At 74.3% G+C, this 109,921-nt stretch carries 112 protein-coding genes (2 of these 112 cut by a window edge); 54 read left to right on the top strand and 58 right to left on the bottom strand.

Going from position 1 to position 109,921, the window contains the following annotated elements; all coding sequences use genetic code 11:
* The 5 genes in view from BLU55_RS08155 to BLU55_RS08135 are tightly spaced (at most 26 nt apart) and all read left to right on the top strand, a layout consistent with a single transcriptional unit that may run on beyond the window.
* Positions 1-743, top strand: the end of a protein-coding gene (locus tag BLU55_RS08155) for an ABC transporter ATP-binding protein (RefSeq protein WP_091728255.1). 814 nt of this gene lie to the left of the window's left edge; the window shows 743 of its 1,557 coding nt (coding positions 815-1,557); its start codon lies beyond the left edge, outside the window; the stop codon is at positions 741-743.
* A 26-nt stretch (positions 744-769) separates the two neighbouring features.
* Positions 770-1,849, top strand: a complete 1,080-nt coding sequence (locus tag BLU55_RS08150; RefSeq protein ID WP_231917112.1) for an ABC transporter permease — start codon at positions 770-772, stop codon at positions 1,847-1,849.
* A complete protein-coding gene (locus tag BLU55_RS08145; RefSeq protein WP_197681129.1) occupies positions 1,846-3,114 on the top strand; it encodes an ABC transporter permease in 1,269 nt (422 codons plus the stop codon). The genes BLU55_RS08150 and BLU55_RS08145 overlap by 4 nt, the downstream gene beginning before the upstream one ends.
* On the top strand, positions 3,111-3,524 hold the full coding sequence (locus BLU55_RS08140; RefSeq protein ID WP_091728249.1) for a cytidine deaminase: 414 nt from the start codon (positions 3,111-3,113) through the stop codon (positions 3,522-3,524). The genes BLU55_RS08145 and BLU55_RS08140 overlap by 4 nt, the downstream gene beginning before the upstream one ends.
* Positions 3,496-4,662: a cytochrome P450 gene (locus tag BLU55_RS08135; RefSeq protein WP_091728247.1), complete on the top strand. Its 1,167-nt coding sequence runs from the start codon at positions 3,496-3,498 to the stop codon at positions 4,660-4,662. The genes BLU55_RS08140 and BLU55_RS08135 overlap by 29 nt, the downstream gene beginning before the upstream one ends.
* On the opposite strand, the gene BLU55_RS08130 is transcribed toward BLU55_RS08135, so the two are convergent.
* A complete protein-coding gene (locus BLU55_RS08130) occupies positions 4,659-6,002 on the bottom strand; it encodes an MFS transporter (protein WP_091728244.1) in 1,344 nt (447 codons plus the stop codon). The genes BLU55_RS08135 and BLU55_RS08130 overlap by 4 nt on opposite strands.
* 98 nt (positions 6,003-6,100) lie before the next feature.
* Here BLU55_RS08130 and BLU55_RS08125 point away from each other — a divergent pair, with 98 nt between their 5' ends.
* Positions 6,101-7,387: a thymidine phosphorylase gene (locus BLU55_RS08125; RefSeq protein ID WP_091728241.1), complete on the top strand. Its 1,287-nt coding sequence runs from the start codon at positions 6,101-6,103 to the stop codon at positions 7,385-7,387.
* A 145-nt stretch (positions 7,388-7,532) separates the two neighbouring features.
* Here the strand turns inward: BLU55_RS08125 and BLU55_RS08120 are convergent, their stop codons facing one another.
* A complete protein-coding gene (locus BLU55_RS08120; RefSeq protein ID WP_091728238.1) occupies positions 7,533-7,847 on the bottom strand; it encodes an EthD family reductase in 315 nt (104 codons plus the stop codon).
* Between the two features lie 69 nt (positions 7,848-7,916).
* The gene (locus BLU55_RS08115; RefSeq protein ID WP_172833887.1) at positions 7,917-8,369 is read right to left on the bottom strand and encodes a MaoC family dehydratase; all 453 of its coding nucleotides are present in this window, start codon (positions 8,367-8,369) and stop codon (positions 7,917-7,919) included.
* Between the two features lie 67 nt (positions 8,370-8,436).
* Between BLU55_RS08115 and BLU55_RS08110 the strand changes: the two genes are divergently transcribed.
* Both BLU55_RS08110 and BLU55_RS08105 read left to right on the top strand, forming a co-directional pair.
* Positions 8,437-9,552: an adenosine deaminase gene (locus BLU55_RS08110; RefSeq protein ID WP_197681128.1), complete on the top strand. Its 1,116-nt coding sequence runs from the start codon at positions 8,437-8,439 to the stop codon at positions 9,550-9,552.
* A gap of 179 nt (positions 9,553-9,731) precedes the next feature.
* Positions 9,732-10,508: a helix-turn-helix transcriptional regulator gene (locus BLU55_RS08105; protein ID WP_157682788.1), complete on the top strand. Its 777-nt coding sequence runs from the start codon at positions 9,732-9,734 to the stop codon at positions 10,506-10,508.
* A 9-nt stretch (positions 10,509-10,517) separates the two neighbouring features.
* Here the strand turns inward: BLU55_RS08105 and BLU55_RS08100 are convergent, their stop codons facing one another.
* The 5 genes from BLU55_RS08100 to BLU55_RS08080 form a co-directional block, all read right to left on the bottom strand.
* The gene (locus BLU55_RS08100; protein ID WP_091728231.1) at positions 10,518-11,150 is read right to left on the bottom strand and encodes an ATP-binding protein; all 633 of its coding nucleotides are present in this window, start codon (positions 11,148-11,150) and stop codon (positions 10,518-10,520) included.
* Positions 11,151-11,154: 4 nt separating this feature from the next.
* On the bottom strand, positions 11,155-12,012 hold the full coding sequence (locus BLU55_RS08095) for an aldehyde dehydrogenase family protein (protein ID WP_091728229.1): 858 nt from the start codon (positions 12,010-12,012) through the stop codon (positions 11,155-11,157).
* Positions 12,009-13,448, bottom strand: a complete 1,440-nt coding sequence (locus BLU55_RS08090; RefSeq protein WP_091728226.1) for an aldehyde dehydrogenase family protein — start codon at positions 13,446-13,448, stop codon at positions 12,009-12,011. The genes BLU55_RS08095 and BLU55_RS08090 overlap by 4 nt, the downstream gene beginning before the upstream one ends.
* Positions 13,448-14,455, bottom strand: coding sequence for a deoxyribose-phosphate aldolase (gene deoC, locus BLU55_RS08085; RefSeq protein ID WP_197681127.1), 1,008 nt, complete (start codon positions 14,453-14,455; stop codon positions 13,448-13,450). The genes BLU55_RS08090 and deoC overlap by 1 nt, the downstream gene beginning before the upstream one ends.
* A gap of 104 nt (positions 14,456-14,559) precedes the next feature.
* A complete protein-coding gene (locus tag BLU55_RS08080) occupies positions 14,560-15,003 on the bottom strand; it encodes an OsmC family protein (RefSeq protein ID WP_091728223.1) in 444 nt (147 codons plus the stop codon).
* A gap of 128 nt (positions 15,004-15,131) precedes the next feature.
* Here BLU55_RS08080 and BLU55_RS08075 point away from each other — a divergent pair, with 128 nt between their 5' ends.
* The 3 genes from BLU55_RS08075 to BLU55_RS08065 all read left to right on the top strand — a co-directional run bounded on the left by BLU55_RS08075 (position 15,132) and on the right by BLU55_RS08065 (position 17,234).
* Positions 15,132-15,614 (top strand): MarR family winged helix-turn-helix transcriptional regulator, encoded by a 483-nt coding sequence (locus tag BLU55_RS08075; RefSeq protein WP_091728221.1) that lies wholly within the window; start codon positions 15,132-15,134, stop codon positions 15,612-15,614.
* 24 nt (positions 15,615-15,638) lie between these two features.
* Complete coding sequence (locus BLU55_RS08070) at positions 15,639-16,811, top strand: acyl-CoA dehydrogenase family protein (RefSeq protein WP_091728218.1); 1,173 nt, start codon at positions 15,639-15,641, stop codon at positions 16,809-16,811.
* 156 nt (positions 16,812-16,967) lie between these two features.
* Positions 16,968-17,234, top strand: coding sequence for a hypothetical protein (locus BLU55_RS08065; protein ID WP_091728216.1), 267 nt, complete (start codon positions 16,968-16,970; stop codon positions 17,232-17,234).
* A 132-nt stretch (positions 17,235-17,366) separates the two neighbouring features.
* Here BLU55_RS08065 and BLU55_RS08060 read toward each other — a convergent pair whose 3' ends face one another.
* The 3 genes from BLU55_RS08060 to BLU55_RS08050 are packed head-to-tail and all read right to left on the bottom strand — an operon-like array spanning position 17,367 to position 19,838.
* A complete protein-coding gene (locus BLU55_RS08060; protein WP_091728213.1) occupies positions 17,367-17,981 on the bottom strand; it encodes a Maf family protein in 615 nt (204 codons plus the stop codon).
* Between the two features lies 1 nt (position 17,982).
* Positions 17,983-18,222: an acyl-CoA carboxylase subunit epsilon gene (locus BLU55_RS08055; RefSeq protein WP_091728210.1), complete on the bottom strand. Its 240-nt coding sequence runs from the start codon at positions 18,220-18,222 to the stop codon at positions 17,983-17,985.
* Positions 18,219-19,838, bottom strand: a complete 1,620-nt coding sequence (locus BLU55_RS08050; protein ID WP_231917111.1) for an acyl-CoA carboxylase subunit beta — start codon at positions 19,836-19,838, stop codon at positions 18,219-18,221. The genes BLU55_RS08055 and BLU55_RS08050 overlap by 4 nt, the downstream gene beginning before the upstream one ends.
* 71 nt (positions 19,839-19,909) lie before the next feature.
* On the opposite strand from BLU55_RS08050, the gene BLU55_RS08045 reads away from it, so the two are divergent.
* From BLU55_RS08045 to BLU55_RS08035, 3 genes are read left to right on the top strand one after another with little or no spacing between them, the layout of a single operon-like run.
* Positions 19,910-20,725 carry a biotin--[acetyl-CoA-carboxylase] ligase gene (locus BLU55_RS08045; RefSeq protein WP_091728204.1) on the top strand — a complete coding sequence of 272 codons (816 nt, stop codon included), beginning with the start codon at positions 19,910-19,912 and terminating at the stop codon, positions 20,723-20,725.
* 37 nt (positions 20,726-20,762) lie between these two features.
* Positions 20,763-21,263 (top strand): PH domain-containing protein, encoded by a 501-nt coding sequence (locus BLU55_RS08040; RefSeq protein ID WP_091728201.1) that lies wholly within the window; start codon positions 20,763-20,765, stop codon positions 21,261-21,263.
* Positions 21,250-22,212, top strand: a complete 963-nt coding sequence (locus BLU55_RS08035) for an adenylate/guanylate cyclase domain-containing protein (protein ID WP_091728198.1) — start codon at positions 21,250-21,252, stop codon at positions 22,210-22,212. Before BLU55_RS08040 ends, BLU55_RS08035 begins: the two co-directional genes overlap by 14 nt.
* A 117-nt stretch (positions 22,213-22,329) precedes the next feature.
* On the opposite strand, the gene BLU55_RS08030 is transcribed toward BLU55_RS08035, so the two are convergent.
* On the bottom strand, positions 22,330-22,893 hold the full coding sequence (locus BLU55_RS08030) for an NYN domain-containing protein (protein ID WP_091728195.1): 564 nt from the start codon (positions 22,891-22,893) through the stop codon (positions 22,330-22,332).
* A 69-nt stretch (positions 22,894-22,962) separates the two neighbouring features.
* On the opposite strand from BLU55_RS08030, the gene BLU55_RS08025 reads away from it, so the two are divergent.
* A complete protein-coding gene (locus tag BLU55_RS08025; RefSeq protein ID WP_091728192.1) occupies positions 22,963-24,120 on the top strand; it encodes a 5-(carboxyamino)imidazole ribonucleotide synthase in 1,158 nt (385 codons plus the stop codon).
* A complete protein-coding gene (gene purE, locus BLU55_RS08020) occupies positions 24,117-24,641 on the top strand; it encodes a 5-(carboxyamino)imidazole ribonucleotide mutase (protein WP_091728189.1) in 525 nt (174 codons plus the stop codon). Before BLU55_RS08025 ends, purE begins: the two co-directional genes overlap by 4 nt.
* Positions 24,642-24,672: 31 nt before the next feature.
* On the opposite strand, the gene BLU55_RS08015 is transcribed toward purE, so the two are convergent.
* The 6 genes from BLU55_RS08015 to BLU55_RS07990 form a co-directional block, all read right to left on the bottom strand.
* Positions 24,673-26,808, bottom strand: coding sequence for a xanthine dehydrogenase family protein molybdopterin-binding subunit (locus BLU55_RS08015; protein WP_231917110.1), 2,136 nt, complete (start codon positions 26,806-26,808; stop codon positions 24,673-24,675).
* Positions 26,805-27,827, bottom strand: a complete 1,023-nt coding sequence (locus tag BLU55_RS08010; protein ID WP_091728187.1) for an FAD binding domain-containing protein — start codon at positions 27,825-27,827, stop codon at positions 26,805-26,807. The genes BLU55_RS08015 and BLU55_RS08010 overlap by 4 nt, the downstream gene beginning before the upstream one ends.
* Positions 27,824-28,447, bottom strand: a complete 624-nt coding sequence (locus tag BLU55_RS08005; RefSeq protein WP_091728185.1) for a 2Fe-2S iron-sulfur cluster-binding protein — start codon at positions 28,445-28,447, stop codon at positions 27,824-27,826. The genes BLU55_RS08010 and BLU55_RS08005 overlap by 4 nt, the downstream gene beginning before the upstream one ends.
* A gap of 40 nt (positions 28,448-28,487) precedes the next feature.
* Complete coding sequence (arfB, locus tag BLU55_RS08000) at positions 28,488-28,937, bottom strand: alternative ribosome rescue aminoacyl-tRNA hydrolase ArfB (protein ID WP_091728184.1); 450 nt, start codon at positions 28,935-28,937, stop codon at positions 28,488-28,490.
* A gap of 61 nt (positions 28,938-28,998) precedes the next feature.
* Entirely contained in the window at positions 28,999-29,514 is a 516-nt protein-coding gene (locus BLU55_RS07995) for a DUF2231 domain-containing protein (protein WP_091728182.1), read from the bottom strand.
* Between the two features lie 96 nt (positions 29,515-29,610).
* Positions 29,611-30,024 carry a CoA-binding protein gene (locus BLU55_RS07990; protein WP_091728180.1) on the bottom strand — a complete coding sequence of 138 codons (414 nt, stop codon included), beginning with the start codon at positions 30,022-30,024 and terminating at the stop codon, positions 29,611-29,613.
* A gap of 33 nt (positions 30,025-30,057) precedes the next feature.
* Here BLU55_RS07990 and BLU55_RS07985 point away from each other — a divergent pair, with 33 nt between their 5' ends.
* The 3 genes from BLU55_RS07985 to BLU55_RS07975 all read left to right on the top strand — a co-directional run bounded on the left by BLU55_RS07985 (position 30,058) and on the right by BLU55_RS07975 (position 32,675).
* The gene (locus BLU55_RS07985; RefSeq protein WP_091728177.1) at positions 30,058-30,525 is read left to right on the top strand and encodes a hypothetical protein; all 468 of its coding nucleotides are present in this window, start codon (positions 30,058-30,060) and stop codon (positions 30,523-30,525) included.
* Positions 30,526-30,545: 20 nt separating this feature from the next.
* Complete coding sequence (locus tag BLU55_RS07980; RefSeq protein WP_091728174.1) at positions 30,546-31,727, top strand: acyl-CoA dehydrogenase family protein; 1,182 nt, start codon at positions 30,546-30,548, stop codon at positions 31,725-31,727.
* A 120-nt stretch (positions 31,728-31,847) separates the two neighbouring features.
* Entirely contained in the window at positions 31,848-32,675 is an 828-nt protein-coding gene (locus BLU55_RS07975) for a GIY-YIG nuclease family protein (protein WP_091728172.1), read from the top strand.
* Positions 32,676-32,763: 88 nt separating this feature from the next.
* Here BLU55_RS07975 and BLU55_RS07970 read toward each other — a convergent pair whose 3' ends face one another.
* The gene (locus BLU55_RS07970; RefSeq protein WP_091728169.1) at positions 32,764-34,632 is read right to left on the bottom strand and encodes a sensor histidine kinase; all 1,869 of its coding nucleotides are present in this window, start codon (positions 34,630-34,632) and stop codon (positions 32,764-32,766) included.
* 112 nt (positions 34,633-34,744) lie between these two features.
* On the opposite strand from BLU55_RS07970, the gene BLU55_RS07965 reads away from it, so the two are divergent.
* Positions 34,745-35,137, top strand: coding sequence for a RidA family protein (locus BLU55_RS07965; protein ID WP_091728167.1), 393 nt, complete (start codon positions 34,745-34,747; stop codon positions 35,135-35,137).
* Between the two features lie 103 nt (positions 35,138-35,240).
* Positions 35,241-35,909: a haloacid dehalogenase type II gene (locus BLU55_RS07960; protein ID WP_091728164.1), complete on the top strand. Its 669-nt coding sequence runs from the start codon at positions 35,241-35,243 to the stop codon at positions 35,907-35,909.
* A 65-nt stretch (positions 35,910-35,974) separates the two neighbouring features.
* On the opposite strand, the gene BLU55_RS07955 is transcribed toward BLU55_RS07960, so the two are convergent.
* Complete coding sequence (locus BLU55_RS07955; protein WP_091728161.1) at positions 35,975-36,148, bottom strand: CsbD family protein; 174 nt, start codon at positions 36,146-36,148, stop codon at positions 35,975-35,977.
* Between the two features lie 148 nt (positions 36,149-36,296).
* Here BLU55_RS07955 and BLU55_RS07950 point away from each other — a divergent pair, with 148 nt between their 5' ends.
* Entirely contained in the window at positions 36,297-36,719 is a 423-nt protein-coding gene (locus tag BLU55_RS07950; protein WP_091728159.1) for a DoxX family protein, read from the top strand.
* Positions 36,720-37,194: 475 nt separating this feature from the next.
* On the opposite strand, the gene BLU55_RS07945 is transcribed toward BLU55_RS07950, so the two are convergent.
* Positions 37,195-38,511, bottom strand: coding sequence for an ATP-binding protein (locus tag BLU55_RS07945; protein WP_172833885.1), 1,317 nt, complete (start codon positions 38,509-38,511; stop codon positions 37,195-37,197).
* A gap of 101 nt (positions 38,512-38,612) precedes the next feature.
* Here BLU55_RS07945 and BLU55_RS07940 point away from each other — a divergent pair, with 101 nt between their 5' ends.
* A complete protein-coding gene (locus BLU55_RS07940) occupies positions 38,613-39,476 on the top strand; it encodes a hypothetical protein (protein WP_091733613.1) in 864 nt (287 codons plus the stop codon).
* Here BLU55_RS07940 and BLU55_RS07935 read toward each other — a convergent pair.
* Together BLU55_RS07935 and BLU55_RS07930 are read right to left on the bottom strand one after the other, a co-directional pair.
* A complete protein-coding gene (locus tag BLU55_RS07935; RefSeq protein WP_091728153.1) occupies positions 39,463-39,714 on the bottom strand; it encodes a hypothetical protein in 252 nt (83 codons plus the stop codon). The two genes, BLU55_RS07940 and BLU55_RS07935, sit on opposite strands and share 14 nt — an antisense overlap.
* A gap of 41 nt (positions 39,715-39,755) precedes the next feature.
* Complete coding sequence (locus tag BLU55_RS07930; protein ID WP_091728150.1) at positions 39,756-40,676, bottom strand: TetR family transcriptional regulator; 921 nt, start codon at positions 40,674-40,676, stop codon at positions 39,756-39,758.
* 213 nt (positions 40,677-40,889) lie between these two features.
* Between BLU55_RS07930 and BLU55_RS07925 the strand changes: the two genes are divergently transcribed.
* The 4 genes from BLU55_RS07925 to BLU55_RS07910 all read left to right on the top strand — a co-directional run bounded on the left by BLU55_RS07925 (position 40,890) and on the right by BLU55_RS07910 (position 44,977).
* Entirely contained in the window at positions 40,890-41,858 is a 969-nt protein-coding gene (locus BLU55_RS07925) for a cyclase family protein (protein ID WP_091728147.1), read from the top strand.
* Positions 41,859-41,863: 5 nt separating this feature from the next.
* Entirely contained in the window at positions 41,864-43,510 is a 1,647-nt protein-coding gene (locus BLU55_RS07920; RefSeq protein ID WP_091728144.1) for a class I adenylate-forming enzyme family protein, read from the top strand.
* A 112-nt stretch (positions 43,511-43,622) separates the two neighbouring features.
* A complete protein-coding gene (locus BLU55_RS07915) occupies positions 43,623-43,943 on the top strand; it encodes an EthD family reductase (protein ID WP_091728141.1) in 321 nt (106 codons plus the stop codon).
* A complete protein-coding gene (locus tag BLU55_RS07910) occupies positions 43,940-44,977 on the top strand; it encodes a phosphotransferase family protein (protein ID WP_091728138.1) in 1,038 nt (345 codons plus the stop codon). Before BLU55_RS07915 ends, BLU55_RS07910 begins: the two co-directional genes overlap by 4 nt.
* A 19-nt stretch (positions 44,978-44,996) precedes the next feature.
* Here BLU55_RS07910 and BLU55_RS07905 read toward each other — a convergent pair whose 3' ends face one another.
* From BLU55_RS07905 to BLU55_RS07880, 6 genes are all read right to left on the bottom strand, one after another.
* A complete protein-coding gene (locus BLU55_RS07905; protein ID WP_091728135.1) occupies positions 44,997-45,779 on the bottom strand; it encodes an enoyl-CoA hydratase-related protein in 783 nt (260 codons plus the stop codon).
* Positions 45,776-46,630 (bottom strand): SDR family oxidoreductase, encoded by an 855-nt coding sequence (locus BLU55_RS07900; protein ID WP_091728132.1) that lies wholly within the window; start codon positions 46,628-46,630, stop codon positions 45,776-45,778. Before BLU55_RS07900 ends, BLU55_RS07905 begins: the two co-directional genes overlap by 4 nt.
* Positions 46,627-47,901: an acyl-CoA dehydrogenase family protein gene (locus BLU55_RS07895; protein ID WP_231917109.1), complete on the bottom strand. Its 1,275-nt coding sequence runs from the start codon at positions 47,899-47,901 to the stop codon at positions 46,627-46,629. The genes BLU55_RS07900 and BLU55_RS07895 overlap by 4 nt, the downstream gene beginning before the upstream one ends.
* Before the next feature lie 103 nt (positions 47,902-48,004).
* Positions 48,005-48,664: a phosphatase PAP2 family protein gene (locus BLU55_RS07890; protein WP_091728130.1), complete on the bottom strand. Its 660-nt coding sequence runs from the start codon at positions 48,662-48,664 to the stop codon at positions 48,005-48,007.
* Positions 48,665-48,774: 110 nt separating this feature from the next.
* Positions 48,775-49,140: a hypothetical protein gene (locus BLU55_RS07885; protein ID WP_091728128.1), complete on the bottom strand. Its 366-nt coding sequence runs from the start codon at positions 49,138-49,140 to the stop codon at positions 48,775-48,777.
* Between the two features lie 85 nt (positions 49,141-49,225).
* Positions 49,226-50,269: an Acg family FMN-binding oxidoreductase gene (locus tag BLU55_RS07880; RefSeq protein WP_091728127.1), complete on the bottom strand. Its 1,044-nt coding sequence runs from the start codon at positions 50,267-50,269 to the stop codon at positions 49,226-49,228.
* A 108-nt stretch (positions 50,270-50,377) separates the two neighbouring features.
* On the opposite strand from BLU55_RS07880, the gene BLU55_RS07875 reads away from it, so the two are divergent.
* The gene (locus tag BLU55_RS07875; protein ID WP_091728124.1) at positions 50,378-51,034 is read left to right on the top strand and encodes a response regulator; all 657 of its coding nucleotides are present in this window, start codon (positions 50,378-50,380) and stop codon (positions 51,032-51,034) included.
* A 62-nt stretch (positions 51,035-51,096) separates the two neighbouring features.
* A complete protein-coding gene (locus BLU55_RS07870) occupies positions 51,097-52,764 on the top strand; it encodes a GAF domain-containing sensor histidine kinase (protein ID WP_231917108.1) in 1,668 nt (555 codons plus the stop codon).
* 12 nt (positions 52,765-52,776) lie between these two features.
* Here BLU55_RS07870 and BLU55_RS07865 read toward each other — a convergent pair whose 3' ends face one another.
* On the bottom strand, positions 52,777-53,745 hold the full coding sequence (locus tag BLU55_RS07865; protein ID WP_091728123.1) for a universal stress protein: 969 nt from the start codon (positions 53,743-53,745) through the stop codon (positions 52,777-52,779).
* Between the two features lie 104 nt (positions 53,746-53,849).
* Complete coding sequence (locus BLU55_RS07860; RefSeq protein ID WP_091728121.1) at positions 53,850-54,347, bottom strand: pyridoxamine 5'-phosphate oxidase family protein; 498 nt, start codon at positions 54,345-54,347, stop codon at positions 53,850-53,852.
* A 34-nt stretch (positions 54,348-54,381) separates the two neighbouring features.
* On the opposite strand from BLU55_RS07860, the gene BLU55_RS07855 reads away from it, so the two are divergent.
* A complete protein-coding gene (locus tag BLU55_RS07855; protein WP_157682787.1) occupies positions 54,382-55,155 on the top strand; it encodes an EcsC family protein in 774 nt (257 codons plus the stop codon).
* Positions 55,156-55,186: 31 nt separating this feature from the next.
* On the opposite strand, the gene BLU55_RS07850 is transcribed toward BLU55_RS07855, so the two are convergent.
* From BLU55_RS07850 to BLU55_RS07840, 3 genes are all read right to left on the bottom strand, one after another.
* Entirely contained in the window at positions 55,187-56,440 is a 1,254-nt protein-coding gene (locus BLU55_RS07850) for an NAD(P)/FAD-dependent oxidoreductase (RefSeq protein ID WP_091728118.1), read from the bottom strand.
* 169 nt (positions 56,441-56,609) lie between these two features.
* On the bottom strand, positions 56,610-57,470 hold the full coding sequence (locus tag BLU55_RS07845) for an FHA domain-containing protein (RefSeq protein ID WP_091728116.1): 861 nt from the start codon (positions 57,468-57,470) through the stop codon (positions 56,610-56,612).
* Positions 57,467-57,718, bottom strand: a complete 252-nt coding sequence (locus BLU55_RS07840) for a hypothetical protein (protein WP_091728113.1) — start codon at positions 57,716-57,718, stop codon at positions 57,467-57,469. The genes BLU55_RS07845 and BLU55_RS07840 overlap by 4 nt, the downstream gene beginning before the upstream one ends.
* Positions 57,719-57,777: 59 nt before the next feature.
* Between BLU55_RS07840 and BLU55_RS07835 the strand changes: the two genes are divergently transcribed.
* Together BLU55_RS07835 and BLU55_RS07830 are read left to right on the top strand one after the other, a co-directional pair.
* A complete protein-coding gene (locus BLU55_RS07835; protein WP_091728110.1) occupies positions 57,778-58,662 on the top strand; it encodes a MerR family transcriptional regulator in 885 nt (294 codons plus the stop codon).
* Positions 58,663-58,702: 40 nt separating this feature from the next.
* Positions 58,703-59,491, top strand: a complete 789-nt coding sequence (locus tag BLU55_RS07830; RefSeq protein WP_091728107.1) for a hypothetical protein — start codon at positions 58,703-58,705, stop codon at positions 59,489-59,491.
* A gap of 260 nt (positions 59,492-59,751) precedes the next feature.
* On the opposite strand, the gene BLU55_RS07825 is transcribed toward BLU55_RS07830, so the two are convergent.
* Positions 59,752-61,068 carry an alpha-hydroxy-acid oxidizing protein gene (locus BLU55_RS07825; RefSeq protein WP_091728104.1) on the bottom strand — a complete coding sequence of 439 codons (1,317 nt, stop codon included), beginning with the start codon at positions 61,066-61,068 and terminating at the stop codon, positions 59,752-59,754.
* Between the two features lie 141 nt (positions 61,069-61,209).
* Between BLU55_RS07825 and BLU55_RS07820 the strand changes: the two genes are divergently transcribed.
* Positions 61,210-62,007, top strand: a complete 798-nt coding sequence (locus BLU55_RS07820) for an SDR family NAD(P)-dependent oxidoreductase (protein WP_091728102.1) — start codon at positions 61,210-61,212, stop codon at positions 62,005-62,007.
* A gap of 47 nt (positions 62,008-62,054) precedes the next feature.
* Positions 62,055-63,587, top strand: a complete 1,533-nt coding sequence (locus BLU55_RS07815) for an AMP-binding protein (RefSeq protein ID WP_091728099.1) — start codon at positions 62,055-62,057, stop codon at positions 63,585-63,587.
* A 33-nt stretch (positions 63,588-63,620) separates the two neighbouring features.
* Here the strand turns inward: BLU55_RS07815 and BLU55_RS07810 are convergent, their stop codons facing one another.
* A complete protein-coding gene (locus BLU55_RS07810; protein ID WP_091728096.1) occupies positions 63,621-64,430 on the bottom strand; it encodes a DUF2470 domain-containing protein in 810 nt (269 codons plus the stop codon).
* 71 nt (positions 64,431-64,501) lie between these two features.
* Positions 64,502-65,947, bottom strand: a complete 1,446-nt coding sequence (locus tag BLU55_RS07805) for a serine/threonine-protein kinase (RefSeq protein WP_091728092.1) — start codon at positions 65,945-65,947, stop codon at positions 64,502-64,504.
* Positions 65,948-66,033: 86 nt separating this feature from the next.
* Here BLU55_RS07805 and BLU55_RS07800 point away from each other — a divergent pair, with 86 nt between their 5' ends.
* Complete coding sequence (locus BLU55_RS07800; RefSeq protein WP_091728090.1) at positions 66,034-66,624, top strand: 1-acyl-sn-glycerol-3-phosphate acyltransferase; 591 nt, start codon at positions 66,034-66,036, stop codon at positions 66,622-66,624.
* Positions 66,625-66,658: 34 nt separating this feature from the next.
* On the opposite strand, the gene BLU55_RS07795 is transcribed toward BLU55_RS07800, so the two are convergent.
* Positions 66,659-68,083 (bottom strand): aldehyde dehydrogenase family protein, encoded by a 1,425-nt coding sequence (locus BLU55_RS07795; protein WP_091728087.1) that lies wholly within the window; start codon positions 68,081-68,083, stop codon positions 66,659-66,661.
* Between the two features lie 59 nt (positions 68,084-68,142).
* Between BLU55_RS07795 and BLU55_RS07790 the strand changes: the two genes are divergently transcribed.
* A complete protein-coding gene (locus BLU55_RS07790) occupies positions 68,143-68,514 on the top strand; it encodes a DUF427 domain-containing protein (RefSeq protein WP_091728084.1) in 372 nt (123 codons plus the stop codon).
* Here BLU55_RS07790 and BLU55_RS07785 read toward each other — a convergent pair.
* Positions 68,478-69,404 carry a LysR family transcriptional regulator gene (locus BLU55_RS07785; RefSeq protein WP_091728082.1) on the bottom strand — a complete coding sequence of 309 codons (927 nt, stop codon included), beginning with the start codon at positions 69,402-69,404 and terminating at the stop codon, positions 68,478-68,480. The genes BLU55_RS07790 and BLU55_RS07785 overlap by 37 nt on opposite strands.
* 190 nt (positions 69,405-69,594) lie before the next feature.
* Between BLU55_RS07785 and sfnG the strand changes: the two genes are divergently transcribed.
* From sfnG to BLU55_RS07765, 4 genes are read left to right on the top strand one after another with little or no spacing between them, the layout of a single operon-like run.
* Positions 69,595-70,734 (top strand): dimethylsulfone monooxygenase SfnG, encoded by a 1,140-nt coding sequence (sfnG, locus tag BLU55_RS07780; RefSeq protein ID WP_091728079.1) that lies wholly within the window; start codon positions 69,595-69,597, stop codon positions 70,732-70,734.
* A 5-nt stretch (positions 70,735-70,739) separates the two neighbouring features.
* On the top strand, positions 70,740-71,888 hold the full coding sequence (locus BLU55_RS07775) for an LLM class flavin-dependent oxidoreductase (protein WP_231917107.1): 1,149 nt from the start codon (positions 70,740-70,742) through the stop codon (positions 71,886-71,888).
* Positions 71,888-72,424, top strand: coding sequence for an NADPH-dependent FMN reductase (locus BLU55_RS07770; protein ID WP_091728077.1), 537 nt, complete (start codon positions 71,888-71,890; stop codon positions 72,422-72,424). Before BLU55_RS07775 ends, BLU55_RS07770 begins: the two co-directional genes overlap by 1 nt.
* Positions 72,421-72,942, top strand: a complete 522-nt coding sequence (locus BLU55_RS07765) for a flavin reductase family protein (RefSeq protein ID WP_091728074.1) — start codon at positions 72,421-72,423, stop codon at positions 72,940-72,942. Before BLU55_RS07770 ends, BLU55_RS07765 begins: the two co-directional genes overlap by 4 nt.
* 82 nt (positions 72,943-73,024) lie before the next feature.
* On the opposite strand, the gene BLU55_RS07760 is transcribed toward BLU55_RS07765, so the two are convergent.
* The 3 genes from BLU55_RS07760 to BLU55_RS07750 all read right to left on the bottom strand — a co-directional run bounded on the left by BLU55_RS07760 (position 73,025) and on the right by BLU55_RS07750 (position 75,996).
* A complete protein-coding gene (locus BLU55_RS07760) occupies positions 73,025-73,921 on the bottom strand; it encodes an alpha/beta fold hydrolase (RefSeq protein WP_091728071.1) in 897 nt (298 codons plus the stop codon).
* Between the two features lie 116 nt (positions 73,922-74,037).
* The gene (locus BLU55_RS07755) at positions 74,038-75,609 is read right to left on the bottom strand and encodes an acyl-CoA synthetase (RefSeq protein ID WP_091728068.1); all 1,572 of its coding nucleotides are present in this window, start codon (positions 75,607-75,609) and stop codon (positions 74,038-74,040) included.
* Between the two features lie 96 nt (positions 75,610-75,705).
* Positions 75,706-75,996, bottom strand: coding sequence for a MerR family transcriptional regulator (locus tag BLU55_RS07750; RefSeq protein WP_231917106.1), 291 nt, complete (start codon positions 75,994-75,996; stop codon positions 75,706-75,708).
* Between the two features lie 119 nt (positions 75,997-76,115).
* Here BLU55_RS07750 and BLU55_RS07745 point away from each other — a divergent pair, with 119 nt between their 5' ends.
* Entirely contained in the window at positions 76,116-76,544 is a 429-nt protein-coding gene (locus BLU55_RS07745; RefSeq protein WP_091728065.1) for an Hsp20/alpha crystallin family protein, read from the top strand.
* A gap of 168 nt (positions 76,545-76,712) precedes the next feature.
* Positions 76,713-78,284, top strand: a complete 1,572-nt coding sequence (locus BLU55_RS07740) for a hypothetical protein (protein WP_157682786.1) — start codon at positions 76,713-76,715, stop codon at positions 78,282-78,284.
* A 3-nt stretch (positions 78,285-78,287) separates the two neighbouring features.
* Here BLU55_RS07740 and BLU55_RS07735 read toward each other — a convergent pair whose 3' ends face one another.
* From BLU55_RS07735 to BLU55_RS07710, 6 genes are read right to left on the bottom strand one after another with little or no spacing between them, the layout of a single operon-like run.
* The gene (locus BLU55_RS07735) at positions 78,288-79,142 is read right to left on the bottom strand and encodes an SDR family oxidoreductase (protein WP_091728022.1); all 855 of its coding nucleotides are present in this window, start codon (positions 79,140-79,142) and stop codon (positions 78,288-78,290) included.
* 14 nt (positions 79,143-79,156) lie between these two features.
* Positions 79,157-79,441 (bottom strand): hypothetical protein, encoded by a 285-nt coding sequence (locus tag BLU55_RS07730; protein WP_091728019.1) that lies wholly within the window; start codon positions 79,439-79,441, stop codon positions 79,157-79,159.
* 20 nt (positions 79,442-79,461) lie between these two features.
* Positions 79,462-80,319 (bottom strand): glycosyltransferase family 2 protein, encoded by an 858-nt coding sequence (locus BLU55_RS07725; RefSeq protein ID WP_091728016.1) that lies wholly within the window; start codon positions 80,317-80,319, stop codon positions 79,462-79,464.
* Positions 80,316-81,395, bottom strand: a complete 1,080-nt coding sequence (locus BLU55_RS07720) for a glycosyltransferase family 28 protein (RefSeq protein WP_091728012.1) — start codon at positions 81,393-81,395, stop codon at positions 80,316-80,318. Before BLU55_RS07720 ends, BLU55_RS07725 begins: the two co-directional genes overlap by 4 nt.
* Complete coding sequence (locus tag BLU55_RS07715; RefSeq protein ID WP_091733603.1) at positions 81,392-82,465, bottom strand: glycosyltransferase; 1,074 nt, start codon at positions 82,463-82,465, stop codon at positions 81,392-81,394. The genes BLU55_RS07720 and BLU55_RS07715 overlap by 4 nt, the downstream gene beginning before the upstream one ends.
* Positions 82,462-83,637 carry a glycosyltransferase gene (locus BLU55_RS07710; protein ID WP_091733601.1) on the bottom strand — a complete coding sequence of 392 codons (1,176 nt, stop codon included), beginning with the start codon at positions 83,635-83,637 and terminating at the stop codon, positions 82,462-82,464. The genes BLU55_RS07715 and BLU55_RS07710 overlap by 4 nt, the downstream gene beginning before the upstream one ends.
* Before the next feature lie 94 nt (positions 83,638-83,731).
* Here BLU55_RS07710 and BLU55_RS07705 point away from each other — a divergent pair, with 94 nt between their 5' ends.
* On the top strand, positions 83,732-84,541 hold the full coding sequence (locus BLU55_RS07705) for a dienelactone hydrolase family protein (RefSeq protein ID WP_091728009.1): 810 nt from the start codon (positions 83,732-83,734) through the stop codon (positions 84,539-84,541).
* Between the two features lie 57 nt (positions 84,542-84,598).
* Here the strand turns inward: BLU55_RS07705 and BLU55_RS07700 are convergent, their stop codons facing one another.
* The 7 genes from BLU55_RS07700 to BLU55_RS07670 all read right to left on the bottom strand — a co-directional run bounded on the left by BLU55_RS07700 (position 84,599) and on the right by BLU55_RS07670 (position 92,755).
* The gene (locus BLU55_RS07700; RefSeq protein ID WP_157682785.1) at positions 84,599-85,279 is read right to left on the bottom strand and encodes a hypothetical protein; all 681 of its coding nucleotides are present in this window, start codon (positions 85,277-85,279) and stop codon (positions 84,599-84,601) included.
* Positions 85,276-87,759 (bottom strand): CHAT domain-containing protein, encoded by a 2,484-nt coding sequence (locus BLU55_RS07695; RefSeq protein WP_091728004.1) that lies wholly within the window; start codon positions 87,757-87,759, stop codon positions 85,276-85,278. Before BLU55_RS07695 ends, BLU55_RS07700 begins: the two co-directional genes overlap by 4 nt.
* Positions 87,760-87,763: 4 nt before the next feature.
* Positions 87,764-89,386: a S8 family peptidase gene (locus BLU55_RS07690; RefSeq protein WP_091728001.1), complete on the bottom strand. Its 1,623-nt coding sequence runs from the start codon at positions 89,384-89,386 to the stop codon at positions 87,764-87,766.
* A gap of 31 nt (positions 89,387-89,417) precedes the next feature.
* Complete coding sequence (locus tag BLU55_RS07685) at positions 89,418-89,903, bottom strand: hypothetical protein (protein WP_091727998.1); 486 nt, start codon at positions 89,901-89,903, stop codon at positions 89,418-89,420.
* On the bottom strand, positions 89,900-90,487 hold the full coding sequence (locus tag BLU55_RS07680; RefSeq protein ID WP_157682784.1) for an RNA polymerase sigma factor: 588 nt from the start codon (positions 90,485-90,487) through the stop codon (positions 89,900-89,902). Before BLU55_RS07680 ends, BLU55_RS07685 begins: the two co-directional genes overlap by 4 nt.
* A 102-nt stretch (positions 90,488-90,589) precedes the next feature.
* The gene (locus BLU55_RS07675) at positions 90,590-91,474 is read right to left on the bottom strand and encodes a crotonase/enoyl-CoA hydratase family protein (protein ID WP_091727996.1); all 885 of its coding nucleotides are present in this window, start codon (positions 91,472-91,474) and stop codon (positions 90,590-90,592) included.
* Positions 91,475-91,498: 24 nt separating this feature from the next.
* Complete coding sequence (locus BLU55_RS07670) at positions 91,499-92,755, bottom strand: LCP family protein (RefSeq protein ID WP_091727993.1); 1,257 nt, start codon at positions 92,753-92,755, stop codon at positions 91,499-91,501.
* Positions 92,756-92,878: 123 nt separating this feature from the next.
* On the opposite strand from BLU55_RS07670, the gene BLU55_RS07665 reads away from it, so the two are divergent.
* The 5 genes from BLU55_RS07665 (at position 92,879) to BLU55_RS07645 (ending at position 100,359) form a co-directional block, all read left to right on the top strand.
* Positions 92,879-94,348, top strand: a complete 1,470-nt coding sequence (locus BLU55_RS07665) for an LCP family protein (protein ID WP_091727990.1) — start codon at positions 92,879-92,881, stop codon at positions 94,346-94,348.
* Between the two features lie 17 nt (positions 94,349-94,365).
* Positions 94,366-96,189, top strand: a complete 1,824-nt coding sequence (locus BLU55_RS07660) for a glycosyltransferase (RefSeq protein ID WP_091733599.1) — start codon at positions 94,366-94,368, stop codon at positions 96,187-96,189.
* Between the two features lie 82 nt (positions 96,190-96,271).
* The gene (gene glf, locus BLU55_RS07655; RefSeq protein WP_091727987.1) at positions 96,272-97,492 is read left to right on the top strand and encodes a UDP-galactopyranose mutase; all 1,221 of its coding nucleotides are present in this window, start codon (positions 96,272-96,274) and stop codon (positions 97,490-97,492) included.
* Positions 97,493-97,631: 139 nt separating this feature from the next.
* Complete coding sequence (locus BLU55_RS07650) at positions 97,632-99,017, top strand: phospholipase D-like domain-containing protein (protein ID WP_091727984.1); 1,386 nt, start codon at positions 97,632-97,634, stop codon at positions 99,015-99,017.
* A 124-nt stretch (positions 99,018-99,141) separates the two neighbouring features.
* Positions 99,142-100,359, top strand: a complete 1,218-nt coding sequence (locus BLU55_RS07645; protein ID WP_157682783.1) for a hypothetical protein — start codon at positions 99,142-99,144, stop codon at positions 100,357-100,359.
* Here the strand turns inward: BLU55_RS07645 and BLU55_RS07640 are convergent.
* Genes BLU55_RS07640 through BLU55_RS07630 form a run of 3 tightly spaced genes read right to left on the bottom strand, consistent with a single transcriptional unit; the run spans position 100,350 to position 103,431 of the window.
* On the bottom strand, positions 100,350-101,903 hold the full coding sequence (locus BLU55_RS07640; protein WP_157682782.1) for a methyltransferase domain-containing protein: 1,554 nt from the start codon (positions 101,901-101,903) through the stop codon (positions 100,350-100,352). The genes BLU55_RS07645 and BLU55_RS07640 overlap by 10 nt on opposite strands.
* Complete coding sequence (locus BLU55_RS07635) at positions 101,900-103,141, bottom strand: hypothetical protein (protein WP_091727975.1); 1,242 nt, start codon at positions 103,139-103,141, stop codon at positions 101,900-101,902. Before BLU55_RS07635 ends, BLU55_RS07640 begins: the two co-directional genes overlap by 4 nt.
* 14 nt (positions 103,142-103,155) lie before the next feature.
* A complete protein-coding gene (locus BLU55_RS07630; protein WP_091727972.1) occupies positions 103,156-103,431 on the bottom strand; it encodes a DUF6752 domain-containing protein in 276 nt (91 codons plus the stop codon).
* A 112-nt stretch (positions 103,432-103,543) separates the two neighbouring features.
* On the opposite strand from BLU55_RS07630, the gene BLU55_RS07625 reads away from it, so the two are divergent.
* The 6 genes from BLU55_RS07625 to BLU55_RS07600 all read left to right on the top strand — a co-directional run.
* The gene (locus BLU55_RS07625; protein WP_231917105.1) at positions 103,544-104,299 is read left to right on the top strand and encodes a phosphocholine cytidylyltransferase family protein; all 756 of its coding nucleotides are present in this window, start codon (positions 103,544-103,546) and stop codon (positions 104,297-104,299) included.
* Between the two features lie 5 nt (positions 104,300-104,304).
* Positions 104,305-105,342: an iron-containing alcohol dehydrogenase family protein gene (locus BLU55_RS07620; protein WP_091727969.1), complete on the top strand. Its 1,038-nt coding sequence runs from the start codon at positions 104,305-104,307 to the stop codon at positions 105,340-105,342.
* Between the two features lie 156 nt (positions 105,343-105,498).
* A complete protein-coding gene (locus BLU55_RS07615) occupies positions 105,499-107,565 on the top strand; it encodes a glycosyltransferase (protein ID WP_231917104.1) in 2,067 nt (688 codons plus the stop codon).
* Positions 107,558-108,607, top strand: coding sequence for an ABC transporter permease (locus BLU55_RS07610; RefSeq protein ID WP_091727967.1), 1,050 nt, complete (start codon positions 107,558-107,560; stop codon positions 108,605-108,607). Before BLU55_RS07615 ends, BLU55_RS07610 begins: the two co-directional genes overlap by 8 nt.
* 1 nt (position 108,608) lies before the next feature.
* On the top strand, positions 108,609-109,379 hold the full coding sequence (locus BLU55_RS07605) for an ABC transporter ATP-binding protein (RefSeq protein WP_091727964.1): 771 nt from the start codon (positions 108,609-108,611) through the stop codon (positions 109,377-109,379).
* Positions 109,380-109,684: 305 nt separating this feature from the next.
* Positions 109,685-109,921 carry the 5' portion of an FG-GAP-like repeat-containing protein gene (locus tag BLU55_RS07600; RefSeq protein WP_157682781.1) on the top strand. 2,838 nt of this gene lie beyond the right edge of the window, so the window shows 237 of its 3,075 coding nt (coding positions 1-237); its start codon is at positions 109,685-109,687; its stop codon lies off the right edge, out of view.

Raw genomic sequence — 109,921 nt, 5'->3', positions numbered from 1 at the left:
CGGTCCGCGACCTCGAGGTCCGCGATGCGCTGGGCCGCGTCGAGCTGGCCGACGTCGGCTTCGAGATCCACGCCGGCGAGGTGCTCGGCATCGCCGGGGTCGAGGGCAACGGCCAGACCGAGCTGGTCGAGGCGCTGGTCGGCATGCGCCGCCTCGCCGCCGGCTCGGTGCACCTGGCCGAGGAGGACGTCACCGGCTGGTCGACGCGGCAGCGCCGCGAGGCCGGCATCGGCTACGTCCCCGAGGACCGCCACCGCCACGGTGTGCTGCTCGACGCGCCGCTGTGGGAGAACCGCATCCTGGGCCACCAGACCCGACCGCCGTCGGTGCGTCGCGGCTGGATCGACGTCAAGGGCGCCCGCCGCGACTCCACCCGCATCGTGGAGCAGTACGACGTGCGCACGCCCGGCATCGACACCACCGCCCGCGCGCTCTCCGGCGGCAACCAGCAGAAGTTCATCGTCGGCCGCGAGATGAGCGGCGACCCGGTGCTGCTCGTGGCCTCCCACCCGACCCGCGGCGTCGACGTCGGGGCCCAGGCCCAGATCTGGCAGCACATCAAGGACGCCCGCCGCGACGGGCTCGCGGTGCTCCTGGTCTCGGCCGACCTCGACGAGCTGATCGGCCTGTCCGACACCATCCGCGTGATCCTGCGCGGGCGGCTCGTCGGCTCCTTCGACCCCCAGACGGTCACCCCGCAGCAGCTGGGCTCGGCCATGACCGGAGCAGGTGAGGACCAGTGAACGTCCTTCGTCGTGTGCTGACCGCGGTGGCTGCCCCGGTGCTGGCCCTGGTGGTCGCCGGGCTGGTGGCCAGCCTGGTGCTGCTGGTGACCGGTGACGACGTCGCCGGCTTCTGGTCGGTGATGTTCTCGGTGCCCGAGAACCGCAACGTCGTCAGCATCCTCAACCAGACCGCGATCCTCTACCTCTCCGGCGTGGCCGCGGCCATCGGCTTCCGGATGAACCTGTTCAACATCGGCGTCGAGGGCCAGTACCGCCTCGCCGGCTTCGCGGCCGGCGCGTTCGCGGGCCAGGCCTGGCTGCCGGGCTACCTCAACACCGTGGTCGCGATCCTGCTCGCCATGGTCGTGGGCGCCCTGTGGGCCGGCATCGCGGGCCTGCTGCGCGCCACCCGCGGCGTCAGCGAGGTCATCTCGACGATCATGCTCAACGCCATCGCCGGCTCCCTGATCGGCTACCTGATCAAGCGCTGGGGCGAGAACACCGGCAACTCGACCAACACCCGCTCGATGCCGGAGGGCAGCCGGATCGGCACCCTGGCGGTGCTGCCCGACAGCCCCACCGAGCTCTACGGCCTCTCCCTGCTGGCCGTCGTGGTCGGGGTCGGCTTCTGGGTGCTGCTCAACCGCACCCGCTTCGGCTTCGACCTGCGCGCCTCGGGCTCCTCGGAGAGCGCCGCGGTCGCGAGCGGCGTGGACGTCAAGAGGATGGTCGTGGTCTCGATGCTGGTCTCCGGCGCCGTCGCCGGCCTGATCGGCCTGCCGGTGATGTTCAGCGACTCCTTCAACTACGGCTCGTCGTTCCAGACCGGGCTCGGCTTCACCGGCATCGCGGTCGCGCTGCTGGGTCGCAACCACCCGGTCGGCATCGCCTTCGGCGCGCTGGTCTTCGCGTTCCTGTCCCAGCAGGCCACCCTGCTCAACATCCTCGCCGGCGTCTCGCCCGACATCATCGCGGTCACCCAGGGCGTGATCGTGCTGGCCGTGGTCATCGCCTACGAGGTCGTGCGCCGCTACCGCGTCCGCGCCGAGCAGTCCCAGGTCGCGGCACAGATCCGACGTGACGCCCCGCCCGCCCCCGCCACGACCCAGGGAGCGGCCTCGTGAGCACCGCCGACCTCGCCACCCGCCCGCCCGCCGGCGCCTCGCCGGCGGCCCACGCGCCCCGCCGCAGCCGGCTGCGCGTCGCCGGCTTCGTGGCCGCGTTCTTCGTCGTGCTCTGCACCGTCCGCGTGCTGACCGGTGCCGACGAGCTGACCTCCTCGGGCACGCTCTCGATCGCGCTGGTCGCCACCATGCCGATCGCGCTGGCCGGTCTCGGCGGCCTGTGGGCCGAGCGCGCGGGCGTGGTCAACATCGGCCTCGAGGGCATGATGATCATGGGCACGCTGGGGGCCGGCTACTTCGGCTACCACTACGGCGTCACCATCGGCGTCCTCGGGGCGGTCGCGCTCGGCGCCGTCGGCGGGGCGCTGCACGCCCTGGCCACCGTGGTCTTCGGCGTCGACCACATCGTCTCCGGCGTCGCCATCAACATCATCGCCGCCGGCGTCTCGGGCTTCCTGGCCGAGGCGTGGTTCTCCGGCCTCAGCGGCGGCGGCCCCACGCAGTCGCCGCCGCTGCCCAAGCCGGCCACCATCGACATCGCCTTCATCTCCGACCCGGCCAACCGGCTCGAGGACAAGGGCTGGTTCCTGCTCAGCGACCTGGCCTCGGTGGTCGAGATGTTCACCAAGAACCTCTCGGTGCTCGTGGTGCTCGGCCTGCTGCTCATCGTCGGCAGCTGGTGGGTGCTGTGGCGCACCCGGTTCGGGCTGCGGCTGCGCTCCTGCGGCGAGGCGCCCGCGGCGGCCGAGTCGCTCGGCGTCGACGTCTACCGCTACAAGATCGTCGCCGTCGTCGTCTCGGGGGCGCTGGCCGGTCTCGGCGGTGCGCTGCTGGCCATGGTGTCCAGCTCGGGCTTCCAGGTCGGGCAGACCAACAACCGCGGCTACATCGGCCTGGCCGCCATGATCTTCGGCAACTGGCGACCCGGCGGCATGTTCATGGGCTCCACCCTGTTCGGCTACACCCAGGCGCTGCCGTTCCGCCAGGGCCCGACCTCGGTGCACGCCCTGCTGCTGCTCGTGGCGATCCTGCTGCTCGCCGTCGGCGTGCTCCAGCTGGTGCGCGGCCACCGCCGCCGCGCGATCGGCGCGCTGGTCTTCGCCGTGGTGTTCCTGGTGTGGTTCCTCGTCACCGACACGGTGCCGAGCGACTTCACCCAGATGGCGCCCTACGTCACCACGCTGCTCGTGCTCGCCCTGGCTTCCCAACGCCTGCGGATGCCGGCGGCCGACGGGCTGATCTACCGCAAGGGGTCGGCCGGATGACCCCCGCGGCGGAGGTCGACGCGCCCGCCGGCGGCTGGGACGCGCTGCGCGCCGAGGCAGTCGCGGCCTCGGGCCACGCCTACGCGCCGTACTCCCGCTTCCGGGTGGGGGCCGCCGCGCTGGTCGACGACGGCCGCGTCGTGGCGGGCTGCAACGTCGAGAACGCGGCGTACGGCGTGGCGCTGTGCGCGGAGTGCGGCCTGGTCTCCCAGCTGCACCTGTCCGGCGGGGGCCGCCTGACCCACTTCGTGTGCGTCAACGGCGACGAGGAGCTGATCATGCCGTGCGGCCGCTGCCGCCAGCTGCTGTGGGAGAACGGCGGCCCCGACCTGCTGCTCCTCACCGCGCGCGGCACCCGACGGATGGACGAGGTGCTGCCGGATGCCTTCGGTCCCGACGACCTCGCTTGACCTGGGCTCGCCCGACCTGGTCGCCGACCCCTACCCGGTGCTGGCCGCCGAGCGGGAGCGGCACGACGTCGCCTGGCACGAGCCCAGCGGCAGCTGGCTGACCTTCTCCCACGCCGCGGCCGGTGCCGTGCTGCGCGACCGGCGGCTGGGCCGGCTGTGGCGCGACCGCGAGCCCGCGGCGTACCTCGAGCCGTTCAACCTGCTCCACCGCCACCAGATGATGGAGAACGAGCCGCCGGAGCACACCCGGCTGCGCCGGGCCGTCGCGGGCGCGTTCAACCGGGGCCACGTCGAGCGGCTGCGGCCGCGGGTCCGCGAGCTGGCCGCCGGCCTGCTCGACGAGCTCGACCCGACCGGCTTCGACGTCCTGGCGGCGTACGCCGAGCCGCTGCCCGTCCTGGTCATCGCCGAGCTCGTGGGGCTCGACGTGGCCGACGTGCCGTCGCTGCGGTCGTGGTCGCAGGCGATCGTGCGGATGTACGAGCCCGCGCCCTCCGCGGAGACCGTGGACGCCGCCGTCGCCGCGGCCGCCGCCTTCGCCGACCTGGTGCGCGAGCACGTCGCGCGGCGCCGCACCGAGCCGGGCGACGACCTCACCACCGACCTGCTCGCCGCCGGGCTCTCCGAGGCCGAGATGGTCGCGGCCGTGGTGCTGCTGCTCAACGCCGGTCACGAGGCCTCGGTCAACGTCTTCGGCAACGGCCTGGTCGGGCTGCTGTGCCAGGGCCACGACCTCGGGGGGCTCGACCTGCCGCTGGTGGTCGAGGAGATGCTGCGCCACGACTCCGCGCTGCAGCTGTTCGAGCGCACCGCCACGGCCGACGTCGAGGTGGCCGGGGTCCGCGTGGAGCAGGGCCAGCGGATCGCGGCGCTGCTCGGGGCGGCCAACCGCGACCCGGCGGTCTTCGACGCCCCCGACGCCTTCGTCCCCGACCGCGCCACCAACCCGCACCTGGCGTTCGGGGCGGGCCTGCACTTCTGCCTGGGCGCCCCGCTGGCGCGCATGGAGCTGGTCGAGTCGCTCGGTGCGCTGCGCACCACGTTGTCTTGCCTGCGGCTGGCGGGGCAGCCGACCAGCCGGGGCACCTTCGTGCTGCGCGGCTGGTCCGAGGTGCCGCTGGCGGGCGAGCGCCGCTAGGCCTCCCGGGTGCGCGGGCTGATGCCCAGCCCCAGCACGGCCAGCCCGACCAGCCCGGTGACCAGGACCGGCAGCGCGACGGTGGGCACCAGCACGGCCAGCAGCGCACCGCCGAGGCCGACGAAGACCGCCTGGGACATCTGGTCGGCCAGCTGCACCGACGAGGAGTGGAAGCCCACCTCCTGCTGCTCGGAGTGCGACAGCACCAGGAAGGACAGCGAGGAGTAGGCCAGGCCCATCCCGGCACCGCTGAGCGCCAGCCCGAGGAACGCGAGCCACGGCACCAGGCCGAGCGTGACCGGGACGAGCAGCGCGAGCCCGGCGGCGACGAGGGCGAAGCCGGCCCGCAGCAGGAGGGCGCGGGGGAGGTCGGGGCGACGGCCCTGCCAGGCCGACGCGGCCGACCAGCCGAGCGAGCCGACGACGAGCGGCGAACCGGCCGCCGTGATCGACCAGCCGTGCGTGGTGGTGAGCACCAGGGGCAGGTAGGCGTTGGCGGTGAAGAACGCGCCCGAGACCAGCCACCGGCCGGCGACCACCGCCCCGATGCCGGGCGTGGCGCGCGGGGTGCCGGCGGGGAAGACGCGCACCAGGGCCAGCCCGAGCAGCAGCACCGCGCCCACCACGACGGCCAGCCGGCCGCCCCGCGGGTCCTCGGCGGCCCAGGTCAGGGCCGAGACGGCGGCGGCGGCCGTGAGCGCGGCCGGCACCAGGCCGGGCCGCGCCGCGGGCGGCTCGCCGTCGGGGGCGCGGAGGCCGGCCACGGCCGGCAGCACGAGCACCACGGCCACCACCACGAGCGGCACCAGGCCGAGGAAGACCCAGTGCCACGAGAAGCGGTCGGTGACGAACCCGGCGACGGGCGGCCCGACGAGCGAGGGCAGCACCCACGAGGCCGACAGCAGGGCGAACACCGCCGGCCGCGCCGCGCGGGTGTAGACGGCGGCGATCAGGACGTAGACCCCGACGCCCTGGACCCCGGAGGCGAACCCCTGGAGCACCCGCCCCGCGAGCAGGACCGACATGGTGGGGGACAGGCCCGCCAGCAGCAGGCCGGCGCCGAAGACGACCGGCCCCACGAGCAGCGGCAGCCGCGGGCCGCGGGCGTCGCACCAGCGGCCGGCCAGCACGGTGCCCACGACGGTGCTGGCGATGAAGGCCACGAACGGCCAGGCGTAGGTCTCCACCGACCCGAGGTCGGCGGCCAGCGCCGGCATCGCGGTGCCCACGCCCATCGCCTCGAAGGCGATCAGGCTGATGAGGAGCACGATCCCGACCGTCACCGCGCGGTGGGAGGCACCGAAGAGCTCCTCGCGCACGCTGGGCTCGGTGGTGGTCACCTCCCCAGCCTGCCGCGCGGGTCCAGCGCGTCGGCGGCCGAGGGGTCGGGTCGGGTACGTTCAGGCGTCCAGCAGCCAGGCACGGAAGGGGACACGTCATGGCCCGGCACGACGCCGTCGAGGTCATCGTCGCCAAGCGCGACGGCGGCCGGTTGAGCGAGAGCCAGATCGACTGGGTGATCGACGCCTACACGCGGGGCGAGGTCGCCGACGAGCAGATGTCGGCGCTCGCGATGGCGATCCTGCTCAACGGCATGGACCGCGACGAGATCTCCCGGTGGACCGCGGCGATGATCGCGAGCGGCGAGCGCATGGACTTCTCCGGGCTCTCGCGCCCCACCGCCGACAAGCACTCCACGGGCGGGGTCGGCGACAAGATCACGCTGCCGCTCGCCCCCCTGGTGGCGGCCTGCGGCGTCGCCGTCCCGCAGCTGTCGGGCCGCGGCCTGGGCCACACCGGCGGCACCCTCGACAAGCTCGAGGCGATCCCCGGCTGGCGCGCCTCCCTCGGCAACGACGAGATGCTGCGCCAGCTCGAGGAGGTCGGCGCGGTCATCTGCGCGGCGGGCTCCGGGCTGGCGCCGGCCGACAAGAAGCTCTACGCCCTGCGCGACGTCACCGGGACCGTCGAGGCGATCCCGCTGATCGCCTCCTCGATCATGAGCAAGAAGATCGCCGAGGGCACCGGGGCGCTCGTGCTCGACGCCAAGGTCGGCACCGGCGCGTTCATGAAGGACCTCGACCGGGCGCGGGAGCTGGCCGAGACCATGGTCGCGCTGGGGCGTGACGCGGGCGTGCACACCGTCGCGCTGCTCACCGAGATGTCGGTGCCGCTCGGCCTGACCGCCGGCAACGCCCTGGAGGTGCGCGAGTCGGTCGAGGTGCTGGAGGGCGGGGGACCGGCCGACGTGGTCGAGCTGACCCTGGCCCTGGCCCGCGAGATGCTCGCCGGCGCCGGTCGCGACGACGTCGACCCGGCCGACGCGCTGTCCTCGGGGGCAGCCATGGACAGCTGGCGGCAGATGGTCGCGGCCCAGGGCGGCGACCCCGACGCCGCGCTCCCGACGGCGCGCGAGACCCACGTGGTGACCGCTCCGTCGTCGGGCGTCCTGACCCGGCTCGACGCGATGGCCGTGGGCATGGCCGCCTGGCGCCTCGGCGCGGGCCGCGCCACCCAGGGCGCGGCCGTCCAGGCGGGTGCCGGCGTCGAGTGGCACGCCAGGCCCGGCGACGAGGTCGCCGAGGGCCAGCCGCTGCTCACCCTGCACACCGACGAGCCCGATCGCTTCGAGCGCGCCCTGGCCTCCCTCGAGGGCGGCTGGGAGGTCGGCCCCGCCGGCACGACCCACGAGCCCGGTCCGATCGTCATCGACCGGGTCGGCTGAGGCCCCCCGAGACGGGACTTCGTCCCTCCTCGGGGACCGATGCCTTGGCGGCCCCTCGAGACGGGACGTCGTCCCTCCTCGGGGACCGATGCGGCACCGGTCCCTGAGGAGGTCGCCCTGGCGACCGTCTCGAAGGGCCGCCCCCTCAGGCGTACGCCGTGACCTCGCCGGTCAGCAGGCTGGCGCCACCGGAGGCGAAGTTCGGCACGTCGGCCGCGGCGGCCTGGCCGGCCTCGCTGCCGAAGCCGGCCACGAAGGCCTCGCGGTCGGCGAAGGTCAGCACCGCGACGGCGTAGTGGTCCGCGGCTGCACCACGGGGCCCGGGGTCGGCCTTGTGCCAGGTGTAGGACTGCAGGCCGGGGATGGCCGCCGCGAGCGGCGCGTGGGTGCCGGCGTAGTGGGCGTCGAACGCCTCGGGGTCCTGCGGGCGGCCGTAGACGACGGTGAGCTGGTAGGTCATGGCGACACCCTGGCCCCGGCGGACGGGAGGCACAACCCCGCCCCACCGGAGCCGCCCGGACCGACGGGCTCAGGAGAGCAGCAGCACGACCGTCTCGGCGACGCAGGCCGGCTTGTCCTGGCCGTCGATCTCGATGACGTACTTCAGGGTCAGCTGGCGACCGGCCGGGATCTCGGTGATGGAGCCGATGGAGGCGACCAGCCGCACCTTCGAGCCGACCCGGACCGGGTTGGGGAAGCGGACCTTGTTGACGCCGTAGTTGAGCTTGGCCCCCGACGTCTGCAGGTCGATGACCTGGGCGCTGAGCCAGGGGACGAGGGAGAGCGTGAGGTAGCCGTGCACGATGGTGCCGCCGAACGGACCGTCCTTCGCCTTCTCCACGTCGACGTGGATCCACTGGTGGTCACCGGTGGCGTCGGCGAACTGGTCGACGCGCTCCTGGGTGATCTCCACCCAGTCCGTGGTGCCGACCTCCTCCCCGGCAGCGGCCTCGATCTCCTCGAACGTGCTGAATGTGCGCATGGACGGCGCTCCTGATCGGCGTAGACCCGCGACGGTGCGTGCTCCGCGGACGGTGTTGGATGACGACATGGCCGAACCTACCGCCCTCACGAGCGACCTCATCCGGTCCGTCCCGAAGGTCCTGCTGCACGACCACCTCGACGGCGGGCTGCGGCCCGCGACCGTCCTCGAGCTCGCCGACGAGGTCGGCCACCCGCTCCCGGCCGACGACGCCGGGTCGCTGGGACGGTGGTTCACCGAGTCCGCCGACAGCGGCTCGCTGCCCCGCTACCTCGAGACCTTCGACCACACCGTCGCGGTGATGCAGCGCGCCGACCACCTGGCGCGGGTGGCGCGCGAGTGCGTCGAGGACCTCGCCGACGACGGGGTGGTGTACGCCGAGGTGCGCTACGCCCCCGAGCAGCACCTGGGCGGCGGCCTCACCCTCGAGGAGGTCGTGCGGGCCGTGCAGGAGGGCCTCGACGAGGGCATGGCGGCGCGTGCCGGCGGGCCCGGTCGGCCGGTCGTGGTGCGCCAGCTGCTGACCGCGATGCGCCACGCCGCCCGCTCGCGCGAGATCGCCGAGCTGGCCGTGGCCCACCGCGACGACGGCGTCGTGGGCTTCGACATCGCCGGCGCCGAGGCGGGCTACCCGCCCACCCGCCACCTCGACGCCTTCGAGCACATGAAGCGCAGCAACGCCCACTTCACGATCCACGCCGGCGAGGCGTTCGGGCTGCCCTCGATCTGGGAGGCGCTGCAGTGGTGCGGCGCCGACCGGCTCGGGCACGGCGTCCGGTTGGTCGACGACATCGAGCTGGGGGAGGCGGGCGTGGCCTCGGCCGTCGACGACGTGCGCCTGGGGCGCCTGGCCAGCTACGTCCGCGACAGGCGGGTCCCGCTCGAGCTGTGCCCCCACTCCAACGTGCAGACGGGGGCCGCCGCCTCGATTGCCGAGCACCCGATCGGCCTGCTCGCGAGGCTGCGCTTCCGGGTCACCGTCAACACCGACAACCGGCTGATGAGCGGCACCTCCATGACGCGCGAGATGCAGGCGCTCGTCGACGCCTTCGGCTGGGACCTGGGCGACCTGCGCTGGGTCACCGTCAACGCGATGAAGTCGGCCTTCGCGCACTTCGACCAGCGGCTGCGGCTGATCGAGGAGGTCATCAAGCCGGGGTACGCCGAGGCCGGGCTGGTCTGAGCCGCTGGCGAATGGCCGACAACTCCCTCGCCGGGGGCGACACAAGCCCCACGATGGGCGATCTTGGTCCGGGGCAAACGTCGCCGGGACGGCACCCGGGGGGGAGTGCAGGTCCCGGCGACGGGCCGCGCCCTGGGACGCGTCCAGGAAATCGTGCGGCCGATCTGAGAACATGCCGCATGGACGTCATCGACCACGGTCGCGCTCTCGGCGAGACGGCGGAGATCCGAGGGCTGCGACAGCAGACCGAGTCCGTGCTCGCGCTCGTCGCCGAGGCGGCCGCCACGGCCCGCCCCGAGGGGGAGCCGACCGAGGTCCGGCCGCTGGTCGGGCTGGCCGCCCTCATCGGTGAGCTGCGACGGCTCGAGCCGCAGGTCAGGCGCAGCTCGTGGGTGATGCAGCCGCAGTACGCCTACGACCCCGAGGACCCGGGCATCGAGCTGACGCGCCAGGCGCGCTCCCGCGGTGTCGACGACCGCCTGATCACCCGCCCCGCGACGCTGCGCACCCACCCGCTGCTGCCCTCGATCTTCCCGCACGCGCTGGTCGGACCGGTCTTCCTGCGCGCGATGGTCATCGACGACCGGCTCGCGCTCATCGGCGGTCCCGACGACGCCTTCGGCAACCGCGTCTCGTGGCGCACGACCTCCCGCGAGATCGTCGATGCCGTGCTGGCCCTGTGGCACGACACGGCCGCGCACTGCCGTCCCGTCCTCGAGCCCCACCAGCAGCCGCCGCTGACCCTGCGCCAGCTCGACGTCGCCCGGCTGCTGTGCGTGGGCGAGAAGGACAAGGCCATCGCCCGGCTGCTCGACCTCTCGGCCCGCACCGTCGAGCGCGAGGTGAGCGCGATCCTGCGCAGCCTCGGGGCCAGCAGCCGCACCGAGGCCGTGCTGCTGATGCGCGGGCGTGGCGTCAACGGCGGCTGGTCGGACCACGACGGCGCCGAGGGCTGAGGGCCTCCCTCAGCCCACCAGCCGCGCGATCTCGGCGTGCGCCGCCCGCGGGGAGCGGACCGAGCACCCCTTGGCGCGGGCGTCCTCGACGACGGCGCGCTGCGCGCGGAGCAGGTGCAGGCCGCGTCGCACCAGGACTAGCGGCGGCTTGCGGTGCTCGCGCAGGTCGCGGGAGAGCCGGCGCCAGAAGGTGGTCAGCGGCGCCTGGGTCACGCAGTACGCCGCGCCGAGCAGGCCCCGCCGCTCGCACTCGGCCACGACCTCCTGGGCGAAGATGCCCTCGGCCACGAACCACGCCGACCCGCCCAGGTCGAGCACGTGGTGCCCCGTGGTCGAGCTGGTGGCGAGGTCGTAGACGGGGGCGTCGGTGCGCCCGGTCGCGCACAGCTCCTCGACCGCCGCGACCGCCGCGTCGTGGTGCCACGAGTCGGGGTGGTCCCAGTCGACGATCGGCTCGCCGCCGGCCAGGTCGAGGCGGGGCAGCGCCGGGTCGTCGCCCTCGCGGTAGAAGTCGTCCAGGCGCAGCACCGGCAGGCCCAGCCGCCCGGCGAGCCGCGACTTGCCGGAGCCCGACGGGCCGGCCAGCACGACCACGCGCGTGCGCGCCGCCGTCGGGGTCGCCTCGGGGTCGCCCTCGGGCACCGCCTCAGAGGCCCATCGGGTGCCAGACCGTCTTGGTCTCGAGGAAGTCGGTGAGGCGGTCCAGGCCGGGGGTCGCCAGCAGGTCCTCCTCGCGCGGGCGGCGCACGCGCTTGAGGTTGTCGGCGGCGGCCACCTCGAGCTCGCGGGCGAGGTCGGGGTCGGTGACGCCGGTGAGGTCGATCGCGTTGACGTCCATGTGGGAGGCCAGCCACGGGGCGATCTCGGCCTGCGGGCCGGTCAGCAGGTTGACCACGCCGCCGGGGACGTCGGAGGTGGCCATCACCTCGCCGAGGGTGATCGCCGTCAGCGGGTGGGGCTCGCTGGCGACGACGACGCAGGTGTTGCCGGTCGCGATGACCGGGGCGACCACGCTGACCAGGCCGAGCAGCGGGCCGGCCGGGGCCACGACGGCCACGACGCCGGTCGGCTCGGGCGCCGAGTGGTTGAGGTAGGGGCCGGCGACCGGGTTGGCGCTGCCGACGACCTGCGCGATCTTGTCCGACCACCCGGCGTACCAGACGAGGCGGTCGATCGACGCGTCGACGTAGGTCCGCGCCCGGGAGGCGTTGATGCCCTCCGCGGTGCGCAGCTCCGCCTCGAACTGGTCGCGGCGGCCCTCGAGCACCTCGGCGATCCGGTAGACCACCTGGCCCCGGTTGTACGCCGTGCGGCCGGACCACCCGGCGAAGGCCGCCCGGGCGGCCACGACGGCGTCGCGGGCGTCCTTGCGCGACGCGTGCGAGGCGTTGGCCCAGAAGCGTCCCTTGGCGTCGGTGACGGCGTACGAGCGGCCGGACTCGGAGCGGGGGAACGCTCCGCCGACGTAGAGCTTGTAGGTCTTGCGGACCTCGGCGCGGGTCATCGGACGCTCTCCTCCATGTACGCCGCGAGGCCGTGGCGGCCGCCCTCGCGGCCGTAGCCGGACTCCTGGTAGCCGCCGAACGGGCTGGTCGGGTCGAACTTGTTGAACGTGTTGGACCACACCACGCCCGCCCGCAGTCGCGCCGCGGTCCACAGCGTGCGCGAGCCCTTGTCGGACCAGACGCCGGCCGAGAGGCCGTACGGCGTGTTGTTGGCCTTCTCGACCGCCTCCTTGGGCGTGCGGAAGGTCAGCACCGAGAGCACCGGGCCGAAGATCTCCTCGCGGGCGATCCGGTGGGCCTGGGTGACGCCGGTGAAGATGGTCGGGGCGAACCAGTAGCCGCGCTCGGGCAGCTCGCACGCCGGCGACCAGCGCTCGGCGCCCTCGGCCTCCCCGATGCCGGCGAGCTCGCGGATGCGGGCCAGCTGCTCGGGGGAGTTGATGGCCCCGACGTCGGTGTTCTTGTCGAGCGGGTCGCCGACGCGCAGCGTCGACATCCGGCGCTTGAGCCGCTCGAGGACGTCCTCGGCGACCGACTCCTGGACCAGCAGCCGCGAGCCGGCGCAGCACACGTGGCCCTGGTTGAAGAAGATGCCGTCGACGATGCCCTCGACCGCCTGGTCGAGCGGGGCGTCGTCGTAGACGATGTTGGCCGCCTTGCCGCCGAGCTCCAGGGTCACCTTCTTGGTGGTGCCGGCGACCGTGCGGGCGATCGCCTTGCCGACCTCGGTGGAGCCGGTGAAGGCCACCTTGTCGACGTCGTCGTGGCCCACCAGGGCCTGGCCGGTGGCGCCCGCGCCGGTGAGGATGTTGACCACGCCCGGGGGCAGGTCGGCCTGCTGGCAGATCTCGGCGAAGAGCAGCGCGCTCAGCGGCGTGGTCTCGGCCGGCTTCAGGACGACGGTGTTGCCGCAGGCCAGGGCCGGGGCGAGCTTCCAGGCCAGCATCAGGAACGGGAAGTTCCACGGGATGACCTGGGCGGCGACGCCGAGCGAGCGGGGGCTGGTGCCGAGCCCCGCGTGCTCGAGCTTGTCGGCCCAGCCGGCGTGGTAGAAGAAGTGCGCCGCGGCGGTGGGGACGTCGACGTCGCGGGCCTCCTTGATCGGCTTGCCGTTGTCGAGCGTCTCCAGGACGGCGATCTCGCGGGCACGCTCCTGGATGATCCGGGCGATGCGGAACAGGTACTTGCCGCGCTCGGCGCCGCTCATCGGCCCCCAGACCCGGCTGTGGGCGCGGCGGGCGGCCTTGACGGCGTCGTCGACGTCGCGGGCGTCGGCCTCGGCGACCTCGGCGAGCACCTCCTCGGTGGCCGGGTTGACGGTCGCGAAGCCCTGGCCGCGGCCGTCGACGAACTCGCCGTTGACGAAGAGCCCGTAGGACTTCTCCAGGTGGACGACCGAGGTGGACTCGGGGGCGGGGGCGTACTCGAAGACCATCAGTCCACCGTCACGTAGTCGGGGCCGCTGTAGCGGCCGGTCGTCATCTTGGTGCGCTGCATCAGCAGGTCGTTGAGCAGCGTCGAGGCGCCGAAGCGGAACCAGTCGGGGTCGAGCCAGTCGGGTCCGGCGACCTCGTTGACCATCACGAGGTACTTGATCGCGTCCTTGGTGGTGCGGATCCCGCCGGCGGGCTTGACCCCGACCATCTGGCCGGTGGCGGCGCGGAAGTCGCGCACGGCCTCGAGCATCACCATGGTCACCGGGGGAGTGGCGGCGGGCTGCACCTTGCCGGTGGAGGTCTTGATGAAGTGGGCGCCGGCCATCATCGCCAGCCAGCTGGCGCGGCGGACGTTGTCGTAGGTCTGCAGCTCACCGGTCTCGAAGATGACCTTGAGGTGGGCGTCCTCGCCGTCGGGCCGGGCGCAGGCCTCGCGCACGGCGAGGATCTCCTCGTAGACGTCGAGGTAGCGCCCGCACAGGAAGGCGCCGCGGTCGATCACCATGTCGATCTCGTCGGCGCCCGCCTCCACGGCGTCTCGGGTGTCGGCCAGCTTGATGTCGCGGGCGGCGCGGCCGCTGGGGAAGGCGGTCGCGACGGCGGCGACCTTGACGCCCGAGGCGCCCCCGCCCAGCGCCAGCGCCTCGCGGGCGGTGGCGACCATGTCGGGGTAGACGCACACCGCGGCGGTGGCGGGGCAATCGCGGTCCGTGGGGTCGGGCCGCTGGGCCTTGGCGGCCAGCGCCCGCACCTTGCCGGGGGTGTCGTTGCCCTCGAGGGTGGTCAGGTCGACCATCCGGATGGCCAGGTCGACGGCGTACGCCTTGGCGGCCGCCTTGATCGAGCGGGTGCCGAGGCCGGCGGCGCGCTGCTCGGCGCCGACCTGGTCGACGCCCGGCAGCCCGTGCAGGAACTGGCGCAGCGCGGCCTCGGACGTGGTCGCGTCGGCCAGGTGGCCGACGAGGGGTCCGGACGGCGAACTCGCCCTTGAGTCCGTGAAAGTCACCGCGTGAGTGTACGGACAGCACGGACCCGGGCGCACGTGGCGTGCGCCCGGGTCCGGGAGGTGCGGGTGGCAGGGCCCTGGGGTCCGCCGTGGTGCAGCCCGGCTCAGCCCTCGAGCGAGGCGTCGAGGGTGATCTCCACGCCGGTCAGGGCCTTGCTGACGGGGCAGCTGGCCTTGGCGTCCTGGGCGGCCTTCTCGAAGCCGGCGGCGTCGAGGCCCTCGACCTCGCCGGTCACGTGGAGGGTGATGCCGGTCAGCTTGAAGCCGCCGTTGTCCTTGTCCGGGCCGAGCGAGACGTCGGCGGTGACCTCGAGCGACTGCGGGGTGCCGCCGGCCTCGGCAATCAGCGCGGAGAACTGCATCGCGTAGCAGGCCGAGTGGGCCGCGGCGATGAGCTCCTCGGGGCTGGTGGTGCCGCCGGCGTCGTCAGCGGCCCGCTTGGGGAAGGAGACGTCGTAGGTGCCGACGCCGGAGCTGGTGAGCTCGACCTGGCCGGAGCCGGTCTCGAGGGAGCCGTTCCAAGCGGTGCGTGCGGAGCGAGTAGGCATCTTCGGTGATCTCCTCTGATCGGGATTGCGGTCGTGCACGTTGTCTTGTGCACAAGATGATCGTAGGCACGCTAATCTGGTGAGGCAAGGGTCCGAGCGAACTTCTTCTCCCCGATCGGAGGCCGCCGGTGACGTCTGCACCCGAGGTGAGGGGTCTCGACGACCTGCTCTGCTTCGACCTGTACGCCGCGACGCGCGCCGTCACGGCGTACTACCGGCCGCTGCTGGAGGAGCTGGGGCTCACCTACCCGCAGTACCTCGTGCTGGTCAGCCTCCGGCCCGGCCGTCCGGTGACGGTCAAGCAGGTCGCGGCCGACCTGGCGCTCGACCACGGCACCCTCACGCCGCTGCTGCGCCGCATGGAGGCGGCCGGGCTGCTGACCCGCGAGCGCAACGCGGCCGACAAGCGCCAGGTGGTCGTCACGCTCACCGACGCGGGGGAGCGGCTGCGGCTGCGCTTCGACGACGTGCAGTGCGCGGTCAGCGAGGCCATCGGCCTCGCGCCGGCGGAGTTCCTGCAGCTGCAGGAGTCCCTGGCCCGGCTGACCGGTGCCGTGCGCGAGGCGACGGCAGCGCGCGGTCGCCAGCAGGCCGACGTTAGCGATCGCTAACTTCGCGGGGCTACGATGCCGGGCATGACCTTCGAGCTCTCCGAGGACCACGAGACGTTCCGCCGCGTCGTGCGCGACTTCGCCGAGAAGGAGATCGCACCCCACGCCGCCCAGTGGGACCGCGACCACCACTTCCCGGTCGACGTCGTGGCCGCGATGGGCGAGCTGGGACTCTTCGGCCTCACCGCCCCGGAGGAGTTCGGCGGCGCGGGCGAGGACGGCGACTTCACGTCGCTGTGCGTGGCCATCGAGGAGATCGGCCGGGTCGACCAGTCGCTCGGCATCACGCTCCAGGCCGGCGTGGGCCTGGGGATCAACCCGATCCTCACCTACGGCACCCAGGAGCAGAAGGAGCGCTGGCTGCCCGAGCTCGTCGCCGGCACGAAGCTGGCGGGCTTCGGCCTCACCGAGCCGGGCGCCGGCTCCGACGCCGGCGCCACCCGCACCCGCGCCGAGCTCGACGGCGACCACTGGGTCGTCAACGGCTCCAAGCAGTTCATCACCAACTCGGGCTCCTCGGTCACCTCGCTGGTCACCGTCACCGCCCGCACCGGCGAGCGGCCCGACGGCCGCCCCGAGATCTCCGCGATCATGCTGCCCTCCGGCACGCCCGGCTTCGTGGCCGAGAAGGCCTACGACAAGCTCGGCTGGCACGCCTCCGACACCCACCCGCTGTCGTTCGCCGACGCCCGGGTGCCCGCCGACCACCTGCTCGGCGAGCGCGGCCGCGGCTACGCGCAGTTCCTCGCCACCCTCGACGACGGCCGCGTCGCCATCAGCGCCCTCTCGGTCGGCTGCATCCAGGCCTGCCTCGACATGTCGCTGGCGTACGCCGCCGACCGCCAGACCTTCGGCGGCCCCATCGGTCGCAAGCAGGGCGTCGCCTTCCAGATCGCCGACCTCGAGGTGATGCTCCACGCCAGCCGGGGCCTCACCTACCGCGCCGCCGCCCTCAAGGACTCCGGCGCCCCGGTGAAGGAGTTCAAGCAGGCCGCCGCCGTCGCGAAGCTCTACTCCACCGAGTCGGCCGTCACCGCCACCCGGATCGCCACCCAGGTCTTCGGCGGCTACGGCTTCATGGAGGAGTACCCCGTCGCCCGCTTCTACCGCGACGCCAAGGTCCTCGAGATCGGCGAGGGCACCTCCGAGGTCCAGCGGATGCTGATCGCGCGGGGGTTGGGGCTCCCGGTCGAGTGACGGGGGAGGGCAGTTTCCCCGGTCGACCGGGGAAACTGCCCGCGCGTGGGCGAGATGTCCGGTTCGGAGGGCAGTATTGCCCGTCCAGCAGGCCCGTTTCGTCCCGACGTCGGTTGCTCGTGACGACTCCGAGCAGGGCGGTCCACCCCGGCGCGGGTGCTGATGGGGCTGGTCGCGCTGGCCGGGGCCGTCTGCGCCGCGATGGCGGTCGCGCTCGGGCGCCGTGGGGACGGGGTCGTCGCCCTCGTCGCGGCGATCGCCACGACGGCGTCCTCCGCGGCCGTGGTGGCCGACGACCACGCGCTGGGCCCGTTCCTCGAGGTGCCCGTCCTGCTCGGGTCGGTGCTCGTGCTCGTGCTCGCCGCCGGCGCCTGGGGCGTCTGGGCCATCGGGGTGGAGCGAGCAGCGGCGCTCGGCAACTGAGCGTCGCGGCTCCGCCGCCCGCCGGCGCCGTCGCGCGGCGTACGCCACGGGCGACCACTGGACGTCCTTTTCGGTCACTGGACGGCTGTTGCAACAGACGTCCAGTGACTGATGACCCGGACGTCCGGGTAATCAGCGGCCCGGCGGCCGCTTCCCCCAGAAGTCCGTCCAGGTGAACCCGAGCTCGTCGAACATCAGGCGGAGCAGGGGGAGGCTGATGCCGACGACGTTGTGGGGGTCGCCGGTGACGCCGGAGACGAACGCCCCGCCGAGGCCGTCGAGGGTGAAGGCGCCGGCGACGGCGGCGGGCTCGCCGGTGGCGACGTACGCCGCGATCTCCTCGTCGCTGACGTGGGCGAACCGGACCTGGGTCGCAGCCGAGCGGGCCAGCCAGACCTCGCGCTGGGTGTCGATGACGCAGTGGCCGGTGTGCAGGACGCCGGAGCGGCCGCGCATCCGCTTCCAGCGCTCGACGGCGTCGGCCTCGCTGCTGGGCTTGCCGAGGAGCTCGCCGTCGAGGGCCAGCATGGAGTCGCAGCCGACGACCAGGGCCTGCTTCTGGCCGGAGGCGACGGCGACGGCCTTGAGCTGGGCCAGCTTCATCGTGTAGTCGGCCGGGCCGGTGATCGGCACCTGGTCCTCGTCGACGCCGCTGACGACGACCTCGGGGGAGAGGCCGGCGTCCTGCAGGGTCTTGAGGCGCGCGGGCGAGGCCGAGGCCAGCACCAGGCGGGGGACGCGTGCCACGTCAGCGGGCGCTGGCGCGCCACGCGCCGGGTCCGTGGCGGTGCACGCCGCGCACCAGCCGGTGGCGGGCCGACCACTCGGGCCGCCGCGGCGGGCCCGCGGGCGGCCGGGCGGCACCGGCCAGCGCGGAGACGACCGCGACCAGCGCGGCCAGCTCCTCGTCGGTGGGGTCGCCCGTCACGACGCGCAGCAGCGGCGTCTCCGGAGGGGAGGCTGCCGGGTCGCTCTCGGTGGCCGTCACAGCGGGATGTTCCCGTGCTTCTTGGGGGGCAGCGTGGCCCGCTTGGAGGCCAGCAGCCGCAGCGCGCGGACGACCTCGCGGCGGGTCTCGTGGGGCGTGATGACCGCGTCGACGTAGCCGCGCTCGGCGGCGACGTACGGGTTGGCCAGCGTGTCCTCGTACTCCGCGATCAGCTCGGCGCGCCGCTGCTCGACGTCGCCGCCGTCGTCGGCGAGCGCCTTGAGCTCCTTGCGGTAGACGATGTTGGCCGCGCCCTGGGCGCCCATGACGGCGATCTGGGCGGTCGGCCAGGCGAGGTTGATGTCGGCGCCGAGGTGCTTGGAGCCCATCACGTCGTACGCCCCGCCGTAGGCCTTGCGGGTGATGATCGTGACGAGCGGGACGGTCGCCTCGGCGTACGCGTAGATCAGCTTCGCGCCGCGGCGGATGATGCCGTTCCACTCCTGGTCGGTGCCGGGCAGGAAGCCGGGCACGTCGACGAAGGTGAGCACCGGGATGTTGAAGGCGTCGCAGGTCCGCACGAAGCGGGCGGCCTTCTCGGAGGCGTCGATGTCGAGGGTGCCGGCGAACTGCATCGGCTGGTTGGCCACCACCCCGACGGACTTCCCCTCGACCCGGCCGTAGCCGACGACGATGTTGGGCGCGAAGAGCTCCATCACCTCGAGGAACTCGCCGTCGTCGAGGACGGCCTCGATGACGGTCTTCATGTCGTAGGGCTGGTTGGCGCCGTCGGGGATGACGGTGTCGAGGGCCTGGTCGGTCTCGGAGACCTCGAGGTCGGCGGGGTCGTCGTACGACGGGGCCTCGTCCATGTTGTTCTGCGGCAGGTAGGACAGCAGCGCCTTGGTGTACTCCAGCGCGTCGTCCTCGTCGGAGCCCATGTAGTGGGCGTTGCCCGACTTGGTGTTGTGGGCCCGGGCGCCGCCGAGCTCCTCCATGGTGACGTCCTCGCCGGTGACGGTCTTGATGACGTCGGGACCGGTGATGAACATGTTGGAGGTGCCGTCGACCATGATCGTGAAGTCGGTGACGGCGGGGGAGTAGACGTGGCCGCCGGCGCAGGAGCCCATGATGAGGCTGATCTGCGGGATCACGCCCGAGGCGTGCACGTTGCGGCGGAAGATCTCGCCGTACAGGCCCAGGGAGACGACGCCCTCCTGGATCCGCGCGCCGGCCCCCTCGTTGATGCCGATGATGGGGCAGCCGGTCTTCATGGCGAGGTCCATCACCTTGGTGATCTTCTCGCCGTAGACCTCGCCGAGCGAGCCGCCGAAGACGGTGAAGTCCTGGGAGAACACGCACACCTGGCGGCCGTCGACCGTGCCGTAGCCGGTGATGACGCCGTCGCCGTAGGGCCGGTTCTTCTCCAGGCCGAAGGCCACCGAGCGGTGCCGGGCCAGCTCGTCGAGCTCGACGAAGGAGCCCTCGTCGAAGAGCGCCTCGATGCGCTCGCGGGCGGTCTTCTTGCCCTTGGCGTGCTGCTTCTCCACCGCCTTGGCCGAGCCCGCGTGGACGGCCTCGTCGACGCGGCGGTCGAGGTCGGCCAGCTTGCCGGCCGTGGTGTGGATGTCGATGTCGTCGGGGACGTCCGTGCCCTCACCCGGTTGTGCGCTCAACGTCAGGCTCCTCTGGTGGTCGCCGGCCGGGGCTGTGGCCAGCCTCGCGTGCGTGCGCCAATGTAGTGGCCATGACCGGATCCGAGGACCACCGCCCATCCGCCGACCAGCAGCAGCCGCCCACCGGCGGCCCGCCGGCGCTGGAGTCGCGCGACCTCGGTCGGTGGCGGATCGAGGTGGTCGAGGAGTCGGGGTCGACCAACGCCGACGTCGCCGAGCGCTTCCGCTCCGGTGACCGCGAGGGCCTGGTGCTGGTGGCCGAGCACCAGACCGCCGGACGGGGGCGGCTGGGTCGCGAGTGGGTGAGCCCGCCGCGGGCCTCGCTCACCGTCTCGTTCCTGCTCGAGCCCGACGTGCCGGCGGAGCGCTGGACCTGGCTGCCCCTGCTGACGGGAGTGGCCGCCGCGCGCGCCGTGCGCCGCAGTGCGGACGTCGCCGCCGACCTGAAGTGGCCCAACGACGTGCTGGTCGCGGGCGCCAAGCTGGGCGGGATCCTGCTGGAGCGGGTCGAGCAGGACGGCCGCGCGGCCGCCGTCGTCGGGATCGGCCTCAACGTCCACCAGGCCCAGGACGACCTGCCCGTCCCCGGCGCCACCTCGCTCGACCTGGTCGCCGGCCCCGGGGCGGTCGACCGGGCCTCGCTGCTGACGGCCCTGGTCGAGGAGCTCTCGGCGGCGTACGACGAGTGGCGCGGCGGCGAGGACCCGCGGGCGGCGTACCTCGGGCTGTGCGTGACCCCCGGCCACCAGGTCACCGTGTCGGTGCCCGGCGGCGAGGTCGTGGGGGAGGCGACCGACGTCGACGCGCAGGGCCGGCTGGTCGTGCTGACCGAGCAGGGCGAGCAGGCCCTGGGCGCCGGGGACGTCGTGCACGTCCGCCCGCGCTGACCCCGGCGCCGGGCCGCCGCGGTGGCATGATCTGGCTGTGGTGATCTCCTCCAAGCTGCTCGACGACGGCGAGACCGTCGTGGTCGGCACCCGCACGCACGTCAAGGCGCTGGTCGTCCCCGTGGTCGTGCTCCTCGTCGTGGCCGGGCTCGCGGGCTACCTGCTGACGCTGCCCGACGGCGACCGCGCCGGCACCTGGCGGCTGGTGATCGGCGTCGTGGCGCTGCTGGTCGTGCTGTGGTTCGTGCTGCTGCCGTTCCTGCGCTGGTTCTCGACCAGCTACGTCTTCACCGACCGCCGCCTGATCACCCGCACCGGCCTGCTGACCCGCACCGGCCACGACATCCAGCTCAACCGGATCAGCGACATCTCCTACGAGAAGAGCCTGCTCGACCGCCTCTTCGGCTGCGGCACGCTGGTCATCTCCGACGCCAGCGAGATGGGGATCCGGCTCGCCGACATCCCCCGGGTCGAGGAGACCCAGCTCGCCGTCAGCCGCCAGCTCTACCGTTCCTCGCGTCCCGATGACGACGCCTGAGGACCTCGAGCGGGCGATCCTCGGCGCGCTGCCCGAGCTGACCGGCGAGGAGATCTCGGCCGCGGCCGGCCTGACCCGCGACCAGTCGCAGCGGCTGTGGCGCGCGCTCGGCTTCCCCGAGGCCGAGGGCGCGGCGGCGTTCAGCACCGCCGACGAGGAGGCGCTGCACCGGGTGGCGTCGATCCTGCGCGAGGGCACCGTCGACTTCGAGACCGTGCTGCGGATGACCCGGGCGCTGGGCCAGACGATGGACCGCCTCGCCGAGTGGGAGGTCGCCACGATGGTGACCATGCTCGAGCGCACCCGCTCGGACCAGCCGCGCACCCCCGAGACGCTCCGGGTGATCCAGACGATCGGGCCCGACTTCGAGGCGCTGCTGCGCCACGTCTGGCGCCGCCACCTGCTGGCGGCGGTCGCCCGCATCGAGCACGCCGACGGCCTGCCCGAGGAGCAGATGGCCGAGGCGACCGTCGGGTTCGCCGACCTGGTCTCCTTCAGCGCGCTGACCAACCGGCTGCGCGACGACGAGATCGGCGACCTGGTCGAGGTCTTCGAGGGTCGGAGCCACGACGTGGTGGCCCGGCACCGCGGCCGCGTGGTCAAGACGCTCGGCGACTCGGTGCTCTTCCTCGCCGCCTCGCCCGCCGAGGGCGTCGAGATCGCCTGGGACATCGTCAAGGTGATCGGCGGCGACCCGCGGCTGCCCGACGTGCGCGTGGGGATGGTGACGGGCTCGGTGGTGATGCGCATGGGCGACGTCTACGGCCCCGCGGTCAACCTCGCCGCCCGCCTGGTCGGCGTCGCGCGCCGCAACCGCGTCATCACCGACCGCCACACCGCCGACGCCCTGCCGGCCGAGCGCTACGAGACCCGCGTCCTGCCCGCCCGCCCGGTCCGCGGCTTCGGCGATCTGCACCCCGTCGCCGTGCGCCGGACCCGGCGCGACTGAGCGTCCCCGCCCGGGCGGTTTCCCCGGTCGACCGGGGAAACCGGCCGTTCACGGGCGACATGTCGGACTCCAGGGGCAGTTTCCCCGGTCGACCGGGGAAACTGCCCCAGCCGACCCCTACAGGAAGTCGAGCGGGTCGAACTCGTCGATGGGGATGATCCGCAGGCGGGGGAGCTTGGTGTTGAAGGCGCGGACGTCGTACTCGAGGTCGAAGAACTCCATGCCGCGGCTCTCGAGGACCCGGAAGCCGCTGTTGCGGAACTCCTGGAAGGCCATCAGGCCGAGCCGGCGGGTGCCGAGGAGCTGCTCCATCTGCGGGAGGAAGTCGCCGTCGTTGCTGACCAGGATGACGTCGTCGGCGCGCTGGGTGAGCGCGGCGAGGGTGCGCTGGATGGCGATGTCGACGACCTTCTCGGTCGGACCGCCCCTCAGCGGGACCGGCTGGTAGCCGATGCTCGTCAGCGCCTGGACGAAGCTCATCGGCAGCTCGTCCTTGACCGCGAGGAAGAACAGGCCCTTGACCGGCTGGTCCCACTCCGCCTCGGCGAAGCCCAGGAGCCGCTCCCAGCGGGGCCGCTCCTCGGGGTGGGGGCGGCGTCCGAAGACCGAGGCGCCGAGGGTGGCGTCGATGTTCTCGCCGTCCACCAGGACGTACGTCGAGAGGCCCTGCTCGTCGCTCATGGGCCGACCCTAGCCCCGCGTGCTCGCCCGGGGCGGCGCACGACCGCGCTCCTGGATAGGGTTTCGCGCGTGGCCGCACCGCTCGCACCGACCGTCGCCGTGATCGGCGGTGGACAGCTCGCCCGCATGATGGCCGAGCCGGCCGCCGCGCTCGGCATCCCGCTCCGCCTGCTCGCCGAGGCCGAGGGGGTCAGCGCGGCCCAGGTGGTGCCGGACCACGAGGTCGGTGACTACACCGACCTCGACACGCTGCGGCGGGTCACCGAGGGCTGCGCGGTGGTCACCTTCGACCACGAGCACGTGCCGACCGACCACCTGCACGCGCTGGAGGGGTCGCTGGCCGTGCGGCCCGGCCCCGAGGCGCTGGTGCACGCCCAGGACAAGGCCGTGATGCGCCGTCGCCTGGTCGAGCTCGGCGTCCCGTGCCCGCGCCACGCGGTCGTGGCCGACGTCGCCGACGTCGAGGCCTTCGGGCTGCCGTGCGTGCTCAAGACGACGCGGGGCGGCTACGACGGCAAGGGCGTGTGGTTCGTCGCGACCGCCGAGGAGGCCGCGGCCGTCTTCGTCGAGGCCGCCGAGCAGGGCCGCACCATCCTGGCCGAGGAGCGCGTCGACTTCCGCCGCGAGCTCTCGGCGCTGGTCGCCCGCTCGCCCTCGGGCCAGCTGGCGGTGTGGCCGGTCGTGGCCTCCACCCAGCGCGACGGCATCTGCCACGAGGTGGTCGCGCCCGCCCCCGACCTCGACCCCGAGCTGGCCGTCGAGGCCCAGCAGGCCGCGATCCGGATCGCCGGCGAGCTCGGCGTCACCGGCGTCCTCGCCGTGGAGCTGTTCGAGACCCGTGACGGCCGGATCCTGGTCAACGAGCTGGCGATGCGGCCCCACAACACCGGCCACTGGACCCAGGACGGCGCGGTCACCAGCCAGTTCGAGAACCACCTGCGCGCGGTCCTCGACCTGCCGCTCGGCGCCCCCGACGCCCGGGCTCCGTGGACGGTGATGGTCAACATCCTGGGCGGGGCCCACGACACCGGCCGGCTGTACGACGGCTACCCGCACGCGATGGCGCGCGACCCGCGGCTGCGGGTGCACCTGTACGGCAAGGAGCTGCGACCGGGCCGCAAGGTCGGCCACGTCAACGCCTACGGCGACGACCTCGAGGACTGCCTGGAGCGGGCCCGCCACGCGGCGGCCTGGTTCGCCGGCGACCTCGGGGAGGAGAGCGAATGACCACCACGCCCCTCGTCGGCATCGTGATGGGGTCCGACTCCGACTGGCCGACCATGGAGGCCGCCGCGGAGGCGTGCGCGGAGTTCGACGTCGCCTTCGAGGCCGACGTGGTCTCGGCGCACCGGATGCCCGACGAGATGCTGGCCTACGGCCGCGAGGCCGCGGGGCGCGGCGTACGCGTGATCATCGCGGGGGCCGGCGGCGCCGCCCACCTGCCCGGCATGCTCGCGGCCGTGACGCCGCTGCCGGTGATCGGGGTGCCGGTGGCGCTGAAGTACCTCGACGGCATGGACTCCCTGCTCTCGATCGTCCAGATGCCCGCAGGCGTGCCGGTGGCCACCGTCGCGATCGGCAACGCCCGCAACGCCGGGCTGCTGGCCGTGCGGATCCTCGCGGCCTCCGACCCCGCCCTGCAGCAGCGGATGACCGACTTCCAGGCCGAGCTGCGCGACGCGGCCCACGGCAAGGGCCAGGTCGTGCGCGACGCCAGCGCGGACGGGCCGCGGCGCACGGGCTCCTGACCCGTACGCCGCACCCGCTACGGCGCCGCGCTCAGCCCGGCGTCGCGCCCTCGAGGAACCGGTCGGCGGTGACCGGGAGCGAGCGCACCCGCACGCCGGTCGCGTGGTGGGCCGCGTTGGCGATCGCCGCCGACGTGCCGACGATGCCGATCTCGCCGATGCCGCGCGAGCCCATCGGGGTGGCGATCGTGTCCTCCTCGTCGACCCACTCGACCGACAGGTCGCGGACGTCGGCGTGCGAGGCGACGTGGTAGCTGGCCAGGTCCTGGGTGACGACGTGGCCGAAGCGCGGGTCGCGCACGGACGCCTCGAACAGCGCCGAGGACAGGCCCATCGTCAGGGCGCCGAGGAACTGCGAGCGCGCCAGCACCGGGTTGACGATGCGGCCCACCGAGTAGGCGCCGTGCAGCCGCGCCACCCGGAGCTCGCCGGTCCAGCGGTGCACCCTCACCTCGGCGAAGACGGCGCCGAAGGAGTGCATCGCGTGGTCCTGCTGGCGCGGGTCGGCCTGGCCGCCCGCCGTGCTCTCGGCCCCGGGGCTCGGGTGCTCGCCGTGGTCCTCGCGCAGCTGCTCGGCGGCCGCGGCGATCGCGCCGCCCCACGAGCTGGTGCCCGCGGAGCCGCCGGCGACCGTGGCCCTGGGCAGGTCGGTGCTGCCGATGGCGAGGTCGACGCAGGTCATCGGGACGTCCAGGGCGTCGGCGGCGATCTGCGCGAGCACGGTCGAGGCGCCGGTGCCGATGTCGACGGCCCCGACCTCGACCCGGAAGCGGCCGTCCTCGAGCGCGACCACGCGGGCCTGGTTGCCCGGCATGACGTACGTCGGGTACGTCGCCGACGCCACGCCCGTGCCGACCCACCAGTCGCCGTCGAGCGTGGCCCGGGGCTCGGCCGCGCGGCCGCCCCACCCGAAGCTCGCGGCCCCGCGGTGCAGGCAGTCGACCAGCCGCCGGTGGTTCCAGGGCGTCCCCTCCTCGGGGTGCTCGGGCTGGTCGTTGCGCACCCGCAGCTCGACGGGGTCGATCCCCGCGGCGACGGCCAGCTCGTCCATCGCGACCTCGAGCGCGTGGGCGCCCGGCATCTCGCCCGGCGCACGCATCCACGAGGGCACGGCGACGTCGAGCCGGGCCAGCCGGTGGCTGGTGCGGCGGTGCTCGCCGGCGTACATCATCCGGCTGATGGTGGCCGTCTGCTCCGCGAACTCCTTGATGGCCGAGGTCTGCTCCAGCACCTCGTGGCCGACCGCGGTGAGGCGGCCCTCGGCGTCGGCGCCGAGCCGCATCCGGGAGATGGTGGCCGTGCGGTAGCCCGCGAGCGCGAACAGCTGCTGGCGCGTGAGCACCAGCTTGACCGCCCGGCCGGGCACCGCCTGGGCGGCCAGGGTGGCGACCACCTCGTGGCAGTGGGGCAGCCCCTTGCTGCCGAACCCGCCGCCGACGTACGGCGCGAGCACCTGGACCTGCGCCGGCTCGAGGCCGAACAGCGGCGCGATCGTCTTCGCGACGGGGTGCACGCCCTGGGTGGAGTCGTGGAGCACCAGCGGCTGCTCGGCGCCCTCGTCCCACAGCGCGAGGGTGGCGTGGGGCTCCATCGGGTTGTTGTGCAGGTACGGCGTGGAGTAGGTCTGCTCGACGGTCACGGCCGCCTCGGCCATCGCCCGGTCGACGTCGCCCTGGTCGGTGTCGGTGGGGTAGCCGGCGTTGACCTTCTCCGGGGTGTCGGTCGCGTCCTGCTCCCGCAGCTCGGCGCGGTGCTGCTCGGCGGCGTAGCTGACCTTGACCAGCGCCGCGCCCTCGCGGGCGGCCTCGAGCGTCTCGGCCAGCACGACCGCGACCACCTGGCCGCGGAAGCCGACCCGGTCGTCCTGGAGCACGGCGAGCTCGCGGTCGCTGGTGTCCGCGAGGCGGCCGGCGTTGGTGTGGTCGAGCACCGCGACCACGCCCGGGTGGGCCAGCGCCTGCGCGCTGACCAGGGCGGTGATCCGGCCCCGAGCGATGGTCGACTGGACGACGACGGCGTGCAGGGCGTCCTGGCGGTGCTCGGCGGCGTACGTCGCGGTGCCGGTGACCTTGGCGCGCCCGTCGCGGCGCACGACCGGGCGACCCATCTCGCGGGCCTGGATCGGCCGCGCGGTGCGGGTGGGCGGCTGGTCCTGGGTGGTGCTCACTGGTCGGCCTCCGTCGCGCGGGTGGGGGTGGGGGCGCCGGCCCGGCGGGCGAGGCCGGTGAGCGCGTGCACGGTGGCGCCGCGCACCATGGCGGGCTTGAAGGCGTTGTCCTCGCCGGTGCGGGCCTGCGCAAGCTCGGCGTCGCAGGCCGCGGCGATGCTCGCCTCGGTCAGCGCCTGCCCGCGCAGCCGGTCCTCCAGGACGCTGGCGCGCCACGGCTTGTGGGCGACCCCGCCCCAGGCGACGCGGACGTCGCGCACGACGTCGCCGTCGAGCTCGAGGGCGGCCGCGACCGAGACCAGCGCGAAGGCGTACGACGCGCGGTCGCGCGCCTTGTGGTAGGTCGAGAGCCGCGAGTCGGGCGTCGAGGGCAGCTCGACCGCCACGACGAGGTCGCCGTGGGCGAGGACGGTGTCGTCCTGGGGCCGGTCGCCGGGCAGCCGGTGCAGCTCGGTCAGCGGGATCCGGCGCTCACCCTCGGGCCCCTGCACGACGACGACCGCGTCGACCGCGGCCAGCGCGACCGCGAGGTCGGAGGGGTGGGTGGCCACGCACGACTCGGACGCACCGAGGATCGCGTTGTAGCGGCCGTAGCCCTCCAGGGCCGAGCACCCGCTGCCGGGCTCGCGCTTGTGGCAGGGCGTGGTGACGTCCTGGAAGTAGACGCAGCGGGTGCGCTGGAGCAGGTTGCCGCCGGTGGTGGCCTGGTGGCGGATCTGGCCCGAGGCGCCGGCGAGCAGGGCGCGGGCCACGGCCGGCCACTGCTGCCGGACCACGGGGTGGGCGGCGAGGTCGCTGTTGCGCACGTTGGCGCCGACGCGCAGGCCACCGTCGTACGGCTCCACGGCGGCCAGCGGGAGCCGGGTGACGTCGACCAGGGTGCCGGGGCGGGCGACGCCGAGCTTGAGGTGGTCCACGAGGTTGCTGCCGCCCGCGATGAAGCGGGCCTCGGGGTCGCCGGCGACGGCCGCGACCGCGCCCTGCACGTCGTCGGGACGGACGAAGTCGAAGGTCCTCATCGGGACGCCTCCTCGGTGGTGGTGGCGGGGGCGTCGGGGTCGCCGACGCCGGCGGCGTCCCTGATCGCGGCCAGGATGTTGACGTAGGCGCCGCAGCGGCACAGGTTGCCGCTCATCCGCTCCCGCAGCTCGTCGTCGAGGTCGTCGGAGTCCAGCGCCGTGATCAGGTCGACCTCGGCCTCGAGGTCGTCGGTGACGTAGGAGGGGTGGCCCTGCCTGAGCTCGTCGAGCACGCCGACGGCGGAGCAGACCTGGCCGGGCGTGCAGTAGCCGCACTGGTAGGCGTCGCGGTCGAGGAAGGCCTGCTGCACGGCGTGCAGGTCGTCGGCGCCGCCCCCGTCGGCCGCGGCGAGGCCGTCGGCCGTGGTGATCTGGGCGCCGTCGTGCTGGACGGCGAGGCTGAGGCAGGTCAGGTGGCGGCGGCCGTCGAGGAGCACGGTGCACGAGCCGCACTGGCCGTGGTCGCACCCCTTCTTGACGGTGGTGACGCCGAGCCGCTCGCGCAGCGTGTCGAGGAGGGTGGAGCGGACGTCGACCTCGACCTCGCGCGGCTGGCCGTCGACGGTCAGCGCGAGGTGGTGGCCGGTGTCCGCGGAGGTGGTTCCGGTCGGGGTGCTCACCTGGTGGCTGTACCCACCCCCCGCCCGGGTGATTCGCGCCTCACTCGCCGGTGACGCGGCCCCGCAGCTGCTTGGTACGGCCGCGTCGCGACTTCGCCTCGAGGCGTCGCCGCTTCGACCCGCGGGTGGGCTTGGTGGGCACCCGGGTGACCGGCGGGGGAGCGAGCGCCTCGCGCAGCCGGTCGGCCAGCCGCTGCCGCGCGGCGGTGCGGTTGCGCAGCTGGGAGCGCTGCTCGGAGGCGGTGACGCTGAGCACCGCGCCGACGCGCTCGACGGCCCGCCGGCGCTGGTCGTCGCTCAGCGCGGAGGTGCGGGTCAGGTCGAGGACGACCTCGACGCGGCTGTCGGTGGTGTTGACCGACTGGCCGCCGGGGCCCGACGAGCGGCTGAAGCGCTCCACCAGGTCGCCCTCGGGCACCAGGAGCCCCTGGGGCAGCCCGGGACCCGGACGGACGCGGAGTCCGGAGCCGGGCTCGCCTGCGTGGTCCACGCGGACAACCTACGTGCGCCGGGCCGCGGGGACGGCCCCGAGCCAGGGGCCGGCGCCGGGGCTAGTCGGACTCGCCGCCGGACGAGGAGCCGGAGACCTGGTCGCCCCAGGCGGCGCGGGCGCCGGAGTCGCCGATCCGGTAGACCTGCACCGTGGTGGCGAGGCCGGCGATCACGGCCAGCACGGCGACGGCGGTGAGCGCCTTCGACGAGGAGGAGCGGGTGGCCACGGTGGCGTCGCCGGTGCGGGTCTCGGACGGGGTGCGGCGCCGGTCGAGGACCACCAGCGCGACCAGGAGCACCAGCAGCGGGATCGCGAACCAGATCAGCTGGTCGCCGAGCTCGGCGTGCTCGCCGGGGTTGCCGACGCGCTTCTCGAGCGCCTCGCCCGAGGAGGTCGCGACCGGGATCAGGGCCGTGGCGACCGCGGTCACGACGATCAGCAGCGGGCCGTAGGGGCGGCGCCAGCGCGGGCGCACGGCCAGGGCGATGGTGCCGAGCATGGCGACCGGCAGCAGCACGACCACGGCGTGGACGACGAGGGGGTGGATCGGCAGGCCGTTGACGAGGTCGAACACGTGTGGCTCCCGGGGCTCAAGAGGCGGAGGACGCACCCATTCTGCCCGGCTCGACCTGCCGGCGACCTGACTTCGGGTCGGGCGGCGAGGCTGGTGTCAGCCCCGACGGCGCCACTCGATGGCCGGGCAGGTGTCCATCACCATCGCGACGCCGGCCGCCCGGGTGCGGGCGAAGGCGTCCTCGTCGACGACCCCGAGCTGCAGCCAGACCCCGCGGGCGCCGATCGCGACGGCCTCGTCGGCGAACTGGCCGGCCGCCTCGGAGCGCCGGAACACGTCGACGACGTCGACCGGGAACGGGATGTCGGCCAGGCTGGCGTACCCCTGCTCCCCGAGGACCGTCGGCGCGTCCGGGTGCACCGGCACGATCCGCTTGCCGCGCTCCTGGAGCAGGCTCGCGATGGAGTACGCCGTGCGGCTCGGGTCGCCGGACAGGCCCACGACCGCCCAGGTCTCGCAGTCGTCCAGCATCAGGTCGACCGCGCTCTTCTCCTGCCAGCTCTCGCTCATGCCCCGACCCTAGGCTGCTCTACCGTCAGCCCGGTGAGCCCGACCCTCGTCGCCCGCACCGGGCTCGTCACGCCCGCTCCCGACGGTCCCCACGTCGAGCAGGTCGGCTGGGGCGTGGCCCGCCAGGTCGCCCGGGTGCTGGGCGAGGCGCTCGCGGCGCAGGACCGGGAGCCGCCGGCGGTGCTGGCCGAGCTCAGCGGGCTGGCCGAGCGGCCCGGCTTCGTGGCGTACGTCGTCTTCGCCGGCCGCACCGCCACCGCCGCCGCGCTCGTGCAGCTCGCGGCCGACGACGAGCTGGCCGTCCACCTCGGCGACGTCGTCGTCGAGCCGGACCCCGGTCGGGCCCGGTGGGCGCGCGAGGCGCTCGTCGTGCGAGCCCTGCACGACGCGGCCGCCGCCGGGGTGCCGTGGCTCGCGGTGGCCCAGGCAGGGACGGGCCCCGGCGAGGGCGACGTACCTCACGCCGACGACCTGGACCTGCGCCCGCTCGGCTTCGGCTAACGGTCGTTAACATCGGGGGCATGACCTCTGACGCCGGCTACCCGATGTACGCGCTCTCCGAGGAGCACCAGGCGATCCGCGAGGCGGTGCGCGCCGTCGCGGACGACAAGATCGCGCCGTACGCCGCGGCCGTCGACGAGGAGGCCCGCTACCCCCACGAGGCCGCCGCCGCGCTGCTGGCCTCGGACTTCCACGCGCCGCACGTGCCCGAGCAGTACGGCGGCGCCGGCGCCGACGCGCTCGCCACCGTCATCGTCATCGAGGAGGTGGCCCGCGCCTGCGCGAGCTCCTCGCTCATCCCCGCCGTCAACAAGCTGGGCTCGCTCCCGGTGCAGATCAGCGGCTCGGAGGAGCTGAAGCAGAAGTACCTCTCCAAGCTCGCCGCCGGTGAGGGCGGCTTCTCCTACTGCCTGTCGGAGCCCGACGCCGGCTCCGACGCGGGAGGCATGAAGTGCACCGCCAAGCCCGACGGCGACGGCTGGGTCCTCAACGGCGTGAAGCGCTGGATCACCAACGCGGGGGAGTCGGAGTTCTACACCGTCATGGCGGTCACCGACCCCGACAAGCGCACCCGCGGCGGCATCTCGGCCTTCGTCGTGGAGAAGTCCGACGAGGGCGTCTCCTTCGGCGCCCCGGAGAAGAAGCTCGGCATCAAGGGCTCCCCGACCCGCGAGGTCTACCTCGACAACGTCCACATCCCGGGGAGTCGCATCATCGGCGAGGTCGGCAGCGGCTTCGCCACCGCCATGAAGACCCTCGACCACACCCGCGTCACCATCGCGGCCCAGGCCGTCGGCATCGCCCAGGGTGCGCTGGACTACGCGCTCGGCTACGCCCAGGAGCGCCAGCAGTTCGGCAAGCCCATCGCCGACTTCCAGGGCCTGCAGTTCATGCTCGCCGACATGGGCATCCGCGTCGAGGCCGCCCGCCAGATCACGTACGCCGCCGCCGGCCGCTCCGAGCGCGGCGACAAGGACCTCACCTTCTTCGGCGCCGCTTCGAAGACCTTCGCCTCCGACACCGCCATGCAGGTCACCACCGACGCCGTCCAGGTGCTCGGCGGCTACGGCTTCACCCGCGACTACCCCGTCGAGCGGATGATGCGCGACGCCAAGATCACCCAGATCTACGAGGGCACCAACCAGGTGCAGCGGATCGTCGCGGCCCGGCAGCTGCTGGCGGGGATCCAGAGCAACCTCTGATCCGCCTGGGGCACACCCGGTTCTTCAGGGCCCGTTCAGTGGGGTGCTCGCTGGGCCACGGTGGCCCACACCGCCGCGAGACGGTCCCCCGAATGCTTAGCTCGGGCTACCGTGCGACGGATGCAGCCCATTCCCCTGACGAGTTTGCTGCCCACGGGCTTCCATCCCATGCAGCACAAGGTCCACTTTGCCGTCTGGAATCAGATCGAGCACCCGATCGACGTCCTTGCCACGGACGCTGAGGAGTGGCAGGGCTGGAACTCATGGCGAAGCGTTAACAACGATTTTAATCGCGAGTTCATCTTCTCGATGGCAGCGGACAAGCACGACCCGACGCTCTGGCTCTTCGGCGGCATCTGGGAGGTGCTCGAGCGCGGCGCTGAACAGCACGCACGCTCATACACGGTCGCGCTTCGCGAGGACATCATGGGTGCATTCAGACGTCGACTGTGGATCCGGCACAGGCGGTCGGGACGCAACATTCGTCAGCGGATGGAGTCAGTCCTGCCGACGATGGTGGTCTCGTCCATCCTCGAAGAACCGTTTTCGGGCGATCCATTCCCTGGGCATGACCGGATCAACCACAGTCTTGCGGACTTACAAGCCGTCGTTGCCCAGTCGCGCGCGGACTGGCGGATCGCCCTCGAGAGCATGAAGGGCGTTTACGTCATTCACGATCAGGAGACCGGGCAGCGTTACGTCGGCTCGGCGTACGGGGACACCGGCATCTGGCAGCGGTGGTCGACCTACGCGTCAACCCTCCACGGCGGCAACGTCGGCCTTCGAGCGCTGCTTGAAGAGAAGGGTGAGGACTACTACCGGCGGAACCTGCGATTCGCGCTGTTGGAGTACTGGTCCATGCGTACCGACGACGACACCGTCCTTGAGCGCGAGTCGTACTGGAAAGACGTCCTTCACGCCCGATCTCTCGGTCACAACCGCAACTGACGACGATCGCGCGGCTGCGCCTAACCGCCGCCTAAGGGGCACGCAGAGAGCAAGCAGGTGCGTGCAGGGCGGCCACCGCTGCGCGTTGCTAGCCCGCGGCGACCCGGGCGCCGAGGCGGCGTACGGCGCCGTGGCCGTCTCGGGCGGGGGTGGTGCCGGCGGGGTCGTCCGCGGCTGCCGGGAATCGGACGCGGAACGTCGTGCCCACTCCGACCGCGCTCTCGACGTCGATGTGGGCGCCGTGACGATCGGCGATCCGGGCGACGATGGCCAGGCCGAGGCCCGTGCCCGGTCGCTGCAGGGCGTCCGGGTTGGTCGAGCGGAAGAACTCCGTGAACAGCCGCTGGCGGTCGTCCTCCGAGATCCCGAGGCCGTGGTCGGCGCAGGTGAGGACGACCTCGTCGCGACTCCGGTGGAGCGACACGTCGACGGCGCTCCCGGCGTCGGAGTACTTCACCGCGTTGCTGACCAGGTTGCCGACGAGCGAGCGCAGCTCGGCGCCCTGGCCGGACACCACGAGCGGCCCGGCGCCGGGCGCGATCCGCAGCACCACGCCCTGCTGGGCGGCACGCAGCGCCTCGTCGGCGCAGACCTCGGCGAGGACGTCGCCCAGGTCGACCGGGAACCCGACCGTGTGGTCGTGGGTGCCGACGCTGCTCATCAGCAGCAGGTCGTTGACGACCGTCTGTGCGCGGCCCGCGCTGCGCCCCATCGCGGCGAGCGACGTCTGCGCCTCCGCGGGCAGGTCGGGGACGGACTCGAGCATCTCGAGGTGGCCGAGGATGACGCCGAGGGGGTTCTTCAGCTCGTGGGAGACGGTGTCGATGAGCTGGCGGCGGTACTCGTCGAGCTGCTGGAGCTCGACGATGAGCTGTTGCTCCCGCTCGTGGGCCCGCGAGCTGAGCAGGGCCCGGCCCACGTCGTGACCGACCCCGAGCGCGGCCTGGCTCTCCGCCTCGGTCCACCGGTTCTCGCGGCCCTCGCGCACCACGAGCAGCGTGCCCATGGCCTCGTGCCCGGCCCCCACGGGGACGACGAGCAGCTCGCTGGCGTCGTGGGCCGCGAGGTGGTCGGCGAGCGCGCGGCCGTGGTGCCGAGCCAGCTCCCCGTCGCCCCACACCCCGCCCGGCTCGGCGATGACCACCGTGCGCGACCTCCACGCCCGTCGGCTGGCGGCCTCGATCGCGCCGTCCAGGGCGGGTGGCAGGTCGGCGGCGCAGCCCCGGTCGTCGTCCAGGTCCTGGGGGTGGTCGTGCAGCCGCACCACGAGCGAGCTGGCGCGGAAGCCGACGACCAGGTGCGGGTGCACCTCGGCCAGCAGGTCACGACCCCCGAGGCGCCGCGACGCGGCCCGCACCACCGCGCGCGCCGTCTCGTCGAGCCGGGCGTGCCGCGTCAGCTCCTCGCGGTCGACCGTGACCAGCACCGACTGCAGGACCAGCTCGAGGGTGTCGGCGATGTGCCACAGCTCCTGGGGTCCCGGGCGGCGACCCGAGAGGGGCTCGTCGAGGTGCAGCAGGGCGCGGGTGCGGCCCGACGGGTCCGTCAGCGTCGCCACCAGCATGTCCAGGGTCCGCCACCGGTCGGGGGCGCCCGAGTCGGGGAGGGCCGGGACGTACCCGTGGCCACGGAGCGCCTCCTGCAGCTCCGCATCCATGTCCTCCTCGGCGAGGAACACGAACTTGCCGTACCTGGTGCCGGCCTCGGCCACCCGACGCATGTGCCGGACCGGGTAGCTCTGGCCCAGCTCGGCCTCGCCGTCCTCCGACCCGGCGAACGCGACCGGCTCCAGGAAGCCGTCGCCACGCAGCACGTCGACGATGCTGACGCCGAAGCCGGTGCGGGTCCGGGCGTCCTCGGCGAGCCGGCGCAGCTCGGCCCGCGCCTCGGGACCGCCCCAGCTGTGGGAGCGGGCGCGCTCGGGCGACGACGTCGTGCCGAAGTTGTCAGCGCTCATCTCGCTCCTGGCCCAGGTTGCGAACAGTATGGCAACCATTTGTCCAGCTCACGGGCTTTTGCCCGTTCGCTCTGCTAGTGCACGCGTGGGACGCTCGGCGAGGAGGTCCGAGATGCCGCGACAGATCATCACGACACCGAACGCACCGAGCTCACCGCTGTTCAGCCAGGCCGTCAGGGCCGGCTCCCAGGTGTTCGTCTCGGGGACCACCGGCCTGGTGCCGAGCACGGGTCGGATGGCCGGTGACGACATCGGGGCCCAGACCCGCCAGGCGCTGGCCAGCTGCGAGGCCATCCTCGAGGAGGCCGGTGCCACGCTCGACGACGTCGTCGAGGTCGGGGTGCTGCTCGCCGACCCTGCCGACTTCGCCGGCATGAACGAGGAGTACGCCCGCTGGTTCCCGTCCGACCCGCCGGCGCGGTACGCCGCCAAGCTGGGCGCCGAGGTCCCGGGGCTGCTCGTCTCCATCCGCATGACGGCGTACGCGCCTGACCACGACGCCTGACCTCAGCCCTCGCCTGCGGGGCGGCTCCGGGGCGCGGTCACGGCAGACGCACGCGGGCAGCTCAGGTCGGCGCGGGGTCGTCGCTGCGGGGTACGAGCACCGCATGGACCGACCCACCGTGATCGTGCTCGACGTCAACGAGACCCTGTCCGACCTGAGCGGGCTGGACGGCGCGTTCGCCGCCGCCGGGCTGGAGCCGGGGGAGCGGGAGGCGTGGTTCGCCGGGGTGCTGCGCGACGGGTTCGCGCTGACCGCGGTCGGGCAGAACCCGGGCTTCGCCGAGGTCGCCGCGGAGGCGCTGCGGCTGCGGCTGGTCGCGCGCGGTGCCGCGGACCCCGAGGCGGGAGCTGCGTCCGTGATGGAGGCCTTCACCCGGCTCGACGTGCACGCCGACGTCGCGCCGGGCCTGCGGGCGCTGCACGCGTCCGGCACCCGCCTGGTCACCCTGAGCAACGGCTCCGCGGCAGTCGCGGACGCGCTGCTGGAGCGCGCCGGTCTGGCCGACGTCGTCGAGCAGACGCTGAGCGTGGCCGACGGGCCGGGCTGGAAGCCGCTGGCCGGTGCCTACACCCGTGCGCTCGAGGTCTGCGGGGTCGCGGCGGGCGAGGCGATGCTGGTCGCGGTGCACCCGTGGGACCTCGACGGGGCGGCGCGGGCGGGCCTGCGGACGGGGTGGGTACGCCGCGGCGCGGCCGGCTGGCCGGCGTACGCGCTTGCACCCGAGGTGGAGGCCGACGACCTCGTCGGGCTGGCCGACCTGCTGGGCGCCTGACGCCGTACGCCGCCACGGCCGGGCCCGCGGGCCGCGACCGTGACGTCGGCGTGGAGCCGGGCGGGTCAGCCCTTGAAGACGTCCTTGACGTTCTCGCCGGCCTGCTTGGCCGACGACTTCGTCTGGTCGGTCTTGCCCTCGGCCTTGAGCGAGTCGTCGTTGGTCGCCTCGCCCGTGGCCTCCTTGCCCTTGCCCTTGAGGTCTTCGGCGGCGTTCTTGGCCTTGTCAGCGAGTCCCATGGTGGTTCCTCTCGTCGGTGAGCCCGCCCTGTGCCCGTTCTCGCGCGGATCTCACCGACGCAGCAGCGACCCCGCCCCGCGCGATGAGTCCCGCCGCTCGTGCCGGTCTGCCCCCCGTGACGGCGGATCCGGACGAGAGGGGTGCGGCATGAGGGTGGTCGTGTGGGTGGTGTCGGCGTTGCTGGCGGTGGCGTTCCTGGCGGTGGGGCTGGGCAAGCTGGTGTCCTCGGGCGCCGACCTGGAGGCGGCCGCGAGCGGCATCCCGGTCGTGCTCTTCCGCATCGCCGGCGTGGCCGAGGTGCTGGGCGCCGTCGGCCTCGTGCTGCCGGCGGCCACGCGGGTGCGTCCGTGGCTGACGCCGCTGGCCGCCGTGTGCCTGACCGCCACCATGGCGTGCGCGGTGGTCGCCAACCTCGTCGTGGGCGGGGGAGCGACGGCGGTGCTGCCGCTGGTGCTGGGCCTGCTGAGCGCGTTCGTCGCGTGGGCCCGCCGGGGGCCGTGCGCCGTGGCGCCGCGCGCCGCGACCGGCCCGGACGTCATCGGAGGTGTGGCCTCCAGCCCACGATCCTGATGACGTCCGGGTGGGGCGCCGGACACACCAGGACGCGCCGAGCGAGCCGCAGCCCGGCCCGGTCGACGCGTCCCGCGCGCCTGGCTGGCGCTCAGTCCAGCCGCGCGATCCCGGTCGCGATGAGGACGCGCAGCGTCTGGCGGCGGGGATGGCGGGTGCGGGTGCGGGTGCGGGTGCGCGGGACGGGTGTGACGTGCACGGGAGTGCCTTCCGGAGACGGGGTGGGCCCTCGGGGCGGGACGGGTGTCCTGGCACGAGGACCCGGGACGACCTGGGTCGGTGGTCCGGCGACGGGCTCGGGGTGGCGAGCCGGGGAGCCGGGACGGGTCAGCGACAGATGGCGCTGGTGACCGACATGAGGTCGACCGCGCGGCGGCGCGTCAGCCGGGGCGTCAGGTCGAGCGAGCAGGTCATGGACCCATTCAACACCCGATCACTCGACTTTGACGAGCCTTCCGGATGGTGAGACCCGGGATCAGCCTCCGGTCTCGGAATCCCCGTCCGGGGCGGGCACGGCGCTCAGGTGGGCCAGGAAGACCCGACGGCCGCGGGGGAGGTGCTCGGCGTGGATGGTCATGCCGATCGAGACCTCGCTGCCGTCGCGGCGCAGGGCGGGGACCACGACCGGGAGGTCGACCAGCGGCGAGCGGCCGGCGTACAGGTGCAGCGTGAAGCCCGACAGGTGGGCCTGTCGGAACCGCGCCGGGATGATCTCGACGAGGCGGTGGAGCACCAGGTCGGCGGGGTCGTCGTACCCCAGCAGGGCCAGCGCCGGACGGCTCACCGCCAGGATCCGGTTGGTGTCGTCGGCGGCGATGACCGCGGTGGTGGCGCCGGTGACCCGGGCCACCGCGGCGTCGTCCCAGGCAGCGGGGGCACGGGTGGGCTCGGTGCCGACCCCGCCGTCCCAGCGCCGCGGGGGACGGCCCTGCGCCTGCTCGAGCACCTCGCCGCACAGCCAGCGCCGCAGCGAGCGCACCTCGGGCTGGGTCGGCGGCGTCAGCAGGACGCCCGCGTCGGCCATCGCGGTCGCGGCCTGCAGCAGCTCCTGGAGCTGGTCGAACTGCGCCAGCGCCTCCGGCAGCACGCGCACCACGACCCGGTCGGCCGTGAGCGCCGGGTCGGTCGACGCGTCGAGCAGCGTGGCGGGGTCGGGCGCGACCGCCGCCACGGGAAGCTGGTCGCGCAGCACGGCGAGCGCCTCGGACGCGGCCGCGTGGCGCTCGATCTGATCGGTGCCGTTCGCCTCGTCGAGCTGGCTGAGCAGGTGCTCGCGCAGCAGCGACTCGGCCTGCATCTGCCAGGCGGCGTGCAGCAGCAGCGGCACGCTCAGCAGCACCACCGTCGCGGCGTCGCGGGCGCGAGGGTCGTCATCGGTGCTGCCCCCGGCGCCGTCCAGGTCGCCCTCGGCCGAGGAGGGGGCGTCGGAGCGCACGCCCAGCTCGAACCAGACCGTCTTGCCGCCGCCGCTGGAGCGGACGCCCCAGCGCGCGACCAGCTCCTCGAGCAGGTGCAGCCCGCGGCCGGTGGCGGTGAGGCTGGCGTAGGTGCGCGGCGCCGGCAGGTGGGGGCTGCCGTCGGCCACCTCGACGCGCACGCCGACGCCGATCTCGACGCGCAGCTCGACCTCGGTGCCGGCGTGGACCAGGGCGTTGGTGACGACCTCGCTGAGCGCGAGCTGGCCGTCGGCGAGCAACGACTCGTGGGGCGTGCCGAGCAGCAGGTCGTGCAGGATCCGGCGGGCGGCGCCGACGCTCGACGGGTGGGCCGCCAACCGGCGGATCTGGGTCAAACCGCCCGAGGCCACAACTCGTTCTACCAGGCGCTGGGACCGCGCATCAGGGGCGGTCCGGTGCGTGGTCCGGCCCAGGTGGTGCGTCGTACCCTGCGGTGGTGCTGCTCGGGCTGGTCTGCGCGTCCGCTGCCAGCCTCTGCTACGGCACGGGGTCGGTGCTCCAGGCCGTCGCCGCCCGGTCCACCGAGGCCGGGCAGACCCTCGACCCACGGCTGCTGCTGCGCCTGGCGCGGTCGTGGCGCTACCTGCTCGGGGTCGGTCTCGACGGGCTGGGCTTCGTGCTCGCCCTGGTCGCCGTGCGCAGCCTGCCGCTGTTCGCGGTGCAGGCCGTGGTCGCCTCCTTCCTCGCCGTGGCGGCCGCCCTGGGCGCGGTGGTGCTGCGCACCCCGTTGCGGCGCTCGGACCGCGTCGGGCTCGCGGTCGTGGTGGGCGGCCTGGTGCTGGTCGCGCTCTCGGCCGCCGCGGAGCGGGCCGCGCCCGTCACCACGGGCGAGCAGGTCGGGCTGCTCGTGGCCACGGCGCTGCTCGTCGGCCTGGCCGTGCTCTGGGGACGTCTCGCGGGCAGCCGCGGGGCCGCCCTGCTCGGCGCCGCCGCCGGCCTCGGCTTCGGGGTGACCTCGATCGGCGCCCGGATGCTGCCCCCGCCCGGCCCCGGCGAGGGCCGGACGGGCTGGCTGGTCCACCTGCTCGCCCAGCCCGCGTCGTACGCCGTGGTGCTGGGCGGGGCGGTGGCCCTGCTGGCGTACTCGACGGCGCTGCAGCGCGGCTCGGTCGCGGTGGCGACCGCCCCGCTGGTGGTCGGCGAGACCGTGGTGCCCGCCCTGGTCGGCGTCTGGCTGCTCGGCGACCGGACCCGCCCCGGGTGGGAGCCGGTCGCGGTCGCCGGCTTCGTGCTGGCCGTCGCGGGCGCGGTCGCCCTGGCCCGCCACGGCGAGCCGGGGGACGGCGTCAGTGCTCGATGACGGGGACGTCGACGGGCGGCAGCGGCTGCGGGTTGAGGGCGACCTGCTCGGCGACGGAGTCGTAGAGCCGGGTCGCGACCTCGTAGAGCTCCTTCTGCCGCTCCCCGGCCGCGCCCGCCGAGAGCTCGGTCAGCACGACCGCGCTGAGGGCGTCGCGCAGCCACGGCGGGCGCGGCGGGCGACCGTGCGGGGTGCCGCACCAGTCGTCGATGTCGGTCATCAGGGCGGAGACGTTCATGGTCACTCCTCGGGGACGGCCCGCGGCGCGGGCGACACCCCTCAGGAGTCGGTGGGTGCGGCCGGGATACCGGTGGCGCGCACCAGGCCGAGCGCGAAGTCGACGTAGAGCGCGGCGACGTGCTCGGGCGGCTGCGGGCCGTCGTGGCGGAACCACTGCGCCAGCGCGGTGCACATGGTGACGACCGCCCGGGAGGCCTCGTGGGGCCGGGGCGTGGCGAAGACGCCGCTGCGCACGCCGGCCTCGACCTCGGCGTCGACCATCCGCTGCTCGGCCGTGCGCTGGTGGGCCACGCGCAGGTGCGTCTCGGGGGCCAGGCTGCGCATCTCGGAGGCCCCCACGAAGGCCAGCTCGCGGCGGTGGGTGTGGTAGAGCGCGAGGCACTCCACGAGGTTGGCGAAGCGCTCGACGACGTCGCGTCCCTCGTCGCGCGCGGCCTCGGTGCGGCGCCGCAGGTCGGTCATGGTGAGGTCGAGCAGCGTCGCCAGCATCTCCTGCTTGCTCGAGTAGTAGTGGTAGAGGCCCGGCACCGACAGGCCGGCCCGCTCGGCGATGGTGCGCATCGTGGCGCCGTGGTAGCCGAACTCGAGGAACGACGAGAGCGCCCCCGTCAGCGCGGGGTCGAACTCGAGCGGGTCGTAGCGCCTCCAGTCGGCGTCGGCGGCCGAGGAGCCGCTGGGCGACGGCGCCGACGGCTGCACGGCGCTCGCCGGGGGGACCTGGTCGGGCTCGGTGGCGACCAGCAGCTGGTCGACCGGGACGCCCAGGACCTCGGCCAGCTCGGAGAGCCGGTCGCTCGACAGACCGGTCTTGCCGGTCTCGATGCCGCTCATCGTGGCGGTGCTGACGCCGAGCCGGTCGCCGAGCTCGCGCAGGGTCAGGCCGCGGCGGCGACGCAGCAGCCTCACCGTCGCGCCCAGCACCGCCCGGTGGGCGGCCCGGTCCTCGCGAGGTGACGACATGGCGCCAGCGTAGTTCAGGATTGCTGAAAACTGGTGGACCTGGGCAACGGCCGCTGCCGGGGGTTGACGAGCGCTCGTGGGCCGACCATTGTGAGCCTCGTCATACTGAAACCCGAGTGGGCGTTCGCTCGCCTGCCCGCCCGGGGCCATCCGGCGCGCCGCCCGACCTGCGCGCCCCACCTCACCGCCAGTCCCACGTCCAGGAGGACACCCATGACCGACGAGGCTCCCGCCGCTCCCGACCTCACCGACCTGCTCGCGGACGCGCCGACCAACTGGGGCAAGTGGGGGGAGGACGACGAGGTCGGCTCGCTGAACTACCTCGGCCCCGAGCAGGTGCTCGCCGCCGCCGGCCTCATCAAGAGCGGCAAGGTGTTCACGCTGCAGCGCCTCATCGGCGACCCCAAGGGTGACCCGGTCTGGCCCGGCCGCACCCCGGCCGAGCGCACCCAGATCCTCGACGAGGGCGACTGGGACGAGGGCGGCAAGGGGCCGGCCTTCCCCGGCGGGCTGCACTACGCCGACGACAAGATCAACGCCTTCCTCCAGGGCTCCACGCAGTACGACGCCCTCGGCCACGTCTGGTACGGCGGCCAGATCTGGAACGGGTACGACGCCCGCACCACGATCGGCGGCCTGCAGAAGGCCAGCGTGCAGCCGATCGCCGAGCGCGGCGTCGTGGGCCGTGCGGTGCTGCTCGACATGGCGCGCTTCCGCGGCAAGGACAACCTCGACGCTGCCGAGACCTACACCCACGAGGACCTGGTCGCGTGCGCGGAGAGCCAGGGCGTCGAGCTGCGCAAGCGCGACATCCTCGTCATCCGCACCAACTACATCTCGCTGTTCTTCACGCTGGGCGAGAAGTTCTACGAGGGCTTCTGCGAGCCCGGCCTGGTCTACAGCCCCGAGCTGGTGCAGTGGTTCGCCGACATGGAGATCCCCAACCTGGTCACCGACACCATCGCCAACGAGGTCACCTTCGATCCCAACAACGGGGTCGCGCTGGTGCTGCACAACGCCCTGATGCGCAACCTGGGCGTGACGCTCACCGAGATCGCCGACCTCGAGCAGCTGGCCGAGGACTGCGCCGAGGACGGCGTCTACGAGTTCTTCTACGCCGCGGCGCCGCTCAAGGTGGCCCTGGGCAGCGGCTCGCCCGTCAACCCGCTGGTCGTGAAGTAACCCCGATGGGCGTCTACGACGAGCGGCCCTGGCTCGACCTCTACGGCGACATGCCGCACGACCTGGCGCCCGAGCACGACAACGCGCTCGACATGTTCCGGGCGGGTCTGGCGACGGACCCGTCCGGGGCGGCGGTCGTCTACTTCGACGGCGTCATGTCGCGCGAGGAGCTCGACCAGCAGAGCGACGCGCTGGCCTCGGCGCTGCTGGAGCACGGCTTCGCGGCCGGCGACCGGCTGGCGGTCTACCTGCAGAACGTGCCGCAGTTCCTGGTCTGCATGGTCGCGACCTGGAAGGCCGGCGGGGTGATGGTCTCCATCAACCCGATGAGCCGGGCCCGCGAGCTGACCTACCTGCTGCAGGACTCCGGCGCCAAGGTGCTGGTGGCCCTGGAGCAGCTCTACGACGAGGTCGGTCGCGACGTGGTGCCCGGCACCGCGGTCGAGCTGGTGCTCACCACCAGCGAGCTCGAGCACCAGACCCGCCACGACGAGCGGCTCTTCGCCGGGATGTCGCGCCAGCGCCACGAGGGCACCACCGACCTCGCCGAGCTGATCGAGGCCCACCGCGGCCAGCAGCCGCCGCCGGTCGAGCTCGCCCCCGACGACGTGGCGTTCCTGACCTACACCTCGGGGACCACCGGGGTGCCCAAGGGTGCGATGAACACCCACCGCAACGTGGTGTTCACGGCGTCGGTCTACCGCGACTGCGCCCGCTTCCAGGCGCCGGGCTCGGTCTTCGGCATCGCGCCGCTGTTCCACATCACCGGGCTGATCGGCCACATCGCGGTCAGCTTCCTGGCCCCGATGCCGCTGGTGCTGGCCTACCGGTTCGAGCCGCACGTCGTGCTGGACGCGCTGGTCGAGCACCGGCCGACGTACACCATCGGCGCGATCACGGCCTTCAACGCGCTCTTCAACCACCCGGAGTTCACGAAGGACCACTTCAGCTCCTTCACCTCGGTCTACTCCGGCGGCGCGGCGATCTCGCCGACCGCGGAGAAGGCGTTCCTCACCCACACCGGGCTGCAGGTGCACAACGCCTACGGCCTGACCGAGACCACGAGCCCGATGACCCTGACGCCCTTCGGGGCGCCCTCGCCGGTCGACCCCACCTCGGGGGCGCTGTCGGTGGGCGTGCCGGTGCCCAGCACCGTCGTGCACATCTGGGACGAGCAGGGCCAGGACCTGCCGCTGGGGGAGGTCGGCGAGATCGTCGCCGACGGCCCGCAGGTGGTCGCGGGCTACTGGGGCAAGCCCGAGGAGACCGAGGCCAACCTGCCCGGGGGAGCGCTCAAGAGCGGCGACGTCGGCTTCATGAACGACCAGGGCTGGATCTTCATCGTCGACCGCAAGAAGGACATGATCAACGCCTCCGGCTACAAGGTGTGGCCGCGCGAGGTCGAGGACGTGCTGGCCGAGCACCCCGCCGTGCGCGAGTCGGCCGTGGTCGGCGTGCCCGACGAGAAGCGCGGCGAGACGGTCAAGGCCTTCGTCAGCCTCAAGGCCGGCTCCGAGGTCACGACCGAGGAGCTGATCGCCCACTGCAAGGAGCGGATGGCGGCGTACAAGTACCCCCGCCAGGTCGTCGTCATCGACGAGCTCCCCAAGACGGTCACCGGCAAGATCCTGCGGCGCGAGCTGCGCGACTAGCCGGGTCCACCCCCGACGCGGTGCGGGCCGGCTGGCGTCCGCCGGCCCGCACCGTCCCCCACGGCACGGCCCGGGAGGTCCCCGGGTCGCTCCCACCCAGGAGGAGAAGCGCATGTTCACCGTCACCTTCGTGCTCCACGAGAAGTCCGGCAGCGACCGGTCCGAGGCGCTGCAGTACTGGCGCACCACCCACGCCGACGTCGTACGCCGGGTCCCCGGCGTCGCGCACTACGTGCAGCAGCACGCCCTCGGCGCACCCGAGGGCGAGCCGCCGTTCCTCGGCGTGGCCAGCCTGTCCTTCGCCGACGAGGCGGCCTTCGGGGTCGCGGCCGGCTCGGAGGAGTTCGCCGCGGCGGTGGCCGACGTGGCCAACTTCGCCGACGCCGACCGGCTCCCGACCGCCTTCACCGAGGACGTCGTGATCGTCGGGTGAGCGACCCCAGCGGCTCCCGGACCGACCCGCCGGGCCTCCCGGTCGCGGCGGTCGAGGCCTTCCTGCACGAGGCCGTGCCCGGGCTGCTCCAGGGGCCGCTGCGCGCCAGCCTCACCGCGGGCGGCCGGTCCAACCTGACCTACGTCCTGGAGGACGGCCACGGCCGGTGGGTGCTGCGGCGCCCGCCGCTGGGCCACGTCCTCGCCTCGGCCCACGACATGGGCCGGGAGCACCGGCTGCTCGCCGCCCTGGCCCCCACCGAGGTGCCGGTGCCGGCCCCGCTCGTGCTGGCCGACGACCAGGTGATCGGGGCGCCCTTCTACGTCATGGACTTCGCCGAGGGCGAGGTGCTGCGCGAGACCCCGCAGCTGGCCGCGCTGGACGCCGCGCAGGCCGAGGCGGTGACCACCGACCTGGTGCGGGTGCTGGTGCGGCTGCACGACCTCGACCCCGGGGCGGTCGGCCTGGGCGACCTCGGCCGTCCCGCGGGCTACCTCGACCGCCAGCTCAGCCGCTGGCGCCGCCAGCTCGCGTCGTCCCACAGCCGCGACCTGCCCGAGCTCGACCGGCTCGCCGACCGGCTCGAGGAGCGCGTGCCCACGACCCAGCGGCACACGATCGTGCACGGCGACTACCGCCTCGACAACGTCATGGTCGACGTGGCCGGCGGCCGGGTGCGCGCGGTGCTCGACTGGGAGATGGCCACCCTCGGCGACCCGCTGGCCGACCTGGCCTCGGCGGTCGTGTGGTGGCAGGGCACCAGCGGGCTCGACCTGCCGGTGGCCGCGGTCCCCGCCGACGTCGCCGGCTGGCCCGGCGGCGACACCCTGCTGGCGGCGTACGCCGATCGCAGCGGTCTCGACCTGGCCGAGATGCCGTGGTACCTCGGCTTCGCCTACTTCAAGATCGCGGCCATCTTCGAGGGCATCCACTACCGCTCGCAGCAGGGCCTCACCGTGGGCGAGGGCTTCGACCGGCTCGGGGCGCTGGTACCGCCGCTGGTCGAGCGCGGCCACGCCGCCCTGCCCGGGTAGGACCGGGCAGCGGCTGCCCTCAGCCCCGCGTGCTGGGGAAGTCGGGGCGGCGCTTGGCCGCGAACGCCGCCACGCCCTCGCGGCCGTCGGGGCCCGAGGCGTTGGCGCGGATGGCCAGCGACTCCTGCCGCAGCGCCGCCTCGGCGCCGGGCGTGGCCACCTCGCGCAGCAGCCGCTTGGCCGAGACCTGCGCGGGTCGCGACCCGGCCAGCAGCTGCGCCACCACCCGGTCGGCCGCCGCGTCGAGCTCGGCGTCGGGGTGGACCTCGGCGACCAGGCCCGCCGCCTGCGCCTGCGCGGCACCGAGCACGGGGTTGAGCAGCGCGAGGTGCAGCGCGCGGTGCAGGCCGAGCGAGGCGGTCAGCAGCGTGCTGCCGCCGTCGGGGGACAGCCCGATCCTGGTGTAGGCGAGGGTGAACCGGGCGGACTCGCCGGCCAGGACCACGTCGGCCGCGGCGGCCAGGGGCACGCCCGCACCGGCGGCGGTGCCGGCCACGACCGCCACCACGACGGCGTCCATCCGGTGCAGGTCGCTGATGACGCGGTGCAGCGCCTCCGCGAGGTCCTCCACCAGCTGGTCGGGGTCCTCGGCGCCGGCGAAGGTGCCGACGTCGCCGCCGACGCTGAAGGCCTTGCCCAGGCCCCGGAGCACCACGACGCGGGCGTCCTCGAGCCGGGCCCGGCGCACGGCCGCGTGCAGCTGGTCGACCGACGCCGGCGTCAGCGAGTTGCCGTGGTCCGGGTCGCTCAGCGTGACGTGCGCGGCGCCGTCACGCAGGGCGTAGGCGACCAGCTGGCTCATCCCTGCGCGTCCTCGGGGTCGAGGAACAGGTCGGGCCGCAGCGGACCGTCGCCCGGCACGGCGCGGTAGCGGTCGAGGTCGGTCACGCCCTCCTCGGCGAGCACCTCGTCGTCGATGAAGAACCGCCCGGTGCAGGTGCGCGGGTCGCGCAGCAGCACGGCGTGGGCCGCGTCGGCGACCGTCTCAGGGGTGCGGGAGCCCGCGACGGCCTCCTCGCCGCCCAGCAGGTTGGCGACCGCGGCGGTGGCGATCATGGTGCGCGGCCACAGCGAGTTGGCGGCCACACCGGCCTCGCGCTGCTCCTCGGCGAGACCGAGGGTCACCAGGCTCATGCCGTACTTCGCCATCGTGTAGGCCAGGTAGCTGCCCGCCCACCGCGGCCGCAGGTCGAGCGGCGGCGAGAGCGTGAGCACGTGGGCGTGGTCGCTGGCCTGCAGGTGCGGCAGCGCGGTCTTGGAGAGCAGGAAGGTGCCGCGGGCGTTGATGTCCTGCATCAGGTCGTACTTCTTCATCGCGATCTCGCCCGTCGGGCTGAGGTCGATCGCGCTGGCGTTGTTGACCACGACGTCGATGCCGCCGAAGCGCTCGACGGCCTGCGCGACCGCGCCCGCGACGTCCTCGTCGCTGCGCACGTCGCCGACCACGGCCAGGGCCTGGCCGCCGGCCGCCTCGATCTCGGCGGCCGCGGTGTGCACGGTGCCCTCGAGCTTGGGGTGGGGCTCGCTGGTCTTGGCGAGCAGCACCACGTTGGCGCCGTCGCGCGCGGCGCGCAGGGCGATGGCCAGGCCGATGCCGCGGCTGCCGCCCGACATGATGATCGTGCGGCCGCGGAGGCTCTCGAGCGCGCTCACGCGTGCACCGCCGTCGTGGGCAGGGCGGGGGTGCGCCGCAGCTCGGCCTTGGCCAGCGAGCGCAGGTGCACCTCGTCGGGGCCGTCGAACAGCCGCATCGCGCGGTGCCAGCCGTACATCGCGGCCAGCGGCGTCACGTCGGTCACGCCGGCGCCGCCGTGCACCTGGATGGCGCGGTCGATGACGCTGGTCGCGGCGCGGGGGACCGCCACCTTGGCCATCGCGACGAGGTCCTTGGCGGCCTTGTTGCCCTCGGTGTCGATGACGTGGCAGGCGCGGTGGCACAGCAGCCGGGCCTGGTCGATCTCGAGCCGCGACTCCGCGATCTGCTGCTGCACCACGCCCTGCTCGGCCAGCGGCCGCCCGAAGGCGACGCGGTCCTGGGCGCGGGCGACCATGAGGGCCAGGGCCCGCTCGGCGGCGCCCAGCGCGCGCATGCAGTGGTGGATGCGGCCGGGGCCGAGGCGGGCCTGCGCGGCGGCGAACCCGCCGCCCTCCTCGCCGATCACGTGCGACACCGGCACCCGGACGTCGGTGAAGGTGACCTCGGCGTGGCCGTGCTGGTCGTGGTGGCCGAAGACCGGCAGGTCCCGGACCACGGTGACGCCCGGCGTCTCGCGGGGCACGATCACCATCGTCTGCTGCCGGTGGGTGGCGGCCTCCGGGTCGGTCTTGCCCATCACGATGAAGACCGCGCAGCGGGGGTCCATCGCCCCGCTCGTCCACCACTTGCGGCCGTTGATCACGTAGTCGTCGCCGTCGCGCTCGATGCGGGTCGCGATGTTGGTCGCGTCGCTGCTCGCGACCTCAGGCTCGGTCATCGCGAACGCCGAGCGGATCTCGCCGGCCAGCAGCGGCTCGAGCCACTGCTGCTTCTGCTCGTCGGTGCCGAGCAGGTGGAGCAGCTCCATGTTGCCGGTGTCGGGCGCCTGGCAGTTGATCGCCTCGGGGCCGAGGTCGTTGCTCCACCCGGACAGCTCGGCCAGCGGGGCGTACTCCAGCTGGGTCAGCCCCGACTCCGAGGGCAGGAAGAGGTTCCACAGCCCGCGGCTCCGTGCCTCGCGCTTGAGGTCCTCCATCACCGGCGGCAGGTCGTGGCCGTCGGGGCCCGCGGCGGCGCGGTGCGCGGCGTACGACGCCTCGGCGGGGAGCACGTGCTCGGTCATGAAGGCGACCATCTGCTCGTGCAGCTCGACGGCGCGCGCCGAGGGCGCGGGCAGCGAGTGGTCGGGCGTGGGCGCGGGGGACTGGTCCTGGTGAGAAGGGGGCACGTCGCTCCTGAAATCCGGCCGAGTGATCACTCGGGTCGGTTTTCACTATTACGGGCGCGACGGCTGCACGCAAGCGGCTGCCGGCCCGGTCACCCCCGCGGGGTCAGGCGCCGGAGCGGCGATGGCGCGGTGGCGCGACCACGTGGGCCAGCGCGCCGACCGTGACGGCGAGCAGCGCGGCCGCGGCGGCGTCGCTGGGCCGGTGCCACTGCAGCACCACGGTGGCGTAGCCCGCGGCCAGGACCACCGGGACCACCAGGGCCAGCGTCAGCCCGCGGACCAGGCCCGGCACGGCGAGCACGAAGGCCATCGCCAGCCCGGCGACCGCGGCGGTGTGACCGCTCGGCAGCGAGTTGGCCGACCCGTCGACGAGGTCGGGGCGGTCGAGCACGAGCTTGAGCAGCCGGGCCAGCACCGGCAGCCCCGCGGCGACGCCGGCCACGGCGAGCGCGCGGCGGGGGCCGTGCACGGCGAGGGCGAGCAGCGCGAGCACCACGGTGCCGAGCAGCACGGCGCCGGCCGAGACCACGCCCAGCAGGTCGGTGGCCACGCCCTGCCCGGGGAGGTGGGCCGCGATCCACACCATCGCCCGGTCGTCGAAGGACTGGCCCGCGGGCGTCCACACCGCCCACCAGGAGAGCAGCACGAACCCGGCGGCGGAGGCGGCCGCCAGCAGCAGCGCCCCGCCGGCACCCGGACGGCGCCCCTCGTCGGGGCGCGGCGGCACGGCGGTGGGCTGGTCACGGACGGCGGACACGGGCACCTCGGCGTCCTCTCGGGTCGGGTCGGGGTCGGGTCGACGCGCCGGCGGTCGGCGGTGGCCCCCATCCTCCCAAGCCCTCCTGAGAGGGACCTGTGGCCGCGGCGTCCGGGTCAGCGGAAGGTGAAGTACGCCCCGACCAGACCGGGGAGCGGGCCCAGGAGCAGCCACCAGCTGAGCGCGCCGTGGCCGTGGATGAACCGGCCGACGCACACGGCCGTGACGCCGATGACGCCGGCGATCACGTTGAGGCCGACGCGGGCGTCCAGGCGGCTCTCGTCGGTGAGGTACGCCGCCACGGCGACGCCGATGCCCAGGTGCATGATCGTGCTCACCGCGAGCACCGACATCACCCACTTCTGGACCTGGCCGATCGACATGCCGCCGCTGCTCGGACGCGGGCGCAGGTCGTCGGGGTCGAGCAGGTGGCGGGCGCGACGCACGGGCGGGCGGTCGGTGGACGGGCCGGACTGGCTCATCGGGTCTCCTCGCTGGACTGCTCCCATTGTCCCCCCGCTGGCGGTGCGGCCCGACCAGCGCGCAGCCGTGCGGTCGTGAGACCGGTCACGGCCCGGGCGGGCCGCCGGGCCGGAGCAGGTCGTCGCCCCCGTCGAGCACGTCGTGCAGCGGACGGCGCGGCGTCCGAGGCAGGCTGCTGCGGCCGATCTGCTGCCAGCCCAGCCGCAGCAGCAGCTGGGGCCGGCGCAGCGGGCCGGGCACCTCGCGCGAGAGCGCGGCCCGGCTGGTGGCGTGCTCGACCACCTGGCTGAGGGGGACGACCGAGAAGCCCTCGCGGGCGGCGCTCAGCCACAGCGCGCTCGCCGCCTCCCCGGCGCGCAGCCACGACAGCGGTCCGTCGGTGGCGGTGAGCAGCACGACGAGGCCCTCGGAGGCCTCGACGAGGCGCTCGGAGCCGTCGACCAGGGAGGTGTCGAAGCGGTGGGGGTGCTGCCCGCGCAGGCCGAGGGCCACCGGCACCACGGCCCGCGGGATGCCCTCGTGGGAGCCGCGATCCACCCACGAGGCGGTCTCGGCGACGATCGCGGGGTCGTGGGCCTGGGCCAGCCGGGCCTGCTCGGTCAGCAGGTCGACCCGCCGCCGCGAGCGCGGCTCGGTGAGCGGCAGGAGCTGCACGTCGGGGTGGGTCGCGGCCCTGGCCACCCGGGCCACGCGGTCGGCGGCCACCGGCCACAGCGTGAAGCGACGCCGGTCGGTGGAGCGCTCGGAGATCGTCAGCAGGTCGTCGACGGCGTGCGGGTCGACCGGCGCGCCCGGCGGCGCAGGCGCCAGGCGCAGCCGGGCCAGCAGGTCGGGTGCGGCGGGGTCGGGGGCCCGCTCCACCGCGACGCGGAACCCGTAGGCGTGCGCCGCGACCAGGGCGTGGTGCAGGGCGGTGCCGCAGCTGACGACCAGCTGGCGCCCGTCGGCGTCGGCGTGCACGAGGCGCCGCCCCTGGTCGGCCCACAGCTCGAGCTCGACGGGGGAGCGCGTCCGCCAGCGCCACGGCTGCGTGTTGTGGATGCTGGGCGCCATCCGGGCGCGGTCGACGATCCGCTCGACGGCGCCGGGCACCGCGGCCCGCCGGGCGGGCGCGCGCTGCAGGGGCATGGCCCCACCCTCGTCCCTCGCGCGGGGTGGGGGCAGGGACCGTGGTCCCGACCTGGCGGGACGTCCAGCCGTGCGCGAGCGGGCCCGGCGCGGCGTACGGTCGGGGCCATGGCCGACGGCACGCCCCGCGACGTCATCCGCGTCTACCTGCTCGACGACCACGAGATCGTGCGCCGCGGGCTGGCCGACCTGCTCCAGGCCGAGGGCGACATCGTCGTGGTGGGCCAGTCGGGGCTGGCGGCCGAGGCGACCCGGCAGATCCCCGCGCTGCGGCCCGACGTGGCGATCCTCGACGGGCGCCTGCCCGACGGCTCCGGCGTCGACGTCTGCCGCGAGGTCCGCTCGCGGGACCCGGAGATCAAGGCGCTCGTCCTGTCGTCGTACGACGACGACGAGGCGCTCTTCGCCGCCATCATGGCCGGCGCCTCCGGCTACGTGCTCAAGCAGGTGCGGGGCCACGACCTGCTCGACACGGTGCGGCGGGTCGCGGCCGGCCAGTCGATGCTCGACCCGGCGGTCACGGCGCAGGTGCTCGCGCGGATCCGCGGCGGTGGGCGCACCGACCCCGCGCTCGAGGGCCTGACCGGCCAGGAGCGCCGCATCCTGGAGCTGATCGGCGAGGGGATGACCAACCGCCAGATCGCCGGGGCGATGTTCCTGGCCGAGAAGACGGTCAAGAACTACACCTCCAGCCTCTACGCCAAGCTGGGGCTGCAGAGCCGCACCCAGGCCGCGATCTTCGCCACCCAGCACCCGCCGTCCTGAGGTCGTCGGGCCCGCCTCCCGGGGTGATGGTCAGCGGCTGCCCCAGGTGCCATGGTGAGCAGATGACGGGGGCCATCGAGCAGGAGAACTTCGAGGAGCTCCTCCGCGAGGTGCTCCGGCGGGTCCACGGGGTGCTCGACGAGCAGGCCCGCTGGGAGCTGCTGCTCGAGGCGGTGGTCACGATGGCCGCCGACCTCTCGCTCGACGGGCTGCTCGAGCACATCGTCGGGATCGCGGGCCAGCTGGCGGGCGCGCGGTACGCCGCGCTGGGCGTGCTCGACACCGGCAGCGGTCGCCGGCTGCGGACCTTCGTGCACCACGGCATCGACGCGGAGGGCGCCGCCACGATCGGGGAGCTGCCCTCGGGTCACGGCCTGCTCGGGCTCATCATCGACCGGCCCGAGCCGCTGCGGCTCCACGACATCGCCGAGCACGCCGCGTCGTACGGCTTCCCGGCGGACCACCCGCCGATGCACTCGTTCCTCGGGGTGCCGGTGCGGATCCGCGACCGCGTCTTCGGCAACCTCTACCTGACCGAGAAGCAGGGTGGCGGCGAGTTCACCGCGGAGGACGAGCGCATCGTGGTCGCGCTCGCGGCGGCGGCCGGCGTGGCCGTCGAGAACGCCCAGCTCTACGAGGAGGCCCGGCGGCGCGAGCTGTGGCTCTCCGCGACGGCCGAGATCACCGGGTTGCTCTCCGGCCCGGTCCACGGCACCGAGGCCCTGCAGGTGGTGGTCGACCGGGCGCTTGAGGTGTCGGGGGCGAGCGCCGTGTGGTTGCTGACCGACGGCGTCGGCGCCGAGCGGCGCACCGGCCCGGGCGTGGAGCCGATGAGCGTGAGGGTCGCCGCCGAGACCGGGGCGGCCTCACCGGCCCCGGTCTCCTCGGAGGTGGCCGAGCAGGTCGCCTCGGGCGGGGTGCCGCGGCGCGTCGAGAACTCCCTGCTGGTGCCCTTCGCGGCGGCCGGCGCCGGCGCCGGCGTGCTGGTGCTGCACTGGGCGCAGGGCGGCCAGAACGGCCAGGCCGCCGAGGACCTCGACCCGGCGCTGCCGGCGAGCTTCGCCGAGCAGGCGGCGCTGGCCCTGCGCGTGGCCAGCTCCCACCGCGACCGGGAGCAGCTCGCCGTCTTCGAGGACCGCGACCGCATCGGTCGCGACCTGCACGACGTCATCATCCAGCGGCTGTTCGCCATCGGGCTCTCGCTCCAGGGGTCCTCGCGGCTCGCGGACGACCCCGTGCTGCGGGAGCGGCTCGAGGGCGCCGTCGACGAGCTCGACTCGACGATCAAGAACATCCGCTCGACCATCTTCGAGCTCGGCGGCTCCAGCGACGACGTCCAGGCCGAGGTCACGCGGCTGGTCCGCCGCGCCGCCGAGACGCTGGGGTTCCGCCCGTCGCTGGCCTTCGAGGGGCCGGTGCGCACCCGGATCGGGGCCGACGTGGTGCCCGACCTGCTCGCCGTGCTGACCGAGGCGCTGTCCAACGTGGCCCGGCACTCCGGCGCCGCCCGGGTCTCGGTGCTGCTGTCGGCGCGCGACGCCGACCTGGTGCTCGAGGTGGTCGACGACGGGTGCGGCGTGCCGTCGCACGTCGACGAGAGCGGGCTGCACAACATGCGCGAGCGCGCCCGCGCCCGGGGCGGCACCCTCCACGTGGAGCCCGCCGCGGGCGGTGGGGACGGCTCCGCGCCGGCAGGCACGCGGCTGCGCTGGCAGGTCCCGCTGGGCTGAGCCGGACGTGCCTCAGCCGAGGGGCACGACCGCGACGGGGCAGTGGGCGTGCTCGAGGACGCTGATCGACACCGACGCCCGCATCAGCTGGGCCAGCCGGGAGCCCTGGTGGGCGCCCACGACGAGCAGGTCCATCTGCTCCGCGGCCCGGGCGAGGTGGTGCTCGGGCATCCCGCGCACCAGCGTCGTGGAGACCCGGACGTCGGGGTGCTTCTCGGCCATCCCGGCCAGCGACTCCGCCAGCGAGGCCCGCTCGGCGTCGGCGTCGACCACCGGCACCGGCACGGGCGCCATCGCCATGGTGCCGGCGGAGGTGACGGCCTGCAGGTCCCAGTAGCAGTGCACCACCGAGAGCGGCTGGCCGCGCAGCTCGGCCTGGCGGAAGGCGAGCTCGACCACCGGCCCGGAGTCGGGCCCGGCGTCGGTCGCGAGCAGCACGCCCTGGCCCCCCACGGCGCCGCCCGGCTCGGCCGGCGCGCGGTGGGGCCGGTGGACCACGACGGGGCAGCGGGCGTGGCGGGCCACGCCGACCGAGACCGACCCGAGCAGCAGGTGGGCCAGGTGGCCGCGTCCGCGCGAGCCCAGCACGAGCAGGTGGGCCCGCTCGGCCTCCTCCAGCAGCAGCGCCCGGGCGTCGGTCACCTCGATCCGCTCGCCGACCTCGACCTCGGGCGCCTGTTCGGCGACCTGCGCCCGGGCCTCGTCGACCAGGGCCCGGGCCTCGGCGTGCAGGGTGCGCAGCACCGCCTGGTGGTCGACGAGACCGGCGCCGTAGTACGCCGCGTCGACCGGCGCCGTCGCGTGCACCAGCCGCAGCGGGCGGTGCTCCAGCACGGCCTGCTCGGTGGCCCACCGCAGCGCCTGGGACGCGCCGTGCGAGCCGTCGACGCCGACCACGACCGCCCCGGGCGTGGCCGGGGGACCCGACGTGGCGTCCGACGCGTGGGAGGAGAGGTCCGGGGTGGTGCCCTGTGGGGTCATGTCGCGCTCCTGGGGTCGGGGGCGGTGGTCGCCCGCCCGCCTCCAGGCTCGTCGCGCGACCTCCCCGCGGCCAGGGCCGCAGGTCCCGAGCCGCCAGGACGGTGCTACCCGACGTGGGCTGCCGTGGTGCCGCCGAGCTCGACCGGGCCCATGCCGAGCTTGCGGTGGTCCCACGACCGGGTGCGCTCCACCCGGAGGCGGACCACGACGCGCTTGGCCAGCATCGCCTCCACCAGGGGACGCAGCTCCTCGGTGTAGGGCCCCTGGTAGCGCTCGAAGACGTCGACGCCCACGCGCCAGATCGCGTCGGGGTCCTCGACCACCTCGCCCCGGCCCTCCAGGGCGACGCCGCGGAGCTGGTCGTAGGTGTGGCCGGCCTCGACGAGCACCGACATCGTGGGGTCGCGGCGCAGGTTGACGACCTTCTGCGACTTGGCCTTGGTCTCGATCCAGACCTCGCCGTCGAGGTAGGCGAACCACATCGCCACCAGGTGCACCTGGCCCTGCGGCCCGAGCGTGGCCACCGACGCGCTGCGCTGCTGCCGCAGGAAGGTGTCGACCTCCTCGGGGGACATCGTGATCTGGTCGCGCTGCTTCGCCATGTGGGTCAACCTAGCCACCGCTAGATTTCGCGCCATGGGAATCACACGCACGATCGGCTCCAAGCTCGCCCCGCACGCGGGTGACATCGCCCCGGGCCCGGTCGCCGAGGTCGTCCACCAGGCGCTCGACCGCGCCATCCGCGGCTTCGGCCCCCTCGACGGTGCCCGCGAGGCCGCCGACAACGAGCTGGAGGACCAGGGCGGTGACGTCGAGAAGGCGATCGCCAAGCTGATCTCGGGCCACGTGCGGCTCTCGGGCGTCGAGGGCTTCGCCACCAACCTCGGCGGCCTCGCCACGGCCGCGGTCACCGTGCCGGCCAACATCAGCGGACTGGCGCTGCTGCAGTGCCGCATGGTCGGGGCGATCGCCCACCTGCGCGGCCACGACCTCGACGACAGCCGGGTCCGCAACGCCGTGCTCGCGACCATGATGGGCAAGGAGGCCGTGACCGGCCTGGTCAAGAAGGGCAAGCTGCCCGGCACGCCCTACCAGATCGCGACGCTGCCGGCCTCGGAGGTGGACGCCCGCGCGGCAAAGGCGGAGACCAAGCTGCGCGAGGAGCAGCCGGACGACGCGCAGCAGGAGCCCGACGTCCCGAAGTCCCGCCGCAAGGCCCGCACCCAGCTGGACCGCGTGGTCGGCTCCCAGGTCGCAGCCGGCCTCATCGCCGACGTCGGGGGCAAGCGGCTCGCGACCTTCGCCGGCAAGCGGATCCCGGTCGTCGGCGGCGTCATCGGCGCCGGCAGCGACGCGTGGAACACCCGCTCGGTCGGCCACTACGCCCGGGAGCAGTTCCGCCCCGTCTGAGGGGTCCGGACCGGTCCCCTCGGATGCGCGGCTAGGCGGCCGTGACGCCCAGGCGGGCGAGCACGGCGTCGGCCGCGCGCCTCCCCGAGACCAGGGCGCCCTGGATCGAGGGGGTGTCGCGGTGGTCGCCCGCGACGAAGACGCCGTCGCCCAGGTCGACGCGCCGCTGCAGAGGGGTGCCGACCGGGAAGGCCGGCAGCGCGTGGGCGATCACGTCGGTGCGCACCAGTTCCCACGCGGCGGGGGACGCGCCGTACACCCGGCCGGCCTGGCGGCGGGCGTCGTCCGCCAGCTCGGGACGGGCCCCGATGACGGTCGCCTGCACGAGCGCGCCGCGGGCGGCGTACGACGGGGCGGCGTTGGACACCACGGCGGTGTTGACCACCGGACCGTCGCGGTCGCCGTCGACGTGCAGCAGCGGCCGGTCGGTCGGGGCGGTCCCGGCGTGGAACCAGAACGTCGTGAGCGCGCGCACGGTGGGGCGCGGCAGCCGCAGGATGTCGGCCGCGGCGTGCGGGTCGGCCGCCACCACCATGGCGGTCGCGCCGACGGTGCCGTGGTCGGTGACGACCCGGTTGCCGGCGACGATCTTGGCGCGCACGGCGTACCTCACGGTGCCCTCGGCGAGCCGGCCGGCGAGCTGGTCGGGGAGCGCCTGCATGCCGGCGCGGGGGAGCGCGGGGGTGCCGCGGACGAAGGAGCGCAGGATCATCTCGCCCAGGCGCCGCGAGGTCTCCAGGCGCTCGTCGGCGAGGACGCCGGCGAGGAAGGGACGCAGCACCTGCTCGGTCAGGGGGCCGGCCAGCCCACGGGCGCGGACCTCCTCGTCGAGGGTCCGGTCGCGACCGGCGCGGATGCCCGACGCGGGTCCGTAGCCGACGGGCAGCGCCCAGCGCACCAGGGCCAGCTTGGCGGCGAGGCCGCCGGGCGAGTGCAGCACGTCGGACAGCAGGCTGCTGGGCAGCCGGCGCGGGTCGCCCAGCACCACGCGGCGTCCACCGGACGCCATCACCACCCCGGCGCCGAACGGCTGCAGGTCGAGGGCGTCGACGTCGACGACCCGGCCGACCTCGGGGTAGGCGGGGTTGAGCAGCTGGAAGCCCCGGTCGAGCAGCAGGCCGTCGACCGCGTCGGTGCGCACCCGTCCGCCGGGCCGCTCGGCGGCCTCGACGACCAGGACGTCGAGCCCGGCGTCCTGGAGCCGCCTCGCGGCGGCGAGCCCGGACAGGCCCGCTCCCACCACCACGACGTCGGCGTGCGTGGGCAGGGACGGTGCGGCGGCCATGCGGGTCTCCCTCGTGGGGCGTCTCCGAGCGCGGCCCACCGCCCGGTGCGGGCGGCGGGGAGAGGCGGCGCGGGGACCTGGGCAGGCACAGTTGCCCAGGCCCCCGGCCTCATCGGACCGGGTGCCGGGTTGCCAGCGCGCTGGCGCACCCGGTCCGGGTACAGCGGCCCTACGTCAAGCCGTCTCCGGCTCGTCGCGGGGGTTGGGGCCGCTGACGTCCCAGCTCGCCGCCGGAGCGGCCCCCGTAGGGGCGACCGTGGTCGGCGAACTCGTCTCGGTAGAAGGCCAGGCAGTGCTGCCCGACCTCGATGCGCGCTCCCGAGCGCAGCACCTGGGTGGTGATCGGTGCGCCGTGCACGCGGACCTCGGGGCCCGCGGTGCTGACGACGAACTCGTCGCGGTCGTCGTGGGTGACCACGGCGTGGAACGACTCGAGGCCCGGCAGCACGATCGCGTTGGAGGGGTCCGAACCGATGCCCGACTCGGCCCGGTCGAGCCAGAACACCTGCTGGCGCTCGCCGGCCATCATCGACTCGCGCTCGACGGCGAGCCGCGGCGTACCGGAGCCGTGGGGGTCGTGGGTGGTGGTGGGGCGACGCCGGCGCCGCAGCCCGAAGGTGGGGGCGACGGGCAGCATCGACGGCGGCGGGAAGGCCGCGGCGCTCGGGAGCACCGGGCCCTGGCTGGTGGTGCGCGAGCGCAGCGAGGTCCACGCGCCCCGCACGCTGCCGACGCGGATGTGGCGCGACCCGGTGGCGCGGCGCTGCCACCAGGGAGCCCGGACGTCGCCGATGGTGACGAGGTGCTGGCCGTCGTGGACGACCTTGATGACGATGCCGCGCTCGGCGAACATCTCGGCGGCCGCGCGCACCGTGGGGGCGTCGTCGTTGCCGGCGAACACGCCGGGCCGGTCGATCTCGAAGGTCAGCCGGTTGCCCTCGCCGAAGAGGTGACCCGTGGCCGACTGTCCGTCGAGGCCGGTCAGCTCCACCCGGAGGTCGGCGTCGATCTCGACGAGGGACGGGCTCACGAGCCCGAGACCGAGCGGGGGGTGACGGCGTTGTCGTTGGTGGTCACGGTGAGCGTCCCGTCGACCTTCCAGGTGGCGCGGGGAGCGTTGGCGCCCGTGTCGCGGGGGATCTCGACCGTCATGTCGCTGAACGTGTAGTTGATGGCCGCCTCGCGACCGGTGAGGAAGTCCCACATGCGACGTCCGAGGTCGCTCCAGTCGACGACCTCGCCCGGCGTACCATCGACCGATTGACTGCTGTAGGACATCAGGAGCTCCTCTTCTGGATCATTGACCTCAACAATGTGTTGAGGTTTATGATGACAGCATGACCACGCTCGAGGGAGATGCGCAAGTGCCGGAGTCCGATTTGCCGGGTAAGAGCGCAACAGAATCTTCAACAACGCCCTCGGGCCAGCTGACCATCGGCGACCTCGCCGACCGCACCGGACTCAGTCCGGCGACGATCCGGATGTGGGAGACGCGGCACGGCTTCCCGCGGCCCGAGCGCCTGGAGTCCGGCCACCGCCGCTACACCGAGGCCGACGTCGCCACCATCGACCGCGTCGTGCAGCACAAGGACGCCGGCACCCGCCTCGAGCTGGCGATCATGCGGGCCATGGCCGACGCCACCCCGGCCGCGCCGTCGGTCTACGCCTACCTGCGCCGCCGCCACCCCGCCCTGGGCGTGCACCGCCTGAAGAAGACGACGCTGCTGGCGCTGTCGTGGGCGATCGAGGACGAGTTCTGCTCCAAGGCCGACCGCGCCGACATCTACGGCGCCTTCCAGCGCGAGCGCTACTACGAGAAGGCCGAGCCGCGCTGGACCGAGCTGGCCCGCGTGGCCAACTCCGCCACGGCGTTCGCCGACTTCCCGGTCTCCGACGACACCACCGCCCCGGTCCGGGTGGCGCTCCCGGCCGACGCCCCGATGCGTCGCGAGTGGGCGGTCGTGTGCGACGCCTCCGACCTGCCCGTCGTGCTCACGGCCTGGGAGCTGCCCGGCCAGACCGACGTCAAGGACCGCGACCGGCTCTTCGAGTCGATCTGGACCGTCGACCCCGCGGCCGTGCGCGACGCCGCGCGGGTCTGCTCCTCGGTGGCCGGCCAGCCCGTCCCGGCCAGCCTGACCTCGGCCTCCGTCTCGCCCGACCCGACTGCGGTCACGGGCCTGTTCAACCGCATGGTCAGCTACGTCGACCGGTTGAGCTGACCCGTCCCGGGGGCGGCGCCCCGCGCCCTAGGCTGCGGCCATGACGACCGTCGCCGTGTCCCACGACGCCCCCGCCCCTCTGCTCGTCCGGGCGGTCGGCCTGCCGTTCCGACTGGCCTCGGCCGCCGTCGACGTCACCCTCGCCGTGGGCGCGCTGGTCGCGCCCACGGGGCCGGTGCGCCGCCCCGGCGGGTACGCCGACCAGCTCGCCGCCGTGCTCGGCGAGGACGGCATGATCGGCAAGCTCGACGCCATGAGCCGCGACGCCGAGAGCCCGCTGGGCCGGCTCGCGGCGCTGTCGAGGGCGGCCGGCGCCGAGCGGCCCCTGGGACGCGCGCTCGCCACGGGCGGCGTGCTCGACCGTGCCCTGGCCGAGGACGGCCCGCTGACCCGGCTGCTCAGCGAGGACGGCGCCCTCGACCGCATCCTGGCCCCGGGCGGCGCCCTCGAGCGCCTGCTCGCCCCCGGCGGCGTCCTCGACCGGCTGCTCGTCGTCGACGGCCCGCTCGAGCGCCTCGTCGCCGAGGACGGCCCGCTCGACCGGGTCTCGCGCGAGGGCGGCGTCCTCGACGTGGTCCTCGCCGAGGGCGGCCTGGTGGAGCGCCTGCTCGCTGAGCGGGGCTTCGTCGAGAAGCTCGTCGCCGACGACGGCACCCTCGACCAGCTCGTGGCCCTCGGCCCCACCCTGGAGCGCGTCTACCCCCAGCTCGACGAGCTCGTCGACGTCCTGCCCGAGCTGCACCGCGCCATCGAGGTCCTCGGCACCACCGTCGGCCCCCTCTCCGACCTCGCCAACCGGATCCCCGGACGGCGGAAGGCGGCGGGCTGAGGGCTGGGGTCGGCTCGGCCGGGGTCGTGGTCCCGGCCGAGTGGCGGTTTCCCAAGGGACCTTGGGAAACCGAGGTGTCCGAACGCCCCGCACGCGACACGCCGTACGCCGCGTGCGGTGTGGTCGGACGACCGGGCCCCTGCGGTCGCTGACCTGGTGGGGCGCCGGGTCCGACTCGACCGGAGGATCGGTTGCTCGACCGGTGCTGCATCCCCGGCCGAGCAGCAGGTTCCCAGGCGAGCTCGGGGGACCGCGGACCCTCAGCGTCCCTCCACCAGCAGCCCCCGGCCGATGTCGTCGAGGGTGGCGGCGCCGACGAGGCCCATGGTGAGGTCGAGCTCGGCGACGACGTTCTCGACGACCTCGGCCACGCCCTCGGCGCCCGCGAGCGCGAGGCCGTAGAGGTGCGGGCGGCCGAGCAGGCAGGCGTCGGCGCCGAGGGCGAGGGCCACGAAGACGTCGGCGCCGGTGCGCACGCCGCTGTCGAGCAGCACGGTCGGGTCGGGGCCGACGCGGTCGCGGATCGCGACCAGGGCGTCGAGCGAGGCGACGGAGCGGTCGACCTGGCGGCCGCCGTGGTTGGAGACCACGATCGCGTCGATGCCGGCCTCCAGGGCGCGCTCGGCGTCGTCGGGGTGGAGCACGCCCTTGAGCACCACGGGCAGCGACGTGCGGTGGCGCAGGGTCGCGAGGTGGTCCCACGAGAGGGCCGGGTTGGAGTAGGTGCCGAGGAAGGTCTCGACCGCCGCGCGCGGCTCCGGCGAGCGCAGGTTGTCGACGAACCGGCCCGGGAACCGCCGCGTCATCGACACCAGGCTGCGGACCGCGGCCAGGGTGACGTCGACCTTCTCGGCCGGGCCCTGCGCGGCGGCGACCCGCTCGCGCAGCAGGGCCAGGAAGGCCGGGTCGGAGGTGTACTGCGCGATGCCCTCGCCGCGCGCGAAGGGCAGCGAGCCGAGCGAGAGGTCCTGCGGCCGCCAGCCCAGCACCGTGGTGTCGAGCGTGACCACCAGCGCCTGCGCGCCGAGGGCCTCGGCGCGGCCGATCATCGAGTCGACGAGCGGCTCGTGGGTCGACCAGTAGAGCTGGTACCAGAACGGCGTCGTGCCCATCTCCGCCGCCGTGTCCTCCATCGGGTTGCACCCCTGCGAGGAGAAGACGTACGGCGTGCCGGTGGCCGCCGCGCCGCGCGCGATCAGCAGGTCGCTGTCGGGCCGGACCAGCGCGCCGGCACCGACCGGGGCCAGCAGCAGCGGGGCGGCGAGGTCGGTGGCCAGGACCCGGCGCGAGAGGTCGCGGTGGGTGGTGGCGTGCAGCACCCGGGGGACCACCCGCCAGCGGTCGAAGGCCTCGCGGTTGTGGCGCATCGTGGCACCCTCGCCGGCCCCGCCGTCGACGTAGGCCCGTGCCCGTCGCGACATCGTCCGCGACGCCGCCGCCTGCAGCGCCGCCGCGTCGACCGGCACCCGGGGCCGGCGCCCGACGACCCCGGCGCGGTAGACGGCCGTCTGCCGGTCGCGTCCCCGTCCCGGGGCGGGGGTGGGGGCCGTCGCGGGGGGTCGATCCGTGGTGGTCATGCCCCCTTGCTACCAGGTGCCGGCGGGAGCGGCCGGCCCACCGCCGAGCGTGCCTTGACAGGGGTCGCGCCCCCGGCGGAGGTTGTGACCGCCACCACACCCGGGGCGCGCGCCCCGGCCCGACGACCCCAGGGAGCCCCCATGACCCACCTCGACCTCAGCGGACGGACCGCCCTCGTCACCGGCGGGGCCCAGGGCCTCGGCGAGGGCATGGCCCAGGCGCTGGCCCGGGCCGGTGCCCGCGTCGTCGTCGCCGACCTGCAGGACGACCTCGGCGCCGAGGTCGCCGACGGCCTCGAGGGGGACGGCCACGGCTTCGTGCACCTCGACGTGACCGACGAGGCGAGCTGGGAGAACGCCGTCACGGCGGCCGCGTCGGACTTCGGGGGCCTCGACGTGCTGGTGAACAACGCCGGCGTGGAGATCACCAGCCTCGTCACCGAGATCGACCCGGCCGACGTCCGCACCATGCTCGAGGTCAACGTGCTGGGCACGGCCCTGGGCCTCAAGCACGGCCTGCGCACGATGCGGCCCGACGGCCTCGCGGGCCGCGGCGGCAGCATCGTCAACATCTCCTCGGTCGCGGCGACCATCGCCTTCCCGGGCATCCCGGTCTACTCGGCCACCAAGTCGGCCGTCGACCGGCTCACCCGGGTCGCGGCCATGGAGTCGGGCAAGCTCGGGTACGGCGTGCGGGTCAACTGCGTCTACCCCGGGCTGGTGCCCACCGCGATGGGTCAGGGCCTCGCGGTCGACATGGCAGCGCTGGGCCTGTTCGAGTCGCCGGAGGCCGCCGTGGCGGCGGTGGTCGACCTGACCCCGTCGGGCCGGCTGGGCGAGGTCGCCGACATGGCCGACGCCGTGGTCTTCCTGGCCTCCGACGCCTCCCGGTTCGTCAACGGCGCCGGCCTGCCCGTCGACGGCGGGATGGGGATGTGAGCCCCGGGTCCGGCCGCCCGCCCCTCGTGGTCGGGGGCTGAGGAGCGGTGCGCCTCGCCGACTACCTCGACAAGGGGGCCTCGGTCGACCCCGCGGCCCCCTGCCTGACCACCGACGGCGCCACCGCGTCGTACGCCGAGGTGCAGGCGCTGAGCCGGCGCGTGGCCGCGGCCCTGGCGGCCGTGGGTGTCCGGCCCGGGGACACCGTGGCGATCCTGTCGGCCAACGACCCGGTCGCGTTCACCTGCGTCTTCGGGACCAGTCGGGCCGGGGCCGTCTGGTGCCCGGTCAACCCGCGCAACGAGGCGGCCGAGAACCGCGAGCTGCTCGAGCTCTTCGGGTGCACCGTGCTGGTCCACCAGGCGTCGTTCGCGCCGCTGGTCGAGCAGGTCCGCGGCGACCTGCCGCTGCTGCGCACCGTGGTGTGCCTCGACGGCGAGCCCGCCGACGGCACGCTGGGGTGGGAGGAGTTCCTCGTCGGGGGCGACGGCTCCGAGGTCGACCGGGCGGCGGTCGACGACGTCGCCATGATCGTCGGCACCGGTGGCACGACCGGGCGTCCCAAGGGCGTGGTGCTGACCGGCACCAACCTGGAGACGATGAGCGCGACCACGCTGATGAGCTATCCCTTCGAGGGGCGGCCGGTCTACCTCGCGTTGGCGCCGCTGACCCACGCGGCGGGCGTGCTGTGCTTCCCGGTGATGGCCCGGGCGGGAGAGGTCGTGGTGATGCGCAGCCCCGACGTCGGCCGCTTCCTGGCCCTGGTCGAGGAGCGCCGCGTCACGCACACGTTCCTGCCGCCGACGCTCGTCTACATGGTGCTCGACCACCCCGCCCTGCCGACCACGGACACCTCGTCCCTCCAGTGCTTCTGGTACGGCGCGGCGCCGATGTCCACCACGCGGCTCGCCGAGGCCCTGGGCTCCATCGGCCCGGTGATGGCGCAGCTGTTCGGCCAGACCGAGGCGCCGATGATGATCTCGGCGCTGCCCCCGGCCGAGCACTTCGAGGCCGACGGGTCGGTCGCCACCCGACGGCTGGCCTCGGCCGGTCGGCCCACCCCGCTGGTGATCGTCGAGGTGATGGGGGAGGACGGCGAGGTGCTCCCTCGCGGTGCCACCGGCGAGATCGTGGTGCGCGGCTCGCTGGTGATGCGGGGCTACCACCGCGACCCCGAGGCGACCGCCGCGGCGTCCGCGCACGGCTGGCACCACACCGGCGACATCGGCTACCTCGACGACGAGGGCTACCTCTTCATCGTCGACCGGGCCAAGGACATGGTCATCACCGGCGGCTTCAACGTCTACTCCACCGAGGTGGAGCAGGCGCTGATGCAGCACGAGGCGGTCGCCGACTGCGCCGTGGTGGGCCTGCCCGACGAGAAGTGGGGCGAGCGGGTCACCGCGGTGGTGCAGCTGCGGCCGGGCGCGGTCGTCGAGCCCGCCGAGCTGCAGGCCTTCGCCAGGGCCCGCATCGGGCCGGTGAAGACGCCCAAGCAGGTCGAGGTGTGGCCCGACCTGCCCCGCTCCAAGGTCGGCAAGGTGCTCAAGACCGAGATCAAGCAGACCCTGACGGGCTGAGGCCGCGCCCGTCGGCGGACGGATCGGGCCCGGTCAGCAGGACAGGCCGCGGTGCCCGGGGACCGCCCGGCGCACCAGCGCGGTCACGGCGTCGTGCAGGTCGCAGCCGCAGGTGACGGGCCGGTCGAAGCCCACCCGCACGTCGTGGGCCCGGCCGTGCAGGTAGAGCCGCAGCACCACGCCGTGGCGGTCCAGCGCGAGTGGGCGCACGTCGACGGCGTCGGCCAGCCCGCCCATCGCGTGCGCGGCCAGCGCCCGTGCCTCGTCGTGGTGGTCGCGGGCCAGGTGTGGCAGCCAGGCGGACTCGAGCTGGACCAGCGGGTCGGGCGAGGCGGCGACGTACTCCGCCAGCGGCACGTCGCGCACCGGCGCGCCGGCTCGCCCGGCCGCGTCCAGCCCGTCCTCGCACCACCAGGCCAGGGCCACCCGCTCGGGGCGCAGCCGCAGCAGCGGCATCGCGGCCTCGGCCGCCTGCGGGTCGGGGCCCACCAGGTAGGTCCGCGCGGGCTCCGGCACCGACCCGTCGGCCCGCTCGAGCCGGCCGGTGAGGCGGACCCGACCGCGCACCCGGTCGGCCTGCGGCACGCTCGCCACGTCGACGGCGACCGCCGAGACCAGCGGGGAGGGCAGCCGCGGCGCGACCCGCAGCACGGCGGCGGGGGAGTCGAGGGGGGCCAGGAACAGCAGCGACCCGTCGGTGTCGACGACGTGGCGCGGCACCTCCTCGCCGCGGTCGCCGACGCACAGCCGCAGCTGGCTGGCGCTGCACAGCAGGGTGCGGGCCCGGTCGGCGGGGGCGGGGCGCGGCGGCACGCGGGTGGCGTGCACGGACGATCGGGTCATCACGGCTCCGGGGGACGGCCAGCAGGGACTAGTGAGGTAAGGCTAGCCTAACTTCTGGTCACCCGGGAAGGTCACCCCGCGGGCGTGAACCCCTGGGTGCGCTCGCCGTCGATGCGGTAGGTGCCGTCGTCGTACGCCAGGTCCAGCACGGTGGGCCCGGGGCCGTTGTCGAAGTCGTCGAAGCGCACCTGGTAGCTGACGCTGAGGTCCTCCGGGTTGGCCTGGATGCTCAGCACCCGCCCGTTGGTCGCCGCGTCCCAGAACGAGCGGTAGGTGTCGAAGCCGCCGCTCTCGCGCTGGAACTTCGGCGTCAGCATCTGCCACGACCGGGCGGGGTCCTCGCCGGTGGCACGCACGTAGTCGCGGATGAAGGCCTCCATGCCGGCCGCCGTGGGAGCAGCCGTCGACGGGGTGGCCGAGGGGCTGGCCGACGGGCTGGCCGACGCGCTCGCGGAGGGGCTGCCCGACGCGCCGGCGGACCCGCTCGCCGACGGTTCGCCGGAGGCGGCCCCGCCGTCGGACCCGCCGTCGGACCCGCCGCGGGTCGCGACCCAGGCCACCAGGCCGACGACGAGCAGCACCGCCGCGGCGACGCCGAGCAGCAGCGCCAGCGGCCGGCGCCGGGAGGTGCGGTGGGCGGGACGGCCCGCGGGGCGCTGCAGCAGCGTGGTCGGCGCCTCCGAGGCGGCGGCGCTCGACGGGGCGCTCGCCACCGCGGGGGCGCGGTGCTGCGGGTCGGCGAGGAAGTCGCGGACCTGCGCCATCGTCCAGCGCTGCTCGGGGTCGCGGACCATGGTGCCCTCGAGCAGCGGCGCCAGCCAGCCGGCGTCGTCGAGGCGGGGCGGCTCCTCGTGGACCATGCGGTAGAGCCCGGCGAGCACGTTCTCGCCCATGTCGTACGGCGTCCGCCCGGCCAGCAGGTAGTACGCCGTCGCGCCGAGCGACCACACGTCGCCGGACTGGTCGCCGCGGCCGCCGGTGGCGATCTCGGGGGCGAGGTACGCCGGGCTGCCGGTGACCATGCCGGTCTGGGTCAGGGCCGGGTCGCTGGTGATCCGGGCGATCCCGAAGTCGGTCAGCCGGACCTGCCAGGACCGGTCGACCAGGATGTTGGACGGCTTCACGTCGCGGTGGGTGATGCCGACCTCGTGGGCGGCGGCCAGTGCGTCGGCGGCCTGGAGCAGCAGCGGGGCGGCCTCGTCGGGGGAGAGCGGGCCCTGGCGGCGCACGACCTCGCCGAGGGTGAGGCCGTCGACGTACTCCATGACCAGCCAGCGGTCCTGCGTCTCCGGGTCGACGACGACGTCGAAGACCGACACCACGTGGCGGTGGGCGAGCCGCGCGCTGAGCCGGGCCTCGCGCTCGGCGCGCGCCAGGTCGGTGACGTCGGCGCCGGGGAGCAGGCCGATCCGCTTGAGCGCCACCTGGCGCCCGAGGAGCTCGTCGCGGCCGAGCCACACGACGCCCGAGCCGCCGCGGCCGATCTCTCGGTCGCGGGAGTACCTGCCTGCGATCACGTGTGCCTTCCGGGTCGGTGCGTCTGCCCCAGCGACTCATCGTAGGGGGCCGCCGGTCGGGCGCCGTCCCGCTGTACGGTCGCGCCGTGACCCGCCCCACCGCCGCCGTCGCCGTACGCCGCTCGATCGCCCGCCTCGTGCTGCGCGCCGCCCGGTGGCGCACGACGGGCACGGTCCCGCAGCGCGGCGTCCTGGTCGGCGCCCCGCACACGTCCAACTGGGACTGGGTGCTGACCCTGCTGCTGGCGTGGGACTACGGCATCACGATCCGGCTGCTGGTCAAGCGCGAGCTGTTCCGCGGCCCGCTCGCGCCGGTCCTGCGGGCCACCGGCGCCATCGCGCTCGACCGCGACCACCCGGGCGACACCATCCGCGCCCTGCTCGCCGAGGCCGAGGGCGACGAGCCGTTCGTCATCGGCCTGGCCGCCGAGGGCACCCGGAGCCGGGGGGAGCACTGGAAGTCCGGCTTCCACCGCATCGCCCGCCAGACCGGCCTGCCCATCACCCTGGCCTTCCTCGACGCCCCGTCGCGCACGGTCGGCTGGGGTCCCACCTTCCCCGCGAGCGCCGACGTCCGCGCCGACATGGACCGCGTCCGGGAGTTCTACGCCGACAAGACCGGCATCCACCCCGACGACTTCACCCCGCCCCGCCTCCGGGAGGAGCCGCGCGGGTGACGGCCCACAGCGGCGAGGCCGACGCGGCCGGCCCTCAGAACAGCCGGCGCGCGGTGCGCTGCTTGAGGCGGCCGTAGGGCGGGTTGAGCAGCGGGAGGTCCTTGAGCCACGAGGGTCGCTGGTAGACGGCGCGGTGGTGGCTGAAGGTCTCGATGCCCCAGCGGCCGTGGTAGCTGCCGTGGCCGGACTCGCCGACACCGCCGAAGGGCAGCGTCGAGACGAGCAGGTGGGTGAGGGCGTCGTTGACGCAGACGCCGCCGGAGGACGTGGTGGCCACGACCTGGTCGACCGTCTCCTGGGAGGCGGTGAAGACGTAGAGGGCGAGCGGCTTGTCGCCGGCCGTGATCGCGTCGGTGACCTCGGTGAGGTCGTCGAAGGCGAGCACGGGCAGGACGGGGCCGAAGATCTCCTCGCCCATGAGGGCGGCGTCGCCCGCGACGTGGCGCACCACGGTCGGGGCGACGTAGCGCTGTTCCACGTCGACCTCGCCACCGACGACCACCTCGAAGCCGCCGGCGTCGAGCAGGCGCTTGACCCGCTCGGTGTGGTGGCGGTTGACCATCCGGCCGAAGTCGCCGGAGGTCCGCGGGTCGGAGCCGTAGCGCTTGCGCACCTCGGCCGCGAGCAGCGAGAGCAGCTCCTCCTCGACGTCGCGGTGCACGTAGACGTGGTCGGAGGCCACGCAGGTCTGGCCGGAGTTGAGGAAGCGCGAGAACGCGATCCGGCTGGCGGCCTGCTGCAGGTTGGCGTCCTTCGCCACGATCACCGGCGACTTGCCGCCGAGCTCGAGGGTGACCGGGGTGAGGTGCCGGGCGGCGGCGGTCGCGACGATGCGCCCCACGGCGCCGTTGCCGGTGTAGAAGACGTGGTCGAAGCGCTGCTCGAGCAGGGCCGTGGTCTCGGGCACGCCGCCCTCGACGACGGCGACCGCAGCGGGGTCGAGGTACTCCGGCACCCACCGGGCGAAGGCGCGCGAGGTGGCCGGGGCGACCTCGGAGGGCTTGAGCAGCACGGCGTTGCCGGCGCCCAGCGCGGCGGCCAGGGGGCAGGCGAGCAGCTGCACCGGGTAGTTCCACGGCCCGATCACCAGGGCCACGCCCAGCGGCTCCACCACGATCGAGGCCTTGCCGGGCCTGAACAGCGCCGCGACCTTCTGGCGGCGCGGGGCGACCCAGGCCTCCAGGTGCTTCTGCAGGTCCTCGATCTCGCGGACGGTCGCGCGGATGTCGGCGACCCACGCCTCGAACGGCGGTCGGCCGAGGTCCTCGACGACGGCCGCGGTGAACTCCTCCTCGCGCTCGAGCAGCATCCGCTTGAGCGCGGCGAGCTGGGCGTGGCGCCAGGCGAGCGGACGCGTGCGCCCCGAGGTGTACGCCGCCCGCAGCCGCGCCACCAGCGCGGCCGGGTCCTCGGGGGCGGGCGGGCCGGCGAGGTCGCGGGGGGAGTCGAGGGTCGTCATGGGCCCAGGGTCGCCGACCGGTCGGGCATAGGCAACGGCGGCCCGTCGTTGTGGACGTCATGAGCCGCACCCAGCTGGTCCCCGACGCGTCCCACCCGATCACCGTCACGCCGACCGAGGGGCGCGTGCGCGTCACCGTGGGCGACACCGTCGTGGCCGACACGACGGCGGCGCTGACGCTGCAGGAGGCGTCGTACCCGCCGGTCCTCTACCTGCCGCACGCCTCCGTCGACCCGGCGCTGCTGGTGCGCAGCGACACCTCGACCTACTGCCCCTACAAGGGCGACGCGGCGTACTGGTCGCTGAGCCTGCCGACCGGCACGGTCGCCGACGCGGCCTGGACCTACGAGCAGCCGTACGACGCGGTGGCCGAGATCCGGGGCCACCTCGCCTTCTACCCCGACAAGGTCGAGGTCGCCGTCTCGCGGTAGGTCCGTCCGCGCCCGACCAGGATCCGCGCCAGCGCCCTGACCGCGGCGGGCACCTGCGCCTCGCGGTGGGCGAGCAGCACCAGGCTCACCGTGGTGCGGTCGCCGGCGATCGGGCGGTGCACGATCACGCCCGCGCGCTCCAGCGGGTCCTGCGCGACGCTGTAGTCGGGCAGCACCGTCAGCCCCAGCCCCTCGGCCACCATCACCTTGCCGGTCGTCGCGCCGTCCGTGGCGTACGTCGTCCGCGGTGGCCGCCCCTCGAAGAGCCGGTGCGCGAAGCGGTGCATCAGGTAGCCCGCCCGCATCGAGACGAAGGGCTCGGCCCGCAGCTGCTCGACCCGGACCTCCCCGGCCCGCGCGAGGGGGTGGGCGGCGGGCAGCACGACGACCGGGCGGCCGTGGACGAGCACGGTCGCGTCGAGCTCGGGCGGGGTGTCGTCGCCGGGCAGCAGGTTGACCAGGCCGAGGTGCAGCGAGCCCTCGACCAGGCCGCGGTGGATGGGCGCCTGCTGCAGGTCGGCGACCTCGACGCCGGTCTGCGGCCGGTCGACCCGGAACTCCCGCACCGCCGGCACCAGCACCGAGCAGGTGCCGGCGTCGACGGTCCCGACGCGGATCACCCGGGTCGCCCCGGCGCGCTCGCCGGCAGCAGCGCGCAGCCGCTCGGCCGCGTCCAGCACCTCGGTCATCGCGCCGAGCAGCTCGCGGCCCTCGTGGCTGATCCGCGACCCGGAGCGGCGCCGGTCCAGCAGGGTCACGCCGAGCTCGCGCTCGAGCTTGCCGACGGCCTCGCTCAGCGCCGGCTGCGAGAGGTGCAGCTCCTCGCTCGCGCGCCGCAGCGAGCCGTGCTCCACGACGGCGGCGATGAACTCCAGCTGTTCGAGACGCACCCGGGCCTCCTGACAGAAGACGAGTATGTTGAGCGAGATGAGCAGGTTTGAGCCTACGCCCACCTCGTGCCCCGTGACAGGTGGGGCCTGGCACCCGGCCGCACGAACCTGCCGCCCGGTGGCCCGTCCCGCCTTGCATCCGGCCCTTTAGTCGAGCAATCTTATCGACATACCCCACTCAGGAGGACGCATGACCGTCGAGAGCACCAACCACGCCACGACGGGGGCCCACGACCCCCACGCCCCGCTGAAGTTCGCCTACTGGGTCCCCAACGTCTCGGGCGGCCTGGTCGTGAGCACCATCGAGCAGCGCACCGACTGGAGCTACGACTACAACAAGACGCTGGCGCAGCTGGCCGAGGACAACGGCTTCGAGTACGCCCTGTCGCAGGTGCGCTACATGGCGTCGTACGGCGCGGCGTACCAGCACGAGTCGACCAGCATCAGCCTGGCGCTCGCCCTGGCCACCGAGCGCCTCAAGGTGATCGCCGCGGTGCACCCGGGGCTGTGGCAGCCGGGGGTGCTGGCCAAGTTCGTGGCCAGCGCCGACCAGATGACGGGTGGCCGGATGGCGGTCAACGTCGTGTCCGGGTGGTTCAAGGGGGAGTTCACCCAGCTGGGGGAGCCCTGGCTCGAGCACGGCGAGCGCTACCGCCGCTCCGAGGAGTTCATCCGCTACCTGCGCGAGATCTGGACCTCGGAGCACGCCGAGCTGTCCGGCGACTTCTACCGGCTGCACGACTTCGACCTCAAGCCCAAGCCGGTCGACGTGCCGGGCCGGGCGCACCCCGAGATCTTCATGGGCGGCAACTCCACCGACGCCCGCGGCATGGGCGGACGCGTCGCCGACTGGTACTTCATGAACGGCAACACCCCCGAGGGCATCGCCGAGCAGGTCCGCGACGTCAGCGACGTCGCCCAGGTCCACGGCCGCTCCGTGCGCTTCGGCGTCAACGGCTTCGTGGTGGCCCGCGACACCGAGGCGGAGGCCCGAGACGTGCTGCGCGAGATCGTCGACAAGGCCGACCGGGAGGCGGTCGAGGGGTTCGGGTCGGCGGTCAAGCAGGCGGGTCAGTCGACCGGGGACAAGAAGGGCATGTGGCAGGACTCGGAGTTCGCCGACCTGGTGCAGTACAACGACGGCTTCCGCACCGGCCTGATCGGCACCCCCGAGCAGGTCGCCGAGCGGATGCTCGCCTACAAGCGCGTCGGGGCGGACCTGATGCTGCTGGGGTTCCTGCACTACCACGAGGACGTCCAGTACTTCGGCCGCGAGGTGCTCCCGATCGTGCGCGAGCTCGAGGCCGCCGAGCTCGAGCGGGTCGGGTGACCCGCGTGAGCGACCAGCTGCGGTTCCACTGGTTCCTGCCCACCAACGGCGGGGACGGCCGCCACATCGTCGGCGGCGGCCACGGCGTCGCCGCCGGCGCGGCGGGACGGCCGGCGTCGATCTCCTACCTGGGCCAGGTCGCCCGGGCGGCCGAGGACGTCGGCTTCGAGGCGGCCCTGACGCCCACCGGTGCCTGGTGCGACGACGCCTGGCTCTCGACGGCGATGCTGAGCCAGGTCTCGGAGCGGCTGAAGTTCCTGGTGGCCTTCCGGCCCGGCCTCACCTCGCCGTTCCTGGCCGCCCAGATGGCCGGCACCTTCCAGAACCGGACCGGCGGGCGGCTGCTGCTCAACGTCGTCACCGGCGGCGAGAGCCACGAGCAGCGGATGTTCGGCGACTACCTCGACAAGGACGCGCGCTACGCCCGCTGCGGGGAGTTCCTCGAGGTCGTGCGCCGGCTCTGGACCGGCGAGACGGTGACCTTCGAGGGCGAGCACCTGCGCCTCGACGACGCCACGCTGGCCCAGGTGCCCGACCCGCTGCCCGAGATCTACTTCGGCGGGTCCTCGCCCGCCGCGGGTGCGGTCGCGGCCCAGCACGCCGACGTCTACCTGACCTGGGGGGAGCCCCCGGAGGCGGTGCGGGAGAAGGTCGAGTGGATCCGCAAGCTCGCGGCCGACGAGGGCCGCGAGATCCGCTTCGGCATCCGGATGCACACCATCACCCGCGACACCTCCGAGGAGGCGTGGGCCGAGGCCGACCGGCTGCTCGCGGCCATCGACCCCGCCGCCATCCAGCGCGTCCAGGACGGCCTGCGGCGCAGCGAGTCCGAGGGTCAGCGCCGGATGCTGGAGCTCAACGCCGGGTCGAAGGACGGCCTGGAGATCCACCCCAACGTGTGGGCCGGCGTCGGGCTGGTGCGCGGCGGTGCCGGCACCGCGCTCGTCGGCTCCCACGAGCAGGTCGCCGACCGGATCGAGGAGTACGCCGCCCTCGGCATCGACGAGTTCGTGCTCTCGGGCTACCCCCACCTCGAGGGCGCCTACTGGTTCGGCGAGGGCGTGCTGCCGATCCTGGCCGAGCGCGGGCGCTGGACCCACCCGGCGCCGCCGCGCGGCCACACGGCCTCGGTGCCGTTCGGGGGCCGGGCCTGATGACCGCCTCCCCGTCGCCCCCGCGCACCGCGGTCGTGGTCGGCAACCCCCGGCCGGGGTCGCGGACCCTGGCCGCCGCGGTCCGGGTCGTGGAGGAGCTGACCGGCGCGGCGCCCGACCTGGTGGTCGACCTCGGCGCCGTCGGGCCGGCGCTGCTCGACTGGTCCTCGACGGAGGTCTCCGAGCTGGTCGACCAGGTGGGGGCGGCCGACCTCGTGGTGGTGGCGAGCCCGACGTACAAGGCGACCTACACCGGCCTGCTCAAGCTCTTCCTCGACCGCTTCGCCGGCGGCACGGGGCTGCGCGGCGTGGCCGTGCCGCTCATGCTCGGCGGCTCGCCCGCGCACTCGCTGGCCCCCGAGGTCCACCTGCGGCCGCTGCTGAGCGAGCTCGGCGCGAGCCTGCCGACCCGGGCGCTCTACGTCCTCGACCACGAGCACGACCAGGCCTCGGCGTACGACGCGTGGCTGGCGACCGCCCGCCCGCGGGTGTCCGCCCTGCTCGCCCACCCGACCCCACCAGGAGCCCCCGCATGAGCGTCACCCGACTGGCCACCCCGCTGGCCACCAACCAGGACCTCGACCCCGAGCGGCTGCGCCAGGCGTTCGGCGTCTTCCCCAGCGGCGTCGTCGCCGTGGCCGCCCAGGTCGACGGCGCCCTGACCGGCCTGGCCGCGAGCTCCTTCACCTCGGTCAGCCTCGAGCCCGCGCTGGTGTCGTTCTCGGTGGCCAACACCTCGCGCACCTGGCCGACGCTGCGCCGCGCCGAGCACCTCGGCCTCTCGGTCCTGGCCCAGCACCACGAGGACGCCTGCCGCCGCCTCGCCGGCCCCGTCGAGCACCGCTTCGACGACCTGGCCTGGAGCGTCAACGACCAGGGCGCTGTCACCCTCGACGACGGCCTGGCCCGCTTCGACTGCTCGATCTACCGCGAGGTCGAGGCCGGTGACCACACCCTCGTGCTGCTCCGGCTGCACGGCGTGGGCCACGACGTCGCCCCCGAGGACCCCGGCTCGCCACTGGTGTTCCACAACTGCGGGTTCGGGCTGGGGTGAGCGGGGCGCTGATTACCCGGACGTCCGGGTAATCAGCTACTTGGCGCGTGTTGCAACACCCGCCAAGTAGCTGGAAAGGACGTCAAGCAGCCGGCCCGGGCGCGACCACGGACGCGATCCAGCCCACGACGTCGGCCTCGACCTCGTCGCGGTTGGTCTCGTTGAAGACCTCGTGGCGCGCCCCGTCGTACGTCAGCAGGGTGACGTCCAGCCCGGCGGCGGTGTAGCGCGACACCAGGGCGTTGACCAGGGCGAGGTCGCCGCCGACCGGGTCGTGGGTGCCGACCGCGACCAGGACCGGCAGGCCGTCGGGGAGGGCGTCGAGCACCTCGGCGTCGGCGAGCGGACGTGCGGCGACGAACATCTGCTTGCCGCCCGCGCCGTCGAGGCCGAAGCCGCACAGCGGGTCCGCGACGTACGCGTCGACCTGCGCCTCGTCGCGGCTGAGCCAGTCGTAGTCGGTGCGGGCCGGCGCGAAGGGCGCGTTGAACGCCGAGAGGTCGATCGGCGCGTCGAGGTCGAGCGCCGGCTCCAGCAGGTCGATGGCGGCCGTGCCGGTGAGGACCACGGCGTCGACGTCGTCGGCGTGCCCGAGCAGGAACTGCTGGGTGGCGAAGGAGCCCATCGAGTGCCCCAGCAGCACGTGCGGCAGGCCGGGGTGGGCATCGCGGGCCAGCGCTCCGAGCCGCCCGACGTCCTCGACCAGCTCGGTCCAGCCGTCGGCGCCGATCACTCCCGGCTCGGTGCCGGCCCGCCGCGCGGTGGCGCCGTGGCCGCGGTGGTCCTGCGCGTAGACGACCCAGCCGCGGGCGGTGAGCTGACCGGCGAGGTGGCCGTAGCGCAGCGCGTGCTCGCCCATCCCGTGCGTCAGCCGCACCACGGCGGTCGGCTCGCCCTCGGGGTCCCAGCGGTACGCCTGGACGGTGACGCCGCCGGCGCTCGGCAGGTCGACGGGGGTGGGATCTGTGCTGGTGGTCATGCGGGCTCCTCGGGGACGAATCGGGTGGTCATGACGGGCAAAGCTGCCCGTCGATGACCGATGTGCGGCTTCTCGCGGGCAGTTTCCCCGGTCGACCGGGGAAACTGCCCCGCCCGTCACGCTCGGACGTACGCCTCCCGCAGCTTCCGCTTGACGAGCTTCCCGGTGGGGGTGCGGGGGAGGGAGTCGACGAAGTCGACGCTGCGGGGGGCCTTGAGGTGGGCGATGCGCTCGCGGGCGTAGGCGATCAGCTCGGCCTCGAGGGCGGGGCCGGGGGTGGCGCCGGGGGCGGGCTGGACGACGGCCTTGACCACCTCGCCCATGTCGTCGTCGGGGACGCCGATCACGGCCACGTCGAGGACCGACGGGTGCAGGGTGAGGACGTTCTCGACCTCCTGGGGATAGATGTTGGCCCCGCCCGAGATGATCATGAACGCCTTGCGGTCGGTGAGGTAGACGAAGCCGTCCTCGTCGACGCGGCCGATGTCGCCGGTGGTGGCCCAGTTGTCGTGGTGGGGGTGCTGCGCGGCCCGCGTCCGGTCCGGGTCGTTGTGGTAGACGAACGGCATCTGCTCGCGCTCGAAATAGATGAGGCCGGTCTCGCCGACCGGCAGCTCCTCGGCGTCGGGGGAGGACTCGTCGCAGACCCGCACGATGCCCAGGCCGGCGCGGCCGACGGTGCCGGGTCGCTCGAGCCAGTCCTGGGGGCCGACGAGGGTGACGCCGGCGGCCTCGGTGGCGGCGTAGTACTCGTGCAGGATCGGGCCCCACCAGTCCATCATCCGCTGCTTGACCTCGACCGGGCACGGCGCGGCGGCGTGGATGGCCACCCGCAGCGACGACACGTCGTACGCCGCCCGCACCTGCTCGGGCAGCTTGAGCATCCGCACGAACATCGTCGGCACCCACTGGCTGTGGGTCACCCGGTGCTCCTGCACCAGCCGCAGCGCGGTCTCCGGGTCGAAGCTCGGCATCACCACCACGGTGCCGCCGGTGGCGGTCACCATGCCGACGAAGCGCAGCGGCGCCGCGTGGTAGAGCGGCGCGGGGGAGAGGTAGACGGTGTCGCCGTCGAAGCCGTACATCGGCGCGAACACCGCCAGCATCAGGTCGCCGGGCTCGGTGACCTGGCGCTGCGGCAGCGGCGGCTTGATGGCCTTGGGGTGGCCGGTCGTGCCGGAGGAGTAGAGCATGTCGGCGCCGGCCGGCTGGTCGTCGTACGCCGCGGGGCTGGCGCCGGCGAGCGCCGCCTCGTAGTCGTCGAACCCCTCGACCTCGCCCCCGAAGGCCAGCCGCAGCTCGATCCCCGGCACCTGCTCGGCGATGGCCCGGGCGCGCTCGCGCTGGCCGGCGCTGACGACGAGCACCCGGGCGCCGCAGTCGCGCACGATGTAGACCTGCTCCTCCAGCGAGAGGTGGAAGTTGAGCGCGGTGACGTAGAGCCCGCTGCGCATCGCGGCCCAGTAGACCTCGTGGTGGCGCAGGCTGTTCTCGCTCAGGACCGTCACGTTGTCGCCGGTCCGCAGGCCGGTGAAGCTCCCTCCGGAGGCGCCGTCGCCGTCGCGCAGCACGTGGGCCAGCCGCACCGAGCGCTCCTCGAGCTCGCGGTAGGTCAGCGTCTCCCCGGTGTCGGCCATCACCAGCGCGGGCTTGTCGGGGGTGGTCGCGGCGTGGGTGCCGGGGTGCACGGGGCCTCCTGGGAGGGGACGGCGGGGGCAGGGACCGTCACTGTGGCCGACGCCACACCGCTGGGACAAGGGCGGGCGTGGGAGCAGCCGGCTGCCTCAGTGCCTCCGCAACCGACGGACCTCGGCCCGCAGGGCGTCGTTCTCGGACTCCAGGCGCAGCACGTGGCCGATCCCGGTGAGGTTGAGCCCCGCCTCGAGCAGCTCGCGGATCCGGTGCAGCCGGTCGATGTCGTCCTGGCTGTAGAGCCGGGTGCCGCCCCCGGTCCGGTCGGGTCGGAGCAGCCCGCGGCGCTCGTAGACGCGGAGGTTCTGGACCTGCATCGAGACCATCTCAGCGGCGACGGAGATCGCGAACACGCCTCGCGCGGGTGGTGGGGCGGTCGTCACGGGGGACCTCCTCGGGTGCGGGCGTCGCGGGTCTTGACCGATGCTGATGATCGCGCTACAAAATCTGTATCAGACATTACAGGTCGGCGACGCCGACCGCGATCATCGAGGAGGAAGCGATGTTGCTCCGCACCACTGACCCGTTCCGTGACCTCGACCGCCTCGCCCAGCAGGTGCTGGGGACGGCCACCCGTCCGGCCGTGATGCCGATGGACGCGTGGCGCCAGGGCGACCAGTTCGTCATCGAGTTCGACCTGCCCGGCGTGGCGCCGGACAGCATCGACCTCGACGTCGAGCGCAACGTGCTGACCGTGCGCGCCGAGCGGGTGGGCCGCAACGGCGACTGGGAGCTGCTCGCCTCGGAACGCAACCGCGGGATGTTCAGCCGCCAGCTCGTGCTGGGGGACAACCTCGACCTCGACCGCATCGAGGCGTCGTACGCCGATGGCGTGCTGCGGCTGCTGGTGCCGGTCGCCGAGCGCGCCAGGCCTCGCAAGATCGACGTCAGCCACGGGGGCGACCAGGAGCGGACCGCCATCGGGGCCTGACCTGCCCACCTGGTGCCCCGGACGCGCGGCACGCGCTCGTCGCGTGCCGCGCGTCGTCGTCCCACCCGCCTCACCGAGCCCAGCAGAAACTGGTGAAACCGCCCCAATCCGGACCTGGTTGATCTACCTTGATCCGGAAAGGCACTGCCGAGCGGTGGTGGGGACGACATGGGTCTGACGACTGCGGGACCGCGACCGGCACGATCGGCGTGCGCGCTGGGGGCCGGCGTGCTGCTGGCGCTCTCGGCGCTCGCCGGCTGCGGTGGTGGTGGTACGCCGCAGGCCGCCGCGGAGCCGCGCGTCTCGACCAGCCCGAGCCCCACCGTGACGCCCGACGAGCCGGTCGAGGTGATCGGCCCGGAGGACCCCGCCTCGGTGACGGTCGGTGACCCCGAGCCCGGGATCGCCCCCGGGGACGGGCTCTACTACGTCTCGCAGGTCTACCCGATCGAGCACGAGGGCGAGCTCGCGCAGCCGGCGCTGGTCCGGGTCGTCCTGGACAACGCCGTGCCCGCGCGGACGCCGGTGGTCGCCGCCGCCCGCGACGGCGAGGACGGCCCGTGGCGCTTCGTCTCCGGTCGCCTCGACACCGACCGCCGCCACGTGGAGTTCATCACCCGCGAGCTCGGCAGCTTCGGGATCCTGGCGATGGACCGTGCCAGCGCGGCCGAGCAGCTCGCCGACGCGTTCACCGAGGCCGCCGACCGCCCCGCCAACCCCGAGGACGCGGTCACCAAGCCGGAGTGCACCACGGCCGCCGCCGCCCGCCAGGACGGCTACGAGGCCCGCTCGTGGAAGCGCCGCACCGTCTTCTGGTGCCTGGGCCAGCTCGGTGACTCCCGGGTGCTCAGCGTCACCAACCGCCGCGACGTCCCGGTGCGCGTCAGCGCCCCCGGCGCCGGCTCGCTCGGGGTGACCGGCAACGCGACCGGCGACGGCACCCCCTGGACCGCGTGGACCGCAGCGGTCGGCGAGGGCACCGGCACGCTGCTGCTGCCCGGCCGCACCGCCCGCTTCGACGCCGACCTCGACCCCGGCGCCTCCCTGCTGCTGACGGCCCGCGACGACCAGGCCGGCCGCTCGGTCCAGGTCCTGCGCGCCGCGACGACCGCGATCGCCACCCAGCTCGACGCCTTCGGCGTGGCCAGCCCGCGCGCCGACCGGCTGTTCGCCTCCGTGCTGGCGCAGCGCTCCTGCACCCGGGCGCTCGGCAAGGACGCCGAGGCGCTGGTGGCGGGGTGCCTCGCCGAGGACGCCCTGGTCGACCTGCTCGACACCCCCGGGCTCGTGGTGGCCCCGCTCGTGGAGGCCCCGGCCACCCGGGCCCTGCTCGACAGCGAGCTCACCCGGCTGCGCGACGCGGCCCCGAAGGTCGAGCAGCGGGTGCAGGTCAGCCGCTCCGAGCCGCCCTTCGACGCCCTGGTCGGCCGCTACACCGGCCCCACCCGGGTGCTGACCATCACCGAGGACGGTCTGGCGACCGAGCGCCTCTCCAGCCCGGCCGGCCCGGTGATTGACCTGACCTACCGGCTCGCCAACCCCACGCGCGACGGCCGGACCTGGACCGCGACCTCGACCCTGACGGCGGTGAAGGTCCTGGACCGGAAGCTCGTGAGCGGCGCGCTGCCGCGGGTCGGTGCCCCCGGCATGCTGACCCTGGCCGGGGGGATCGTGACGCCGCCCTACCTGGCGACGACGTACTGCACCGCGGATGCGGCCGAGCAGGGCTCCTGCGGCTGAGGCTCAGCCGGCGCGCAGCACCGCCGCCAGGTCGAGCGGCGGCCGGCCCAGCAGGCGCCGCACGTCGTCGGTGACGGTGTCGAGCTCGCCCGCGGCGATGGCGGTGTAGGTGCTGACCCACGCGTCGTACTGCCACTGCGGCGCGTCCCACGCCCGCCTCGAGGCGTAGGCCTGCTCGACCGTCTCGTCCTCGTAGCGGACCTCGCGGCCCTGCGCCTCGCCGATCGCGGCGGCCGCCTCGGCGAGCGTGAGCGCCTCCGGACCGGTCAGGTCGTACGCCGCCCCCGCGTGCACGTCGGGGGCCGCCAGCACCACGGCCGCCACCGCGGCGCAGTCCTCCCGGGCGACCGCGGCCACCCGGCCCTCGCCGGCCGGGCCGCGGAGCACGCCCTCCTCGCCGGCGAACAGCGGCAGCACGTCGAGGTAGAAGTTGTCGCGCAGGAACGTCGTGGCCGTCCCGGAGGCCCGCAGGTGCTCCTCGGTCGCCCAGTGGTCGCGGCCCAGGGTGAAGGTGCAGGTGGGCGAGGCGCCGTAGAACGACGTGTAGACGACGTGGCGCACCCCGGCTGCTGCCGCGGCGTCGACGAAGGCGCGGTGCTGGTCGAGCCGGTCGGCGCTCTCCGAGCCCGAGACCATCAGCAGCGTCTCGACGCCCTCGAGGGCGGCGGTGCACGACGCGCGGTCGGCGTAGCCGGCGAAGCCGACGACCTCGCTGCCGGGCAGCCGGGGCGCGCGCTCGGGGGAGCGGGCCAGCAACCGGGTGGGCACCCCGGCGTCGGAGAGCAGCTGGGCGACGCGGCCGCCGAGGGCGCCCGTGACGCCGGTCAGGGCCAGCGGGGGACGGGTGGGAGCACTCATCGGCCCATCGTGCCTCAGGAGTAGCGGTGGCTCTTGGCGGCGTGCCCCTTCTCGCGGGTGCAGGAGCGCCCGCCCATGTTCTTGTGGCCGCACAGCTCCTCGGTGCCGGCGGCCCCCTCGGGCGCCGCGGACGGGGTCGCAGCGGCCGGGGCCGCGGTGGCGGCGGCCGGCCCGTCGACGGGCGGTGCGACGGGCGGCCGGGCGTAGCGGCGCGGAGCCGCCCCGTCGGTCCCGGTGCGGGCGGCGTTCTTGTCGAACTTGGCCTCGCGCATGGCGCGGAGGTTGTCCATCTTGCTCATCGGCGGGTCACGGCCACAGCCTACGGCGGGGGACCGACACCCGACGCGGGCGCGCGGGCCCAGCCGTCGCCGTCGCGCACCACCAGGCCCTGGGCCTGCATCTCCTCCAGCCAGCCGGTCATCGGCCACCAGCCCCAGCGCCGGGCGAAGACCGCGCCGTTGCGCAGGATGTCGTCGAGGTGCCGCACGGGCGGGCGCTCGACGCGGTGGTGCTGGTGGTAGGCCCGGGCGCCGCCGAGCCAGCCGTGCTCGAGCCCGCGGGCGCACACGAGGAACCCGAAGTCGGTGTCCTCGCCGCCGTAGCCGACGTACTCCTCGCAGAAGCCACCGACCCGCTCCCAGGCGCGGGCGGACAGCGCGAACGACAGCGACCAGAACAGCTCCGGCGGGGCGCCGAGCACGTGCTGGCCCGGCGGTGGCATCGACCGGGCGGGGTGCGGGGCGTCGAGCTCCCACGGCCGCGCCAGCTGCTCCTCGCCGAGGCCGTCGGGCAGGTAGGTGACCGGCCCGGACCACACCACGTCGGGGTCGTCGACCACCGCCGCGTCGTACGCCGCGACCAGCTCGGGCCCGGCCAGGCAGTCGACGTCGAGGAACACCAGGGTGGTGGCGCCGGCGGCGATCGCCCGCGCCGCGCCGAGGTTGCGGGCCGCGGCCAGCGGCAGGGCGGCGGGGTCGCAGGGCAGGGGGACGACCTCGAGGGCGACCGCGTCGGCCGCGGCGGTCAGCAGCGGCTCGATCTCCTCGTCGTCCATGGCCACGACCACCCACCGGCCCGGGCGCACGGTGCCGGCCGACAGCGAGCGCTGCTGGCGCACGAGGTGCTCGTGGCGACCCCGGACCACGGTGACGACGGCGACCTGCGCTGCGGTGCTCACACCCCGACCTCGCTCCGCTGCGGCGGCACCGCGGGGGCCGTGGTCGGTCGGTCGGGCAGGGCGACCGCGTCGACGACGGTCAGCAGGTGGTCGGCGGCGCCGGGGTCGGTCCAGCCGGCCCAGCGGTCCCCGTCGAGGGCCAGCGCCCGGTCGAGGACGTCGCGGCCCAGGGCCTCCTCGCCGCTGCCGGCGACCACGACCGGCCAGCCACCCTCGGCGAGCACCCGGGCGGTGGTCAGCTGCTCGTCGAACGGACGGGGCGAGGCCACCAGGACGGCCGGGCGCCGCACGGCGGCGACGTCGGCCAGCGAGCCCAGCCCGGCCTGCATCACCACGACGTCGGCGGCGGCCACCAGCTCGGTGGGGTCCTCGACCCAGCGGCCGTGGCCGCCGACGACGGTCCAGGCCAGGTGCGGCAGCCGCTGCTCCAGCTGGTGCTCGTCGAGGGGGGTGAGGGCGGCGCCCCCGCGTCCCTGCAGCACCAGCACCCGGGGGCGCCCGTCCGAGCCGGGCGCGGGGGCAGGCACGGGGGTGCCGGCCAGTCGGGAGATGGCGCCCACGGGCCGGATCCGGGACCGCACGTCGACCGGCAGGCGCGGCGTGAACCCGCCGGCGACGAAGGTCTCGGCGTCGGCCGGCCAGGGCGCGACCAGGGCGGAGGAGGCGCGGTAGCCCGCCAGGTGGGCGGCGTCGTCGCGCTGCCCGGGCTGCACGACGGTCACGACCGGGACGCCGTGCAGCCGCACGAGCAGCGCCACCTCGACCGAGACGTCGACGACCACGGCCCGGGGCCGGGCGGAGGCCAGCCACTCCGACAGCGCGCGGCTGCGGGCCATCAGGCCCTCGTCGCCGCGCGGCACCCAGTGCAGCTGGCCGCCGGCCCGCGGGTCGAGCGCGGCGGTGGGGTCGGTGACGTCCTCGAGCGGGAGCCGCACCCACGCGCCGGGCCAGCCCTCGGGCCGGGGCGCCGACGACAGGCCGGTGGTGGTGCCGCCCTGCCGGGCACGGGCCCGGGCCACCGCGAGCGCGCGGTGCACGTGGCCGCGGCCCTGGTGGTGGACGTAGTAGCCGATCACGCGGCCCCCGGGAGCCCGGCCGCCAGGTGGTAGGCCTGCTCGTAGCGGTCGACCATGACCTCGACGTCGAAGTGGTCCACGGCCCGCCGTCGCGCGGCGTGCCGGTTCAGGGTGCGGGCCTCGCGGATCGCCTCGGCGAGCAGCTCGACGTCGCCGCCGGGTGCGAGCCGGCCGACCTCGGGGGTGAGGATCTCGCGCAGCGCCCCCCGGTCGTACGCCGCCACGGGCGTCCCGCAGGCCAGCGCCTCGGCCGCGACCAGCCCGAACGGCTCGTCCCAGTCGGGCGTCACGACGGCCACGGCGGCGCGGCCGACCAGGTCGCGCAGCTCGGCCGCCGCCAGGTGGCCCAGGTAGCGCACGTCGTCGCCGAGCCGGGGCAGGACCTGCGCCTCGACGTACGCCGGGTCGTGGACCGGGCCCGCGAGGTCGAGCGGGACGCCGGCCCGACGGGCTGCGTCGATGGCCTCGTGGGGTGCCTTCTCGGCCACCAGGCGGCCCGACCACACGGCGCGGTCGCCGCCCGGGCCCGGGCGCCAGGTCGTGGTGTCGATGCCGTTGTGGATGGTCTGCGCGCGGACCACGTGTCCCCAGGAGCCGGCCAGGTGGTCGCTGACGGCCACGAACTGCGCGTCGGGGGCGGCGAACGCCGCCGCCGACTCCAGCCACGCGATGGGCGGGGTGTGCAGCGTGGTGAGCACCGGCGCGGGCAGCGAGCGGCTCATCGCGACGGGCAGGTGGTGCAGGCTGTTGTTGTGGATCACGTCGACGTGCCCGTGGCGGCCCGAGGCGAGCCCGAGCATGAGGTCGAGGTAGGCGTGGTGCTCCTGCATCCACTGCTCCGGACGGCTCCCGACGTCGGCGCGGGCGGCGGGACTGCTGTCGAAGCGGGCCACCTCCAGCGCGGTGACGTCGAGCCGCGGGTCGCTGCCCGCGCCGGCGAAGACGCTCACGCGGTGGCCTCGGCGCAGCAGGGCGGTGGCCAGGGCGTGGGTGTGGGCCTCCAGGCCGCCCATGAACGGCTCGGCGACGGGGAAGCGGGAGGAGGCGACGAGGCAGACGTGCAGGCTCATCGGGCGCCCCGCCGTCCCGGGCACGCCTCCAGGGCCTGCTCGTAGATGCGGCGGTGGGCGGCGGCGACCTCGGCCCGCTGGGAGCGGCGCACGGCCACGGGCAGCGGCGCGACAGGGCCGGCCGCGTGGGCGGCGTGCACGGCCGCGCGCAGGGTGTCGGCGTCGAAGCGGTCCTCGTCCATCCGGAAGGAGTGGACCGGACCCTGGTCGGCGTAGTGCCCGCAGGTCGGCGCCGCCACGGCCGTGCCGAGGTCGCGGCACGCCTCGAGCCAGCCCGAGTGGGTGCCGAAGCGGTAGGGCAGCACCGACAGGTCGAGGTCGGCGAGGTAGTCCCACAGCTCGGCGTCGGTGAAGTAGTCGTGCACGTGGAGCTCCAGCGCGCCCTCCCCGGCGTACGTCGCCAGCTGCTGCGCGAGCGCGGCGTCGTGGCGGGGGCCGCCGGCCTCGAGCACGTCGCGGTGCCCGTCGACGCGCAGCACGGCGTCGGGCAGGGCGGCGACCGCCTCCACCAGCGTCGGCAGCACGGCGGCGGGGTCGAGGCTGGCGCGCAGGCTCTTCAGGTGCAGCCCCACCCGGAACCGGCCGTCGTCGTGCTGCGGGGCGGCGGCACGGCGCTCGAGCTCGTCGAGCTCCACCACGTGCGGGTGCGGCACCACGAGGGGACGTCGGCCGTAGCGGCGCTCCACCTCGTCGGCGGCGCCCTCGGTGAGGGTGATCGAGGCGTCCGCGCGCCGCAGCAGCACGGCGAGCTGCGCGTCGTGCAGCGAGCGCTCGGTGTGGTGCGGGTTGCGCAGGTCGTGGACGGTGTGGACCAGGGCCCGTCCGGTGCGGTGGACGGCGTCGCACACCGCCTCGAGCCGCTCGGGCTCCCAGGCGTCGAAGCCGAACTGCACGTGCAGGACGTCGAACTCGGCCTGCTCGACCCACTCCGGGGAGAGCATCACCGGGGGCCACCAGCGCTGCTGGGTCGACCGGGTGGGGTCGTCGGGGTCCGGGTCGGCGAGGCGCACCACGCCGTCGGGACGGGACTCCGGGGCGAGGTGGCGCACGTACACGTGGGCGGCAGGGACCGAGGCGACGACGATGGTCGACGGCTCCGGCCTCGTCGGGGCACCGACCTGCTGCGCCGGGATCACGGCAGTCGCAGGGGGTGCGGGCAGGGCGGTGGGCATGCTCGCGCTGTACCCGACCACGTCCGGCTCTACCGGCCTCGAAAGGGTGAAAGCAGCCACCTCGACGGTTGCCGCCGACCACTAGCCTCGCGCCATGACCCCCCTCGCCGGTGACACCGCCGTCCGCCTCGTCGAGATCCCCACCGCGGCCGGACCGGTGGAGGCGTTCGTCGCGCGTCCCGAGGACGACGGTGACGCCGCCGACGGAGCGGGCGGCAGCTCCCGCCGGGTGCTGCGGCCCGGCGTGCTGTTCCTCATGGACGCCATCGGGCTGCGCCCGCAGCTGGCCCGGATGGCCCAGCGCGTCGCCGACCACGGCTTCGTGGTCCTGGTGCCCCACGTCCTGCACCGGGAGGGGCCGGCGGCCGACCTCGCGCCCCGGGACGACCTGCGCGAGCCCGCTGCGCGCCAGGCCTTCTTCGCCGAGGCGATGCCGCGGGTGGGCCGGCTGACCGCCGACCTGGCCGAGGCCGACCTCCTCGACTACCTCGCCGCGCTGCGCGGCCTCGACGGCGTCGGCCCGGGCGAGGTCGGGGTCACCGGCTACTGCATGGGCGTGCGGCTGGCCCTGCGGGCCGCGGGCCTCGACCCCCAGGTGGTCGCCGTGGGCGGCTTCCACGGCGGCGGCCTGGTCACCGACGAGCCCGACAGCCCCCACCTCGCCCTGGCCAGCGCCCGGGCCGAGGTGGTCCTCGGCCACGCCGACCAGGACGCCTCGATGCCGCCCGAGGCCGTCGCCCGGCTGGGCGAGGCCCTCGACGCGGCCGGGCTGCGGGGCAGCAACGAGGTGTACGCCGGGGCGGCCCACGGCTACACCATGGCCGACACCTCGATGTACGACCACGACGCCGCGGAGCGCCACTTCACCGAGCTGCTGGCGCTGCTCGACCGCCGGCTGGGCTAGGCGCCGACCACCCCGCCGGACCGGAGCGCCCCGACCGCGCCGGCCGGCCCGGCACGGTCACCCGAGGCCGGTGGGCAGGCGGCCGGTGCGGCGCACGACGTCCAGCGCGGCAGGACGGTAGGCGTCGGGGTCCAGCACGACCGTCCACTCGTGGGTCTGCCGGCCGGTGGAGGAGACCACGCCGGTCACCTCCACGACCAGGCCGCTGGGGGACACCGCCGCGCCGATGAGCTGGCGCGCCGAGGCGTCGCGGCTGTTGACCACCGTCTCGGACCAGCCGCCGACGTCCTCGCGCCGCAGCCCCCAGGTGCGCACCGCCGCGAGCAGCGCGGCCGTCGCGGCGGCGCGGGTGGGGCTGCGCTCGGTCCACCGCACCGCCGCCGCCCGGTCGGCCTCGCCCACGAAGCTCACCTCCAGCCCGGTCGCCGGCACGGTGGTGGTGCCGTCGGGGCCGACCAGGGCCAGGCGGACGGGACGTCCGTCGGTGGTCCGCGCGCGGGGCCGGGCCGGCAGGTCGGGGTCGAGCCCGGTCTGCTCGCGGGTCAGGCGCAGCCGGCTCAGGTCGAGGCGGGCCGCGTGCGTGCGCTCCGCGTGCGCGATCCCCGCCTCGGTCAGCAGGGTGCCGCCCCGGTCGTCGGTCACCGGCTCGGGGCCGCCGCAGCCCGCTGCCAGGAGCGCCAGGAGCGCCGCGAGCAGCAGCCCCACCGCGAGCGGTGAGCGCGGAGACCGTCGCCTCACCAGCCGCCGCCGAAGCAGAGCAGCGGTGCCCACCCGAGGTCCGGCCCGGCGGTGACCTCGGCGAGGGCGTCGGCGGGGGCCGTGCCGCCGGCGACCAGGGCGTGCCAGCGGGCGAAGGCCTCGCACGCCACGTCGTCGGCCACCACGACGGGGGAGGAGACGACCGTGCGGGCCCCGGCGTGCAGCCAGCCGGCCGACATCCCCACCGACTCCTCGCCGGAGCGCAGCGTCGTGGCGCCCAGCTCGCAGGCCGAGAGCACGACCGTCGCGGGGACCCGGCGCAGCTGCTCCACGTCGTGGCCGAACCAGGGGCCGTCGACCAGCCCGAGCCCGGAGAACAGGGGGTTCTGCTCCGCGTGGTGGCCGTGACCGGCCAGGTGGAGCAGGTCGCCGCCCTCGGCGGCCGCCGCGACCGCCCGGGTGGTCGCGTCGGCCCCGCAGAGCACCTGCGGCTCGGGTGCTCCCGCAGTCCGCCAGGCCGAGGCCGCCCGGGTGACCTCCTCCTCGGCCCGCGCGACGCCCGGCCCGGCCACCAGCACCACGCGACCGGGGTCCGAGGCCGACCGGGCCCCGCGCAGCTGCAGCCAGCGGGTGGCCGAGGGGGGCACCGTCAGCGGGCGCCCGCGCAGCCCGGGCAGCAGCGACCACGGCGTGCCGGCGAGGGCACCCGACGGGGTCAGCACCACCCGGTGGCCGTCGAGCAGGTCGAGCACCGGGTCGACCAGCGCCCGCGCGACCTGGGCGAGCCGGGCGGCGACGGTCGCGTCCAGCACCGCGGCGAGCGGGCCGTCGCGGTGCCCGGCGGCCATGTGCAGGTCGCTGGCCAGGCCGTCGAGCAGGTCCCGCAGCGGGCCCACCGGCCCGAGCGGCCGGACCTCGTCGCGACGGCCCCCGACCGCCAGCGCGTGCATCGACCCGTCGACCACGACCGGGGCCAGCAGCACGGCGTCGTCCTCGGCCAGCGCAGCGCGGAGCTCCTCGCGCGAGGCGGGGTCGCCGGCGCGGACGCCCGGACCGTCGGCGTACCACCGCCGCTCGCGGACGCGTCGCCGCAGCTCCTCGGCCCGCGGACCCGGTGACGGGGGGCCGGCGAGCAGCAGCCGGAGCTCGGCGAGGTCGCGCGCGACCTGGTCGTCGGCGGGCGGCCGCACCGAGGGCACCCGCGAGACCAGGGCCCGCGCCCGCTCCGACCACTCGAGCAGGGCGGCCGGGTCCGGGTCGGTCACCGCCTGCCGCAGGCCCAGGACGGCCAGGTCGCGGCCGTGGCCGACCAGGGTGCTCTGCAGGTCCAGGCTGCCGAACGACGACTGCCAGCCGTGCAGCTCGTCCAGCCCGCGCCGGACGTGGGTCGCGGCGCGGCGGCGGTCACCCCGGGCGGCGGCAAGCTCGGCGGCGACCTCGCGCCCCAGCAGTCGGGTGGTCAGCGGCGTCGAGGCCCGCGGGCGGACCCGCTCGAGCCGGGTCCGTGCGCCGGCGAGGTCGCCGCGGCGCACGCAGACGCGGGCGGCGAGCAGCCGGAGCAGCTGGACGTCCTGGCGCAGGCCGTGGCGGTCGAGCCCCTCCGCCAGCTCGTCGCAGCGCTCCAGCACGGCGGCGGAGCGGGCGCCGAGCGCCACCTCCGCGGCCAGCACCACCACGTCGGCGGCCAGCGCCCGCGGCTCGCCGGAGTGCCCCCGGAACCGGCGTGCGGCCCGGCGGGCGACCACGCGGGCGGCGGCGGGGTCCTCGCGCAGCAGCGTGCGGCCCAGCGTCAGCTCGCACTCGGCCTGCGAGAGCCGCAGCCCGCGGGCGCCGTAGCTGCTCGCGGCCCGCCGCAGCGCCACCGCGGCCTCCCGGGGACGCCCGGCGGCGGTGAGCACGGCGGCTCGGTCCTGGGCGACGGTGGCGCGGTGCACCGCGGACAGCGGCTGCAGCACCGGCGCGGCGCCGTCGATGAGCCGCAGCGCCCCGACGAGGTCCCCGGCCAGCAGCCGGGTGCAGCCCAGGTTGTGCTCGAGCATCGCCCGGTCGACGGGGTCGCCGTCCTCGGCGGTCTCGGCCAGCGCCTGCTCGAAGTCGGCCAGGGCGGGGGGCACCTGCCCGGTCTGCAGGAAGACGTTGCCGCGGTTGAGGCGCACGGTGGCCCGCTCGGGGTGGTCGGCCGGCAGCGCGTCGAGCGCGGACCGGAAGGCCGCGAGCGCGTCCGGGACCGCCCCCACCCGCATCCGCAGCAGCGCCAGCTGGCCCCAGGCCAGGCCCCGGGTGACGGCGGCCAGGTCGGCGCGGTCGAGCACCGCGCGGCACCGGCGCTCGCCCTCGGCCACGTCGCCGGCCTCGGCGCAGCGGTAGGCGCGGGTCAGCTCGACGCGGGCCAGCAGGTCGTCGTGACCGGTCCGCCGGGCCTGGGCCTCGGCGCGGTCGAGCAGCGCCCCGGCGCGGTCCGAGGCGCCCGCGAGCAGCGCCGACTTGGCACGCTCGTGGAGCTGCTCGCCACCCCGCATGGCCTCATTGTGGGCCCGACGGCTCCCGGGGGACCAGGTCGGTGAGCCGTTCCAGGGCCGTCCAGGCGCGCGCACAGGCGTCGGCGCGCCCGTCGTGGTCGGGCGAGACGTGGTCGAGCAGCTCGGCGGCCAGCCGGCCCGCGAGCAGCGGCGCGGCGAAGGAGGTGCCGCTCCACAGCGCGAAGCCGCCGGTGAAGTCGTCGGGGTCGATCGCCTCCCGGACCCGCTGGTAGGCCTCCGTGCGCGCGCCGGGCTCCAGGCCGCCCTGGAACGGCGGCACCGTGCTGAGGACCGCCGCCCCCGGCGCCCAGGCACGCACCCAGGGGCCGGCGTTGCTGAACAGCGCGTCGGTGCCGTTGGGGTTCAGGGCGCCGACCGAGACCACCGGCACCCGCTGCGGGGACGCCGCGGCGCCGCCGCCGTCGGCCCACGGGGCGAAGGCCGCGGGGAACATCGGGCGACCGGTGGCGTCGTTGCCGGCGGAGCAGACGACCACCACCCCGCAGTCGCCGAGGTCGTCGAGGATCTCCTGCATCGTCGGGTCGAAGAGCGCGTCCTCCGGGGTCTCGTGGTAGTAGCCGAGGGAGAGGCTGAGCACGTCCAGCGGGTGGCCGCCCTCCTGCCCGTCGCGGTGCCGCCGGGCCAGGTCGCGGATCCTCGACAGCGCGGTGACCAGGTCGCTCTCGAGCACCGGCCCGTCGGAGCCCACGATGCGCCAGGCCACGATGTCGGCGTCCGGGCAGGCCTGGTGGACCAGCCCCGCGATGAAGGTGCCGTGGCCGGCGAGGGGGTCGATGGCGCCGTCGAGGGGTCCGACCTGGTCGAACCAGGTCTCGGGGTCGCTGGCCGGATCGGTGTAGCCGATCGCGAGGTCGTCGAGCGCAGGACCGGGGGAGACGGCCTCGACCAGCCAGTCGTGGCGCCCGCAGCCGCTGTCGAGGACGCCGACGACCGGGCGCCGGCCCTCCAGCTCGTCGTCGGTGTGGCGCACGGGCGCGGGGCCGACGTACGCCACGGGCTGGCGACCGCCGCTGCCCGCGCGGCCGTAGGAGGCGACCACGTCGGACTCGTCGACGCCGTGCGGCTTGTGGAAGGGGTGGGGCTTGTGGAACGGCGTGGGGTCGAGGTCGCGCACCAGCACCACGTGGTCCAGGCCCACCCGGCGCATCGCCTCGGGGGAGGTGGTCGCCCGGGCGTTCTGCAGCAGCACCCAGCCGTCCGGGGCCAGGGCGGCCACCGAGTCGCGGACGGTCAGCTCGAGCCGCACCACGCCGCGGCCGGGCTCGGGCGAGCCCTCCACGTCCGCGTCGTCGGGGTGCAGCCGCGCGTCCCAGCCCAGCGTGGCGGCCACCTCCCGCAGCTGCCGCACGGTCTCGGCGAGCGCGGGCGTGCGGGAGACCAGCAGCCGCGGCCCGACGTACGCCGTGCTGCGCGGCCGGACCCCCGCGACCGCCAGCGCCGTGCCGGGGTCCAGCACCCGTCCCGAGACCTGGTCGAGCACCGGCCGGGGCGGCACGAAGGGCTCCCGCGTCGCCGAGAGCGCCGACTGCCGCCGGGCGGCCGGGACGCCGGGAGGGCCGGCGTCGGTGGCGCCGGCGGAGGACGTCGGGGGTGGTTCAGCGGTCATGGTCGGCCTCCGGTCACGGTGCTCTCGGTGCTCACGGGATCCAGAACGTCGGGGTGGCGCGGGTGCGGCCGTCCTCGCCGAGCAGCACCAGCCGCGCCGCGCCGTGCGGCGCCGCCGCCAGCTCGAGGCGGCCGTGCTCGTCGGCGCGCAGGGCCACCGGGTCGGCGCCCTCGACCTCGAGGCGGGCCTCGGCGCCGGCGCCGGGCACCAGCCACCCGTCGAGGCGGGTGCGCTCCTCGATGCGCACCAGGCGCAGGTAGACGCGGACGTCGGGACCGGCGTACTCCAGGGTCCAGGAGCCCTCCTCGCCCGGCTCGTCGCCGCCGCGGCGCACGCCGGAGAGCGCGTCGGTCTCCACCAGGGTGAGCAGCTCGACGTCGAGGTCCTCGGCCGCCAGCCGGGCCAGCACGCCGGAGGCGAGGTCGGCGGGCGGCGGGTCGAGCGCTGCCCACAGCCGCGCGACCGCGGCCAGCAGCTGCTCGTCGGTCGGCTCCGGGGCCGGGGGCACGGCGCTCATGCGGCACCGCCCGACGTGGCGAGCTCGCGGCGCAGCTTCTCCAGGCAGCGGCCCCGGGTGGGGCCGATGCTGCCCACGGGCATGCCGAGCTGGGCCGACACCACGGAGTAGTCGGGTCGCGACTCGGCCGCCACGATGCGCAGCAGCCGCTGGCACCGCTCGGGCAGCCGGCCCACGGCCGACCACAGCCGGGCGTTCTCGTCGTCGAGGACCACCTGCTGCTCGGGCGCCGGGCTGTCGGGCAGCCGGCGGGCGATGTCCTCGTCCTCGACGGGGCGCTGGCGACCCGCGGCGCGGCCCACCTTCCACGCCTCGCGCCGGGCGGTCGTGCACAGCCACCCGGCGACGGCGCGGGGCTCGCTGATGGCGCTCCCGGAGCGGACCAGCGTCAGCCAGGTCGACTGCACGACGTCCTCGGCCGCGTTGCGCTCCAGCCCGCTGCCGCGCACCACCTGCCACAGCACCGGGCTGAGCAGCCGCACCAGCCCGTCGAGGGCCGCGGGGTCCTGGCCGTCGCGCCAGGAGACGAAGAGAGCGGCGGAGCGCTCCCACACCGTCTGCTCGTCGGTGGGTACCTCGGACATCGTCTGCACACCCTTCCGGAGGCGCCACGGGGGCACCTGATACCAGTCGGGCACGATCCTGCCCCCGTCGGCACCTGCCAGGCGAGGGTGGAGACGACCGGTCTACCCGAAGACGTCGGGCAGCTCGCTGGCGCGGCCGGCGAACCGGGGCGTGCGCTTCTCGCGGAAGGCCGCCACGCCCTCCTTGCCGTCGCCGGTGCTGGCGTGGAACATCGCCAGGCTGTCGGCCCGGTGCGCCTCGACGGGGTGGGCCGAGCCCGCGCCGTGCTGGAGCAGCTGCTTGGCCAGCCCCAGGGCCACGGGGGAGCGGTCGACGACGAAGGAGCGCGCCAGCTCCTGGGCGGCGTCGAGCAGGTCCTCGGGCTCGTGGACCGAGCGCAGGAGCCGGCCGGCCAGCGCCTGCTCGGCGGTGAGGACGTCGGCGGCGTACACCCACTCGAGGGCCTGCTGCAGGCCCACGAGCCGCGGCAGGAACCACGACGACGTCGCCTCCGGCACGATGCCGAGGCGACCGAAGACGAAGCCGATCCGGGCCCGGGTCGAGGCCATCCGGATGTCCATGGCCAGCGTCATGGTCGCGCCGATCCCCACCGCCGCGCCGTTGATCGCGGCGATCACCGGCTTGGGCAGGGCGTGGATCGCCAGGGCGACCTTGCCGCCGGTGTCGCGCACGCCCGACTGGTAGGGCTCCTCGGTGAGGTGCTCGCGCAGGTCCTCGGGCGTGGGGGACAGCGACTCGTCCAGCCCGAAGACGTTGCCCTCGGCCGAGAGGTCCATGCCGGCGCAGAACGCCCGGCCGGCGCCGGTCACCACGACCGCCCGGACGGCGTCGTCCATCGCGGTGACGGTGAAGACGTGCTCGAGCTCGCGCGCCATGGTGACGGTGAAGGAGTTGAGGGCGTCGGGCCGGTCGAGGACCAGGGTGGCCACACCGACCTCGTCGACGGTCCAGGACAGGGTCTCGAACTCGCGTGCGGGCTCGCTCATGGGCGGGGTGGCTCCTCGGGGGTCTCAGTTGGTGCCGGGCAGGCCGGTGGGCGTGCACAGCCGCTTCGGGATGTCGCCGGTGCGGTCCTGCTTGACGTACGCGAGCAGGGCCAGGGCCCGTTCGGAGTCCCAGTTGACCTCCTGGTCGGCGATCGGCATGCCGCAGGTCAGACCGGTGGTGCCGTTGACGCGGGTCATCGCCAGGCCGAACTTCGCGAGCGCGACCGGTCCGGTGCCCTCGCTGATGCGCAGGGACGAGGTGGCCGCCTGGTTGACGCGGAAGTAGCGCCACGGGTTGATGAAGGTCCAGGGCGACTTCACCTCGGCGCCGATGGCGCTGACGACCTCGCGCTGGCGACGCGCGCGGTCGAGGTCGCCGAGCGCGCTGACGTAGCGGGAGCGGGAGTAGCCCAGCGCCTTGACGCCGTCCACCTCCTGGCAGCCCTTGCTGATGCGCAGGTTGGCCTTGGGGTCGACCATCCGCTCGCGGGGGCAGACCGTGATGCCGCCGACGGCGTCGACGGCGTTGACGAAGCCGCCGAACCCGATCTCGACGTAGTCGTCGACGCGGACCCCGGTGTTCTGCTCGATCGTCTGCACCAGCAGCTTCGGGCCGCCGGCCGCGAAGGCCGAGTTGATCTTGGTGCGGCCGCGGCCCGGCACCTCGACCAGGGAGTCGCGCGGGATCGACAGCAGCATGCTCGGCCCGGACCCGGTGTGCAGCAGCATGATCGTGTCGGTGCGCTGCCCGATGTCCTCGCCCACGCCGCCGGTGCCCAGGCGCTTGTTCTCGGCGGGGCTCAGGCCCTTGCGGCTGTCCGAGCCCACCAGCAGGTAGGTCGTGCCCGGCTGCTCGGCCGGCCGCTCGCCGGCCGGGGTGATGTCGACCTTGTCGATGCGCCCGACGGCCCAGATCGGCACGGCCACCAGGAAGACCAGCCAGGCCAGCACGACCAGGGCGAGGATCCTGCCGACCGGCCGCCGTCGGCGGGGACGCCGGGCCGCGGGGGCGGGCCGGGGCACGACCGGGGGCGGCGGCTGCTGCTGCCGGGACGTGGCCGGGGGCGGCGGCTCCTGGCGGGGCCGGCCGAGGCCGTCCTGGGTCGGCTGCTCCCCGACGGGCCGACCGGTGCGGCGGTCGAGCCGGGGCAGCATCCGGGTCGGCTCGGGGTCGTCGGCCCCGGGTCGGCGGTCCTGGCCGCCGTACAACCAGCTGTACTGCGAGTCGTCCTCACCGGGGTCACCCGGTCCTCGACCGCGTCCGTTCCCCGTGGCAGGCATGGCGCGACGCTACCGCCCGCACCCGCGCCGCGGTGCCCGGCGTGCCGTGCCGGGGAGGGCCGCGTCCGCTGGTGATACTGGTCCGCACCCTCCACCGACCACGGAGACGGAGACGCCTTCCCCATGGCTCCATTCCCGACCGAGCCCGCACCCGCCACCTCCCGTGGGCCCGGTCAGCGGCCCCACTTCCGGCGCGCGCTGGTGCTGATGCTCATGACGCTCGTGCTCCCGGGGTCGGCCCAGCTGGTCGCCGGCAACAAGCGCACCGGACGGGTCGCGCTGCGCATCTGGGCCGGTCTGTTCGCCACGGCGGCCGTGCTGTTCGTGCTGGGCCTGGTCTTCGACTCCTTCGTCTTCTGGCTGCTCAGCAGCGGCCCGGTGCTCAACCTGCTGCGCTTCGCGCTGATGGCGCTGGCCATCGGCTGGGCGTTCCTGCTCGTCGACGCCTGGCGCCTGGGCAACCCCCTGGCGCTGCGCCGCAAGCAGCGGCTGGCCATGGTCGGCGTCAACGGGGTGCTCTGCTTCACCGTCGCCGGCTCGCTGCTGTTCGCCTCCCACGTGGTGAGCGTGCAGAAGGACTTCCTCTCCGCGATGTTCGCCGACGGCACCGCGGTCGGGGCCCACGACGGCCGCTTCAACGTGCTGCTGCTCGGCGGCGACTCCGGCTCCGACCGGTGGGGGATGCGGCCCGACTCGATCTCGGTCGCGAGCATCGACGCCGAGACCGGCCAGACGACGCTGCTGGGCCTGCCGCGCAACATGCTCAACTTCCCGTTCCCCGAGGGCTCGGTGATGCACGAGCAGTTCCCCGACGGCTACACCTGCGGCACCGAGTGCGAGCTGAACTCCCTGGCGACCTGGGCCGCGGACCACGAGCACCTGTTCGCCGGGTACGACGACCCGGGGGTCGAGGCCACCAAGGAGGGCGTCGAGGGCATCACGGGGCTGAAGATCAACTACTACGCCATGGTCAACCTGCAGGGCTTCCAGAACCTCGTCGACGCCGTCGGCGGGGTCGAGCTGACGGTGCGCGACCGGATCCCGATCGGTGGCATCGGCGCCCCGATCTCGGGCTACATCGAGCCCGGCACCCGGACGCTCGACGGCTTCCAGACGCTGTGGTTCGCCCGCTCCCGCGTGGCCGCCGACGACTACTCGCGGATGGCGCGCCAGAAGTGCGTCATGAACGCCATGCTCCACCAGCTCTCGCCGCGGACCGTGGTGATGAACTTCGAGAAGATCGCCAAGGCCAGCGAGTCGCTCATCACCACCGACATCCCCCAGGGCGAGGTCGACCGGTTCATGAAGCTGGCGCTCGAGGCACGCAGCCAGCCCGTGCGCACCCTGTCGTTCGTGCCGCCGATGATCTCCACGAGCAACCCCGACATCGACAAGATCCACGCGGCCGTGGAGAAGGCACTGGCCCCGCCCGCGGAGAAGAAGGCCGCCGAGGCCCCCTCGTCCGGGTCGTCCACCGGCTCCTCGACCGGCACCGCGCCGACCCCCGCCCCCAGCACGACGGGGGGCTCGATCGGCAACATGCGCGACGGCTACGGCGCCAACCAGGCCGAGGACCTCTCCTCGGCCTGCTGAGCCGTAGGGTGCCGCACGTGCCAGACGACGACCTCGCCCCCGCCCCTGCCCGGGTGGTGGCGGTGGTGGTCACCTGGAACCGCCGCGAGCTGCTGGCCGAGTCCCTGGCCGCCGTCCAGGCCCAGACCCACGCCCCGGTCGCCGTGGTGGTCGTCGACAACGCCTCCACCGACGGCACCGGCGAGGTGCTGGCCGGTCGGGACGACCTCGACGTGGTCCACCTCCAGCGCAACACCGGGGGAGCGGGCGGCTTCGCCGCGGGCGTCGCGCAGGCGCTGACCCACGACCCCCACCTGGTGTGGCTGCTCGACGACGACACGGTGCCGACGCCCGAGGCCCTCGCGGAGCTGGTCCGGGTGTGGCGCGAGCACGACCCGGGCGCGCCGCGTCCGGCCGTGCTCGCGAGCCGGGTGGTGTGGACCGACGGGCGCGACCACCCGATGAACACGCCCCGCCCGCGCCCGGGCACCACCGAGGCCGAGCGCCGGAGGGCGGCCGCGGTCGGTGCGGTGCCGGTGCGCTCGGCGAGCTTCGTCTCGCTGCTGTGCGACGCCGAGGTGGTCCGCGAGCGCGGCCTGCCGCTGGCCGACTACTTCCTGTGGAACGACGACTTCGAGTACTCCACGCGCCTGGTGCGCGACCGGGTCGGCCTCTACTGCCCGCGCAGCGTCGTGGTGCACAAGACCAAGGTGTTCGGCTCGACCGACGCCGATCCGGGCGAGCGGTTCTACTTCGAGGTCCGCAACAAGGTGTGGCTGTTCACGCGCGCGGAGGGCCTCGCCCCGTCCGAGAAGGTGCTGTACGCCGCGTCCACCGCCCGGCGCTGGGCCCGCACCGTGCGGCGCAGCCGGCAGCGGCCGGTGCTGCGCCGCGCCCTGGCCCGGGGCCTGCGCGACGGCCTGCGCACCGCGCCGCGGCCGACGGCCAGTGTGCTCCACGAGGCCGGCTGGGTGGCCCCCGGCGACGTCGCGCCCGACAGCTGGGACACCGGCGAGCTGGCCCCCGGGCAGCCGTTCGCGCTGCTGCTCTCGACGTACGGCGGCGACCGGCCCGACTACCTGCGGCTGGCCTTCGAGAGCTCGGTCCACGACCAGACCCGTCGACCCGCCCAGGTGGTGCTGGTCCAGGACGGACCGGTGCCGCCCGAGCTCGCCGAGGAGATCGCCCACCTGGTGGCCACCAGCCCGGTGCCGGTCACCCACGTCGACCTCTCGGACAACATCGGCCTGGGGCCGGCCCTCGACGCCGGGCTGCGGGCCAGCGAGCACGAGGTCGTGGCCCGGATGGACGCCGACGACGTGAGCGCGCCCGACCGCTTCGAGCGCCAGCTGCCCCTCATCGAGGCCGGGGCCGACATCGTCGGGTCGGGCCTGTGGGAGTTCGGGGCCGACCCGAGCGACACGGTGGGCCGGCGCACGCCCCCCACCGACCCCGACGAGATCCGGCGCGTCATCACCTTCCGCGACCCCTTCAACCACCCCACGGTCGTCTACCGCCGCAGCGCGGTGCTCGCGGTCGGCGGCTACACCGACATGGCGCTGATGGAGGACTACCTGCTCTTCACGCGGATGCTCGAGGCGGGGGCGGTGCCGGGCAACCTGGCCGAGCCGCTGGTCCACTACCGCGTCGGGGCCGGTGCCTACGCCCGGCGCGGCGGCATGGCGCTGCTGCGCTCGGAGCTGGCCCTGCAGCGGCGCTTCCGCGAGCTCGGCCTGACCACGCGCACCCAGATGGTCCGCAACGTCGCGGTGCGGGGCGGCTACCGGTTGGTCCCCGAGTCCGTGAGAAAGGCCGCCTACCGCCGCCTGTTGGCCAACCGGACCGGCCGCGCGCGTCGCTAGACTGCTCGCGCTCCGGGGACCCCGGGAGCAGGTCCCCGGTTCGAGGAGAGCGTTGCAGTTGAGTGACCAGTCGAGTGCCCAGGTGAGTGCCCAGGCGAGCGCCCAGGCGAGTGCCGAGTCCACCCCCGACCTGGTCGTCGTCGGCTCCGGCTTCTTCGGCCTCACCGTCGCCGAGCGCTGCGCCGAGGAGCTCGGGCTGAAGGTGCTGGTGCTCGAACGCCGCCACCACCTGGGTGGCAACGCCTACTCCGAGTTCGACGAGGAGACCGGCATCGAGGTGCACCAGTACGGCACCCACCTGTTCCACACCTCCAACAAGCGGGTGTGGGAGTACGTCAACCGGTTCACGTCCTTCACCAACTACCAGCACCGGGTGTTCGCGAAGTACCAGGGGCAGGTCTACTCCTTCCCGATGAACCTCGGGCTGATCAACCAGTTCTTCGGCCGCAGCCACACCCCCGACGAGGCCCGCGCGCTGATCGCCGAGCAGGCGAGCGAGATCGACACCGCCGAGGCCACCAACCTCGAGGAGAAGGCGATCAGCCTCATCGGCCGCCCGCTCTACGAGGCCTTCGTGAAGGGCTACACCGCCAAGCAGTGGCAGACCGACCCCCGGGAGCTCAGCGCCGACATCATCACGCGCCTCCCGGTCCGCTACACCTTCGACAACCGCTACTTCAACGACGACTTCGAGGGCCTGCCCGTCGACGGCTACACCGCCTGGCTGGAGCGGATGGCCGACCACGACAACATCGAGGTCGTCCTGGAGACCGACTTCCTCGACCCCGGGCAGGGGTGGCTGGAGCGGTTCAAGGGCAAGGTGCCGATCGTCTACACCGGACCCGTCGACGAGTACTTCGGCAGTTCCGAGGGCCGGCTGTCGTGGCGCACCATCGACCTCGAGGCCGAGACCGTGGACGTCGACGACTACCAGGGCACGGGCGTGGTCAACGCCAACGACGAGGACCTGCCCTACACGCGCACCCTGGAGTTCAAGCACCTCCACCCCGAGCGCACCTACCTGCCCGGCAAGACGATCGTGGTCCACGAGTACTCCCGCTTCGCCGAGGAGGGTGACGAGCCCTACTACCCGGTGAACACCGCCGAGGACCGCGAGAAGCTGCTGCGCTACCGCGAGCTGGCCAAGGCCGAGCCGATGGTGCTGTTCGGCGGCCGACTGGGGACCTACAAGTACCTCGACATGCACATGGCGATCGGCGCCGCGCTGTCGATGTTCGACAACAAGATCAGGCCGCACTTCGCCGACGGGGCAGAGTTCGCGAGCGGCGGCGTCGCCGACTGAGGCCCACCGGCGGCTCCGCCGGGCGACCGCTGCGGCCGTGGACGACTCGTCCCACGTGCCACACCAGGCGCCGCGCGTCACCTACACTCCGCCTCGGGGGGTCTGGTCTCGGGCCCACGCAGTCCTGACTTGGAGAACCGTGAAGAAGACCGTCCTGCTCCTGATGATGCTCGTCCTGGCCGCGGCGGGCCTGCAGCCGACCGCCGCCCAGGCGGCGTGGTCGCCGCCCAACGGCGGCGTGTTCAACGTGCCCGACCCGTTCGGGTCGCGGACCCAGAACCTCGCGATCATCGGCAAGATCGAGGCCGCGATCCAGAACGTCAAGCCCGTCGCCGGGCAGCCGCGGCCGCAGATCCTCATCTCCACCTACTTCCTCGACCGCAAGATCAGCTCCGCCGCCCTCATCGCGGCCTGCCAGCGCGGCGTCTCGGTGCGGGTGGTGCTCGACGGCAAGATCGAGGACGCGCCGGCCCTCAACCTGGTCAAGGCGCTCAACGCCGACAACGTCCCCGACGCCAACGAGGACGGCGTGCCCGACGGTCCGGCCAAGACCGGCCCGTGCAACACCCCGCTGCCGACCCCCACGCCGACCCCCACCCCCACGCCCACGCCGACCCCCGCTCCGGCGCCGGTCGACCCGGGCGCGCGCACGATGACCGAGGAGCAGGCGGCCCGCTCGGCCGCGATGCCGACCGAGGACGCCTTCACCTGGGGCTCCGACGGCAGCTACGTCAAGCAGTGCAAGGGCAGCTGCCGCGGCGGCGGCGGCAGCATGCACGCCAAGTTCTTCCTGTTCTCCCAGACCGGCACGGCCAAGAACGTCGTCATGGTCAGCTCCTCCAACCTCAACGCGGGCGGGGCCAACCGCGGCTGGAACGACATGATCAGCCTCACCGAGCGCCCCAACCTGTTCAACGCCTTCCGCCAGGTGCACCGCGAGATGACCGACGACGTCATGAACACCGGGCAGCGCACCGAGTTCACCGACGGCAACGTGGTGGCGCGCTTCTTCCCGATGCGCAACGCCAACAAGGCCAACGACCCGACCCTGCAGGACCTCAACAAGATCCGCTGCACCAGCGCCTTCGGGGCCACCCAGATCAAGGTCTCGATGTTCTACTGGGCCCAGACCCGCGGCATGTACCTCGCCGACAAGCTGATCGCGCTCGGCCGGGCCGGCTGCAAGGTCTCGGTCATCTACGGTGCCCCCGGCAAGGACGTCCGGGCCAAGCTGGTCGAGGCGGCCAAGGCGCGCCGCATCACCCTCTACGACAGCCGCCAGGGGGCCCTGCCCGACGGCGACTACCAGGTCCGCACCCACGGCAAGTTCTTCACCGTCAAGGGCACCTTCGACGGCAACACCCGTGCCTACCTGACGGTGAGCGGCTCGCAGAACTGGGCGGGCGACTCCATCGCCCTGGGCGACGAGGTCACCATGAACGTCCTCAGCAAGAGCCTGCACGACCAGTACGTCGCCAACTGGGGCAAGATCCGGGCACACTCGTTCGCGGTCCCCAAGCGCTGATCCCGCCAGCGACGCAGCAGCAGACACAGCAGCACCCAGCACGCTCTCTCGGCCTGGCCCCGGTGACGGGGCCGGGCCGAGGTGCGTCACCCCCGATGTCGAACCCAACGAGAGGAGCCCGGCCGTGAGGCGACCGTCGTGGCGACCAGGCAGCAAGCGACGCGGCCGCGAGCAGGGACGGGTGTTCCTCCACGTCGGCGCGCCCAAGACCGGCACGACGTACCTGCAGAAGGTGCTCTGGCGCAACGCCGCCGAGCTGCGCGAGGACGGCCTGCTGTGTCCGGGGCCGGGGGAGGCCGGCCACCACCAGGCGGCCCTCGAGCTGCGCGGGGCCTCCTTCGGCAAGCGCCGCACCGACGGCGCCACCACCTGGCACGACCTCGTCGCCGCGGCCAAGGGGTGGTCCGGCGACGTCCTGGTCTCCTCCGAGCTGCTCGCCTGGGCGACGCCGGAGCAGGTCGAGCTGGCCGTCGAGGCCTGGCGGGGCCGCGAGGTCCACGTGGTGATGACGCTGCGCGACCTCGCGCGCCAGGTCCCGGCCGTGTGGCAGGAGGAGGTCAAGAACCGTCGCACCCTGCCGTACGCCGAGTTCCTGCGGGCCTCCGTCGAGGCCGGCGCCACCGACCCCGGCCCGGGTGGCATCTGGGGCGGCCAGGACCCCCGCCAGGTCCTCGGCACCTGGGCGCGGGGGCTGCCGCCCGAGCGGGTGCACGTCGTGACGGTCCCGCCGCCCGGTGGCTCGCCGACCGCGCTGTGGGAGCGCTTCTGCGCCGTCCTGGGTCGCGACCCCGAGCTCTACGACACCCGCCTCCCCGGCGCCAACGCCGGTCTGGGCCTGGCCGAGGCCGACCTGCTGCGACGGGTCAACCTGGGCCTGCCCGAGGACTTCACCTGGCCCAGCTACGCCCGCATGGTCAAGCACGGCATCGCCGAGTCCGCGCTGGCCGAGGCGTCCTCGGGCCGCAAGGTGGTGCTGCCCGACGAGCACCGTGCCGCGCTCGCGGCCCGCTCCGAGGAGATCGTCGCGCACCTGACCGCGTCGGGCTTCGACGTCGTCGGCGACCTCGAGGACCTGCGCGTGCAGGTGCCCGACGAGGTGGGGGGCCCGGGCCGCACCGAGCCCGACGAGGACTACGTCGCGCAGGCGGCCGTGCGGGCGGTGGTGGAGCTGCTGGTGAAGCTGCAGACCTCGCAGACCAGGGTCGCCTCGCTGCGGGCCGAGCTGCGCGAGCACACCCTGGCCGGTCGCCGGGAGCGCGCCGCGAGCGGCCTCAAGGAGGCCGTCAAGCGGGCCGCGCCCGAGCCGGCCCTGCGGCTCGTGCGCCGCGTGCGCTACCGCTGAGGCTCGCCGGCCCCCTGCGGGGCCGGCCAGCGGGCGTGGAGCCGGGCGAGCGGGGGCAGCCCGGGGTCCCGCACGACGACCTGCTCCTCGACGGTGCCGCCGAGGTCCTCGACGAAGGCCGCCAGGGCGTCCTCGCTGATCCCGCGGCACGACACGCCCTTGCCCAGCTGGGTGCGGGTGGTGTGCACCTCCAGGAAGAGGTCGCCGCCGCGGCGCAGCGCCATCGACACCGTGCGACCCAGGCCGGCCCGGGTGGTGTCGTCGAGCTCGCAGAGCAGCTGCCGGGAGAACAGCGTGGCCGGGTCGCGCCGGGCCAGGTCGGCGCCGAGGGCGAGCGGGGCGCGCAGGTCGACGAGGTTGAGGTCCTCGAAGGTCGCGGGGAGCCCCTCGGTCTCGGCCGTGCCGGTGGCCCGGACGACGGCGGAGTGCACGAAGTCGACGCCGCGCACCGTGCGTCCCTGCCGGGCGAACCACAGGGCGTCGGCCCCGCGGCCCGACCCCAGGTCGACCAGGTCGCGCCCGGAGGCGTCGCGGGCGGCGACCCAGCCCGCGAAGGGGGAGTGCTCGGTGTCGGGGCGCGACGCGGCGTACAGGCTGTTCCACTGGTCGCGGCGACGCCGCAGGCCACCGAGCCAGCCCATCATCCGGCGGTGCCGGGCGGCGTCGCCGGTGAAGGTGAAGGACGGGTCGGGCACCCGCCAGCCCGGGCCGTACGACGCGGCCAGCAGCGCCTCGGGGTCCGCCGGGGCCGGCAGCCGGCGTCCCTCGAGGACGACGGTCGACAGCGGCAGCACGGCCGAGCGCGGCAGCCGCGCCCGCACGTCGTGGACCAGGTAGAGCCAGCCCTCGGTGCGCCAGCAGGTGAAGACGTCCATGTTGCGCGTGGTGCCGTCGGCCTGGGGCAGGAACAGCGCCAGGAAGCCGCCGTTCTCGCGGCGCACGCGCCAGCCGCGGGCCCGCAGCGCCCGCTCGACCGCGAACGACTCGCGGACCACGTCGACGGGGTGCTCGTGCTCGCTGTAGTAGGCGAGGTCGGCGTCGACGTCGTGGCCGATCAGCTCGCCGGAGCGGACCGCGCCGAGCAGCGTGCCCCAGCTGACGAACGCCGGCAGGCCGCACTCGTCGCGCAGCACGGCCAGCACCTCCTCGACCTGGTCGAGGTAGCCCGCCTTGGTGGCGGCGTCGACGGTGTCGAAGGCGTGGTTGAGGCGGCCGTACTTGGTGACCGCGACCGGCCGCCCGGCCTTGTCGACCACCCGCACCCGGCCCTGGCCGCTTCCGAAGGCGACCTCCTCGTCGGCCACCACCTCCCCGGTGTGGTGCTGCCGGACGGTCACCCGTGCGACGCCGTCGAGCAGCGGCCGCAGCACCTTCGGCCAGGCCACGCGCACCCGGCCCTCGTCGTCGAGGTCGCCCTCGGGGGTGAAGCCCCACACGCGGGTGTCGTCGAAGAGCACGTCGAAGACCACGTCCCGGCCGCCGGCGACGGCCAGGCCGTCGTCACCGAGCACCGAGACCTGGACGGGTCGGGCGTTGCGGCTCATCGGCTGCCGCCCGTCGTGCTGCCCGTCGTGCTGCCCGACTTGCTGCCCGTCGTGGCGCCGGACGCGACGCGGCGCCGCACCCGGGAGGCCAGCCGGCGCGGCAGGGACGGGGGAGGGGGCGGCGGCACCGCGGCCAGGGCCTCGTGGGCCGCGGTGGCCTCGGCGCGGGCCTCCCGCGCCCGGTAGGTCGTGTCGCGCACGTCGCGCACCATCTGCTCGATCGCCTGGGCGGCGGCGGCCAGGGCCTCGCCCTCGCCGACGGTGTCGGGGTCGCGCAGGTCCGACCGGTGGACGGGACGCAGCTCCTCCAGGTCGCCGGTCACGTCGTACGCCGCGGCGCGCAGCTCCTCGAGCAGGGCGTCGCTGCGCTCGGCGAGGGTGGCGGAGTGCCGCTCGGCCAGCCCGATGCGCTCGCCGCCCTGGGGGACCAGGACGGTGTGGCCGAGGTACTGGCGCAGCCACCGGTGGCGCACGGTCGCGTCGGAGAACTCGTCGGTCAGCTGCGGGACCACGTGGGTCAGCAGGGCCGCCTGCACAGCGCCCAGCGACTCGTTGGCGGTCGCGGTGCGCAGGTCGAGGTCGGAGTCGTCGAGGCCGGTGACGGCGCACCAGCGGTCCCACAGCAGCGTGCGCGGGGCGCCGGGCTGCGGCACCGTCACCAGGCGGACCCGGTCGGTGCCGGCGGCGGCGGTCCAGCGCTGCATGACCGCGGCCAGGTCCTGGGTGGACCAGCCCCACGCCTGGCGCACCCCGCTGCCGCTGACGGCGTCCTGCTCGTGGGCCCGGCGGACCTCCTCCTGGTGCCCGGGGGCCAGGAGGGCGTCCATGAAGCGGCCCAGGCCGGGGGCGTTGCCCATCTTCAGCGCCTCCTGCCACACGGCGGCGAACTGGCGCTCGTAGTCACGCGCCGTCACCACCACCGTGACCTCGGTGGGCCCCAGCTCGTCGAGCAGCGCGGCGGCCTGGGCGGCGGTGGCCCGGCACAGGAACTCGTGGGACAGCAGCGCGGTGCCGTCCCACTCGCGCGCCGCCGCCACCAGCTCGTGGTGCAGCCGCCGGGACTTCTCCCCGCGGTCGCCCGCGACGGAGCGGGCGAGGTGGAAGTGGTGCATGCGGTCGCCACCCGGGTAGAGCCACCCGCGCTCGCGCAGGTCGCGGCGGTGCGACCACATCGCGGTCTGGAGGTAGGTGGTCCCGGTCTTGGGCAGACCGATGTGGATGATCGTGCGGGCGGCCATCTCGCGCGGTCGCCTCAGAGCCCCGCGCGGTAGCGGTCCAGGTGCTCGCGCGCCCCGGCCTCGTCGCGCTGGGAGAGGGGGAGGAGCAGCTCCTCGACCACGTCGGTCAGCTCGGCGAGCCGCCGGTTGAGGCGGCGGCACTCCTGGACCTCCGCCTCCAGCTCGTCGATGCGGGCGGCCAGGCGGTCCATCCGGGCGTCGGTCCGCTGGCCGGGGCCCGCGGCACGCGACCGGGCCCGGGCCACCGCGTCCAGCGCGCGTCCCGCGCGTGCTCGCACCGTGCTGCTCATCAGGTGTGCTCCTCTACGTGTCCGTGCCGATCAGGCCGCCGGTCGCTGTCACCGCTAGCCTGTGCGCTTGCGCACTCTCCCACACGGGGGTGCCCCGACTGAGGAAGGCAAGGTGCACGACGTGATCGGACTGGTGCTGGCGGCAGGAGCCGGCCGACGCCTTCGGCCCTACACCGACGAGCTGCCCAAGGCGCTGATCCCGGTGGACGGCGACACCACGATCCTCGACATCGCGCTGGCCAACCTGGCCGCGAGCGACCTGCGCGAGGTGGCCGTGGTGGTGGGCTACAAGTCGAACGCCGTCGAGGAGCGCCGCGAGGCGCTGGAGCGCCGCCACGGCGTGCGCCTGACGCTGGTGCACAACGACAAGGCCGAGGTCTGGAACAACGCCTACTCGCTGTGGACCGCGCGCGAGGTGATGAGCGAGGGCGCCCTGCTCGTCAACGGCGACACGGTGCACCCCGTCTCGGTCGAGCAGACCCTGCTGCAGTACCGCCAGCAGGAGGGCAGCGAGGACATCGTGCTCGCGCTCGACACCGCCAAGGTGCTGGCCGAGGAGGAGATGAAGGTGGTCACCGACGAGCGCGGCCACATGCGGCGCATCACCAAGCTGATGGACCCCTCCGAGGCGAGCGGCGAGTACATCGGTGCCACCCTCATCGAGGGTGCGGCCGTGCCGGCGCTGGCCGAGGCGCTCCAGGCCACCTTCGAGCGCGACCCGCAGCTCTACTACGAGGACGGCTACCAGGAGCTGGTCAACCGGGGCGGCACCGTCGGCACCGCGCCGATCGCCGCCGGCACCTCCTGGGTCGAGGTCGACGACCACCGCGACCTGGAGAGGGCACGCACCATCGCATGCCGATACTGACGCGGATGCTGCCGAGCCCCCTGGTCGTCGAGATCAAGCGGGGCGCGGTGGCCGATCTCTCCCAGGTGCTGCAGCAGCGGTTCATCTCGGGCTCGGGCGACGTCGTCATCGCGGTCGGCCCCTCGCAGGGCCAGGCGATCTGGGAGCAGGTCCGCCCGACGCTGCCCGACGCGCTGCTCTTCGAGGTGCCGGACGCCTCGCTGGCCTCGGCCGGCCGGCTGCAGGAGGCCATGGCCGGCAACGGCTTCGACGCGGTCGTCGGCATCGGCGGTGGCCGCACCCTCGACGTCGCGAAGTACGCCGCGACGCGCGCGGGCGTGCCGATGGTGGCCGTGGCCACCAACCTGGCCCACGACGGCATCTGCTCGCCCGTGGCCTCGCTGGAGCACCGCCACGGCAAGGGGTCCTACGGCGTCGCGATGCCGCTGGCCGTGCTGGTCGACCTCGACTACGTCCAGGCGGCGCCGGCCCGGCTGGTCCGCGCCGGCATCGGCGACGTGATCAGCAACCTCTCGGCGGTCGAGGACTGGGAGCTGGCCAACCGCGAGCGCGGCGAGCCCGTCGACGGCCTCGCGCTGGCGCTGGCCCGCACCGCCGCGGAGGCGGTGCTGCGCCGCCAGGACGGCATCGAGAGCGACGACTTCCTCATCACGCTGGCCCAGTCGCTGGTGCTCTCGGGGATGTCCATGTCGGTCGCCGGCTCCTCGCGGCCGTGCAGCGGCGCGTGCCACGAGATCCTCCACGCCGTCGACCAGCTCTACCCCGGCACCTCCAACCACGGCGAGCTCGCCGGTCTCGGCGCGCTGTTCGCGACCCACCTGCGGGGGCAGCACGACCTGCTGGCCGAGATGCGCGACTGCCTGGAGCGCCACGACCTGCCGGTCACCCCGGCGGGCGTGGGCCTCGACGACGAGGCCTTCGTCGCGGCCGTGATGGCCGGTCCCGGGACCCGTCCCGACCGCTACACCGTGCTCGAGCACCGCGACCTCGACGAGGACGCCACCCGGGCCGAGCTCGCGCAGTTCCTCGCCCCCGTCGGCTAGACCGGCCGCGACGCGCCTGGCGGACCCGGCCCCCGCGGGGGCCGGTCCGGCCCGCCGCCACGCGCGGTGGGCCCGGTCCGGGGGCCTCGGGCTGGTACCTTCGACGATGGCCGAACCGGGCCGTTCCACCCCTTTGACCCCCCTCAGGCAGGCACTGTGAGCCCCACCACCACCACGTCCGACGAGGCGGCCACCAGCGTCGGTCTCCGGACCGTCCAGCGCACCCTGATGCGCGCCGACCAGGAGCTCGACGTCCGCGCGCTCTACGTCGGCGGCGTGTCCCACTTCGGCGCGGCCGAGGGCGGTGGCACCGGTCAGGCGGGCGCCGGGAGCGAGGACTCCGGCGGCAAGAAGTCCAAGGACGTCGAGACGACCGAGGTCGCCCAGGGCATCCAGGGCTTCGGCCGGATCACCGACGCCGGCCACGCGGTGGCCGAGCCGACCAAGCGGCTCACCTTCGGCACCTACTTCAACGCCTTCCCGGCCAGCTACTGGCGCCGGTGGACCGAGTTCTCGAGCGTGCACCTGTCGGTGACGCTCAGCGGCCAGGGCAACCTCATCATCTACCGCTCCACCGCCAAGGGCCACGTCGTCCGGGCGGAGAGCGCGCGGGTCGACTCCGCCGAGCCCGTCCACCTCGAGTTCGAGCTGCCGCTGGCGCCGTTCATCGACGGCGGGTGGTACTGGTTCGACATCGAGGCCGACGAGCGCGAGCTCGCCCTCGAGGAGGCGACCTGGGCCTTCGAGACCGACCGCCAGGCCCACGGCCGGCTCTCGATCGGCATCACGACCTTCAACCGGCCCGACTTCTGCGCCGCCCAGCTGGTCAACCTGGGGGAGAGCCCCGAGGTGCTCGACCTGCTCGACGAGGTCATCGTCGTGGACCAGGGCAACCAGCGGGTCAGCGACCACCCCGACTTCGCGCGGGCCTCGGAGAAGCTCGGCGACAAGCTCAAGCTCGTCGAGCAGGCCAACCTCGGCGGCTCCGGCGGCTTCTCGCGCGCCATGAGCGAGGCGGTCTCCAGGGGCAGCTCTGACTACGTGCTGCTGCTCGACGACGACGTCGTCTGCGAGCTGCACGGCATCGAGCGCGCGGTCACCTTCGCCGACCTGGCCCGCCAGCCGGTGCTGGTCGGCGGCCAGATGTTCAGCCTCTACGACCGCTCGGTGATGCACGCCTTCGGCGAGTCGCTGGCGCCGTGGCGCTGGTTCTGGGGTCCCGCCCCGGCCACCAAGCACGGCCAGGACTTCTCGCGACGCACGCTGCGCTCCACCAAGTGGCTGCACCGCCGCATCGACGTCGACTACAACGGCTGGTGGATGTGCCTGGTCCCGACCAAGGTGATCCGCGAGATCGGGCTGTCGCTGCCGATGTTCATCAAGTGGGACGACGCGGAGTTCGGGCTGCGCGCCCGGGCCGCCGGCTACCCGACGGTGACGCTGCCCGGCTCGGCCGTGTGGCACGTCCCCTGGACCGAGAAGGACGACACCCTCGACTGGCAGGCCTACTTCCACGAGCGCAACCGGCTCGTCACGGGCCTGCTCCACTCGCCGTACGAGCGGGGTGGGCGGTTGGCGCTGGAGAGCCTCGAGAACCACGCCAAGCGCATGGTCTCGATGCAGTACAGCACCGGCGAGGTCATCCTGCTGGCGCTCGAGGACGTCCTGGCCGGGCCGGAGCGGATGCACCGCGACATGTCCTTCCGGCTCAAGGAGGTCCGCGAGCTGCGCGAGCACTTCACCGACGGTCGCGTCGAGAAGGACCTCTCCGCGTTCCCGGCCCCGCGGATGAAGAAGCCGCCCAAGCGCGGCCGCGACACGGGCGTGGCGCAGAGCAAGCTCTCGGTGCTCAAGAAGGCGGCCACCGGCCTGGTGCGCCAGACCCGCAAGCCGCGCGAGCTCTCCCGCCAGCACCCCGAGGGCCTGGTGCCGCACGTCGACCAGCGCTGGTGGCGCCTGGCGCAGATGGACTCCGCGGTGGTCTCGGCCGCCGACGGCACCAGCGCGTCGTGGTACCAGCGCGACCCCCAGCTGTTCGCCGACCAGATGCGCCGCTCGGCCGTCCTGCACCGGCGGCTGCTGCAGGAGTGGCCCGCGCTCTCGCGGCGCTACCGCGAGTCGCTGGGCGACCTGACCTCCCCCGAGACCTGGAAGCAGACCTTCGAGGGACTCGACGACGCCGTGGGCCCCGGCACGCTGCAGGGCGGGCGCGTCGGTGACTGACCAGGTCCACCGCCGCGGGGGCCCCGCCGACAAGGCCGCCGCCGCGGCCGCCTCGGAGGAGGTCGACGAGGCCCGCGCGCGCAAGCGCCGGGCCCGTCGCGCGCGACGCCTGGCGGCGCGCAAGGCCGACTCGATGCCGGTCGTGGCCGCCACCGGGCCGCGCCAGGTGCGGGTCGTGGACGCCGAGCTGCGCGAGCCGGCCCCCAAGGGCGGGCTGCGCGAGGTGTTCTCCCAGCCCTACCTGCTGCGCCTGATCGTGCGCCGCGAGCTGGCGCAGATGTACTCCGCCTCGCTGCTGGGCCTGCTGTGGTCCTACGTGCAGCCGGCGATGCGCTTCGCCGTCTACTACGTGGTGATGGGGTTCATCCTCCGGCTGCACCGCGACTTCCCGCACTTCGCGATCCACCTGTTCACCGGCATGGTGGTGGTGCACTACTTCAGCGAGACCTGGAACGGCGGCACCCGCTCGATCTGGCAGAACCGCGCGCTGGTCAAGAAGATGCGGCTGCCGCGCGAGGTCTTCCCGGTCGCGTCCATGGTGGTGGCCGGCTACCACACGCTGCCGCAGATGCTGGTGCTGGTGCTGGCCTGCCTCGTCGCGGGCTGGCACGTCACGTGGACCTCGGTGGCCGCGCTGCTGCTCGGCCTGGCCATCCTCACCAGCTTCGCCGGGGCGCTGGCGCTGTTCTTCTCGGCGCTGAACGTCTTCTACCGCGACTTCCAGAACATCGTCGGCACGATCCTGCAGTTCATGCACTTCATGGTGCCGATGATCTACCCCTTCGAGCGCATCTACGCCGCCCACGCGTCCCACCCGGTGCTCTACCAGATCTACGTCGCCAACCCGGTCGCCCAGGCGGTGATGCTCTTCCAGCGCTTCTTCTGGTACCCCGTGGTCGAGGACAAGGGTCGGGTCGAGCAGGCCTTCCCGCCCGACCAGTGGGTCCGTGGGTTGATCACGCTCGGCATCTGCCTCGTCCTCCTCTACCTCGCGCAGCGGTTCTTCACCCGCGCCGAGGGGAAGTTCCCGGAGCGCCTCTGACATGTCCGTCTCCATCGAGGTCGACCACGTGTCGAAGCAGTTCACGATGGCCTACAGCCGCACCCTGAAGTCGATGGCGGTGGCACGGGCCCGCGGCCTGCCGCTGCGCGAGCAGTTCCTCGCCGTCAAGGACGTCTCCTTCACGGTCGAGCAGGGCGAGTCGATCGGCCTGATGGGCCTCAACGGCTCCGGCAAGAGCACGCTGCTCAAGGTCATCAACGGCGTGATGCGCCCCGACGCGGGCCGCGTCCTGACCCGGGGACGGATCGCCGGCCTGATCGCCACCGGGGCGGGGTTCCACCCCCAGCTGACCGGCCGCGAGAACCTCTACCTCAACGGCGCGATCCTCGGCATGGGGGAGAAGGAGATCAACTCCAAGTTCGACGCCATCGTCGACTTCGCCGACATCGGCAAGTTCATGGACACCCCGGTCTCGCACTACTCCTCGGGCATGTACGCCCGCCTGGGGTTCTCGATCGCCATCCACGTGGACGCCGACGTGTTCCTGGCCGACGAGGTGCTCGCCGTGGGGGACCGGCCCTTCAAGCGCAAGTGCATGGAGAAGATGCAGGAGGTGCGCCAGCAGGGCACCACCATCTTCTACGTCTCCCACGCCGCCGCCTCCGTGCGCGCGATGTGCGACCGCGTGCTCGTCCTCGAGAAGGGCGAGCTGACCTTCGACGGCGACGTCGACGAGGGCATCCGGCACCTGCACTACGACGACGCTCCCGACGAGGAGAACGTCGACGAGGAGCTCGGCGCCGACGTCTGAGGCGCCCCCTCTGCTGCTCCGCCGCCCGGCGGTCCGTCGTACGACGGACCGCCGGCGCCGGCCTGCCCGGACGTCGCCCTGACGTGGCCGGGACGTGGCCCGGACGTCGCCCGGACGGGCGTGAGCCGCGGGACGGAAATCGTTAATCACACCCGTGGAATTCGGCCCAGAATGACACCGGTGGCATTAACGAGGGCATTTAAATACAGATGTGTAATTCGGGCATTTAGGTTGCGGGGGCACCTGTAACTGGTGTGAAACTTGGTACTCGTGTGAATTACTTCCCCTCACTCGGAGACCTGTTGATGCCTTCTCGCCGTGCCCGCTACGTCACCGTGTGCCAGCAGTCGCTGGTCACGGCGGTCGTGCTCGTCGTGGGCGTGTCCGCCGCCGGCGTGCGCACCCTCGACATCGTCCCCGCGCCCTCGACCGGTGCGGCGCAGGCATTCTCGCCGGACGACGCCACGGTGCTGCGGCAGCGTCTCCAGGGCACGGTCGACACCACGCCGGTGACGCCGAAGGTCCGCGAGGTCAAGGTCACC

Source organism: Nocardioides scoriae (assembly GCF_900104965.1).
GTDB classification, from domain to species: Bacteria; Actinomycetota; Actinomycetes; order Propionibacteriales; family Nocardioidaceae; genus Marmoricola; species Marmoricola scoriae.
The sequence above is the reverse complement of the archived record's forward strand: the minus strand, read 5'-3'. Positions and strand labels throughout refer to the sequence as shown.

What these genes read in the sequence shown, in the direction of transcription:
- BLU55_RS08140 (WP_091728249.1), top strand. Translation starts at nt 3,111, where the DNA reads ATGACCCCCGCGGCGGAGGTCGACGCGCCCGCCGGCGGCTGGGACGCG.
- BLU55_RS08135 (WP_091728247.1), top strand. Translation starts at nt 3,496, where the DNA reads ATGCCTTCGGTCCCGACGACCTCGCTTGACCTGGGCTCGCCCGACCTG.
- BLU55_RS08125 (WP_091728241.1), top strand. Translation starts at nt 6,101, where the DNA reads ATGGCCCGGCACGACGCCGTCGAGGTCATCGTCGCCAAGCGCGACGGC.
- BLU55_RS08120 (WP_091728238.1), bottom strand. Translation starts at nt 7,847, where the DNA reads ATGACCTACCAGCTCACCGTCGTCTACGGCCGCCCGCAGGACCCCGAG.
- BLU55_RS08115 (WP_172833887.1), bottom strand. Translation starts at nt 8,369, where the DNA reads ATGCGCACATTCAGCACGTTCGAGGAGATCGAGGCCGCTGCCGGGGAG.
- BLU55_RS08110 (WP_197681128.1), top strand. Translation starts at nt 8,437, where the DNA reads ATGGCCGAACCTACCGCCCTCACGAGCGACCTCATCCGGTCCGTCCCG.
- BLU55_RS08105 (WP_157682788.1), top strand. Translation starts at nt 9,732, where the DNA reads ATGGACGTCATCGACCACGGTCGCGCTCTCGGCGAGACGGCGGAGATC.
- BLU55_RS08095 (WP_091728229.1), bottom strand. Translation starts at nt 12,012, where the DNA reads ATGACCCGCGCCGAGGTCCGCAAGACCTACAAGCTCTACGTCGGCGGA.
- BLU55_RS08090 (WP_091728226.1), bottom strand. Translation starts at nt 13,448, where the DNA reads ATGGTCTTCGAGTACGCCCCCGCCCCCGAGTCCACCTCGGTCGTCCAC.
- BLU55_RS08080 (WP_091728223.1), bottom strand. Translation starts at nt 15,003, where the DNA reads ATGCCTACTCGCTCCGCACGCACCGCTTGGAACGGCTCCCTCGAGACC.
- BLU55_RS08070 (WP_091728218.1), top strand. Translation starts at nt 15,639, where the DNA reads ATGACCTTCGAGCTCTCCGAGGACCACGAGACGTTCCGCCGCGTCGTG.
- BLU55_RS08045 (WP_091728204.1), top strand. Translation starts at nt 19,910, where the DNA reads ATGACCGGATCCGAGGACCACCGCCCATCCGCCGACCAGCAGCAGCCG.
- BLU55_RS08035 (WP_091728198.1), top strand. Translation starts at nt 21,250, where the DNA reads ATGACGACGCCTGAGGACCTCGAGCGGGCGATCCTCGGCGCGCTGCCC.
- BLU55_RS08030 (WP_091728195.1), bottom strand. Translation starts at nt 22,893, where the DNA reads ATGAGCGACGAGCAGGGCCTCTCGACGTACGTCCTGGTGGACGGCGAG.
- purE (WP_091728189.1), top strand. Translation starts at nt 24,117, where the DNA reads ATGACCACCACGCCCCTCGTCGGCATCGTGATGGGGTCCGACTCCGAC.
- BLU55_RS08010 (WP_091728187.1), bottom strand. Translation starts at nt 27,827, where the DNA reads ATGAGGACCTTCGACTTCGTCCGTCCCGACGACGTGCAGGGCGCGGTC.
- BLU55_RS07990 (WP_091728180.1), bottom strand. Translation starts at nt 30,024, where the DNA reads ATGAGCGAGAGCTGGCAGGAGAAGAGCGCGGTCGACCTGATGCTGGAC.
- BLU55_RS07980 (WP_091728174.1), top strand. Translation starts at nt 30,546, where the DNA reads ATGACCTCTGACGCCGGCTACCCGATGTACGCGCTCTCCGAGGAGCAC.
- BLU55_RS07975 (WP_091728172.1), top strand. Translation starts at nt 31,848, where the DNA reads ATGCAGCCCATTCCCCTGACGAGTTTGCTGCCCACGGGCTTCCATCCC.
- BLU55_RS07970 (WP_091728169.1), bottom strand. Translation starts at nt 34,632, where the DNA reads ATGAGCGCTGACAACTTCGGCACGACGTCGTCGCCCGAGCGCGCCCGC.
- BLU55_RS07965 (WP_091728167.1), top strand. Translation starts at nt 34,745, where the DNA reads ATGCCGCGACAGATCATCACGACACCGAACGCACCGAGCTCACCGCTG.
- BLU55_RS07960 (WP_091728164.1), top strand. Translation starts at nt 35,241, where the DNA reads ATGGACCGACCCACCGTGATCGTGCTCGACGTCAACGAGACCCTGTCC.
- BLU55_RS07955 (WP_091728161.1), bottom strand. Translation starts at nt 36,148, where the DNA reads ATGGGACTCGCTGACAAGGCCAAGAACGCCGCCGAAGACCTCAAGGGC.
- BLU55_RS07950 (WP_091728159.1), top strand. Translation starts at nt 36,297, where the DNA reads ATGAGGGTGGTCGTGTGGGTGGTGTCGGCGTTGCTGGCGGTGGCGTTC.
- BLU55_RS07935 (WP_091728153.1), bottom strand. Translation starts at nt 39,714, where the DNA reads ATGAACGTCTCCGCCCTGATGACCGACATCGACGACTGGTGCGGCACC.
- BLU55_RS07930 (WP_091728150.1), bottom strand. Translation starts at nt 40,676, where the DNA reads ATGTCGTCACCTCGCGAGGACCGGGCCGCCCACCGGGCGGTGCTGGGC.
- BLU55_RS07925 (WP_091728147.1), top strand. Translation starts at nt 40,890, where the DNA reads ATGACCGACGAGGCTCCCGCCGCTCCCGACCTCACCGACCTGCTCGCG.
- BLU55_RS07920 (WP_091728144.1), top strand. Translation starts at nt 41,864, where the DNA reads ATGGGCGTCTACGACGAGCGGCCCTGGCTCGACCTCTACGGCGACATG.
- BLU55_RS07915 (WP_091728141.1), top strand. Translation starts at nt 43,623, where the DNA reads ATGTTCACCGTCACCTTCGTGCTCCACGAGAAGTCCGGCAGCGACCGG.
- BLU55_RS07905 (WP_091728135.1), bottom strand. Translation starts at nt 45,779, where the DNA reads ATGAGCCAGCTGGTCGCCTACGCCCTGCGTGACGGCGCCGCGCACGTC.
- BLU55_RS07885 (WP_091728128.1), bottom strand. Translation starts at nt 49,140, where the DNA reads ATGAGCCAGTCCGGCCCGTCCACCGACCGCCCGCCCGTGCGTCGCGCC.
- BLU55_RS07880 (WP_091728127.1), bottom strand. Translation starts at nt 50,269, where the DNA reads ATGCCCCTGCAGCGCGCGCCCGCCCGGCGGGCCGCGGTGCCCGGCGCC.
- BLU55_RS07875 (WP_091728124.1), top strand. Translation starts at nt 50,378, where the DNA reads ATGGCCGACGGCACGCCCCGCGACGTCATCCGCGTCTACCTGCTCGAC.
- BLU55_RS07870 (WP_231917108.1), top strand. Translation starts at nt 51,097, where the DNA reads ATGACGGGGGCCATCGAGCAGGAGAACTTCGAGGAGCTCCTCCGCGAG.
- BLU55_RS07865 (WP_091728123.1), bottom strand. Translation starts at nt 53,745, where the DNA reads ATGACCCCACAGGGCACCACCCCGGACCTCTCCTCCCACGCGTCGGAC.
- BLU55_RS07860 (WP_091728121.1), bottom strand. Translation starts at nt 54,347, where the DNA reads ATGGCGAAGCAGCGCGACCAGATCACGATGTCCCCCGAGGAGGTCGAC.
- BLU55_RS07855 (WP_157682787.1), top strand. Translation starts at nt 54,382, where the DNA reads ATGGGAATCACACGCACGATCGGCTCCAAGCTCGCCCCGCACGCGGGT.
- BLU55_RS07850 (WP_091728118.1), bottom strand. Translation starts at nt 56,440, where the DNA reads ATGGCCGCCGCACCGTCCCTGCCCACGCACGCCGACGTCGTGGTGGTG.
- BLU55_RS07840 (WP_091728113.1), bottom strand. Translation starts at nt 57,718, where the DNA reads ATGTCCTACAGCAGTCAATCGGTCGATGGTACGCCGGGCGAGGTCGTC.
- BLU55_RS07835 (WP_091728110.1), top strand. Translation starts at nt 57,778, where the DNA reads ATGACCACGCTCGAGGGAGATGCGCAAGTGCCGGAGTCCGATTTGCCG.
- BLU55_RS07830 (WP_091728107.1), top strand. Translation starts at nt 58,703, where the DNA reads ATGACGACCGTCGCCGTGTCCCACGACGCCCCCGCCCCTCTGCTCGTC.
- BLU55_RS07825 (WP_091728104.1), bottom strand. Translation starts at nt 61,068, where the DNA reads ATGACCACCACGGATCGACCCCCCGCGACGGCCCCCACCCCCGCCCCG.
- BLU55_RS07820 (WP_091728102.1), top strand. Translation starts at nt 61,210, where the DNA reads ATGACCCACCTCGACCTCAGCGGACGGACCGCCCTCGTCACCGGCGGG.
- BLU55_RS07810 (WP_091728096.1), bottom strand. Translation starts at nt 64,430, where the DNA reads ATGACCCGATCGTCCGTGCACGCCACCCGCGTGCCGCCGCGCCCCGCC.
- BLU55_RS07795 (WP_091728087.1), bottom strand. Translation starts at nt 68,083, where the DNA reads ATGACGACCCTCGACTCCCCCCGCGACCTCGCCGGCCCGCCCGCCCCC.
- BLU55_RS07790 (WP_091728084.1), top strand. Translation starts at nt 68,143, where the DNA reads ATGAGCCGCACCCAGCTGGTCCCCGACGCGTCCCACCCGATCACCGTC.
- sfnG (WP_091728079.1), top strand. Translation starts at nt 69,595, where the DNA reads ATGACCGTCGAGAGCACCAACCACGCCACGACGGGGGCCCACGACCCC.
- BLU55_RS07770 (WP_091728077.1), top strand. Translation starts at nt 71,888, where the DNA reads ATGACCGCCTCCCCGTCGCCCCCGCGCACCGCGGTCGTGGTCGGCAAC.
- BLU55_RS07765 (WP_091728074.1), top strand. Translation starts at nt 72,421, where the DNA reads ATGAGCGTCACCCGACTGGCCACCCCGCTGGCCACCAACCAGGACCTC.
- BLU55_RS07760 (WP_091728071.1), bottom strand. Translation starts at nt 73,921, where the DNA reads ATGACCACCAGCACAGATCCCACCCCCGTCGACCTGCCGAGCGCCGGC.
- BLU55_RS07745 (WP_091728065.1), top strand. Translation starts at nt 76,116, where the DNA reads ATGTTGCTCCGCACCACTGACCCGTTCCGTGACCTCGACCGCCTCGCC.
- BLU55_RS07740 (WP_157682786.1), top strand. Translation starts at nt 76,713, where the DNA reads ATGGGTCTGACGACTGCGGGACCGCGACCGGCACGATCGGCGTGCGCG.
- BLU55_RS07735 (WP_091728022.1), bottom strand. Translation starts at nt 79,142, where the DNA reads ATGAGTGCTCCCACCCGTCCCCCGCTGGCCCTGACCGGCGTCACGGGC.
- BLU55_RS07730 (WP_091728019.1), bottom strand. Translation starts at nt 79,441, where the DNA reads ATGAGCAAGATGGACAACCTCCGCGCCATGCGCGAGGCCAAGTTCGAC.
- BLU55_RS07715 (WP_091733603.1), bottom strand. Translation starts at nt 82,465, where the DNA reads ATGAGCCTGCACGTCTGCCTCGTCGCCTCCTCCCGCTTCCCCGTCGCC.
- BLU55_RS07710 (WP_091733601.1), bottom strand. Translation starts at nt 83,637, where the DNA reads ATGCCCACCGCCCTGCCCGCACCCCCTGCGACTGCCGTGATCCCGGCG.
- BLU55_RS07705 (WP_091728009.1), top strand. Translation starts at nt 83,732, where the DNA reads ATGACCCCCCTCGCCGGTGACACCGCCGTCCGCCTCGTCGAGATCCCC.
- BLU55_RS07695 (WP_091728004.1), bottom strand. Translation starts at nt 87,759, where the DNA reads ATGCGGGGTGGCGAGCAGCTCCACGAGCGTGCCAAGTCGGCGCTGCTC.
- BLU55_RS07690 (WP_091728001.1), bottom strand. Translation starts at nt 89,386, where the DNA reads ATGACCGCTGAACCACCCCCGACGTCCTCCGCCGGCGCCACCGACGCC.
- BLU55_RS07685 (WP_091727998.1), bottom strand. Translation starts at nt 89,903, where the DNA reads ATGAGCGCCGTGCCCCCGGCCCCGGAGCCGACCGACGAGCAGCTGCTG.
- BLU55_RS07680 (WP_157682784.1), bottom strand. Translation starts at nt 90,487, where the DNA reads ATGTCCGAGGTACCCACCGACGAGCAGACGGTGTGGGAGCGCTCCGCC.
- BLU55_RS07675 (WP_091727996.1), bottom strand. Translation starts at nt 91,474, where the DNA reads ATGAGCGAGCCCGCACGCGAGTTCGAGACCCTGTCCTGGACCGTCGAC.
- BLU55_RS07670 (WP_091727993.1), bottom strand. Translation starts at nt 92,755, where the DNA reads ATGCCTGCCACGGGGAACGGACGCGGTCGAGGACCGGGTGACCCCGGT.
- BLU55_RS07665 (WP_091727990.1), top strand. Translation starts at nt 92,879, where the DNA reads ATGGCTCCATTCCCGACCGAGCCCGCACCCGCCACCTCCCGTGGGCCC.
- BLU55_RS07640 (WP_157682782.1), bottom strand. Translation starts at nt 101,903, where the DNA reads ATGAGCCGCAACGCCCGACCCGTCCAGGTCTCGGTGCTCGGTGACGAC.
- BLU55_RS07635 (WP_091727975.1), bottom strand. Translation starts at nt 103,141, where the DNA reads ATGGCCGCCCGCACGATCATCCACATCGGTCTGCCCAAGACCGGGACC.
- BLU55_RS07630 (WP_091727972.1), bottom strand. Translation starts at nt 103,431, where the DNA reads ATGAGCAGCACGGTGCGAGCACGCGCGGGACGCGCGCTGGACGCGGTG.
- BLU55_RS07620 (WP_091727969.1), top strand. Translation starts at nt 104,305, where the DNA reads ATGCTGCCGAGCCCCCTGGTCGTCGAGATCAAGCGGGGCGCGGTGGCC.
- BLU55_RS07605 (WP_091727964.1), top strand. Translation starts at nt 108,609, where the DNA reads ATGTCCGTCTCCATCGAGGTCGACCACGTGTCGAAGCAGTTCACGATG.